This window comes from Streptomyces sp. NPDC048479, assembly GCF_040651435.1.
GTDB lineage: Bacteria > Actinomycetota > Actinomycetes > Streptomycetales > Streptomycetaceae > Streptomyces.
Genome location: NZ_JBEZKA010000006.1, coordinates 229099 through 344441, shown reverse-complemented (window position 1 = coordinate 344441; position 115343 = coordinate 229099). Strand labels below are relative to the sequence as shown.

Below are 115343 nucleotides of genomic sequence, written 5' to 3'. Positions count from 1 at the left end.
TGGTCGGGCTGCCCAACGGCGGGGCCACCCGCGCCCTGATGTACACGCTGCTCGCGGGCTGTACGGTCGTCGGCGCGATCTACGGCTACCGGCTGCTGCTCCGGCTCAGCAAGGTGCTGTCCATCGGCATGGTGATCCTGCTGCTGATCGGCGTCTTCGCCTACGCGGGCGACTTCACGACGGCCGCGCCCCCCGACACCCCGTACCTGCTCGGCTCCTTCTGGCCCACCTGGCTGCTCGCGGCCGTCGCCGCCGGGCTGAGCGGCCCGGTCGCCTTCATCACGCTGCTCGGTGACTACACGCGCTACATCTCGCCGCGCCGCCACAGCACCCGCAAGGTGTACTGGGCCGGCTGTCTGGGTCTCCTCCTGGGCCTGCTGGTGCCGCAGCTGTTCGGTACGTACACGGCGCTCGCCGCCCGCGCGGGGCTGGAGTACGCGGGACCGCTCGTCGACGCCGCGCCCTTCTGGTACCTGGCACCGCTGCTCCTCGCGGCCTCGGCAGGTTCCGTCGGCAACTCCGGCCTGATGCTGTACTCGATGGGCCTCGACCTGGACGCGATCCTGCCGAAAGCCACCCGCGCCAAGGCCACCGTGATGGCCGCCGTCGTCGCGACCACCTTCGTGTTCCTCGGCTCGTTCGCATGGGACGCGCAGTCGGCCATGACGTCCTTCGTGCTGCTGCTGACCGCCATCGGCACCCCCTGGGCGGTGATCACGCTGATCGGACACATGCGCTGCGGCGGCCAGTACGACCCGGACGCACTGCAGGTCTTCAACCGCCGCGCCCGGGGTGGCATCTACTGGTACCGGGCGGGCTGGAACGTGCGGGCCACGGCGTCCTGGACCCTGGGCGCGGCGGTCGGTCTGACGGCGGTCTCCACGACGGTCTACGAAGGCCCGCTGCTCGCCCTCACGGGCGGAGTGGACTGCAGCTTCATCCTCTCCGGCATGGTCGGTGGCCTGACGTACACGCTGCTGACCCTGCGGGCTCCGGTCCCGGCCGCGGGCGCCGCGGCGGAACCGTCCACGGTCGACGTCACCGCCTGACGGACGGCGCGGAGACGACGAAGGCCCGCCACCGGTGTGAACCGGGGCGGGCCTTCGTACGTAGAGCAGCGGTCGGCGTCAGCCCACCTGGTGGGTCCAGCCGTGGACGTCCTCCGCCTTGCCCGTCTGGATGTCCAGCAGCGCCTTGCGCAGCCGCAGCGTGACCTCGCCCGGCTGGCCGCCGGACTGCTTCCAATCGCCGCTCGCGGACTTGACCAGGCCGACGGGGGTGATGACCGCGGCCGTACCGCAGGCGAAGACCTCGGTGAGCGTGCCGTTCTCGGTGTCGGCCATCCACTGGTCGACGGAGATCCGGCCCTCCTCGGACTCATAGCCGAGATCCTTGGCGAGCTGGAGCAGCGAGTCACGGGTGATGCCGGCGAGCAGCGAGCCGGTGAGCTCGGGGGTCACGATGCGGTTCCCGTACACGAAGTACAGGTTCATGCCGCCCAGTTCCTCGACCCACTTGTGCTCAACGGCGTCGAGGTAGGCGACCTGGTCGCAGCCCTTCTCGGCGGCCTCGGCCTGGGCGAGCAGGGACGCGGCGTAGTTGCCGCCGGTCTTGGCGTCGCCCATGCCGCCGGGGACGGCGCGCACACGGTCCTCGGACAGCCAGATGGAGACCGGCTTGACGCCGCCGGGGAAGTAGGCGCCCGCGGGCGAGGCGATGACGATGAAGAGGTACTCGTTGGCGGGCCGCACACCCAGGCCGACCTCGGTCGCGATCATGAAGGGGCGCAGATACAGCGAGGACTCTCCGCCGTGCGCCGGGACCCACGGCTTGTCCTGCTGGACCAGTGCGTCGCACGCCTCGATGAAGGTCTCGACCGGCAGCTCCGGCATCGCCAGCCGGGCCGCGGACCTCTGGAAGCGCTGGGCGTTCGCCTCGGGACGGAAGGTGACGACCGAGCCGTCGGGACGGCGGTAGGCCTTCAGGCCCTCGAAGATCTCCTGCGCGTAGTGCAGCGTCATATTGGCCGGATCGATCGACAGCGGCGCGTACGGGACGAGCTGAGCGTCGTGCCACCCGCGCCCCTCCGTCCACTTGATCGTCACCATGTGATCGGTGAAGTGGCGGCCGAATCCGGGGTTGGCCAGGATCCCCTCGCGCTCCGCGTCGGACAGCGGGTGCGAGGAAGGCTTGAGCTCGATCGTGGGCGTCGTCATGAGTGCAGTGTCCTTCACCGGTTGTTTGTGACGGACCGCGCTCACGCCGCTGCGACTGCTAGGACGTCCGAGCTTTCCCGCATGCCGCGGCCCACGTCGATTATCGCTCGCGTGGGGCCGTGCAAGAAACGGGGTGAATGCGGTCCAGGGTTGATGGTGACACCCGGAGGCCGCACAGGAGAAGCCGCCGGGTGCTGATGCGACCCGGCGGCTTCAGTGGGAACCGTCAGGTCAGCCGGCTACTCGTACCGCGAGCGCGTCGCCGATCTCGTCCGTCGTACGGACCGTCGTACCGTCACGCTCCGCGAGGTCGGCGGAGACGGCCTCCTCGATGCGGGCCGCCTCGGTCTCGAAGCCGAGGTGACGCAGCAGGAGGGCGACGGAGAGGATCGTGGCCGTCGGGTCGGCCTTGCCCGTGCCCGCGATATCGGGCGCGGAGCCGTGGACGGGCTCGAACATCGACGGGAAGGTGCCCGCCGGGTTGATGTTGCCGGACGCGGCCAGGCCGATGCCGCCGGTCACGGCAGCGGCGAGGTCGGTGAGAATGTCACCGAAGAGGTTGTCGGTGACGATGACGTCGAAGCGCTCCGGCTGGGTGACGAAGAAGATCGTCGCGGCGTCGACGTGCAGATAGTCGGTGGTGACCTCGGGGTACTCCTGGCCGACCTTGTCGAAGATGTTCTTCCACATGTGACCGGCGTAGACGAGGACGTTGTTCTTGTGGACCAGCGTCAGCTTCTTGCGCGGACGGGAGTTCGCCCGCTCGTACGCGTCACGGACGACGCGCTCGACGCCGTACGCCGTGTTGAGGCTGACCTCGGTGGCGACCTCTGCGGGCGTACCGGTGCGCAGGGAGCCGCCGTTGCCGGTGTACGGACCCTCGGTGCCCTCGCGGATGACGACGAAGTCGATGTCGGGGCGGCCGGCCAGCGGGGTCGCGGTGTTCGGGAACAGCTTCGACGGACGCAGGTTGACGTAGTGGTCGAAGGCGAACCGCAGCTTGAGCAGCAGCCCGCGCTCCAGCACACCGGACGGCACGGACGGGTCGCCGATCGCGCCGAGCAGGATCGCGTCGTGGTTCTTGAGGGAGTCGAGCTCCGCGTCCGGGAGGGTCTCTCCGGTGCGGTGCCAGCGCTGGGCGCCGAGGTCGTACTCCTTGGTCTCCAGCTTCACATCCTGCGAGAGGACGGCGGAGAGGACCTTCAGGCCCTGGGCCACGACTTCCTGGCCGATGCCGTCACCGGGGATCACTGCGAGATTGATGCTGCGAGACATATCGGCACCCTACTCCGCGTCCCATCCAATGACACTTGATGTCCATCATCCGGACTACGCGGGACGGCATCGTGTACGTCACGGCCGGCGGCGCGGGCAAGGATCTCTACAGCTTCGGGCCCGGTGTCGAGGACAGCTACGAAGGCAATGTCCATGACCACGACACCATCGTGACGTTCCACTGGACCAAGCTGCGACTGCCCGACCCCGACGCCGTGCAGTGGTCGCGCGTGCGCTACACCGGTTTCTCCTTCCTCTTTCTCCTTCCTCGCGGTGGAGGCGGAGTCCGGTACGGCCCCGAAGCTGAAGGTCTCCGCGCTCGCCGAGAGCGGCAAGCGCATCGACTACTTCGAGGTCAAGCGCGGGCAGTGAAGCGGGCGGCGAGGACGACGGGTCAGTGACCCGTGGAACCGCCGTTGTCCCTGCGGTCGAGGGCTCGCTGCAGGGCGGCGGCGGCATTCTTGCGGTCGGACTCGCTCGTGCGGGACGAGTGGCGGACGCGGCGGGCGGTCTCAGCGGGCATGATGATCGACTCCTTCAGATCAGAAAGCCACACGGCAATGCCGGTGATGTATCTGTGAGGCGCCGGAAGGGGCGGTGAGCGGTGCCGCAGGGGTTGCCTGCTGGGGGCACTGACTCAGGGCCGCCATTCGCTGGATCGAGCGAGACGTTCGGCTTCTACAAAGCTAGGACAGGTACACGCTTCTGTCTCCACAATTACTCGGACTTCCTACTATCTGAGACGGCGATCACCGGACGATCACCGCGCGCTGACCGGGAGAGGGCTCTGAGCTCCCGGATCAGAGCCCTGACCGCGACCGTGCGGGCCAGTTCAGGGGTGGTGACATAGCCGACGGAGCGCGTCGGGCGCTCCGGCCCGAGATCGGTGATCTCGATGTTGGCCGGTGCTCCGGTCAGGGAGAGCTCAGGCATGACCGCCATCCCGAAACCACTGCTCACCATCGAGAGCACTGCCCCGTCGTCCTCCGCCTGGACGGTCGCCTTCGGCAGCCACTGCTGGTCCGCCCACCATGCGCGGGTGTACGAGGTGCAGTTCTCGGCCCAGTCGACCAGCGGCAGTGAGCGCGGCGCCGGATGCCCGGCCGGGTGGACCAGGGCGTACCCCTCCTCCACCAGCACTCCCCCGACCAGCTCCTGCGGTACCGGCGAGGTGGTCCCGATCGTCGCGATCCCCAGGTCGGCGTGCCCGTCGGCGACCTCGCCCGCCGTGCCGCGACCGAGCTCCCGCACCAGCCGCACTTCCGGCTCGACCCCGGGGTGACGTGCGGTGAGCCGTTCGAGCGCGGGCGGCAGCAGATGCAGTGCCGCGCTGCGGAACGCCGCGATGCGCAGCGGTCCGGCCACCGTGTCCAGTTCCGCGCCGCGCGCCTCGGCGCCCATCATCTCGAGGAGCCGCAGAATGCGGCGGGCGTGCGCGACCGTCCGGGTCCCGGCGGCGGTGGGGGCCGCGCCCTGCCGCCCGCGGTCGAAGAGCACGGCCCCGATCTTGCGCTCGCTGCCGCGTACCGAGTGCGAGACTGCGGACTGGGTCATACCGAGGGCGGCGGCCGCGGCGGAGAAGCCGCGCTCGCGCTCGACGGCTACCAGTACGCGCAGCTCATGCGGTGCCAGGTCCGGCATCGGGGCGCTCACCCTCGCTCACCTCGTTCTATGAGGACCATTGATGGAAACGGCCGTTCCATCGACGCAACCCACTGCCCGGCCGTCTGATTCCTGCCTACGGTCACCGCCATGACCACGCAGAACTCTCAGGCCACGCAGAACTCTCAGACCACGCACACGTCTGTCACGGTGCAGCAGACCGCCCGCCCCACCGGCTTCCCCACCCGCGACCACTTCGCCTTCGTCGAGGCGCCGGTGCCCACGCCCGGTCCCGGTACGGCGCTGGTGGAGAACCTCTACTGGTCGGTGGACCCCTACCACCGCGAAATGATGGACGGCTACTTCGAGTTGAACGCCCCGCTGGAGGGCCGGACCCTCGGCCGCGTGGTCGCATCCCATGACCCCGGGCTCCAAGCGGGCGATCTGGTCTTCCACCGCCTCGGCTGGCGTACACATGCGGTGGTGACCCTGGGGACGAACGGCACCCGGAAGATCCAGCAGTACGCAGGGGTGCCGCTCTCCGCGTACTTGAGCATCCTCGGCGGGACCGGGCTCACTGCCTATGTCGCGCTCACCCGGACCCTCCGGCTGAAGCCCGGCGAGGATCTGTTCGTCTCGGCGGCCGCCGGTGGCGTCGGCACCGCCGTAGGACGCATCGCGCGACTGCTCGGCGCGGGCCGGATCGTCGGCAGCGCGGGTTCGGCCGCGAAGGTCGCGTATCTGACCGGGCATCTCGGCTTCGACGCGGCCTTCGACTACCACGACGGCACGGTGCGCGAGCTGCTGGCGAAGGCAGCACCCGGTGGCATCGACGTATACGTGGACAACGTCGGAGGCGACCATCTGGAGGACGCGATCGCGACGTTGCGCGACCACGGGCGGATCGCCTGGGTCGGGGCGGTCGGCCAGTACAACACCGCCGAACCGCCGGCCGCGCCGCGCAATCTCTACGACGTGGTCGGCAAATCGCTGCGTCTGGAGGGCGTGCTGGTGCGCAACTACACCGATGTGCAGGGCGAGTTCGAGGAGTTCCTCGTCCCGCATCTGCGGAGTGGGCGGATCTCGCCGGACGTCACGGTCCTCGACGGCTTCGGGCTCATCGTGGACGCCTTCCTCGGCATGCTGCGGGGCGAGAATCGCGGAAAGATGCTCGTCAGGGCGTAAGGCCGGTCCGGCGTGGAAGAGCCGCCCGCCGTTCGGCGGTCAGACCTCGCAGTTGATCTCGAGGTCGGCACCCGCTTCGCCGTCGCAGTCGTCCGTATGGGCATTGCCGTTGAGGAAATCTGTGCTGGGGCCGCCCCTGAGGACGTCGTCGCCGGTTCCGCCGTCGATCGCGTCGGCCCCGCCCGCGGCGCCGACGGTCTGGCCGTTCTGGCCGACGTTGTCACCGAACAGGACGTCGTCCCCACCGCGCCCGAAAATCAGGTCATGCCCGGCGGTGGCTCCCGTGGCATCCCCCAGGGCACTGTCGCCGACGATGATGAACTCGCCCGCGCTGCCACCCACGATCCGGTCGTTGCCGGAGCCGATCGCCGTGCCCCCGGAGGCGTTGTGGTCGCCGACCGCGACCGTTCCACCATCCGCGCCCAGGTCGATGACGTCGTCACCGCCGCTCCCGCTCGCGTTGCCAATGATGGCCGTGTTGTCGCCCGTCGCATCGCCGAGTTCCCCACGGCCTTCCAGCAGCACGTCGTCGCCGGCTCCCGAGGCCTCGTAGAAGCCGACCGCGTCTCCGTAGAGACCGTCGTTTCCGTCGCCGCCTTCGAGACGGTCCCTCGCGCCGCCGGAGGCGTAATCGCCTCTGTTGTCGCCGATCAAGGTGTCGTCCCCGAGCCCGCCGTACAGCGCGTCATTCGCCTCCCCGTCGGCCCTGCCCTGGATGGCATAGTGATCGCCCACCAGGCTGTCGTTGCCGACGCCGCCGATGAGACGGTCCGCTCCCGTGGCTCCGGTCGCGTCTCCTGTGCCGCTGTAACCGTCGCCGATCACCCCGTCGTCGCCGTCGCCGCCGTTGACCGAGTCGTTGCCCGGTCCGCCGATCAGACGGTCGTCGCCACCGAGACCGCAGATCAGATCGTTGCCGCCCAGACCGTCCACGACGTCATCGCCCGGAGTGCCGATGATCACGTCGGGGCCCGGCGTCCCGGTCGTGGTCGTGGCCGGGACGCCGAAACAGAGCGGCGCCCGCGCGCCGGCTTCGCCCGCTCCCAGGCCGACGAGGGCGGCTGCCGCGAGGACGTCGACGCAGCAGATCAGGAGGGCCCGGTGGCCAGGTCCCTGTCGAAGGTGCTTGTGCTGCATGGCTGCTCCCTGGGTCTGGTCGTGAGCACTGGCGCGTGATCACTTCCAGCCCCGGGCGCCCGAACAGCGCCGCCGCGCGGGATTTCATCCGTTCAGTCACGGCTTCCGTATCAGTCATGGCGGCTCGGTCACCCGGCGTACGCCTCCATCCTTCGCAGTTCAACAGCAATTCCCGGATCTCTCCCGGTACGGCTGTGGACCGTTGCGACGGCCGACCGCACGCTTGCGCCCGATGTGCTGCAGGGGCACACAGAGAACAGGGGCGGACGCATGACACCGATCAGTCGTAGGGGTTTCGTGGCTCTCGGCGCGGGCGTGGTGGCGGCGGCCGCCATACCGCCGGCCGCCGGGTCCGCCGTGGCAGCCACGGGCGCGGCCACCGCCGAGGCAGCGACCGGAACCATCAGCGATGTGAAGCACGTGGTCGTCCTGATGCAGGAGAACCGCAGCTTCGACCACTACTTCGGCAGGCTCAAGGGCGTACGCGGCTTCGCCGACCGGAGCGGCATCACCCTCGCCGGCGGACACAGCGTCTTCAGTCTGGTTCAGGCTGACCAACTCGTTCGCCTCAGCGGTGAAGTTCACCATCAAGGCCGACAACTACCGTACGGACGGCCCCTGGATGTACACCGTCCCGGGGCTGCTCCACCGAGGACTGCTTCAACGCGGTGGCGTACCAGAACGGCTGGTACGACTTCACCGTCACGGCGGACGTGGACGCGACCTGGTCGCGGCGGTACACCGGCCACATCGAGACCGGCTCCCCCGGCATCAGCGGCTGAGCCTCCCCCGGAGGCCAGATCCTGGAGGCCCCTGGGGCTGCCCTAGAGGACGTCGCCGTCGCGCCAGTCGAAGATGAGCGTGCGGCCGGGGGCAGGGAGGGGGCGGCTCGCCGCCGGGCGGACGTAGGTACTGTCCTCCTCGTCCGGCAGCGGAATGATTCGGCCCAGCCCCTGCGCGGCGATCGGCCCCTCCCAGAGCCGCCAGCCGCGTGCCCGGTACAGCTCGGCGCCGTCGTCGGAGGCGGAGAGGGCCCCGAACTCGTACGCCCCGTCGATCACCCGCTCCAGCGTCTCCATCACCAGGCCGCCGAGTCCGCGCCGCCGCCGGTCGGCGCGGACCGCCACCGCCTCGACGTATCCGATACGCAGTGAGCGCCGGGCGTGGATCACCCGGCGCTGGATCACGCTGCCGTGCGCGACGAGCTCCCCGTCCTCGTGCACCAGCGCATGGATGCCGCCGAGGCTGTGATCCCAGTCGTCGTCGCTGAAGCCGCCGTGGAAGGCATCCGTCAACAGGGTGCGGATTTCGAGGAGTTGGGCGGGGCCGAGTTCGAAGGTGTGGGCGGTGCGCAGTGACTCACTCATGCTCCGCATCCTCCCAGGCCGCCGCAGCCACTCGCGCAACCGATGGGTTGCACGATTCGGCTATGACGTGCAACCATTGGGTAGCACGTCATAGCCGAACAGGAGGCAGGGATCATGAGTAAGGACCGCATCGAACGAGAGATCACCATCGCCGCACCGGTGGAGCGCGTATGGGCCGTGCTCACCGAGCCGGAGCACGTCGGCTCCTGGTTCGGACAGGGCAAGCCGACGCCGGTCGACCTGCGCCCGGGCGGGACCATGTACCTGGATCACGGCCAGTACGGCCAGTTCCCCACCACGATCGTGAAGGTCGACCCGCCGCACCACTTCTCGTACCGCTGGGCGAGCGCCTTCCCCGGGGAGCAGGCGGTCGAGGGCAATTCCACCCTGGTGGAGTTCACCCTCACCCCGGACGGCGCCGGCACGCACCTGCGCGTGGTGGAGACCGGCTTCGACGCGCTCGCCATCCCCGAGGACAGGATCGACACCGCTGGGTACGACAGCCACTCGGCGGGCTGGACCGAGGTGGTCGTCAACATGCAGAAGTACGCGGAGCAGCTCGCGGAATGACGGCGGACGCAGACCAGGAGGCCGTGGCGGAGGTCCTGTCCGCACTGGCGGACCCGACCCGGCGCCGGATACTCGACGCCCTCGCCGCGCACGGGGAGGCGACCGCCACGGTCCTGGCGACGGAGCTGCCGGTCAGCCGGCAGGCGATCGTGAAGCACCTCGCGGTCCTCGACCGGGCCGGGCTCGTCGCCGGCCGCCGGGAGGGACGGGAGACGCGGTACACGGTCCTACCGGCGCGGCTGGGCATCACAGCCCGATGGATGGACCGGGTCGCCGACGAGTGGGACACCCGCCTCTCGGCCATCAAGCGCCTGGCCGAGGTCGCCCCGGCCGCAGAAAACGCCGACCCGGACACAGAACCGGAGGTGGAAGCAGGCTCCGCGGCCGACGCCTAGTCGCCGGGAAGGCGACGCCTGGTCGGGAAGGCGACGCCTGGTCGGGGAGGCCGATACCCGGCATCCGGGGGCCCTTCGGTCGCCCCCGACGCGGGGCCGCCGCCCTACGCCGACACCTTCCGGGTCAGGTCCTGCGCAAGCCGCTCGACCCACTCACTGAACTCCTGGCGGTGATGCACGAGTCCCCCGCACAAGACGCTGACCTGCGCATCGGTGAGCCGGTTGGGCCCGTCCATCGTCAGTAGCGCGCTCAACTCCCGCATCACGGAAGCCACCCGCACGGCGTCGGTGTGCTCAATCCAGTCGATCCCGTGCCCGGGGCCGAGAGTCGTGGAACCAGGCATCACACTCTCCTTCCAGCACCCCCTCACTGCAGCCTAAACCCGTCGAACGTGGACCGCCCCCGGCCGGCGTGGGGGCCGGGCGGGGGCGGGGTCACGAGGGGGCTTCGGCCCGGTGGGGCGTCGCCGGGTGGGCGGAGGTCAGCCCATGTGCGGGTACGGGTAGTCCGTCGGCGGGACCAGTGTCTCCTTGATCGCGCGGGTCAGCGTCCAGCGCATCAGGTTCTGCGGGGCGCCCGCCTTGTCGTTGGTGCCGGACGCGCGGCCGCCGCCGAAGGGCTGCTGGCCGACGACGGCGCCGGTCGACTTGTCGTTGATGTAGAAGTTGCCCGCGGCGTACCGCAGCTTCTCCATCGTGTGCGCTGCCGCCGCACGGTCGTTGGCGATGACCGCGCCGGTCAGGGCGTAGGCCGACACCGACTCCATCTGCTCGAGCATGGCGTCGTACTGGTCGTCCTCGTAGACGTGGACCGCCAGGAACGGGCCGAAGTACTCGGTCGTGAATACCTCGTTGCTCGGGTCCGCGCATTCGACGACGGTCGGGCGGACGAAGTAGCCGACCGAGTTGTCGTACGTGCCACCGGCGACGATCGTGCAGGTCGGGTCGGCGGCAGCGCGGTCGATCGCGGCCTTGTTCTTCGCGAAGGCACGCTCGTCGATCACGGCACCGATGAAGTTCGTCAGATCCGTGACGTCACCCATCTTGATGCTGTCGACCTCGGCCGCGAACTCCTCCTTGAAGCCGGAGTTCCAGATCGACGCGGGGATGTACGCACGCGAGGACGCCGAGCACTTCTGGCCCTGGAACTCGAAGGAGCCGCGGGTCAGAGCGGTCTTCAGCACCGCGCGGTCGGCGCTCGGGTGCGCGACGACGAAGTCCTTGCCGCCCGTCTCGCCGACGATGCGCGGGTAGGAGCGGTACTTCTCGATGTTGTTGCCGACCGTCTTCCACAGGTGCTGGAAGGTCTTGGTCGAGCCGGTGAAGTGGATACCGGCCAGCTCGGGGTGGTTCAGCGCCACCTCGGAGACGGCGATACCGTCGCCCGTCACCAGGTTGATGACGCCCTTCGGCAGACCGGCCTCCTCCAGGAGCTGCATCAGCAGCACGGCGGCGTGGGTCTGGGTCGGGGACGGCTTCCATACGACGACGTTGCCCATGAGGGCGGGGGCGGTCGGCAGGTTGCCCGCGATCGCGGTGAAGTTGAAGGGCGTGATCGCGTAGACGAAGCCCTCGAGCGGACGGTGGTCCAGACGGTTCCACACACCCGGCGAGTTGGCCGGCGGCTGCTCGGCGAGCAGGTCACGGGCGTACTTGACGTTGAAGCGCCAGAAGTCGACGAGCTCGCAGGGGGTGTCGATCTCGGCCTGCTGGGCGGTCTTCGACTGGCCCAGCATGGTGGAGGCGGCGAGCGTCTCGCGCCACGGACCGGCCAGCAGCTCGGCCGCGCGCAGGATGATCGCGGCGCGGTCGTCGAAGGACATCGCACGCCACGCGGGCGCGGCGGCGAGCGCGGCGTCGACCGCGTCCTGCGCGTCCTGCTGCGTGGCAGCAGCGAACGTACCGATGACGGCCTTGTGGTTGTGCGGCTGTACGACGTCGACGCGCTCTCCGCCGCCCATCCGCCGGACGCCGCCGATCGTCATCGGCAGCTCGATCGGGTTCTCGGACAGCTCCTTGAGCTTCGCCTCGAGGCGGGCGCACTCGGGGCTGCCGGGCGCGTAGGAGTGAACCGGCTCGTTGACCGGCGCGGGGACCTGGGTGACAGCGTCCATGGGTGCCGAATCTCCTTAATCAGTAGGTCAGTTGGGGGGTTCAGCCGCGGCTGACCAGCGAACGCAGGAAGAACGCCAGGTTGGCGGGGCGCTCCGCGAGGCGGCGCATGAAGTATCCGTACCAGTCGGTGCCGTACGCGATGTAGACACGCATCCGGTGGCCCTCGGCGGCGAGCCGCTGCTGCTCGGCATCGCGGATGCCGTACAGCATCTGGAACTCGTACTCGTCGAGCTTGCGGCCCGCCCGGCGTGCGAGCTCCTGGCTGATGGAGATGATGCGCGGGTCGTGCGACCCGACCATCGGGTAGCCCTCACCCTCCATCAGGATCTTCAGGCAGCGGATGTAGGCCTTGTCGACCTCGGCCTTGTCCTGGTACGCGACGGTCGCGGGCTCCTTGTAGGCGCCCTTGACCAGACGTACGCGTGAACCTGCCGCGGCCAGCGCGCGGCAGTCGTCCTCGGTGCGGAAGAGGTACGACTGGACGACGGCGCCGGTCTGCGGGAAGCGCTCACGCAGTTCGGAGTGGATCGCGAGCGTCGAGTCGATGGTGGTGTGGTCCTCCATGTCGAGGGTGACCGTGGTGCCGATCCCGGCGGCGGCCTCGACGACCGTGGTGATGTTCTTCAGCGCGAGGTCGTGCCCGCCGGGCAGGGCCTGGCCGAAGGAGGAGAGCTTCACCGACATCTCGGCGCGGACCCCGAGATCCAGCGGCTCAAGGGCCTCGATGAGCTCCAGGTAGGCGTCGCGGGCGCGCAGCGCCTCCGCCGGCTCTGTGATGTCCTCACCGAGGACGTCGAGCGTGACTTCGAGACCACCGTCGGCCGTGTCCCGGACGACGGGGATCGTCTCCTGGACCGTCTCGCCGGCGATGAACCGGTTCACCACGGGCTTGGTGACCGGGGCGGCCGAGACGATACGGCGCATCTTGTCGCTGCGCGACGCGGCGAGGATCACGGGACCCAGCACGGGGACCTCCACGGAGAGAACGGACAGAGCCGAAGCGAGGTAAAGCGGAACAGAAGACAACGCATCCGGAACAGCACGAAGAACCACCGTGAAACCTAAGGATCGCTCCGATCCTCTGCCATCGACAGCTGTCACGCATCCGTGGTCCGGATCTCAGACAGATGTCTGAAGGGGTGCGAGAATGTCGGAGTGAAGGGCGACTACCAAGAGCTGGTCGACGAGATCTCGGCGCTGCTGGCCGAGCCGGCGACACTGGAGAACCGGGACTTCGGCCTGATCGCTTTCGGAGCGCACGACAGCGACGACGACACCGCGATGGACCCCGTCAGGACGCGCTCGATCCTGACCCGGAAGTCCACACCGGCGGTCCGCGCCTGGTTCGAGGGCTTCGGCATCGCACGTGCGACGGGCCCGGTCCGGATCCCGGCAGCCCCGGAGGCGGGGGTCTTCCGCGACCGGATCTGCCTTCCGGTACGCCACGGGGGCATCGTCCTCGGATACGTATGGCTGCTCGACGCGGCCCCTGGGCCCACGCAGGCCCAGCTCGCCGCGGCGATGGAGGTCACGGCCAGGATCGGCACGCTGCTCGCCGACGAGGAACGGGCGGGCACGGATCTGTCCCGTGAGTTCCGCGCCGTCCTGACGGCGGAGAGCGGCTGGCAGTACGACATGGCGGTGGCGGCGCTCCGCACGGCGTTGGGCGGCACGAGCGCGGACCGCCTGCACGCGGTGGTGTGCGTGACGCCATGGACCGCGGCCGATGCCCCGTCGTCGCGCTCGCTGCCGGGTGTGGCGGCGCTGTGCACGGTGCCGTGGGACACGGGACTCGGCGACGGCGGCAGGTCCGGGCAGCTCGAGACCGGGGAACTCGATACGGCCCCGGACGGGGCCGGAGATCCGGGCAGCAGCGCGAGCACCGGCACCTCGGCCCGGCGCGCCGCGACCCGCATGTCTCGCGGCAGAGCCGATGCCTCTCCGTCCGGCGCCCCGCACCCGCACGACGACTCCGCCCCCGACGGCCATGCGCTCGCCGTCCTCGTACGGCTCCGCTCCGCCGACACCCTCTCGCCCGCCCTCACCGCGGCCGACCGGCTCCGCGCCGCCGCGGGCGGGGACGCGGCGACCGCCGGGATCGCCACGCCGCGGCGCGGCCTCGCCGGGCTCAACACCGCCTGGCTGGAGGCGGCTTCCGCGGCCCGCGCGGCCCGGGCCGAGCCCCGGCTCGGCCCGGTCGCCGAGTGGGCGGCCATCGGCCCGTACCGCATGCTGACCGCGCTCCCCGCGGACGCCGCGCACGACCCCGCCGTACGCGAGCTGCTCGACCGCTCCCACACCGAACTGGCCCGCACCGCCGAGGTGTTCCTCGACTGCGCGGGCCAGGCGGGACGCACCGCGGCGGCGCTCGGCATCCACCGCCAGACGCTCTACTACCGGCTTTCGCGCGTCGAGCAGCTCACCGGCCTGGACCTGGGCGACGGCGAGGACCGGCTGCTGCTGCACATGGCCCTGAAGGCGGCACGGCTCTAGGGCGCTCTAGGATCCGCGGCTTCGTGAGCACTTCCGCGTGATCATGAGCACCGTTCGAGCATTTCCGCGTGATCATGGGCAGTGCCCGAGCCTGCCGAGGTCCGGCGTCGGCACGACCAGGGGAACGGTCTCGACGTCGCCGACCGGCGGGGCCGCCCCCACGGCGCCGTCGGCCCAAGTCCACAGGGCGAATATGTGCCGGGCGGGCAGGTAAGTGGCCTGACTGTCCGACCGCGCCTCGGGGAGTTTCTGCCTGGTTCCCATGGCGTCAGCGGGTGCCCACGTCGTCGCCCTCGCGGGCGGGCCGGGCATCGGCCCCGGCCCGGGGGGCCGCCTCGTCCGTGGTCGGGCCGTCCTCCTGCGCGGGCTCCGGCTCACCCCCGGCAGCCGCGGGCTTGCGGACCGCGCGCAGGGCCAGCAGTAGTACGGCCGCGCCGAAGAGCGCGATGAGCATGATCCAGATTGCACCGACGTGCATGGCGTGGACGAACGCGTCATCGGCGGCGTACCCGAGCGCGGGCAGGTGGGACGTGGTGGCGACGTGCCGGGCCTGTTCGGCGGAGACCCGCGCCTGGTCCCGCACCGGTCCGGGGACACCGTGCAGCGAGGGTTCGATCGCGCGCCGGTACACGATCGACATGATCGTGCCGCCGACGGCGATCCCGATCACGCTGCCGGTCTGGCGCACCGTGTTGGTGACGGCCGATCCGGCGCCGGCGCGTTCCAACGGCAGGGTGCTGATCAGCGCCGCGGTCACCGGGCCGATCACCATGCCGATGGACAGGCCCTGGACCAGCAGCAGGACCTCGATCCAGACGAGGGGAGTGCTCAGCCCGAAGAGCCCGTAAGCGCCCATGGTCAGCGCCGCGACGGTGAGGGCCGGCACGGCGACGAGCCGCAGCGACCAGCGATGCACCAGGCGCGCGCCCACGGGTGCCCCCAGGATCGCGCCGAGCGCGGTCGGGAGGCCGGCCAGGCCCGCCTCGACCGGCGAGTAGCCGCGGGCGCCCTGCAGGTAGAACGCGTTGTAGAAGGTGACGGCGGATATGGCGAACAGAAGCAGTCCGAGGGCTACGTTGCCGCCACCGAACGCGCGCTGGGCGAGAAGCCGGGGGTCGAAGCTCGGCATCTTGCTGCGCAGTTCGACGCGGACGAACACGGCCAGCAGGATCAGTCCGACGACGATCGGCGCCCAGACGTCCGTACGGCCCCAGGCCGCTACCTGCCCCGTGCGGATCAGTCCGTAGGCGAGCGCCGCGAGGCCGCTGATCGACAGCAGCATTCCGGCCGGGTCCAGCGGTCGCACGACGGGGCTGCGGAAGTTCGGGACCAGCAGGGCGATGCCGATCAGCGCGAGGACCACGACCGGGACGTTGACCAGGAAGACCGAGCCCCACCAGAAGTGGTCGAGCAGCACGCCGGCGAGCACCGGGCCCACGGCCATGCCGACGCCGGCGGAGGTCGAGGAGATGGCGATCGCGGTCGACCGCGCCGGGCCGGTGAATGTCCACATGAGGATGGCCAGGTTGCCGGGCATGATCAGCGCGCTGCCGACGCCCATCGCGGCCCGGGCGGCGATCAGCTGCCCCGCGTCGCCCGCGAACGCCGCCCACACCGAGGACGCGGCGAAGACCACCAGGCCTGTTGCGAGCACGGTCCGGTGACCGAAGCGGTCGCCCAGCGCGCCCGCGGTGAACATCAAGGTGGCGAAGGCCAGCGTGTACGAGCCGGTGGCCCACTGCAGCTCGGCCGGGCTGGCGTTCAGCCCACGGACCGGGTCCGCGAGGGTCTCCAGGGTGGTACTCAGGACGGTGTTGTCCAGCCAGATCAGCAGTGAACACACCATGAGAACGGCAAGAATCAACTGCTGCCTGGACTTCGGCAACGTGGATGTAGTCATGAATACCTTCGGACGCGGTCTGGAAAACCTGACGAGCGGACCGTAAGCAACCATCAGACGGGTGTCAATTCCCTGGCGACCGATAACAGTCGGCGATTTTCCGGCGTACCCGAGGGCATGCCGCCCAGTGTTCTGTCAATTCTTGAAGATGTGACCGGGCCGGCGATTCAGTACGCTCCCGGGGGCATGCCGCCAAGTGCTCTGTCAATTTCTGAACCTGATGTTTGACCTCGCGGGAATTCCGTGCCCCACCTCGCGTTCTGCCTCTGTCCCGCCCCGTGCTCCGTTCCGGGCACGGAGGCGGGACACGGGTGCGGGCGCCCCCGCCGGTGCGTCTGCTCCCGGAGCCCGTCCTGGTGGGTGTCCTGGGGCCATCCGGAGCGGCAGAGTACCCAGACGGCTACCCCGTGCGGGCGACCCTTTCGGCCTGCCGATTCAGCGGGCCGAACGTCCTTCCCCGCATATCTTCCGAATGGGAGGATCGGAATTCACCCGGGCCAGCGGAACGGAAGTCGGCGGGGTTTCCATGGAGAGGCAGGGGATGACCCTACAGGGCCAATGGTGGAGCGAAAGCGACAGTTATGTCTCGGGCATTCTCTCGGTGTGCTCATTGGATTCGGACCGTCCGGTTCTTCGCTGGCGCGGTCAGGTGATATCAGGTGCCGAACCGAACCGTTCCGTGCTCGAGATATTCCATACGCTGCGTGACAACGGCGTACGGAAAGGGGATGTCGTAGCCGTTCTGGTCGCCCCCAACAGCAATGTGCCGTCCTTCGAATGCGCCGCCCGGTTCGGCTTGCGTCAGTTGCCCGGCACCCTGGACCTCGTGGGCTTGGACGGCCGACGCGCCTCTGCGGCCTTCAGCGTGGACAAGCCCTGGCGCGGGAATCTGCTGTTCCTGCGCCGTGATGTCGTCGAGAGCTTCGCCGCTGGCCGCCGGATCATGCAGGTGGCGTGGGGCGAGCGCGAGGTGGCCGTCGACTGGCACGCGCCCCCTTCTTGGATGCGGGAGGCCCAGCGTGCCTACACGAACGTGTGGCGCCATGTCCGGCTGCTCAAGCCGGTCAGCCCACCATCGTCCTGACCGTCCGCCACGGCAACGAGTCCCAGAGATAGGGGCACCCACGCAGGAAAGCCCGCCGCTGCCGAAGTCCGCGCCTGGGGTCCGCCGCAGTGGCCGTACCGTCCCTGACCGAGGATGCCTCCGCACCGACACGTGTACGCGCGGCGGCCCGTCCTGTCCGGTTCCACGGGGACGTAGAGAGAGACATACGGAAGTCCGTTTCCCTCCACCCGGAGGATTTGATCGACCTGCTCCTGCGTGATCATCGCCGCTCCGTGAGCCTCGCTCCGCCCCGTTCCAGGTAACGCGGGGGGCGCGGAAGCGGCAACCACAGCGAGACTCCGACAGGCGGACCCCGCAGCGGGTCTCAGCCCTTCTTCTCCAGGATCGCCCGCAACCCGTCCGTCAGGTCCTTCGCCGACGGCGCCGTCTCCGGGTCGACCATCCACTGGATCATCACGCCCGCCACCAGCGCCTGGTAGAAGAGCCCCGCCACCCGGGCCTTCTCCGGGTCCGCCTCCTGGTCCATGCCGATGAAGGCCTCGGCCATCCCCATTCGGCCCTCCAACTGCGGTTCCCTGATGGCCTCGCGCAGCTTCTCGTCGTCGTCGAGCCGCGATACGACCTCCAGTTGGAGCTTCCAGACCTGGCGGCTGGCATCGAACGCGGCGATGACCTGCTCCCAGGTCTTCTCGAAGCGCTCGAGGGGATCCGCCGCCGTATCGGGCGCCTCCCTGTTGGCCGGGCCGACCGCGTCGCCCCACTCCTCGGTCACCGCCAGGAAGGCCTGGTTGAGCAGCGCCTCCTTGGAGCCGTAGTGGTAGCCGATGGAGGCCAGGTTGGTGCCGGAGGCCGCGACGATGTCGCGCGCGGTCGTCCGGGCGTAGCCCTTCTCCAGCAGGCAGCGCTTGGCGCCTTCGAGCAGATCCTCACGATGTCCCATGTCAGCAGCGTATCGCGCGTCCATACAACTGTCCTATACCTGCGTTCTACACAGATGTACTAGACGGTTGGCACTTGAACTGGTCACGGCGAGCTGAACGTACACACAAAGGGCCCGGCCCACCGCGATCACGCGGTGGGCCGGGCCCTTTGACGTACTCCGCCCGAGGTACTCAGTCGGTCTCAGTCGGTCTCAGTCGGCCTCAGTCGGTGAGATTCACCGTACGGGCCGACGCCGCGCCGATCGCGTCCGCGATCTCCGTCAGCACCGGCGGCGGCACCGTGTCGTCCACGGTCAGCACGACGAGCGCCTCGCCGCCCTCCTCCGCGCGCGAGACCTGCATGCCCGCGATGTTCAGTCCGGCCTCGCCGAGGATCCGGCCGACCGTGCCGACGACACCGGGACGGTCGTCGTACCGCAGGACGACCATGTGGTCGGCGAGCGCCAGGTCGATGTCGTGGTCACCGATCGCGACGATCTTCTGGAGGTGCTTGGGGCCGGCCAGCGTGCCGGAGACCGCGACCTCCTCGCCGCCCGAGAGCGTGCCGCGGACAGTGACGACATTGCGGTGGTCCGGCGACTCCGAGCTCGTCGTCAGCCGAACCTCGACACCGCGCTCCTGCGCGAACAGCGGGGCGTTGACATACGACACGGTCTCGTCGACGACATCCTCGAACACGCCCTTGAGCGCGGACAGTTCGAGCACCTTCACATCGTGCTGGGTGATCTCGCCGTACACCTCGACGTCGAGGCGGACCGCGACCTCGCCCGCCAGCGCGGTGAAGATCCGGCCGAGCTTCTCGGCGAGCGGCAGACCCGGACGTACGTCCTCGGCGATGACTCCGCCCTGGACGTTGACCGCGTCGGGCACCAGCTCACCGGCGAGCGCGAGACGCACGGAACGCGCGACCGAGATGCCCGCCTTCTCCTGCGCCTCGTCCGTCGACGCGCCGAGGTGCGGGGTGCAGACGACCTGGTCGAACTCGAACAGCGGGGAGTCCGTGCAGGGCTCCTTCGTGTACACGTCCAGGCCCGCGCCGGCGACCCGGCCCTCCTTGAGCGCGGAGGCCAGCGCCTCCTCGTCGACGATCCCGCCGCGTGCGGCGTTGACGATACGGACGTGCGGCTGGACCTTGTGCAGCGCCTCGTCGCCGATCAGCCCCAGCGTCTCCGGGGTTTTCGGCAGATGCACGGTGATGAAGTCCGAGACCTCGAGCAGCTCGTCGAGCGAGAGAAGCTTGACGCCCATCTGCGCGGCGCGCGCCGGCTGCACATAGGGGTCGTAGGCGACGATCTTCATACCGAAGGCCGACATCCGCTGCGCGACGAGGACGCCGATACGGCCGAGACCGACGACGCCGAGGATCTTCTCGCTCAGCTCCACGCCGGTGTACTTGGAGCGCTTCCACTCGCCGTTCTTCAGGGCGGTGTTGGCCTGCGGGATATTGCGCGCGGTGGCGACCAGCAGACCGCAGGCGAGCTCGGCGGCGGTGACGATGTTGGACGTCGGGGCGTTGACGACCATCACGCCGGCCTTGGTGGCGGCGGAGACATCGACATTGTCGAGGCCGACACCGGCGCGGGCGACGACCCGCAGCTTCTTCGCGAGGGCGATGGCTTCCGCGTCGACCTTGGTGGCGCTGCGGACCAGGATCGCGTCGACATCGGCGATGGCCGGAAGCAGTTCGGCACGGTCGGCGCCGTTGCAGTGCCGGATTTCGAAGTCCGGGCCCAGCGCGTCGACGGTGGCGGGCGACAGCTCTTCAGCGATGAGTACGACAGGTTTCGAGCTCACGTGAGTCCTCACTAGTCCATTGCGGACGGCCGTCCCGACGGCCGCAGGCGGTGGAGGGGGCTAGCCGCGTGGAAGACGCACGACACTGTGGGCCTGACGCGTATGTGTTGAGAAGTGTAGTGGTGCCACAAGGCGAGTCTTGCGCCTTGACGGCAGGATCACCCGTCCGTGGCTGGACAGAGTGGAGAAGCGCTGGAGCTCGGCCGGACAGAGTGGCAGGGGCCCCGGACGGAGTGGTCGGGGGCCGGGACTCGCTCGTCCCGGCCCCCGACCCCAAGGCTTATGCCTCCTCGTTGTCCACCCAGCTCATGAGCTTGCGCAGCTCCTTGCCGGTGGTCTCGAGCAGGTGGTTCTCGTCCTGCGTCTTGTACTCGTTGTACTTCTTCAGACCGCCGTGGTACTCGTCCATCCAGTTCTTGGCGAACGTGCCGTCCTGGATCTCGGCGAGGACCTTCTTCATCTCGGCCTTCGTCTGGTCGGTGATGATGCGGGGGCCGGTGACGTAGTCGCCCCATTCGGCGGTCTCGGAGACCGACCAGCGCATCTTCTCCAGGCCGCCCTCGTACATGAGGTCCACGATCAGCTTCAGCTCGTGGAGGCACTCGAAGTAGGCGATCTCCGGCTGGTAGCCGGCCTCGACCAGCGTCTCGAAGCCCGCCTTGACCAGCGCGGACGTGCCACCACAGAGAACGGCCTGCTCGCCGAAGAGGTCGGTCTCGGTCTCCTCCGTGAAGGTCGTCTTGATGACGCCGGCGCGGGTGCCGCCGATGGCCTTGGCGTACGAGAGCGCCAGCGCGAAGGCACTGCCGGTCGCGTCCTGCTCGACGGCGGCGATCGCCGGGACGCCACGGCCCTCCTCGTACTGGCGACGGACCAGGTGGCCGGGGCCCTTCGGGGCGACCAGGGCCACGTCGACACCGGCCGGCGCCTTGATGAAGCCGAAGCGGACGTTGAAGCCATGGGCGAAGAACAGCGCGTCGCCGTCCTTCAGGTTGCCCTTGATGGACTCCTCGTAGACCTGGGCCTGGATCGGGTCCGGGATGAGGATCATGATGACGTCGGCCTCGGCCGCGGCCTCGGCGGGGGTCACCACGCGCAGGCCCTGCTCCTCGGCCTTGGTCTTGGACTTGGAGCCCTCGTGCAGACCGACCCGGACGTCGACACCCGAGTCACGGAGCGACAGCGCGTGGGCGTGACCCTGGCTGCCGTAGCCGATGACCGCGACCTTGCGGTTCTGGATGATGGACAGGTCGGCGTCGTCGTCGTAGAACAGCTCGGCCACTGGGATATCTCCTTGGTGTGCACGTCTTGGAATGACGCTGTTTGCGTCCCACCGTACGGCGGGATGGGGTGCGGAAGTCTTCAAGTCTCGCCATGCGAGCACGGCCCTGGCAGGATCCGGTCAGGCGCTGCGGTCCAGTGCGCGCAGGGACCGGTCCGTGATGGACCGCGCGCCGCGCCCTATGGCGATCGTCCCGGACTGGACGAGCTCCTTGATGCCGAACTGCTCGAGCATCTTGAGCATCGCCTCGAGCTTGTCACTCGAACCGGTGGCCTCGATCGTGACGGCTTCGGGCGAGACGTCCACGGTCTTGGCGCGGAACAGCTGGACGATCTCGACGATCTGGGAGCGGGTCTCGTTGTCGGCGCGGACCTTCACCAGCACGAGCTCGCGCTGGATCGCGGCGCCCGGCTCGAGCTCGACGATCTTCAGAACGTTGACCAGCTTGTTGAGCTGCTTGGTCACCTGTTCCAGCGGCAGGTCCTCGACATTGACCACGATCGTGATGCGGGAGATGTCGGGGTGCTCGGTGACACCGACGGCGAGCGAGTCGATGTTGAAGCCACGGCGGGAGAACAGCGCGGCGATCCTGGCGAGGATGCCTGGGGTGTTCTCGACCAGGACGGAGAGCGTGTGCTTGGACATGTGTCGGTCTCTCTCGGTCTTCTCTCTCGGACTCTCGGCTCAGTCGTCTTCGTTGTCGCCGAAGTCGGGGCGGACGCCACGCGCGGCCATGACCTCGTCGTTGGAGGTGCCTGCGGCGACCATCGGCCAGACCTGGGCGTCCTCGTGGACGATGAAGTCGATCACGACGGGGCGGTCGTTGACGGCGTTGGCCTCGGCGATGACCTTGTCGAGGTCGTCCGGGGACTCGCAGCGCAGTGCGTAGCAGCCCATCGCCTCGGACAGCTTCACGAAGTCGGGAACGCGGGTGCCGCCGCTGGACTTGCCCTCCACCGCGATGCCGTTCTCGGGCCCCGAGTGCAGCACGGTGTTGGAGTAGCGCTGGTTGTAGAAGAGGGTCTGCCACTGGCGGACCATCCCGAGCGCGCCGTTGTTGATGATCGCGACCTTGATCGGGATGTTGTTCAGCGCGCAGGTGGTGAGCTCCTGATTGGTCATCTGGAAGCAGCCGTCGCCGTCGATCGCCCAGACCATCCGGTCCGGCTGACCGGCCTTGGCGCCCATCGCGGCCGGGACCGCGTACCCCATCGTCCCGGCACCGCCCGAGTTCAGCCAGGTGGCCGGCTGCTCGTAGTTGATGAAGTGGGCGGCCCACATCTGGTGCTGGCCGACGCCCGCCGCGAAGATGGTGTCGGGGTCGGCGAGCTCGCCGATGCGCTGGATGACCTGCTGCGGGGAGAGGCTGCCGTCGTTCGGCTGCTCGTAGCCGAGCGGGTAGGTCTCGCGCCAGCGGTTGAGGTCGTTCCACCAGGCGGTGTAGTCGCCGGCGTGGCCCTCGCTGTGCTCGGCCTGGACGGCCTGGACCAGGTCGGCGATGACCTCGCGGGCGTCGCCGACGATCGGGACGTCCGCGGTGCGGTTCTTGCCGATCTCGGCCGGGTCGATATCGGCGTGGACGATCTTGGCGTACGGGGCGAAGCTGTCCAGCTTGCCGGTGACGCGGTCGTCGAAGCGGGCTCCGAGGGCGACGATCAGGTCGGCCTTCTGCAGCGCGGTGACGGCGGTGACCGCACCGTGCATGCCCGGCATTCCCACATGCAGCGGGTGGCTGTCGGGGAACGCGCCCAGTGCCATCAGGGTGGTGGTGACGGGGGCGCCGGTGAGCTCTGCGAGGACCTTCAGCTCGGCGGTGGCGTGTGACTTGAGGACGCCGCCGCCGACGTACAGCACGGGGCGCCTGGCCTGGGTGATCAGCTTGGCGGCCTCGCGGATCTGCTTGGCGTGCGGCTTGGTCACCGGCCGGTAGCCGGGCAGGTCCTGCCGCGGCGGCCAGCTGAAGGTGGTCCGCGCCTGGAGGGCGTCCTTGGCGATGTCGACCAGGACCGCTCCGGGGCGTCCCGTCGAGGCGATGTGGAAGGCCTCGGCGATGGTCCGCGGGATGTCCTCGGCCTTGGTGACCAGGAAGTTGTGCTTGGTGATCGGCATGGTGATGCCGACGATGTCCGCCTCCTGGAAGGCGTCCGTGCCGATCGCCTTGGAGGAGACCTGGCCGGTGATCGCGACCAGCGGGACGGAGTCCATATGGGCATCGGCGATCGGGGTGACCAGGTTGGTGGCGCCGGGGCCCGAGGTGGCCATGCACACGCCGACCTTGCCGGTGGCCTGGGCGTAGCCGGTCGCGGCGTGGCCCGCGCCCTGCTCGTGGCGGACCAGGATGTGACGGACCTTGGTGGAGTCCATCATCGGGTCGTACGCGGGGAGGATGGCACCGCCGGGGATGCCGAACACCGTGTCGGCCCCCACTTCCTCGAGAGAACGGATGAGGGACTGCGCGCCCGTGACGTGCTCAACGGTGGCGGACGTCGGTCCGCCGCTACGGGCCCGCGGCTGCGGGTGGTGGGCCCCGGTGGCCTGCTCGGTCATCGACATTCTCTTCTCGAAGCTGAGGGTTTTTGCGAGGGTTTGAGAGGTTCCAGTGCAACAAAAAACCCCTCGTGCCGTGAGGCAAGCGAGGGGAGCGCGTCGGGAGGGGTCCGCAGGGCCTTCATGACTCTGCTCAGCCGACGCGCTTTCCAAGTACGAGAATTCGGGTGCGCATGGCAATGACCCTCCCCCCGGCGTGCTATCACTGTCAAGTGGGTGGGACACGCGTCTCATTATTTGAGCCATTGCGGGCAGGGAACGCGCCCCCCGTGAGGGCCGGCAGAGCAATCCCGCCGGGCACCGGGAACTCGTCTCGCACCAGCGCGCGGCGCAGCCGGTACTCGTCCAGCGGCCCGGAGAAAGCCATGCCCTGGCCGTGCGTACAACCCATGGCGCGCAGTGCCAGCACCTGCTCCGGCACGTCGACACCGTCGGCCACGGACTGCATCCCGAGGTCGCAGGCGATCCGCAGCAGCCCGGCGGTGATCTTGTGCAGCCGGGCGGACTCGACGACGCCCTCCACCAGACCCCTGTCCAGTTTCAGTACGTCCACGGGGAGGCGGCGCAGTGCGTTGATGGCGGCGTAACCGCTGCCGAAGCCGTCCAGCGCGAACCGCACGCCGAGTCTGCGCAGCGAGACGAGCCGCAGCTCCAGATCATCGAAGGAGATCCGCGGATCGCTGTCGGCGAGCTCGATGACCAGCGCGCCCGAGGGCAGCCCGTGCCGGATGAGGAGGGCCTCGATGGAGCCGAGCGGCAGGGACTTGTCCAGCAGGCGGCGGGCCGACATACGGACCGATACAGGCACCCGGTGGCCGAGGTTGCCGCGCTCCGCGGCCTGTGCCACGGCCTCCTCGAGCAGCCAGCGGCCGATCTCGGCGGTGCGGTCCGTGTCGTCGGCGACCCGGAGGAATTCGGCGGGAGTGAAGAGGATGCCCTGGGCGGAGCGCCAGCGGGCCTGCGCGGCGACGGCGTCGATCCGGCCGGTGGCGAGGCTCACCACGGGCTGGTGGAGCAGCGCGAATTCACCTTCGTGCAGGGCGCTGCGGAGCCGGGCGTCCAGTTCCGTACGGCGCACCACCTCGGCCTGCATCTGTGGTGCGTACAACTCGACGCGGTCCTTGCCGGCGGCCTTGGCGCGGTACATGGCGAGGTCGGCGTTGCGCATCAGGTCGGTGGGGGTGATGGCGGGCTCGGCGAAGGCCACCCCGATGGAAGCGGCCACGCGTACGTCGTTGCCGTCGAGGAGGTACGGCTGGGAGAGGGTGAGCCGCAGCCGGTCGGCGATCTCACGGACCTGGAACTCGCGGGCTGACCGGTCGCGGGTGCCGTCGCCGACGATGAGGGCGGCGAACTCGTCGCCACCGAGGCGGGCCGCGGTGTCCCCGGCCCGTACCGAGTCCTGGAGGCGGCGGGCCGCCTGGATCAGCAGCTCGTCGCCTGCCTGGTGGCCGAGGCGGTCATTGACTCCCTTGAAGCCGTCGAGGTCGATGAAGAGCACGGCCGTGCCCTGGTCGCCGGCGCGGCGGCCGGTCAGGGCCTGGCGGACCCGCTCGGTGAACAGGGCGCGGTTGGGCAGGTCGGTGAGCGGGTCGTGCTCGGCGTTGTGCTGCAACTGCGCCTGGAGGCGGACCCGTTCGGTGACATCGCGGCTGTTGAAGATCAGGCCGCCCTGGTGGCGGTTGACCGTGGACTCCACATTGAGCCAGTCGCCGGTGCCCGACTTGAAGCGGCACTCGATCCGGGTGGTGGGCTCCTCGGCCGGCGCCGCGGCCAGAAACCGGCGCACCTCGAGGACCACACGGCCGAGATCTTCGGGGTGGATGAGCGATGCGAGCTCGGAGCCGATGAGATCTTCGGCCTCGCGGCCGTAGACGCCGGAGGCGGCGGGGCTGACATAGCGCAATATCCCGGTCGGGGCAGCGATCATGATGACGTCGCTCGAGCCCTGCACCAGCGAGCGGAAGTGGTTCTCCTTCTGCGCCAGTTCATGGGTGAGGGCGATGTTGTCGAGGAGCATGATGCCCTGCCGGACGACCAGGGCGAGCACGACGGTGCAGCCGGTGAGGACGACGACCCGGTCGACACGGCGGCCCTCGATGACGTTGTAGAGGATGCCGAGGGTGCAGACGGCGGCGGCGAGATACGGCGTGAGGGCGGCGAGCGAGCCCGCGACGGGGCGGCTCGGATGGCGCGCCCCACGCTGGGGCCGCGCGGTCTCGACCGTGCGGCGCGCCCCCCAGGGGGCGTACGCGAGCAACAGCGAACCCGAGAACCAGCCGGCGTCGAGGAGCTGGCCCGAGCGGTAGCTCTCCCGCAGCAGCGGTGAGGTGAACAGGGCGTCGCACAGGACGGTCAGCGCGAGGGCGGCGATGGCGGTGTTGATCGCGGAGCGGTTGGTGGCAGAGCGCCGGAAGTGCAGCGCGAGAACCATGCTGACCAGAACGATGTCCAGCAGCGGATACGCGAGGGCGAGCGCTGCCGGGGCCACGCTCTCGCCCTGGACGTGCGCGGTGTGCGCGAGCGCGAGGCTCCAGGAGAGAGTCAGCAGCGAGCCGCCGATCAGCCAGGCGTCCAGCGCGAGACAGACCCAGCCGGCCCTGGTGACCGGACGCTTGGCGAGGACGAGCAGGCCGACGATGGCAGGCGGCGCGAAGCAGAGGAAGAACAGATCGGCGCTGCAGGGGCTCGGCACCTCGCGGCCCAGCACGACCTCGTACCACCCCCAGATCGCGTTGCCACCGGCGGCCATGGCGGAGGAGAGCGCGAACAGCAGCCACGCGGGCCTGAAACGGCTGTGCCTCGCGCGGGCGTAGAGGAAGCAGGAGACGGCTGCGATCATGGCGGCGGCGCTCAGGCCGAAATCGCCCATGATCAGGGCAAGTTCGCGCGAGCCCCAGCCGAAGGCGGCACCGACGCCGTAGCCGGCGCAGATGGCTGCCAGGACAAGCTTGGAGAGCAGCCTCGCAGTGTCTCCGCCGTCCGCGACCGACTGCCGGGCCATGAGCGCCCCCAGGGCGCTCACCGGGCCGCTCCGCGGGGCGTCGCCGTCCTGCGGGGCGCCGTACGGGGAGTCGTGCGGGGAGTCGTCGTCCTACGGGGCGCCGCGTTCGGCGTGACCGTCATCGGATCGGGTCTGCGCTTCGCAGCGTGCGAGGGTGGTCGGCGGCGGCCCCGCCGCGTCGGATGGTTCGCCCAGTGGCCGTACATCGCCCGTCGCCCCCCTCGAAGTCTGATCGACAGTCAGGTCGCGTTGCAGCACCGCCCCTTGCCCGGTGCAGTCCCCCGGTCGGGACGATACACCAGTCTCGTCACTCAGGGACATAGCCCCTCTACTCTCCGTGACGATCAGGAGGAGTATCGGCACGCGACGCATCCGAGTGACTTCATAGAGTGCACGCTGCGCGCGGGCGAGGGGTTCACTAGCGGGTCGTGAACACCACGTTGTGCACCGGCTCCCCGGCGGCGAACCGGGTGAGTTGAGCGGCGAGCAGCCGCTTGGCGCGCGGCATGAACGCCGAGGTGGAGCCGCCCACATGGGGGCTGATGAGGACACCGGGGGCGTGCCAGAGCGGGTGGCCGGCGGGCAGCGGCTCCGGGTCGGTGACGTCGAGAGCTGCGGTGATGCGTCCGCTCTCGACTTCGGCGAGCAGCGCCTTGGTGTCGACCACCGGGCCGCGGGCGACGTTCACCAGCAGCGATCCGTCCTTCATCCGGGCCAGGAAACCGGCATTCACCAGGCCTCGGGTCTGCTCGGTGAGCGGAGTGGAGAGGATCACGACGTCCGCCTCGGGGAGCAGGGTGGGCAGCTCGGTGAGTGCGCGCACTTCGCCGCGCTCCGTGGCGCGGGCAGAGCGCGCGACGCGCGCCACCCGCGCGCATTCGAAGGGTGCGAGCCGGTCCTCGATGGCGGCACCGATCGATCCGTACCCGACGATGAGTACCGACTTGTCGGCGAGCGCCGGATAGAAACCGGATCGCCATTCTTCCTTGTCCTGGCCGCGTACGAATCCGGGAATGCCGCGCAGGGAGGCCAGGATCAGGGCGAGGGTGAGCTCGGCGGTGGAGGCCTCGTGGACGCCCTTGGCATTGCACAGGCGTACGCCGGCGGGCAGCGAGCCGAGTCCGGGCTCCACATGATCGATCCCGGCGGAGAGGGTCTGGACGACGCGTACGGACGTCATCGCGGCCAGCGGACGGACCGCGACCACGGTGCCCTTCATGTACGGGACGGCGTAGAAGACACAGGCGGCGGGATCGGCGGGAAAGTCCGGGCCACCGTCCCAATGAAGGTAGTTGAGGCCGGATTCCGAGGGAGCGGGCAGTCCTTCGATCTCGTCGGCCGGAATCGGGAGCCACACGTCTGCAGTCATGGTCAGGAGGCTATGCGAAGTGCCGCGGTCCGCATTGGTTAGTTTGGTCAGCGGCCAAGGGAGGGGTACGGGCAGTTGGAGCGCAGGACAATCGGTGCGGCGGCCCTCGTAACGGGTGCGATCGGGCTCGGCTGTATGCCGATGAGCTGGGCATACAGCGGCTCTCAGCAGCGCGGGGACCGGTCGCTGCGAACGGTGCACGCCGCGCTCGACGCCGGCTCGAGCCTGCTGGACACGGCCGACATGTACGGGCCCTTCACCAATGAGCTGCTGCTCGGCAGGGTGCTGAAGGAGCGGCGCGCGGAGGCGTTCGTTTCGACGAAGGTCGGGCTGCTCGTCGGCGAACAGCATGTGGTCGCCAATGGACGGCCCGGGTATGTGAAGCGGGCCTGCGACGCCTCGCTGCGCCGGCTGCAGACCGATGTGATCGACCTCTATCAGCTGCACCGGGCGGATCCGGAAGTACCGGTCGAGGAGACCTGGGGCGCCATGGCTGAGCTGGTGAGCTCCGGGAAGGTGCGGGCGCTGGGGATGTGCGCGGTGGGGGCACGGGCTTCGCGCCGCTCCGGAGCGCATCTGCACGAGGGAACGATCCGGCAGCTGGAACGGGTGCAGCAGGTGTTCCCGGTGAGTGCCGTGCAGGCCGAGCTGTCGGTGTGGTCGCCGGAGGCGCTGGAGCGGCTGCTGCCGTGGTGCGAGGCGCGCGGGGTGGGGTTCCTGGCGGCGATGCCGCTGGGGAACGGGTTCCTGACGGGGACGCTGACGCCGGGGCAGGGCTTCGAGCCGGATGATGTGCGGGCGCGGCATCCGCGGTTCACGGCGGAGATGATGGCGGCGAACCAGCCGGTGGTGGCGGGGCTGCGGCGGATCGCGGAGCGGCACGGTCCGGGGACGACTCCGGCGCAGGTGGCGCTGGCGTGGGTGCTGGGACGGGGGCGGAGTGTGGTGGCGGTACCGGGGGCGAAGCGCGCGGAGTGGGCAGTGGAGAACGCGGCCGCGGCGGAGCTGGAGCTGACGGCGTACGACCTGGCGGAGATTGCGGGGCTGCCGCCGGGGCGGGGTTCCTGGGAGTGAGTGCGCGCACCTGCGTTTCCTCGGAAGATCTTGCCGCAATTCGTTCTCGGGACTTCTTCGCGGAATTTCTTCTCGGAAGATCGGGAACCTGAACGGCCGCTGCGGTGTAAGAACAGTAGTCAGGCAGTCGGCCAGACAGACAGCTCGGACAGCCGTCGACCAGACAGCTCGAGCAGCCGTCGAAAGGATCAGAACTGTGCAACGTCCTGCTGTGACGGCCTTACTGGCCGCTGCCGTGCTTCTCCTCGCGGCCGGGTGCTCGTCCGGTGAGGACAAGACGCCCGCCGGCCGGACGGGGTCGACGTCCGCCACCGGGGCGCCCTCCGCCTCGAGCGGCTCACCAAGTCCCACGGGGCCGCCCGCGAAGGGCTCGGTGAAGGTGGTGTCCACGCTGACCGACGGGCTGAAGTCGCCATGGGGTGTAGCCGCCCTGCCGGACGGCGATCTGCTGGTCGCGTCGCGCGACGAGGGGACCATCAGCCGGGTCGACGTGGAGAGCGGCAAGAAGACCGTGATCGGCTCGGTGCCAGGGGTCGCGCCAGGAGGCGAGGGCGGTCTGATGGGCCTGGCCCTCTCGCCGTCGTTCGCCTCGGACCATCAGGTGTACGCGTACTTCACCACCGAGTCGGACAACCGCATCGCCCGCATGCTGTACGACGAGAAGAAGCCGGCCGGGCAGCAACTGGGCGCGCCGGACACGGTGTTGCGAGGCATCCCCAAGGGCGTCGTGCACAACGGCGGGCGGATCGCTTTCGGCCCCGACAAGATGCTCTACGCGGGCACGGGCGAGACGGGTGACACCGGGCTCGCACAGGACAAGAAGTCGCTGGGCGGCAAGATCCTGCGGATGACGCCGGACGGCCAGCCGGTGCACGGCAATCCGGAGGCCGACTCCGTCGTCTACTCCTACGGTCACCGCAATGTGCAGGGCCTTGCCTGGGACGCCGACAAGCGGCTGTGGGCGGCGGAGTTCGGTCAGAACACCTGGGACGAGCTGAATCTGATCGAGCCCGGCAAGAACTACGGCTGGCCCGACGCGGAGGGCAAGGCCGGCAAGCCCGGGTTCGTCGACCCGGTGGCCCAGTGGAAGACGGCGGACGCCTCGCCGAGCGGTATCGCCTACGCCGAAGGATCGATCTGGATGGCGTCGCTGAAGGGCGAGCGGCTCTGGCGGATTCCCTTGGCGGGCGCGGAACCCTCGGCCGCGCCCCAGTCGTTCCTCATAGGGAAGTACGGCCGCCTGCGCACGGTTCTGTCGGCGGGCGGCGACAAGGTCTGGCTCGTCACCAGCGAGACGGACACCCGGGGCACACCCGAGCCGGGGGACGACAAGATCCTCCAGCTGGAGGTGAAGTGAAGGGGTGAACAGCTTGTGTTCAACGTCTTCGAGGAGTTCTTCGCGCCGGGCCGCAAGCACACCGACGAGGAACACAACCGGCTCGCACTGACCAGGACCGACGTGGGCGACAACGACCCGAGCCGCGGTCCGATAGACCTGGCATCGGGGAAGGTGACCGTCCGCCGGCCGGAGGAGCAGCCGCCGGGCGGCGCCTGAGAGCGGCGGTCAGGCCGAGGTCTCCTGCCATTCCTCCACCGGGATCGGGAAGAGGCGCAGGCGGTGAGCCATCGCCGCCGCCTCACCGCGGCCCGAGACGCCGAGCTTGGCCAGGATGTTGGAGACGTGGACACTCGCCGTCTTCGGGGAGATGTACAGCTCCTCGGCGATCTGACGGTTGCTGCGGCCCGCCGCCACCAGGCGCAGTACGTCCTCTTCGCGACGTGTCAGTCCCAGCGCGGGTCCGGCCGCCGCGGCGTCCGAAGGCGCCGGATCGTCGGTCAGCTGGATGCGGGCACGCTGGGCGAGCAGCGCGATGTCCTCGGCCAGGGGGCGCGCGCCCAACTGCCGGGCGGTGGCATGGGCCAGGCGCAGCAGTTCGGCTGCCTGCGCCCGGTCCGACTGCAGCAGGGCCTCCGCCCAGCGGTGGCGGACCCTCGCCAGGTCGTACGGGCGGTCCAGCGGTTCGAAGGCCGCGCCGGCTTCCGCCCAGTCCAGCGCCGTGTCCTCGCCGGCGGCGCGCAGCAGTTCCGCACGGACCCACCGCTCGTGCGCCACCCATACCGGCACTGCGGTGACCAGGCCGCGGGCCGCCTTGCGGATCCGCTCCAGCACCTCGGCACGGCCCGGTTCCGCGGCCGGCAGGCCGCGTGTATCGGCCTCCAGCGTGGCCGCGGCGCGCAGCAGCGGCCAGGCGTATCGCTGGGTGCCCGGCGGGAAGCCGGCCGTCGCCGCGTGCTCGAACTCCGCCCGGGCGTCCAGCACCCGGCTCTGCGCGGCGGCGATGCTGAGCGCGACCGTGCCCAGGGGCAGGAAGCACTGTGGCCTCGGGTCATGAGGCCCGAAGTGGGCGCGTGAAGCCTCCAGTTGTTCGGTCGCGGTGGCCACATCGCCCCGGGCGAGTGCCAGGACGGCGCAGCGGGCGGCGCCGTATCCGCGCGGCCTGGGGCTCAGCGCGATGCGCAGCGCCCGTTCCGCGGCCTCGGCCGCCTCGTCCCAGCGGCCGAGCGATTCGTACGACTCGGCCAGGTTCCCGGAGATCCACGCCTCGGTGTCCAACAGGCCGTAGGTGCGGGAGAGTTCGATGCCCTCGGCGAGGATGCCCACCGCCTCGGCGGAGCGGCCGACGCCTTCCAGTACGGCGGGGAGATTCACATGAGTGCGGCCCACGTGCGAGGGCAGATCGAGGGCGACGGCCCGTTCCTTGACCGCGTACATCTCCGTGAGCCCGCCGTCGACGTTACCCGCGTCGACCATGAGGCTGCCGAGTGTGAGACGGGCGCGGAGTTCGATGTCCTCCTCGCCGACCATGCGGGCGTACTCAACGGCGCGCTCGGCCGTCGCCAGGCTGCCGGGGCCTGGATCGTGCACCATGCCCCAGCTTGCAGCTTCCGCGAGCACCTCCGCGTGGACGGCGGACGGCGGCAGTCCGCGGACAAGCTGTTGCGCGGTCTCCAGTTCCGCCCAGCCGTCACCGCGGCCCAGGGACGAGACCAACCGGGAGCGCTGGACCGAGAACCAGGCGGTGCGGAGCGGGTCGTTCTCCGCCTCCGCCAGCCGCTGAGCCCGCTTGGTGATCTTCAGCGCCCGTTCGCGCTCACCGCAGAGCCGGCCCGCGACGGACGCCTCCGCCATCAGGTCGAGATAGCGCAGCGGTGTGGTGGCGGGATCGCAGCCGCACGGCGGATAGACCTCCGCGTAGTCGACGGGACGCAGCTCGGCCCGGACCTCGTCGGGCGCGCTGTCCCACAGCTCCATCGCCCGGCCCAGCAGCCGCAGTTGCTCGGAATAGGCGTGCCGTCGCCGTGCCTCGACCGAGGCGCTGAGCACGGCGGGCAGAGCCTTGGCCGCATCGTGCGCGTGGTACCAGTACGTGGCGAGCCGCATCGCGCGCTCGTCTTTCCGTACCAGGGACGGGTCGGCCTCCAGTGCCTCCGCAAAGCGACGGTTGAGCCGGGAACGCTCGCCCGGCAGCAGATCGTCGCTGACGGCCTCGCGGGCGAGCGAATGCCGGAAGCGGTAGCCGTCCCCGTCGGGCGTGGCCAGCAGGATGTTCGCGCCGACCGCGGCCCGCAGCGCCTCGATGAGGTCGTCCTCGCACAGCCTGGCGACGGCGAACAGCAGCCCGTACTCGACCGTCGAACCGCCCTCGGCGACGATTCGTGCCGCCCGCTGCGCATCCTCGGGCAGCGCCTCGATGCGTACGAGAAGAACGTCGCGCAGGGAGTCCGGCAGGCCGGTGGGGCAGTCGTCGGCGATGCTGCAGGCGAGCTCCTCGACAAAGAAGGCGTTGCCGTCCGAGCGCTCGAAGACCCGGTCCACCATGGCCGGTTCGGGCTCGACGGCGAGGATCCCGGCCATCTGGTGTTGAACCTCGCCGCGGTTGAAGCGGGTCAGGTCGATGCGCCGGACGGTGCGCATCCGCTCGAGCTCGGCGAGGAAGGGCCGTAGCGGGTGGCGCCGGTGGACGTCGTCGGAGCGGTAGGTCGCGATCACGACGAGCCGGCCGCGGTGCAGTGTGCGGAAGAGATAGGCGAGGAGGTGCCGGGTGGAGGCGTCGGCCCAGTGCATGTCCTCGAGCACCAGGACGACGGTGCGGTCGGTGGCGATCCGCTCCAGCAACCGCGCCGTGAGTTCGAAGAGGCGGGCCATGCCCTCCTCGTCGTGCTGGCTGGGCTCTCTGCGGGTGCTCTCCCCCAGCTCCGGCAGCAGCCGCGCCAGCTCGTCCTCCTGGCCCGCGGCGGCCGCGGACAGCTCCTTCGGCACCTGCCGGTGCAGGGCGCGCAGGGCGGTCGAGAAGGGCGCGAACGGAAGTCCGTCCGCGCCGATCTCGACACAGCCGCCGACCGCGACGACGGCCTCGCGGCGGCAGGCCTCGGCGAGCAGTTCCTCGACGAGGCGGGTCTTGCCGACCCCGGCCTCACCACCGAGGAGCAACGCCTGCGGCTCGCCCGCGCCGGCGCGGGCGAGCGCATCGGTGAGCTTGGCCAGTTCGCCGGCGCGGCCGACGAACACCGGGCTGACGGACCTGGTCTCCACGTCGCCGAGCATCGCACAGCCGTCCGACACCGTGGCACCCTTTTTGATCGGGACGACAGTCATCTCGCGAGGTCACATCACGCGGCGCGCGTGTAGCGGGCACTGTCGGGACTCACCCGGCCCTCGGCGTCCTTGGCGGCCCGCCTCGCGGCGCGGCGGGCCTTGCGTACCTGGCGCACCAGCCGCTGGGTGTCGGCCTCGCGGATCAGGTCGGCCCGGCGGTACTGCTGGAGCTCGTACTCGAACATCTCGTACTCCCTGGTGAAGAGTTCTTCCGGCGTCTTGCGATGCCTCAACTCTCGTCTCCCAGGGGGTCCTGCCACATCGGGAGAGTGCCGCATCTTCGCGGGGGTGGGTGCCTTAGACGTACCGGAATGCGTACGCCGACGGCCTAAGGCCCCGCCACCTCGGGCCTTATGGAGCGCCTGGGCCTCAGTGCCGTACCGGAGGCTGCTCGTGAATATGAGGCTGCTCGTACAGATAGGGAGTGGTGGTGCTCAGAGGTACGAAGCCGAGCCGCTGCAGGATCGGCCGGCTCTGGCTGGAGGCGTCGACCTGCAGGAAGCGGTAGCCGTTCGCGGCGGCGATCAGGGCCCGGTGGGCGATCAGGGCGCGGTAGATGCCCCGGCCCCGCCAGGCGGCCAGGGTGCCGCCGCCCCAGAGACTGGCGAACTCGGTGCCCGGGTGCAGCTCCATACGCGCCGCGCACACAGGCAGGTCACCGGCCATCGCGACGGTCATGGTGACCGAGTCCGGAGTCTGCGCCAGTTGCGCGAGGAGCTGTTCGCGCAGTCGGGTGCTGCTCGTACCGAACGCCTGCTCGTGCACATCGGCGATGAGATCCACGCCGGCCGGATCGGTGACCGGTTGCAGCCGGACTCCCTCCGGGAGGTCGACGGCGGTGGGCAGGTCGCGGATCTCGGCGACCATCACCGTCTCCTCGGGCTCGGGTGTGAAGCCGGCTGCCCGCAGCCGTGCGCCGAGGTCTTCGGGCCGGTCGTAGGCGTACAGCTTCCACTCGAAGTCGCGACCCAGGGAGGCGAAGTACCGCACCTGCTCGGCGATCGCTGCGTCGGCCGTGGCCGGGCCGAGGCCGGACCAGACGATGCCGTTCCAGTCTCCGTCGGCGCCGACCTGCCGCACGACGTCTCCGACCCGTTCGACGCGCGCGCCGGGGTCATCGGGGTCGTCGGCGCGGGTGCGCTGCCGCATCTGGTGGTCGAACAGGGTGAGCGCCGCGTCGTGATCCATCCGCACATTGCAGCAGTGGGCGAACCATGGGCACCAATGGTTTTCAGCTCCCAGGGGCTACTGAGAACCGGCGCTGGGCAGGCCCAGGAAGAGGTCGAAGTACATGCCGGCGGAGACGATCAGCCCCAGGACACCGAGTACGACTCCGGCAACGGCGAAGGCCCGTACCCAGCCGGCCTTCTGCGGCCACGCGAGTACGGCAATGCCGACGATCAGCGCGAGCAGCGCGAAGATGCCGTTGACCAGAGCGGTGGTGTGCCAGGCGTCGCCGTAGACCGCGGAGATCTGCTGGGCCGGGGTGCCGCCCTGCGAGGTCTTGATCTGTCCGATGAGCGTCTGCCGCTCGGCGGCGATCTTCCCGACCCAGCTGCCGCTGAGCGCCACCACGCCGAGACCGGCCGCGACGACGGACCCGGCGGCGGCTCCGATACCGGAGGCGTGAGGCGCCTCCTGGGCGTCACCGTCCGTCTCACTGTCCTCCGCGGCGGCGTTCTCGTCGGCCGCCGGTTCGGCGGGCCCAGCAGCCGCGGCCGGCTCGGCGGCAGCCTTGTCCGTCGCCTCGGGCGCCTCGGTCACATCGGTCGCGGCGGTGGTCTTTTTGGTCTCTGTGGTCTCGGTGGGGTTCATGCGCCGCACGCTAGGTGGCCTGTCTGAGAGTCCCCTTAACGACCGGCCCGCCACTCAGGAGCCAGCACCGACCAGACCTCCATGTCGTGCCGTACGCCCTTGTACAGGTAGCTCTCCCGCAGCACTCCGTCCCGCGTCATCCCCAGCCGCTTGGCGACATTGACGCTGGCCGTGTTCGCAGCGGACGCCACCCACTCGACGCGGTGCATCCCACGCTCCTCCACCGCCCAGTCGATCAGCACCCGGGTGGCGCGCGTGACCAGACCACGCCCCGCGGCGGACGGCTCCAGCCAGCAGCCGGCCTCGCAGTTGCCCGACGCGGCGTCGAAGGTCCGGAACAGCACACCGCCGACGAGCGTCCCGTCGAGCCAGATTCCATGGATCCGGCCGGTGTCCGCGGCCTGCTTCTCGGCGTACGACTGGAGGAAGGCGCGCGCCGATTCGACGTCCGTGCAGAGCGCGGCGAGCCCGATGTACTGGCCGATGAAGTCCCGTCCGCGGTCCATGTGGGCGAAGAACTCCTCGGCCCGCCACGGTTCCAGGGGACGCAGTTCCGCTCCGGCGTCACCCAGCGGTATCGCGAACATTCCTCATCCTCCGGCCGGTTACGGCACGAGCTGTGCGTCTTGGCTCGCGCGATGCACAGAGATCTTCGCATGGGCCCGGCACTCGGGCGGTTCGATGCTGATCCGCGGCAGCCACCGGTCCAGTCGGCGCGGCAGCCACCAGTTCGCGCCGCCCAGCATGTGCATGAGCGCGGGCACCAGGAGCGTACGCAGGAGGAAAGCGTCCAGCGCGACCGCTGCCGCGAGGGCGATACCGAACATCGCGATGACCCGGTCGCCACTGAGTACGAAGGCGAGGAAGACCGAAATCATGATCACGGCCGCGGAGTTGATCACGCGGCTGGTCTCGGCGAGGCCGACCCGCACCGCCCGCCGGTTGTCGCCGGTCTCCAGCCACTCCTCGTACATCCGGCTGACCAGGAAGACCTGGTAGTCCATGGAGAGCCCGAAGAGCACCGAGACCATGATCACCGGGAGGAAGGGCTCGATCGGGCCCGCACTGCCCAGCCCCAGCAGCTCGCTCCCCCAGCCCCACTGGAAGATCGCGACGACGATCCCGAAGGACGAGGCGACGGCGGCCACATTCATCGCGGCGGCCTTCAGCGGAATGCCGATGGAGCGGAAGGCGAGCAGCAGCAGGAGACAACCCAGCGCGATGACGACGCCGACGAAGAGCGGCAGCTTGCCGACGATGATCCGGGCGAAGTCGTCGTAGCTCGCGGTCGCGCCGCCGACGTGGACCGCCAGCGAGGTGCCGTCCGTGGCGGGCGGCAGGACGTCCGTGCGCAGTCGGTCGACCAGTTCGCTGGTCGACTGCGACTGGGGTTCGGAGTCCGGTACAACGGTGAGGACCGCGGTGTCGGCGCTGCCGTTGTACGTGACCGGGCCGACGAACTCGATGCCTTCGGCGCCGCGCAGGGCGTTGGGCAGCTTGGCCATGGCGAGCCGGTCGTCCGCGCCGTCGAGATGGGCAACGAGGGTGAGCGGCCCGTTGACGCCGGGCCCGAAGCCGTCCCGCATCAGGTCGTACGCCTGGCGGGTGGTGGACGAGGACGGGCCGTTGCCCTGGTCCGAGGTGCCGAGGTGGAGCGAGAGCGTCGGCACGGCCAGCACCACCATGACCACGGCGGCGACCGTTCCCAGCAGCTTGGGATATCGCTCCACGAACGTGGCCCAGCGCGCGGCGAAGCCGGTCGGCAGATCGGGCTGCGGACCGTGCTCGATCAGCTGTCGGCGTTCGCGCCGGCTCAGCGCGCGCATCCCGATGAAGGACAGCAGCGCGGGCAGCAGAGTCACGGACGCGGCCACGGTGAGTACGACGGTGAGACAGGCGGCAATCGCAACACCGTTGAGGAAGCTGAGGCGCAGGATGAGCATGCCGAGCAGGGCGATGCAGACGGTGGCGCCGGCGAAGACGACGGCGCGTCCGGTGGTGGCGACGGCGTTCCGGGCCGCTTCGGCGACCGACAGTCCGCGCCGCAGGCCCTTGCGGTGTCTGGTGACGATGAACAGCGCATAGTCGATGCCGACGCCGAGCCCGATGAGCATGCCGAGCATCGGTGCGAAGTCGGCGACGGTCATCACATGGCCGAGGAGCACGATGCCCGCGTACGCCGTGCCGACCGACACCAGCGCGGTGGCGATGGGCAGCAGGCATGCGGCGAGTGAACCGAAGGCGAGGAAGAGGACGGCGGCGGCGACGGCCACGCCGACGATCTCGGCCATATGCGCGCCCGGCGCTTCGGTGAGCGCGATGGCGCTGCCGCCGAGCTCGACCTGAACCCCGTCGGCCTGTGCGGCCTTCGCTGTCGCGACGACAGCTTCGGCCCGCGACTTGGAAATGCCGTCGGCCTGCTGGTCGAAGGTGACGGTGGCGTACGCCGTGTGCCCGTCGGAGCTGATCCGCCGGACGTCCTCGGTTCCGTACGGGCCGGCGACGGAGGCGATCCCGTCGAGCTTGGCGACGTCGTGGAGCATCTCGGACATGCGCTGCTCGACGCCGACGGAGCGGACGCTGCCGGCGTCGGTGTGCCAGACGATGGTGTCGCTGTCACCGCCCCGGCCGTGGAAGCCCTCCTCGAGGAGGGCGGTGGCGCGGCCGGATTCGGTACCCGGGACTTCGTAGTCGTTGGAGTACGCGGCTCCTGCGAAGACCGCCGCGGTCGCTACGCCGACGAGGGCGAGCAGCCAGAGAAGCACGGCAACGAGGCGGTGCGTGATGCACCACCGGGCGATGGCTGCCAACGCGGTTGCTCCCTGGATGGTTCGTGGATCTTTGACCGGGAACAGCCCGCAAAGAACTCATGATCTACAAAGATACACTCTGACCGTCAATCATGATTCTTTGCCCCTTTCGTGTCCTTACTCACAGGGGTGCGCGGAAGTCCGGGGCCGTAGGTCCCGAACTCCCGCGCACCACCGGCGTACAGGCGCTTTCTCAGCCCGAGACGCTCGCGCGCCCGTTCTCGATATGGCCCATCAGCCGGCGGCGGAAGGCGGGGTCCCGGTCAGTGGTCACCTCGATGTCGTACCAGCCGTGCGCGTCGGCCGCCGAGTGCACGACGGTGCGGCTGCGGCCGGCCTTGACCGTGATCGTGCGGGTCCAGTCGCCGAGGTCGGCCTCGTCGACGTAGCCGAGCGGGCGGACGGTGAAGGTGACCGGCTGGGCGCCGTCGTTGCGCAGGGTGAGATGCAGATCGCGGTCGTGATGGTCGATGTGCGAGGAGACCTCCGCGCGACCCTCCGAACGGCCCTGCACGCCGCCCCTGGCGCTGCCGGCGAACTCACGGCGGAAGCCGTTCGGCCCGGTGATCGTGAAGCGGTATGCGTCCTTGGTAAGGGGCACGGTCCACTGCGCGGTGCCCCTTACGTCCTTGTGCTGCGGGACGGGGAACTCACCGGCGTACGGATAGAGCGCGAAGTGCGCGCTCGCGCGCCCGCTGTTGCTGAGTGACACGGTGAAGGCGCCGCCCGAGACCTTGCCATGCGCGTCGGGTTGGTACGGCAGGGGACGCGCGGGCCGGGTGCCCTCCTCCTGTACGGGCATGTGCTGCACCAGAGGCGGCACGGGCCGCCAGCGTCCGGTGAACGGCGGTACCGCCCCCGGCTGCTCCACCTCGGGCTGCGGCCTGCCGCGCCGGAAGTCGAAAGCGGAGGTCAGATCGCCGGTGACCGCGCGCCGCCACGGGGTGATGTTGGGCTCCTCGACGCCTGCCCACTTCTCGAGAAGCCGGATCACCGAGGTGTGGTCGAAGACCTCTGAACAGACATAGCCGCCGACCGACCAGGGTGAGACAACCAGCATCGGCACGCGGACACCGAGCCCGGTCGGCAGCCCCTGCCAGCGCTCGTCCTTGTTGTCGACGGGCGGCACGGGCGGCGGGACATGGTCGAAAAAGCCGTCGTTCTCGTCGTAGTTGATGAGGACGACGGTGTGCCGCCACACGTCGGGGTGCGAGCCGAGGGCATCCAGCACCTTGTAGACGAGCGAGGCGGAGGCGATGGGCGAGGAGGAGCCGGGGTGCTCGGAGTCGATCGCGGACGGCACCAGGTACGACACCTCGGGGAGCTTGCCCGCGGCCACATCGGCCCGGAAGTGCTCGGCGAGGCCGCCGGTCTCCACCCGCCGCAGCCCCCGCTCGAAGAGCGACCGCTCGCTCCTGCTCAGCGTCGCCACGCCCTCCTCGAGCGCGGCGAGCAGCCGTGCGCGCTCGGCGGCGTCCTCGGTCTCGCGCACCTTGGCGTAGAAGGCCTCCATGTAGGTGAAGTCGCCGGCCTTCGCCAGCGCCTTGCGCGCGATCTTCTTGAAGCTGGTGAAGAACTCGATGTTGTTGTCGGTGAAGTTCTCCCACTCGGTGTACGTCTTCCAGGACCGGCCGGCCTTCTCGAGCCGCTCCGCGTAGGTGGGCCATGGGTAGCCGGGGTGGGTGCCCTCGTCGTACGCGGCGTTCGTCACGGCCCGGCTGCCGTCGGCCTCGTTCCCGGTCCAGCCGCTCCACAGATGGTTGCGGTTCGGGCTCGTCGACGTATGCGTCGAGGAGTGGTAGGCGTCGCAGATGGTGAAGGTGTCCGCGAGCTCGTAGTGCAGGGGCAGGTCACGGCGGTCGTAGTACGCCATGGTCGCGGCGGTCTTCGCGGAGACCCACCCGTCCATCCATCCGTCGTGCCAGGCCTTGGCGCCGCCCTCCCAGGAGTGGTCGAGTGCGCCTATGTACTGGAGGTCCTTCTGCTGCGCCTCGGCGGCGTCGCGCACTGGGAAGGGCAGCACGGTGCGCAGCGGGCCGGGCTGCTCGAAGACCGGCTTTCCGGACGGGAGCTCAATGGCGTTGCGGTCGCCGAAGCCGCGGACGCCACGCAAGGTTCCGAAGTAGTGGTCGAACGACCGGTTCTCCTGCATGAGGATCACCACGTGCCTGACCGACCGCAGACCGCCCGACGGGGGCTCCGCGGCCAGCGCGGCGTGCAGGGACGGCGGCAGCAGCGAACCGGCCGCCGCCGCGCCGATGGCGCCTCCGCCGAGTGCGAACAGGCGCCGCCGTGAAATGTCCGTGGCCAAGTGATCCTCCCGATTCCGGTGTTACCGCCCGGAACGTAATGAGTCCGGATGACTTGGGGAAGTCCCAGGGACATCGTGTCGGTGAACGTCCAAGAGCCCGTGCGAAGAGTCCAAGCCGGGGTCCGGAAGCGGCTGGAGAGAGGCTGCCGTGTTGGGCGGGCGGCCCGCGTCATCCAGTACCGTGCCAGGTTCGATGTCCGGCTCGGTGACCGGCTCGGTGGCCGGCTCGGTGACCGGCTCGAGACTCCCGGACCCGGCGACTTTCGGCCACGGCCTCGATTCCCGAACCCTCATGTCCCCAAGACCACAGGAGTGTTGTCGGTAGCGGCTGGCACGATGGCGGCATGGAATACACGGGGACCAACCAGCCGATCCTGTCACCCGGCGGTGCCGCAGAGCTCGCCCTGATGCTCCATGACGCGCCCGATCCGCACTTCGACCAGCCCCCCGTCCAGGTGCTCGCGTACGACCCGGGCGCGTCGCTGCGGGACCGGCGGGAGGGGTTCCGGGAGGTGTACGACGCGATCGTGGCCCGGATCGGGGAGCCGACGCTCTACGGCGGTTCGGCGGAGGGTCCCAACGTCCGGTGGCGGGACTGCAGAAGGCTGGTGGTGCTCACCGGGGACCGCCGGCGGGCGCAGCTTTCGGTCCACGACACCGACACCTTGGAGGACGAGGAGCGCAGGACCTTCGAGTGGGGCGGCGCCTGGTCGGCGGACGAGCCGCACGACTTCGACTTCCTGCCGTACATCTGGCAGCTGGACCGCAGCGGCCCTGGCGAGCGCCCGATCGAGCGGCCGGGCGGCCGGATGGCGTCCAGCCTCGAGCACTTCGAGACCGCGCTGGCGTTGCTGCTCGCGGCCTGGGTGGAGCAGCTCGCCGTACAGGTCGGCGAGGACTGGGCGAGCTTCAGCGTGACCAGCGGAGCGGACCGCGGCCGCCAGCTCCTGATCTCGTACGCCCTGGAGGACGGGCTGCATGTCTCGGTCGACGACCGGGACGGCGAGGACAGCCCGGAGCGCGACCGGCTGATGCGCTCGCGCGGCTGGCACTCCCGCGACCGCGGCTGGTGGCAGGCGGACTTCGCGGAACCGGAGCGCGGAGAGGTGGCCGCGGTGGCTCGCCTGGCGATCACTGAACTGCGGGCACGCGGCACGAAGGAGCCGGAGGAGCTGCGGGCCCGGGATGTCAGCTGCAAGGACCGCGGCGAACTGTGGCTGCCGGGCTTGGGCATACGTCACTGACGGGACGGGCGGAGCCCGGGCGGGGACACGGGCAGACGCTGCCCCACCGGCAGGCGCTGCGGCACGCGCGCCGGGACACGAACTACGGGCGCCGGGACACGAGCATGGGCGTCGCGCGCGTACGGCAGGAGTGCACGCCCAAGCCGGTGTCGCCCCCGGACGGGACACGAGCAGGTCGCGGCACGGGCAGACCTCGCGCCCGGACACGGGCAGACCTTGCGCCGGGACACGGGCAGGCCTCGCGCCGGGACACGGGCCGGGCGCGGGTGTGGGCAGGGACACGCCTCCCGCCGCACTCGGACCGCCCTCCACGCAAGACGCGGCCCGCACCGTGTGGTGCGAGCCGCGCCTCCAGGCTGCGGATGCCGGCCGTCAGCCCTCGACGCCGAGCTTCTGCAGGATCAGCTCCTTGACGCGCGCCGCGTCCGCCTGGCCGCGGGTGGTCTTCATGACCGCGCCGACCAACGCGCCGACCGCCGCGACCTTGCCGCCGCGGATCTTGTCCGCGATCGCCGCGTTGCCCGCGATCGCCTCGTCGACGGCCGCGCCGAGCGCGCCCTCGTCCGAGACGACCTTGAGGCCGCGCTTGTCGACGACCTCGTCCGGGCCGCCCTCGCCGGCGAGTACGCCCTCGATGACCTGGCGAGCCAGCTTGTCGTTGAGGTCACCGGACGCGACGAGCTGCGCGACCCGGGCGACCTGCTCCGGCGTGATCGCCAGCGATGTCAGGTCCGCGCCTTCCTCGTTGGCGCGGCGGGCCAGCTCGCCCATCCACCACTTGCGCGCGGCAGTCGCATCCGCGCCCGCGTCGATCGTGGCGACGATCAGGTCGACCGCGCCGGCGTTGAGGATCGACTGCATATCGTGCTCGGAGATGCCCCAGTCCTCGCGCAGCCGGTTGCGGCGTACACGCGGCAGCTCGGGCAGCGTCCCCCGCAGCTCCTCGACCCACTCACGGGGCGGGGCGATCGGCACCAGGTCGGGCTCCGGGAAGTACCGGTAGTCCTCGGCCTCTTCCTTCACGCGGCCGGACGTTGTGGAGCCGTCCTCCTCGTGGAAGTGACGGGTCTCCTGGATGATCGTGCCGCCGCTGTTCAGGACCGCGGCGTGCCGCTGGATCTCGAAGCGGGCGGCACGCTCGACGCTGCGCAGCGAGTTGACGTTCTTCGTCTCGGAGCGCGTGCCGAACTTCTCCCGGCCGTGCGGGCGCAGCGACAGGTTCACGTCGCACCGCATCTGGCCCATCTCCATCCGGGCCTCGGAGACGCCGAGCGCCTTGATGAGCTCGCGCAGCTCGGCGACGTACGCCTTGGCGACCTCCGGCGCACGCTCGCCCGCGCCCTCGATCGGCTTGGTGACGATCTCGATCAACGGGATGCCGGCGCGGTTGTAGTCCAGCAGGGAGTGGGACGCGCCGTGGATACGGCCGGTGGCGCCGCCGACGTGCGTCGACTTGCCGGTGTCCTCCTCCATGTGGGCGCGCTCGATCTGCACACGGAAGACCTCGCCGTCCTCCAGCTGGACGTCCAGATAGCCGTTGAAGGCGATCGGCTCGTCGTACTGCGAGGTCTGGAAGTTCTTCGGCATGTCCGGATAGAAGTAGTTCTTCCGGGCGAAGCGGCACCACTCGGCGATCTCACAGTTGAGCGCGAGGCCGATCTTGATGGCCGACTCGATGCCGATCGCGTTGACGACCGGGAGCGAGCCGGGCATACCCAGACAGGTCGGGCAGGTCTGCGAGTTGGGCACGGCGCCGAGCTCGGTCGAGCAGCCGCAGAACATCTTGGTCTTGGTGCCGAGTTCGACATGGACCTCGAGGCCCATGACGGGGTCGTAGGCAGCGAGGGCGTCCTCGTACGACACCAGTTCAGTGACGGTCACGGTGAAACTTTCCCTCTCAGCCCAGCAGGACGTCGTCGTCGCCCAGGCGCTTCAGCTCGCGCACGAGCAGGGCGACGCCGGTGGCGATGGCGGCAGCGGAGACGACGGCGTCGATCAGCCGGAGCGTGTCGCCCTCGAAGCGGGCCTTCTTGGCCTGCTTGATGACGCTGATCGCGCCGAAGGCGGTGGTGCCGATCGACAGATACGTACCGGTCTTGGACTTCTTGAAGCCCTTGGCCTTGGTCATTGCGCTCACAGCGACGGTGCCTCCTCGAGCAGCGGGTGTCCCCACTTTTCCACGAAGGCGGCCTCGACCGCGGCGCCGACCTTGTAAAGGCGGTCGTCCTTCATGGCGGGGGCGATGATCTGCAGACCGACCGGCAGGCCGTCCTCGGGCGCGAGACCACAGGGCAGCGACATCGCCGCGTTTCCGGCCAGGTTGGTCGGGATGGTGCACAGGTCGGCGAGGTACATGGCCATCGGGTCGTCGGCGCGCTCGCCGATCGGGAAGGCGGTGGTGGGCGTGGTCGGCGAAACGATCACGTCGACCTGCTCGAAGGCCTTCTCGAAGTCCCGGGTGATCAGCGTCCGCACCTTCTGGGCGGAGCCGTAGTACGCGTCGTAGTAGCCGGAACTGAGCGCGTACGTGCCCAGCATGATCCGGCGCTTGACCTCGTCGCCGAAGCCGGCCTCACGGGTCAGCGCGGTGACCTCCTCGGCGGACTTCGTGCCGTCGTCGCCGACCCGCAGGCCGTAACGCATGGCGTCGAAGCGGGCGAGGTTGGAGGAGCACTCGGACGGCGCGATCAGGTAGTACGCCGACAGGGCCAGGTCGAAGGACGGGCAGTCCAGCTCGACGATCTCGGCCCCGAGCGACTTCAGCAGCTCGACCGACTCGTTGAAGCGCTGGACGACGCCGGCCTGATAGCCCTCGCCGGAGAACTGCTTGACCACGCCGACGCGCATCCCGGCCACGGAACCGTTTCGCGCGGCCTCGACGACCGGCGGGACCGGGGCGTCGATGGACGTCGAGTCGAGCTCGTCGTGACCGGCGATGACCTCGTGCAGGAGCGCCGCGTCCAGGACCGTACGGGCACAGGGGCCGCCCTGGTCGAGGGAGGACGAGAAGGCGACCATGCCGTAGCGGGAGACCGCGCCGTAGGTGGGCTTGACGCCGACCGTGCCGGTGACGGCGGCGGGCTGGCGGATGGAGCCGCCGGTGTCCGTGCCGATGGCGAGCGGGGCCTGGTAAGAGGCGAGGGCGGCGCTGGAGCCGCCACCCGAACCGCCGGGGATACGCGTCAGGTCCCAGGGGTTGCCCGTCGGCCCGTAGGCGCTGTTCTCGGTCGAGGACCCCATGGCGAACTCGTCCATGTTGGTCTTGCCGAGGATGACGACGTCGGCTGCCTTGAGCCTCTTGGTCAGCGTCGCGTCGTACGGCGGGATCCAGCCCTCGAGGATCTTGGAGCCGACCGTGGTCGGGATGCCCTCGGTGGTGAAGATGTCCTTCAGCGCAAGCGGCACACCGGCCAGCGGGCCGAGCTTCTCGCCGGCCTCACGCTTGGCGTCGACGGCGCGGGCCTGCGCGAGCGCACCCTCGCGGTCGATGTGCAGGAAGGCGTGCACCTTCTCGTCGACGGCCTCGATCCGGGCCAGGTGGGCCTCGGTGACCTCGACGGCCGTGAGCTCGCCTGCGGCGATCTTCGCGGCGATCTCGGCGGCGGTGAGCTTGATACAGCTCTCGATTTTGTTGATGGCCGTCATGGTGATTAGTCCTCCCCCAGAATCTGCGGCACTTTGAAACGCTGCTGCTCCTGGGCCGGGGCGCAGGAGAGCGCCTGCTCGGGGGTGAGCGACGGACGGACCTGGTCCGCGCGCATGACGTTGGTCAGCGGCAGCGGGTGGGAGGTCGGGGGTACGTCTTGGTCGGCGACCTCGGAGACGCGGGCGACCGCGCCGATGATGTCGTCGAGCTGTCCGGCGAAGTGGTCGAGCTCTTCGGCCTTCAGCTCCAGACGCGCCAGCCGGGCGAGGTGGGCGACCTCCTCGCGCGTAATGCCAGGCATGCAGCGATCCTCAGGGGTGAGAGTGTGTGCTTTGAGCCCAATCCTATGGGGCGCGGGCCGCTGCCCACTAAACGGTTTGCCCACGGGACTCCGCCCCGGCCACCGCCGGGCCGCCTCGGGCCGCCACGCACCGGCCTCGGACCGGCAGCGAGGCGCGCCCCGACCACCCGACCCGCCGGCACCGTCAGGGGACGACCTGGCTGGACGGCTCGTCGGCATCCGATGCGGCGGGCAGCTCCGCCGGGCGGTGCCAGCCGCGCTCTCCCCTGGCCCGCAGCCATGCGGTGGTCTCCTGCGGCGGCATCGCGGCCGCGACCAGCCAGCCCTGTACGGCGTCGCAGCCCAGATCGCGCAGCCGCTCCCAGGTCTCGTCGTCCTCGACGCCCTCGGCGACCACCAACAGGCCCAGCGAGTGGGCGAGGTCGACGGTGCAGCGGACGATCGCCGCGTCCTCGTTGTCGACGGCGAGCCGGGCGACGAAGGACCGGTCGATCTTGAGCTCGCTCACCGGCAGGCGGCGCAGGTGGACGAGCGAGGAGTAGCCGGTGCCGAAGTCGTCCAGGGACATCTTCACCCCGTGGTCGGTCAGCCCGGCGAGGGTGTCGGCGGCGCGCTGCGGGTCCTCGAGGAGTACGTGCTCCGTGATCTCCAGCTGCAGCGAGCCCGGCGGGACGCCGTGGCGGGCGAGGCGGGCGGCGACCAGCCCGGCGAACCCGGGGGTATGGACGTCGCGCGGCGAGACATTGACCGCCACCGGGACGTCCAGACCCTGCGCGCGCCATCTGGCGACCTGGGCGAGGGCCGTGTCGAGGACGTACTCCGTCAGATACGGCATCAGGCCCGAGGACTCGGCGATGGCGATGAACTCGTCCGGAGGTACTCGGCCGCGCTCGGGGTGGACCCAACGGACCAGCGCCTCAAGGCCCGCGACATGGCCGTCGAAGCCGACCTTGGGCTGGTAGTGGAGCTCCACGTCGCCGGCGTCCAGCGCCCGGCGCAGATCGCCGAGCAGACCGAGCCGGTCGGGAGTGTTGGAGTCGCGCTTGGACTCGTACACCTCGACGCCCGTACGGTCCCGCTTCGCCTGGTACATCGCCACGTCCGCGCGCCGCAGCAGGCCCTCCGCGTCCAGCGCGTGGTCGGGGAAGACGGCGACGCCGGCGCTCGCCTCCAGGACGAGCGTGAGTCCGTCCAGGTCCAGCGGCGATGACAGCTCGGCCACCAGATGGCGGGCGATGCGGGTGGCGCTGGTGGTGGAGTCGGCCGTCGGGAGCAGTACGGCGAACTCGTCGCCGCCGAGCCGGGCCGCCTCGGCCCCTCGCGGCAGGGCCAGTCGCAGCCGATCAGCTATCTGGAGGAGCAGCCGGTCGCCCGCGAGATGGCCGAGTGTGTCATTGACCGACCGGAAACGGTCGAGGTCGATCAGCACGAGAGCGGATCGTGCACCGCCGCCCTCGGCGTCCTCCAGCGCGGCCCAGGTCCGCTCCAGCAGCCACTGACGGTTCGGCAGCCCGGTCAGCGGGTCGCGCAGCTGCTCCTCGGCTCTGGCCCGCGCAATCCAGAGCGTGGAGTCCAGAGCGATCAGCGGTACGGCGAACAGGGGCAGTAGGAGCGGCAGGGCGGTGGCGACCACGCAGATCAGCGGGGCGATGCCGAGGAGAGCGACTGCGACAAGCCCCTGCCTGAGCAGGGCCGTACGGGCGACGGTGGGCAGCCCGCCGCCCTGCGGGGCCAGCACATACCAGAGGAGCAGTCGGCTGACAGCGAGATAGGCGGTGGCCGCCAGGATCACTTCGGGCGCGGCCTCGACGCCCCAGTCCAGGGGCAGCCAGGGCCGCTCCACGCTGGGCGCAACGCCGAAGGCGGCGAGGACGAGCGCGGCCGCGCCGATCCCCAACAGGTCCACGGAGCCGTGCAGTACGCCCTGTCGCCAGCGGTGCCTGCGGGCGGCGCCGACCAGTGCGACGACGGCGAGGCTGACCAGACCGGCGGGCACCCAGCCGAAGAGCAGGAGGACGGCGAGAGTGAGGGCGGCGCCGGAGCCGGTGCCGCCCCACCATCGGTCGCGGCCGAGCGCGACCAGATGGCCGACGATGATCCCGGTGAGGACGGCGAGCGACCAGCCCACTGTGGACGAGGGGAAGAGCGCATGGCCCTCCTGCACGGTCCGTACGATCCCGGTGACGAGTACGGCGGCGGCGATCACCATGACGATGACGGGCAGCCCGGATGTCATTCCTGCAAGGGCCGCGAATCCACCCGGCCGTGAGACCGGGGCGGCGCTCTCGGTCGGTTTCATTCCCGTCCCTCTCACAGCCGGCGGTGCCGATGCCTCGCGATGGCTCCCGTAGTCATGCCACCACGACTGAAATCCCACCACGCAGCCGTGCACGACAGGCGCACATCTCAACAGTAGGCCGCAGGAGGCTCGGACGGGCAGCGCTCTACAGCTCTTGCCCGAATGCGACCCGGCCACCCTTAACCATCTGGTATGCGCTGAACGGGTGACCTGTACCTGGTGTTCCGGGTCCCGTTTTCGCGTCCGAATCCGGCCCCGCGCGCCCCCAAAGGACCTCCGCGCAAGCCCCTCCCAAGCCCCGCGCACGCCCCCTCCGTTACGCCTCTGCAGGCACAGCGGCCTCACGAGCTGCATCGGGCCCCTGTTCGAGCAGAACGGCGAAGCCTTCCTCGTCCAGCACCGGCACTTTCAACTGCATTGCCTTGTCGTACTTCGAACCCGGGTTGTCACCGACCACCACGAACGCCGTTTTCTTGGAAACGGAACCGGCCACTTTCGCTCCGAGGCTCTGGAGGGCCTCTTTTGCGCCATCCCTCGTGTAGTTCTGCAGCGTGCCGGTGACGACAACGGTGAGTCCCTCGAGCGGACGCGGCCCTTCGCTCTCCCCCGCGCCCTCTTCCTCCATACGAACGCCCGCAGCGCGCCACTTGCGCAGGATCTCGCGGTGCCAGTCCTCCGCGAACCACTGCTTGACCGAGGCCGCGATGATGTCGCCCACCCCGTCGACCGCCGCCAGCTCCTCCTCGGTGGCCTGCTCGATCCGCTCGATCGACCGGAACTCCCGGGCCAGCGCCTCGGCCGCGACCGGGCCGACATGACGGATGGACAGGCCCGTGATGATCCGGGCCAGCGGTCGTTCCTTGGCCGCGGCGATGTTCTCCAGCATCGCCAGGGCGTTCTTCTTCGGCTCGCCCTCCTTGTTGGCGAAGATCATGGCGAGCTTCTCCTCGCCGGTCTTCGGGTCGCGCTTGGGCAGTCCGCTGTCCTGGTCCAGGACATACGCCTTGATGGGCAGCAGCTGCTCGATGGTGAGGTCGAACAGATCGCCCTCGTCGGTCAGCGGCGGTGTGGGCGGCTCCAGCGGCTTGGTGAGCGCGGCCGCCGCCACGTAGCCGAAGTTCTCGATGTCCAGCGACTTGCGGCCGGCCAGATAGAAGAGACGTTCACGCAACTGGGCCGGGCAGGAGCGGGCGTTGGGGCAGCGCAGATCGACGTCGCCCTCCTTCATCGGCCGCAGCGCCGTCCCGCACTCGGGGCACTCGGACGGCATCACGAACTCACGCTCGCTGCCGTCGCGCAGATCCACGACCGGACCGAGGATTTCCGGAATGACGTCGCCGGCCTTGCGCAGCACCACAGTGTCGCCGATCAGCACGCCCTTGGCCTTGACCACGTCCTGGTTGTGCAGGGTGGCGAACTCGACCTCGGAGCCCGCGACCGTGACCGGCTCGACCTGCGCATACGGCGTGACGCGCCCGGTGCGGCCGACGCCCACGCGGATGTTGACCAGCTTGGTGTTGACCTCCTCCGGGGCGTACTTCCACGCGATCGCCCAGCGTGGCGCGCGCGAGGTGGAGCCGAGCCGCCCCTGGAGCGGGATCTCGTCGAGCTTGACGACCACACCGTCGATCTCGTGCTCCACCGAGTGGCGGTGCTCGCCGAAGTAGGCGATGAACTCCCGTACATCCTCCAGCGAGTCCACGACCTTGTTGTGCCGGGCGGTGGGCAGGCCCCACTCGCTCAGCAGGTCGTAGGCCTGCGACAGGCGGTCGATGTCAAAGCCCTCGCGCGCGCCGATGCCGTGTACGACCATGCGCAGCGGACGGGTCGCCGTGACCCTCGGATCCTTCTGGCGCAGCGAACCCGCCGCGGCATTGCGCGGATTGGCGAAGGGCTTGTCACCGGCTTCGACCAGGCGGGCGTTGAGCTCCTCGAACTTCTCCATCGGGAAGTAGACCTCGCCACGGATCTCCACGAGATCCGGGATGCGGTCACCCTGCAACCGGTCCGGGATGTCCGGGATCGTACGGACATTGGGGGTGATGTCCTCGCCGACGCGGCCGTCGCCCCGGGTCGCCGCCCGGGTCAGCCGGCCCTTCTCGTACGTCAGGTTCACGGCGAGGCCGTCCACCTTGAGCTCGCACAGGAAGTGGTACTCCTGCGAGCCGAGGTCGCGCGCGATGCGCTCGGCCCAGGCGGTGAGCTCCTCCTCGTCGAAGGCGTTGTCGAGGGAGAGCATCCGCTCGCGGTGCGCGACCGCGCTGAACTCCGTCTCGTACTGCCCGGCGACCTTCTGGGTCGGCGAGTCGGGCGTACGCAGCTCCGGATGCTTGTCCTCCAGCGCCTCCAGCCCGCGCAGCAGCTTGTCGAACTCGGCGTCGCTGATGACCGGTTGGGCGTTCACGTAGTACCGGAAGCGGTGCTCTTCGACCTGCTCGGCCAGCTGGGCATGCTCCTCCCGTGCCTCGGCGGGCACAGACCCTTGCTGTTCGACAGCCACCGTCTCGTCCTCCCGTTACTCAGGGTTGTCTGCGAGCGATCTCGCGGCCCGGACGCAGTGGGCGAGCGCCGCGCGCGCGTACGCCGGTGAGGCACCCGCGAGACCGCACGACGGGGTGATCACCACGGACTCGCTGAGAGTCCCCGGATTCAGCCCCAGCCTGCGCCACAACGTCCTGACACCCATGACGCTACCGGCAGGGTCTGACAATGCGGCGTCGGTGGACGGTACGACGCCCGCGAAGAGCTTCGTGCCGCCTTCCACCGCCTCGCCGATCTCTTCCTCGTCACGCTCGGTGAGCAGCCCGAAATCGAACGAGACGCCCTTGAACCCGGCCCGGCGCAGCAGCGCGAACGGCACGTCCGGAGCGCAGGAATGGACGGTGACGGGATCCTCGCTCACCCCGATCACGTCCCGCAGCGCGCTCTCGACGATCTGGCGGTCGACCGCCCGGTGTGTGCGATACCCGCTGGCGGTCCTGATCTGTCCGCGCAGCACGGCGGTGAGCGACGGCTCGTCGAGCTGCAGCACCACGCGCGCGCCCGGCACCCGGCGGCGTACCTCGGCGAGATGGCCGCGCAGCCCCTCCGCGAGCGAGGCCGTCAGATCGCGTACGGCGCCGGGATCGCCGAGCACGGCCTCGCCGCCCCGCAGCTCCAGCGCGGCGGAGAGCGTCCACGGCCCCACCGCCTGCACCTTCAGCGGGCCCTCGTAGCCCTGGGTGTACTCCTCCAGCGCGTCGAGGTCCTCGCCGAGCCAGGAGCGGGCCCGGCGGGTGTCGCGCCCCGGCCGGTCGCTGATCCGCCAGCCGCTGGGCTCGACGTGCGCGTACATCTCGACGAGCAGCCCGATGGTCCGCCCGATCATGTCGGCGCCGGGCCCGCGGGCGGGCAGCTCGGTCAGATACGGAAAGTCCTCGAAGGAACCGGCGACGGTCTTCGCGGCCTCGCGTGCGTCGCCGCCGGGCATGGATCCGACGCCGGTGGCGGGGCCCCAGGGGAAGTTGTTCTTGTCGCTCACTCGGGAAGGGTACGCGCCGCTCCCGCCGGAGGCCCGGCGCGAGCGTCCTCAGCGCCCGGGCCGCACCGTCACGTCGTTGATCTCCGCGTCGCGCGGCAAGTCGATCGCGGTGAGGATCGTCGTCGCGACCGACTCCGGGCTGATCCAGCGGGACTCGTCGTACTCCTTGCCCTCCTGCGAGTGCACCTTGGCCTGCATGGGGCTGGCGGTACGCCCCGGATAGACGGAGGTCACGCGTACGCCATTGCTGTGCTCCTCGTGCCGCAGCGAGTCGGCGAGCGCCTTCAGACCGTGCTTGGACGCTGCGTAGGCGCCCCATTCCGCATGGGCGTTGAGGCCCGCGCCCGAGTTGACGAAGAGAACATGGCCCTTGGCTGCCCTGAGTTGGGGCAGGAACAGCCGGGTCAGCTCGGCCGGGGAGATCAGATTGGCGTTGAGCTGCTGGTGCCAGGTCGTGGGGCGGAGTTCCGCGATCGGCCCGAGGTCGACGACGCCCGCGATGTGCAGCAGGGAGTCCAGGCGGTCCGGCATCGGCTGCATGCCGAGCGACCTGGAGATGCGGTCCGGGTCCGCGAGATCGGCGACGAGCGTACGGGACCCGGGATAGCGGCCCGCGAGCTCCTTGGCGCGGCCGGCGTCGCGCGCCAGGAGTACGAGTTCGTCGCCGCGTCCGTGCAGTCGGCGCGCGACCGCCGCGCCGATGCCCGAGCCTGCCCCGGTGATCAGATGTGTGCCCATGCGGGACATGCTCGCACTACTGCACGCCCACCGACTCCTCCAGGTAGGCGAGCGCCGAGACCCCGTCTTCCGCGAAGAACACCAGGTCGGTCAGCGGGAGCGGCAGAAAGCCTTCGTCCTCCATCCGCCGGAACTGCTGCTTCAGCCCGTCGTAGAAGCCCGCGGTGTTCAGCAGCACCACCGGCTTGGCGTGCTTGCCGTGCTTCTTCAGCTCCAGGATCTCGGTGGCCTCGTCCAGCGTCCCCGTACCGCCGACCATGATCACGATCGCGTCGGCCTTGGCGAGCATCAGCGCCTTGCGCTCGGCGAGGTCCTTGGCGATCACCATCTCGTCGGCGTTCGTACGGGCCTTCGCCCCGAGGAAGTCGACCGAGACGCCGACCAGCCGCCCGCCCGCCTGCTGGACACCGTCCGCGACGACCTTCATCAGTCCGCACTCGGACCCGCCCCACACCAGGGTGTGGTCTCCCTTGCCGACCAGCTCGGCGAATTCGCGGGCTGGCCGGGTGTAGCGGTCGTCGAGGTCGGCGGCGGAGAGGAAGACACAGATATTCATAGGATCACGGTATGGGGAAGAACGCGGGCCCTGGCGACGCTGTGCCAGGTATGGCTGGACACACGATCACCATCGAGCAGGGCACGGTTCACGTACGCGTAGCGCGCGGCGACGAAGTTCTCGGGGAGAGCCGGCGCCCGCTGGTCCTGCGCGAGACGGGCTGCCCCGTGCGCTACTACCTCCCCCCGGAGGACGTACGCACCGACCTGCTGAAGCCCTCGGAGACCCACACGTACTGCCCGTTCAAGGGAACGGCCTCCTACTGGTCGCTGTCGGACGCGCAGGACCTGGTGTGGGCGTATCCCGAGCCCAAGGACGAAGTGGCGCAGATCAAGGGGCATTTCTGCTTCTACGACACGGAGGTCGTCGAGGCCTGACGAAAGAATCTTGTGGGCGAACGATGAGTCCCGCCGAGCGGGGCGGTCAGCACTCTTATGGACAACTCGAGCAGAACGCTGCACAGGGCCACGTCGGGTGACGGCACGCTCATCGGGTACGAGCAGTGGGGCGCCGGGCCGCCGGTGGTTCTGGTCGGCGGTGCGCTGTGCACGGCGGCGACGGACGCGCCGCTGGCCGCGCTGCTCGCCTCGCAGTTCAGTGTGTTTACCTATGACCGGCGCGGCCGGGGCGCGAGCGGTGACACCGCTCCGTACGCGGTGGAGCGCGAGATCGAGGATCTCGCCGCCGTGCTCGCCGCGGCGGGTGGCAGCGCCTGTGTGCACGCCATCTCCTCGGGCGCGGCGCTTGCTCTGAAGGCGGCCGCCGCCGGGCTGCCGATCGCTCAACTCTCGGTGTACGAGCCGCCGTTCACGGCGGATCCGGCGAGCCGCGAGGAGCCCGCCGCCTACGTCGCCAGGCTGCGTGAGCTGGTGGAGCAGGGGCGGCCCGGCGATGCGCTCGCGCTCTTCCTGACGGAGACCGGGATGCCGCCGGCGGCGGTCGCAGGGATGCGGCAGACGCCGATGTGGGCCGAGAGGGAAGCGGTGGCGCACACCCTCCCCTACGACCACGAGATCATGGGCAACGGTCAGGTGCCGGTCGAGCAGCTGCGTACGATCGCCCAGGGCGTGGTGGTCGTCGACGGCGGCGCGAGCCCCGGCTGGCTGCGGGACGCGGCACGCGCGGTGTCCGAGTGCCTGCCGCGGGGCAGGCACCGCACGCTGACCGGGCAGACGCATGAGGTGGCGCCGCAGGTGCTGGCCCCGCTACTGGCGGACTTCTTCGCCGGTGAGGGCCGGAGCCAGGACTGACCGGCCGCAGCCAGGGCCGAGGGCCGCCGGAGCCGGGACCGACAGCCTGGCGCCGGGACTGACCAGTCGGCGCAGGATCAGGCGACCTGCGCGGCCGCCCGCCCGGTCGTCGCGATGGTCGCGGAGCCGACCACCCGCGTGCCGTCGTACAGCACGATCGCCTGGCCGGGCGCCACACCACGTACCGGCTCGGCGAAGCTCACATTCAGCGTGCCGCCGACGAGCTCCGCGGTCACTGACGTCTCGCCGCCGTGCGCGCGCAGCTGAGCGGTGTACGTGCCCGGGCCCTCCGGAGCCGTGCCGCACCAGCGGGGCTTGATGGCGGTCAGGGCGTCGACGTCCAGTGCCTCGACCGGGCCGACCGTGACCGTGTTGTTCACCGGAGAGATGTCCAGGACGTAGCGCGGCTTGCCGTCGGGGGCCGGGTGGCCGATGCGCAGGCCCTTGCGCTGGCCGATCGTGAAGCCGAAGGCTCCGTCGTGGCTGCCCAGCTTCTTGCCCGACTCGTCGACGATGTCGCCCTCCGCCGTGCCGAGGCGCGAGGCGAGGAAGCCCTGGGTGTCGCCGTCCGCGATGAAGCAGATGTCGTGGCTGTCGGGCTTCTTGGCGACCGCGAGTCCCCTGCGCTCGGCCTCCGCGCGGATCTCGCCCTTGGTGGTGAGGGTGTCGCCGAGCGGGAAGATGGCGTGCGCCAGCTGCCGCTCGTCGAGGACGCCGAGGACGTACGACTGGTCCTTGGCCATGTCGCTGGCGCGGTGCAGCTCGCGGCTGCCGTCCTCGCCCGTCACGACCGTGGCGTAGTGACCGGTGCACACGGCGTCGAAGCCGAGCGCGAGCGCCTTGTCGAGCAGTGCCGCGAACTTGATCTTCTCGTTGCAGCGCAGACAGGGGTTGGGGGTGCGGCCGGCCTCGTACTCCGCGATGAAGTCCTCCACCACGTCCTCGCGGAAGCGCTCGGCGAGATCCCACACGTAGAAGGGGATGCCGATGACGTCCGCGGCGCGGCGGGCGTCGCGCGAGTCCTCGATGGTGCAGCAGCCACGCGCACCCGTGCGGAAGGACTGCGGGTTCGCGGAGAGCGCGAGGTGCACACCGGTGACATCGTGTCCGGCCTCGGCGGCACGGGCGGCGGCGACGGCGGAGTCCACGCCGCCCGACATGGCGGCGAGCACTCGGAGGGGGCGCTGGGAAGTCTGAGGAGTCATAGCCCTACCAGGGTAAGGGGCCCGGGGAACCGAAAGCTCGCGAGTATGCGTTGGTGATCGCATGGGGAGTGAATCGAAGCGCGGCGACGACGGCGGTAAGCGGCCCGTGAGCAGGCGGGCCGTGCTGATCGGCGGCGGGGTGGTGTTGCTGGGGACGGGCGTGCTGGCCAAGGACGAGCTGAAGCGCATCTGGTGGCGGGTGCCGGGGATCACGAAGGCGCGCAAGGAGGGTGCGATCGACTATGCGGGCGCGGAGTGGACGGCCGCCTCCCGGGCGAACTGGCGGCTCGCGGACCGGCCCGACGACTACTCCATCGACCGCGTGATCATCCATGTCGTCCAGGGCAGCTATTCGTCGGCGCTCAAGGCCTTCAAGGATCCTGGGCACGAAGCCGCGACGCACTATGTCGTACGCAAGGACGGGCATGTGGCGCAAATGATCCGCGAGCTGGATGTTGCCTTCCACTCCGGGAACCGCTCGTACAACGAACGCAGCGTCGGTATAGAGCACGAGGGCTTCGTGGACCGGCCGGCCGACTTCACGGATGCGATGTACCAGTCGTCGGCAAAGCTGACGGCGGGGATCTGCGGGCGGTACGGGATACCGGTGGACCGCGAGCACATCATCGGGCATGTGGAGGTGCCGGGAACGGACCACACGGATCCTGGGCCGCACTGGGACTGGGACCGGTACATAAGGCTGGTGGGGGACGCGCGGGCGGCGGCCCGGTAACCCCTGGGGGCGGGCTGTGCGCGTACGGGATCAGACCAGGCCGGCCGTACGGGCCCGTTCCACCGCCGGGCCGATGGCTTCCGCGACCGCGTCCACATCCGCCTTGGTGGAGGTGTGGCCGAGGCTGAAGCGCAGCGTGCCGCGGGCCAGGTCCGGGTCGGTGCCGATGGCGAGGAGGACATGGCTGGGCTGGGCGACGCCGGCCGTGCACGCGGATCCCGTGGAGCACTGGATGCCCTGGGCGTCCAGGAGCAGCAGCAGGGAGTCGCCCTCGCAGCCGGGGAAGGTGAAGTGGGCGTTGGCGGGGAGGCGGTCGTCCGGGTCGCCGCCGAGGATCGCGTCCGGGACTGCCGTACGGACGGCCCGGACCAGCTCGTCGCGCAGCGAGCCGATCTCGTGGGCGAAGTCCTCTCGCCGCTCGGCGGCGAGGCGGCCCGCCACGGCGAAGGAGGCGATGGCGGGGGCGTCGAGGGTGCCGGAGCGTACATGGCGCTCCTGGCCGCCGCCGTGCAGTACGGGGACTGGGCTGTACTCGCGGCCGAGCAGCAGCGCGCCGATGCCGTACGGGCCGCCGATCTTGTGTCCGGAGACGGTCATGGCGGCCAGGCCCGATGCGGCGAAGTCCACTTCGAGCTGACCGAAGGCCTGGACCGCGTCGGCGTGCAGCGGGACACCGAACTCCTTTGCCACGGCGGAGAGTTCGGCCACCGGCATGACGGTGCCGATCTCGTTGTTGGCCCACATCACGGTGGCGAGCGCGACATCGTCGGGATTGCGCGCGATGGCCTGGCGCAGCGCCTCGGGGTGCACCCGCCCGTACGCGTCGACCGGCAGGAACTCGACCGTCGCGCCCTCGTGCCCGCCGAGCCAGTCGACGGCGTCGAGGACGGCGTGGTGCTCGACGGGGCTGGCCAGTACGCGAGTCCTGGCCGGGTCGGCGTCGCGTCTCGACCAGTACAGGCCCTTCACGGCGAGGTTGTCGGCCTCGGTGCCGCCGGAGGTGAAGACCACCTCGCTGGGCCGTGCGCCGAGCGCCTCGGCGAGGGTCTCGCGGGCCTCCTCGACGGCACGTCGGGCCCGACGCCCGGCGGCGTGCAGCGCGGAGGCGTTGCCGGTGACGGTGAGCTGCGCGGTCATCGCCTCGACGGCTTCCGGCAGCATCGGAGTGGTCGCAGCGTGGTCGAGGTAAGCCATGGTGGCCACGATTCTACGAGGCCTGGCGGGGGCGCGGACGCGGCGCAGGGGTGCACGGGCGTGCGGGCTCCGCTTTCCCGGCTCTCCGCGGCTGCCGGCGTCAGCCTCCGAAGCCCCAGACGACGGTTCCGTTCACGGTGACGAGTACGGCGAGAACAGCCAGGTCGGCCAGTCCGAGTGCGAGCCCGAGCAGGGCGCGGAAGCGGCGGGCGGTGCCTCGCCAAAGGGCGATTGTGGCCAGTACGACGGCGATCGGGCCGAGCACGATGTTCATCACGAGCAGGCCTACGAGGCCGAGGATGAAGGCGGCGACGGCCATGCCGTCGGCGTCGCGCCGGGCATCGGGCTGCGCCTCGGGCCGGGTTTCGGACTCGGGCGTCCCAGGCTGAGTGGCGTTCCGGACGGCGGCATCCCCGGCGGTGCTCTCGGTGCGGGTGCCGCGTGCGGTGCGTGCCGTGCGTGCGGTGGCGGTGAGTTGCATGGTGGTTCGGCTCCTTCCGGATCAGTGGTTCCGGGCGCGACGCTCGCGCACGGCGAAGACGAGCAGCCATGCGCCGATGACGGAGCAGGCCACGAAGGTGACGGAGAGCGGGAGTTGGGCCACGGCGCCCAGCATGATTCCCAGGAGGAGAAGCGCTGCGACGAGGGCGATCATTGTCTTCCTTCCCAATTTTGGGTGAACACTTGTGAGTACGACTGTTCACTGACTCCTGAGTCTACACTTCCCTTATCGGGAGAACGGTTGTTTACTGAATGTTATGAGTCACACCGTCGGGATCCGTCAGGCCCAGAAGCAGAAGACCCGTCAGGCCCTCCTGGACGCCGCGCTGCAGCTCCTCGAGGAGCAGAGTCTGAGCAGCCTCGGACTGCGTGAGGTGACCCGGGCCGTGGGTGTGGCGCCGACGGCGTTCTACCGGCACTTCAGGGACACGGCCGACCTCGGCGTCGCGCTCGTCGAGGAGGCGCTCGGCAGCCTGCACGCCATGATCGGCGAGGCGCTCGCCGAGACCGGTGACGAAGTACGTATCGACCGGACCGTCGCACTGATCGCCGATCTCGTCCGCAGGTCACCAGCCCATGTCCGCTTCATCGCCCGCGAGCGGCACGGCGGTGTACAGCCCGTACGCGAGGCCATTGGCGCGCAACTGCGCCGGTTCGCCGACGAAGTGGCGGCGGCCTTCGCCCGCGAGCCGGAGTCGGCCGGATGGAGCGAGGCCGATCTGCGGATGCTCGCGGGTGTCTATGTCGACCACATGGTGATGACGGCGTACACGTTCCTGGAGGCCGGTCCCGATGGCGAGGAGCAGGTCAGCTCGGTGGCCCGCCGTCAGCTGCGTCTGGTGAGTCTCGGCCGGCGCCACTGGCTGGACTGACGGGCCCGACGGGCAGCGTGCCGGGCCTGCCGGAATCGCTTCCGTACAACTCGACCACGGCCGCCGCCGCGCGGGCCAGCTCTTCCCGTGCCTCGGGCGGAGACAGCACCTCCACGCTCTCGCCGAAGGCCAGCAGCGCGCGGGCCGCCATCGCGGTCGGCAGCGCGAGCTCGACGCGCGCCCACTCACCGGCGACCTGGGGCTCCGCGGTGAGCTGACTGGCCTGTATGCGCAGGAACATGTCCAGCCGGTCGGTCCTCACCAGCGCCGTCACCCGTACGTCCGCCGGGCGGTCCTCGACCTGACGGCGCAACACCTGCCAGACGTCCGCCAGTTCCTGGCCGGGGCGCCGCCGGACCGGAGCGTCGGTGAGGGTGGCGGCGAGCACCCGGTCCGCGCGGAAGAGCCGGGGCGCTGCCCGGTGGTCGGCGACCAGGTACCAGACGCCCGCCTTGACGACGAGTCCGTACGGATCGAGCGTGTACGTCCGCGGTTCGGTCGTCCCGCTGTGCCGGTAGCGCAGCCGCAGCCGACGGTCGGTGAAGACGGCGGAGTTCAGCACGTCCAGATCGACGGCCGGCTGCGGTACGCGCATCCAGCGGGCCGGGTCGACCAGGATCCGCCGGCTCGTCAACTCGGCGGCGGGCCGGTGCGGTTCGGGCAGTGCGGCCATGACCTTGCGCAGTGCGGAGCCGAGCGCCTCGTCGAGGCCGAGTGCCGAGTGGGCGCCCTGGGCGGCGAGGACGAAGAGGGCGCGGGACTCGTCGGCGGTCAGCCCGGTGACGTCGGTACGGAAGCCGGGCAGCAGCGCGATGCCGCCGTGCCGCCCACGTTCGGCGTAGACGGGGACGCCGGAGGACGAGAGCGCCTCGATATCGCGGTAGATGGTGCGTACGGAGACTTCGAGCCGCTCGGCGAGATCGGCGGCCGGGACGAGGCCGCGGGTCTGGAGGAGCAGCAGGATCGAGAGCAGCCGGTCTGATTTCACGGGTCTGAGGGTCTCCGGAAAACTTGACGGTGGATGTCAGGTTATCCGGGCAGGGTGTGCCTCGTCATCGAGACCGGCAATTGAGGAGATGGACACCATGAACGACCCCCGCCCCCTGTACGAGCGCGCGGCCGACCAGTTCGCGAGCCTGCTGAAGACCGTGACGCCGGAGCGGCTCGGCGACCCGACGCCGTGTACGGAGTTCGATGTACGGGCGCTGCTGTCCCATGTCGTCGGCGGTACGCACCGGATCGCGACCATCGGCGAGGGCGGCGACGGCCTGTCGGTGCCGGCACGGGTGGACGGCGTCGCGGACGACGGCTGGACAACGGCGTACGAGGAGGCGAGGCGCCGCTTCACGGCGGCGTGGGCGGACGATGCGAAGCTGTCCCGCCTGGTCGCGGTCCCGTGGGCCGCGGAGCTGCCGGGCGCGGCGGCGTTGGGTGGCTATGTGATGGAGAAGGTGACCCACACCTGGGACCTGTCGCAGGCACTGGGCCACCCGATGACCCTGGACGAGGAGTTGGCCAAGGTCATCCTCCCGATCGCCCAGCAGGTCCTGCCGGCGGACAGCCGCGGCGAGGAGGTCCCGTTCGCGGCGGTCCAGGAGGCACCGGAGGGGGCGGACGCGTACGGCCGACTGGCATCGTGGCTGGGCCGCGCCGCGTAACGGGATGTCCTCCCCCACCCGCCGCTACGCTTCCAGCAGGCGCGCCGCCAGGTGGGTGAGGCGGGTGTGCCAGGAGGCCAGCAGGTCATCCACGTCCATGTCCCGCGGGCCGGTCTGGGTCAGGATCAGACGGGGGCCGTGGCCCGTGCCCTCGGCGAGTTGCCAGCGGACCTCGCCCTCCGGGTCCAAGGCGTAGGCGAGCAGGGCCGGTCGCCGTACCTCGGTGACCGGTCCCGGTGGGGTCTTGGGGGCCGTGAAGCCCGCCGGGACCGGCGCCCCCTCCAACACCTCCGCGCCAGCGGTCAGTTCGGTCCATACCGTCTCCGCGGAACGCACCAGCTGCCGTTCGAAGCGGATCCGCCGTCCGTCGGCGGTGTCCTCGACGACGCCCCGCCCCAGGTCGAACTGCTCCAGATACGCCTCGTGCAGTTCGCCCCTGTCGCGGCCGACGTCCACCTTCTCGCCGTCCAGCAGCTGCTCCAGCGCGGTGATGCAGAGATGCCAGCCGGACGCGAAGCTCGCCGCGCCGAAGCGGTCGCCGAAGGTGTGGACGAGGGTGAGCAGCGAGCCCTCGCCCTCAGGGGTGATCTCCCAGCGCAGATGGTCCTCGCCCCAGGTGAAGGCGAAGACACGCGGCTCCTCGGCCTCCGTCACGGTGCCTGTCATCCCCGGCTCGCCGGCGCCGGGGAAGGAGAAGCCCATCGCCCCTCCGGGCCTGAGCTCCACGGACACCTCGGACGGGAACCACTGGGCGAGGTGGGCGGGTTGGGTGATCGCGTCCCAGACCCGCTGCGGCGGATGCGCGAGCCGGCGCTCCATCCGGAGCGCGGTGCGCCCGTCCGCCGTGGTGAGGGTGTCGGAGTGCGGGTTCATGAGGAGTCGTCCTCCATCGCATCGAGATGCCGTTCGAGCGAGTCGAGACTCCCCGCCCACAGATGGCGGTAGTGCGCGAGCCAGGCGTCGAGTTCCGCGAGGGGCTCGGGCGTCAGCTCGTACCAGCGGCGCTGGGCGTCCTGGCGGACCCGGACCAGACCGGCCTCCCGCAGCACCCGCAGATGCTTGGAGGTGCCGGGCTGGCTCAGGCCGAGCCGGTCGGTGAGCTCACCGACCAGGTGCGGACGCTCCAGGAGCAGATCGAGAATCCTGCGCCTGCTCGGCTCCGCGAGCACGTCGAACGGTATGGGCATGCCCTGAACATACTTCGCAGGTTATATAACCGCAAGAGAATGAAGGTCTCGCCTCAACTGCGCCCGGACTCAGCCGCGCGGCGCCTTCGCCAGCTGGCGCGACTGAGCCACCAGACGGTCCGCACTGTCCCAGACCTCCGCGTCCTCCTCCAGGAATCCGCCGGCCAGGTTGCGGGTCGTGATGGAGACCCGGAGCGGCCCGGGTGCCGGGCGGCAGCGGATGTGCGTGGTGAGTTCGACCGTCGGCGTCCAGCCCGGCAGGCCCAGCTCGAACGAGGTCGGCGGCAGCGCGTCGACAGTGAGCAGCAACGAGAACGGGTCCGCGTCACGGCCGTCGGCGAGGCCGAACCAGCCGCGCATCTCACCCTTGCCGGAGGGGGCACCGACGGCCCAGCCGAGGGTCGCCGGGTCGAGCTTGATGTTCAGGCGTTCCGTGATCGCCGAGCTGCCGGGGATCTTCGGCGCGGGGCCGTCGGACGGGCCGAGGCAGTCCTGGAATGCCGGCATGACGGGCGGCTTCGCCGACGTGCGTACGTCGTCGGGCAGCGCGTCCAGGTCTCCGTACGAGGCGAGGACACGGATGCGCTCGACCTCCGTGCCGTCCTCCGCGTACTGGAACAGCGAGGCCTGCCCGGTGGAGAGGGTGCGGCCGCTGCGTACGACCTCGGTGCGGATCACCGCGGGGCCCGGGCGCGACGCCGTGAGGTAGTGCGCCGAGACCGTGAACGGGTCGGGGTGCGCCAGGGCGTCACCGAGCGCACGGCCGAGCAGGGCCAGCAGGTAGCCGCCGTTGACGGCGCGGATGATCGTCCAGCCCGCCGAGAGCTCCGCGTCGTAGACGCCCGGTGCGCGCAGGGTGACAGCGGTGTCGCGGTCGAACTCGCTGTCCCCGATGGTTGCCTGTACTGCCTGTGCCATGGCGGCACCGTACAACAGAAAATTACTGAGCGGTAGCTTTTTGCTCTGCCCCGGCACCGGGCGCCGTCCGCGTCGGCGGAACGCGGCGCTCCGGAGGCGGTCCAGCTCTGCCGGCTCTCTTCGGCCGGCTCTGCCGGCTCTTCTCGGCCGGCTCCCCTCGGCTAGCTCTCTTCGGCAGCTTCCGAGCGCCGGTTCCATGCGCGCGGCGCCCGCCAGTGGAAACGCATCGCGAGCAGCCGCAGTACGAACGCGGTCACCACCGCGAGTCCGCTGGTGGCCGCGTTCAGTACGTCGAACTGGATGGAGACCACCACCATGGTCGCGCCGACGATGGCGGGGACGGCATACAGATCGCGGTCCCAGCGCAGCAGCGACGGCACCTCGTTGGCGAGTACGTCACGCAGCACACCGCCACCGACGGCGGTGGCAAGTCCGAGCGCCGCGGAGGCGGTGAGGCCGAGCCCGTACTCGTACGCCTTGGTGGTGCCGGTGACGCAGAACAGCCCGAGGCCCGCGGCGTCGAAGACATTGACCCCGACCTGGATGCGCTCGACGTGCGGATGCAGAAAGAAGACCAGGGCGGTCGCCACGAGCGGCGTGAGGAAGTACCCGAGATCACTGAAGGCCGCGGGCGGGACGGCCCCGATGATCAGGTCACGCAACAGCCCTCCGCCCAGCGCGGTTACCTCTGCGAGCACCGCGATGCCGAAGACGTCGAAGTTCTTGCGTACGGCGAGCAGTGCGCCGGAGATCGCGAAGACGAAGATCCCGACGAGGTCGAGCGCATGCTGGACGGAGGGCGTGAACAGTTCATGGAGCACCCGGCAATTGTGCCGGTCCTACTCCTTGGCAGTCTCCTCAGCCTCGGCCGGGCCCTCTGTGGAGGTCTCCTCGGCGGCCGCGTCCGCGGACTCGCCCTCCGACGCAACGGCCTCGTCCGAGCCGGGAGCGGCAGAGGTCTCGTCCACAGCCTTGTCGCCGGTCTTCGCGACCGTGATCGCCGCAGCCGCAGCGGCCTCCGCGGGCTCCGCCGACTCCGGCTTCTTCGACACGTCGACGATCTCGATCGCCTCGCGCGCCGACTCCAGGGCCTTGTCGCCCGGGGCCAGGTCCGGTGCGTTCTCCGGGTGGTGGCAGGCCACCTGGTGGCCCGTCTTCAGTGCCAGCAGCGGCGGTTCCTGCGTCTTGCAGATATCCGTCGCCTTCCAGCACCGGGTGTGGAACCGGCAGCCGGTCGGCGGGGAGATTGGTGACGGGACGTCGCCCTTGAGCAGGATGCGGTCGCTCTTGGCGCCGCGCCGCTTCGGGTCCGGCACCGGCACCGCGGAGAGCAGGGCCTTCGTGTACGGGTGCATCGGCGCCTCGTACAGCGACTTGCGGTCCGTCAGCTCGACGATCTTGCCCAGGTACATCACCGCGATGCGGTCCGAGACATGGCGGATGACCGACAGGTCATGCGCGATGATCACATACGTGAGGCCCAGCTCGTCCTGGAGGTCGTCCAGCAGGTTCACCACCTGCGCCTGGATCGACACGTCCAGCGCCGAGACCGGCTCGTCCGCCACGACCAGCTTGGGCTTCAGGGCGAGGGCCCGCGCGATACCGATGCGCTGGCGCTGGCCGCCGGAGAACTCGTGCGGGTAGCGGTTGTAGTGCTCGGGGTTGAGACCGACCAGGCCCAGCAGCCGCTGGACCTCCTTCTTGACCCCGCCCTCGGGTGTGACGCCCTGCAGCTTGAACGGCGCGCTGACGATCGAACCGACCGTGTGGCGCGGGTTGAGCGAGCCGTAGGGGTCCTGGAAGATCATCTGGACGTCCCGGCGCATCGGGCGCATGCCCGAAACACTGAGGTGCGTGATGTCCTTGCCCTCGAACTCGATCTTGCCGCCGGTCGGTTCGAGCAGCCGGGTGATGAGCCGGCCCATCGTCGACTTGCCGCAGCCGGACTCACCCACGACGCCGAGCGTCTCGCCGGGAAGTACGTCGAAGCTGATGCCGTCGACTGCCTGGACGGCACCGGCCTGCCGGCGCAGCAGCCCCTTCGTGATCGGGAAGTGCTTGACCAGTCCGGTGACCTTGAGCAGTGGCTCGGGCGAGGAGGTGGCCTGCTCCGGGATCGCCATCTCGGAATCCTTACGATCTTTTCCGGCCGGGGGTCCGGGGGTTGTCCCCGAGGAAGATGCAGTACTCACAGCTTCGGCGCAATCTCTTCGGTCCAGATCCGCGTGCGGTCCTCCTGCGACATGTGGCAGGCCGAGTGGTGCCGGCTGCCGACCTCCCGCAGCTCGGGCCGCTCGGTGCGGGTGATCCCGCCCTTGGGCACATCGGCGTACGGGCAACGCGGGTGGAAGGCACAGCCACTGGGGATGTTGATCAGGCTGGGCGGGGAGCCCTTGACCGGGATGAGGCGCTCGGTCTGGTCACGGTCGATGCGCGGCATCGAGCCCAGCAGGCCCCAGGTGTAGGGGTGCTGCGGCTCGTAGAAGACCTTCTCGGCCGGACCTCGCTCGATGCAGCGGCCGCCGTACATCACCAGGATGTCGTCGGCCAGCTCGGCGACGACGCCCAGGTCGTGGGTGATGATGATGACCGCGGAGCCGAACTCCTTCTGCAGATCCCGGATCAGGTCGAGGATCTGCGCCTGGACGGTGACGTCCAGCGCGGTGGTCGGCTCGTCCGCGATGAGCAGCTCGGGGTTGTTGACCAGCGCCATCGCGATCATCGCGCGCTGGCGCATACCGCCGGAGAACTCGTGCGGGTAGCTGTCCACCCGCTTGTGGGGCTCCGGGATGCCCACCCGGTCCAGCAGTTCGACGGCCCGCTTGCGGGCGGTCTTCTTGTCCACCTTGTTGTGGACCTGGTACGCCTCGCTGATCTGCTTGCCGATGGTGTAGTACGGGTGCATCGCGGACAGCGGATCCTGGAAGATCATCGCCATGTCGCGACCGCGCAGCCGGCGTACCTCGTCCGGGTCGGCGGTCAGCAACTCCTTGCCGTTCAGCCAGATCTCACCGGACAGGTGCGCCTTCTGCCGGCCGTACTGGCCGACGCGGTGCAGGCCCATGATGCCGAGCGAGGTCACCGACTTGCCGGAGCCCGACTCGCCCACGATGCCGAGGGTCTTGCCCTTCTCCAGCGTGAAGGAGAGTCCGTCGACCGACTTCACGAGACCGTCGTCGGTCGGGAAGTGCACCTGGAGGTCGCGTACTTCGAGGAAGGCGGTGGAGGGGGCCGAGACCGCGGAGACAGGCTCGCCGACGGCGCCGGTCTTCGTCAGGGATCCGGGGGTCTCCCCCGGGACTGGCACCGTGGTCATGAGAGCCTCACTCGGGGGTCGATCACTGCGTACATGAGGTCCACGACGAGGTTGGCGAGGACGACGAAGAAGGCCGCGATGAGCGTGACTCCGAGGATCACGGGCAGATCGTGGTCGCTGATTGCCTTCACCGCGTTGTAGCCGAGGCCGTGCAGGGAGAAGGTGCTCTCGGTCAGGACCGCGCCGCCCACCAGGGCTCCGAGGTCCAGGCCGAGGACGGTCAGGATCGGGGTCATGGTCGAGCGCATTGCGTGCTTGCCGATGACCACGGGTTCCGTGAGGCCCTTGGCTCTGGCGGTTCGGATGTAGTCCTCATTGAGGACCTCCAGCATCGTGGCGCGGGTGAGCCGGGCGTACATCGCGGCGTACAGGAAGGCCAGGGTGACCCACGGCAGAACCATGCCGTTCAACCAGGCCGCCGGATCCTCGCTGAACGCCGCGTCCGGCCGGTCGAACCACCCCAGCTGGTCGGAGAAGAGCGCCAGGGACAGCATGCCGGTGAAGTAGATGGGCAGCGAGACACCGCCGAGGGCGATGCCCATCGCCGAACGGTCCAGGGGCGTACCGCGCTTGAGGGCGGAGATGATGCCGGTGGAGACACCACCGATCACCCAGAGCACGACAGCGCCCGCGGCGAGCGAGAGGGTGACCGGCAGCCACTCGAGCAACAGCGGCCAGACCTCCTGCTCGGTCTTGAACGAGTACCCGAAGCAGGGCGCGGCGCACTGCGTCACGTCGGAGCCGTTGGCGTACGTACGACCCGCCACCAGTCCGACCACGAACTTGCCGAACTGGACCAGGATCGGGTCGTCCAGGCCCATCTTCTGCCGGATGCCCTCGATGGAGGCGGGGTCGGACTGTTTGCCGACGAAGTACAGCGCCGGGTCCGTCCCGATCATCTTGGGGAAGAGGAAGAAGATTCCGAAGGTCACCAGCGTGATGACCATCAGCATGACGATGACGGCGAAGAATCGCCTGATGAGATATGCAAGCACTGCGCTCGGCCCGACGGTGGCCCGGGAGCCCTCTCTTGTGGAGAGGGCTCCGGGCCACCGCTCGCGGCCATCACCTGCCCTTCGTGCCTAGCGGGTGTGGCACTGGAACGTGAACTGACTGGGATTTACTTGACGACGCCGAGCGAGGCGTAGTCGTAGCGGCCGTTGTAGGCGTCGGCCGTGTAGGCGTTGGTCAGACGGCTGCTGCGCCAGGTGATCGTCTTGTCGTAGACGAAGGGCAGGTAGACAGCGGCCTCGGAGACCTTCTGGTTCATCTGCTTGTAGATCTCGCCGGCCTTGGCCGGGTCGGTCTCGGCGATGGCCTGGTCGAAGAGCTTGTTGACCGCGGGGTCGTTCAGCTCGGAGAAGTTGTTGTTACCGCTCTGCAGGATGAACCGGCCGTCGACCAGCGGCTGCGAGAAGCCCTGGCCGGTCGGGAAGTCCGCGCCCCAGCCCATGATGATGATGCCGTAGCCCTTGTCCTTCACGACCTTCGGCGAACCGATGATGCCGGACGTCTGGGCACCGTCGAACTGGTCGACCTGGGCGTCGATGCCGACCTGCTTCAGCGCGTTCTGCAGCGAGACGGCCGTGGCGACCTCGACCGGCTTGTTGTTACGCACCGCGATGGTGGTCTTGAAGCCGTTCGGCTGGCCACAGGCCTTCAGCGCCGCCTTGGCCTTCGCGACGTTCGGCTTGCTGTCGTTCTTGAGGACCTCGTACGGGTCGTACGTGGGGTCCGAACCCTTGATGCCCGCGGGGAGCATGTTCGGAGCGACGTCGCCACCGGCCTGCGGGCCGCCACGGGCGGTCTGCAGCGACTTCTTGTCGGCGGCGTAGATGACTGCCTTGCGGCACTCGACGTTGTCGAACGGCTTGACCGTCTGCGGGAAGACCGCGTAGCGGATGAAGCCGGTCTGGCCGTTGTCGAGGTTGTCCTTGTGCTTGCGCAGAGCCGTGGTGCGGGCCGCCTGGCCGATGCCGGTCGCGTTGATGTCGATGTCGAAGTCACCCTTGAGCAGGCGCTTGTCCATGTCGTCCGCGTTGGTCATGAAGGTGACCGTGACCTTGTCCGGAAGCGCCTTGCGGATGGTGTCCGAGGCGGGCTTCCAGTTGGTGTTGCGGGACAGCGACATCGACTTGTTCGGCGCGTACGAGTCGATCTTGTACGGGCCGCTGGAGAAGGGCTTCAGGCCGTACTTGGAGGCGGTGTCCTTCTCCTTCTTCACCGGAGAGGCGGCCGGCATGGCGAGCATCTGCTCGAAGTCACCGTTCGGCTTCGGCAGCTTGAAGACGATGGTCTTCGCGTCCGGCGTCTCGATCGCCTTCAGGCCGAGCTTGTCCGCGGCCTTGTCCTTGTACGGACCCTTGTACTCGGTCTTCGGGTCGAGCACCTGCATCAGGTAGACCGGGCCGCCGGAGATGACGTCCTGGGCCCAGGTGCGCTCGATGCCGTACTTGATGTCCTGCGAAGTGATGGGCGTGCCGTCCTCCCAGGTCACGCCATCCTTCAGGGTGTACTTGTAGGTCTTGCCGCCGTCCGAGATCTCGGCCTTCGCGGTCGCGAGGTCCGGGACGAGCTCGGTGCTGGCCTGGCCCGGCGCCGCCTTGAAGCTGACGAGCTGACGGGTGTAGTAGCGGGCGAAGTCCCACATGAAGCCGTAGTAACCGCGCTGCGGGTCCCACGAGTCGGCGTCCTGCGTGCCGACGTATTTCAGCGTGCCGCCCTTGGTGTCGGACGCGTTGGCGACCTTGCCGATGCCGGCGTTGAAGCCGGGCGCACCGGCGCCGTCCTTCTTGTCGTCCTTGCCGCCACAGGCCGTGGTGGTCAGCAGGGCCGCGAGCACGACAGCCGTGCCTGCGGCAAGCCTGCGGTTCGACGTGCGATTGGTTGTCACGATGCTCGCAACCTCCGTAGTAGTCACGGCCCTCGAGGGTCGTGGTTCTGGGCTATTGCTCCTGACGGCTTCGGCAGGGGCGGTGTGTCCGCAGGGACGTGTGGGGGTCAGCGGGAACCCTTCGGGTCCAGCGCATCTCGTACGCCGTCGCCGAAGAGATTGAAGGCCAACACGGTGACGAAGATCGCCAGGCCCGGGATGATCATGAACAGCGGATCGTCCTCGTAGGTGCGCACGGCCGTCGAGAGCATCTCGCCCCACGACGGGGTGGGCGGCTTGACGCCAACGCCGAGGAAGCTCAGTGCGGCTTCCGTCAGGACGTTGGTGGGGATCATCAGCGTCGTGTAGACGGTGATCGGGGCCACCAGGTTGGGCAGCAGCTCCCGGAAGAGAATGTACGCACGTCCCGCACCGAGGCTGCGAGCCGCTTCGACGTATTCCCGCTCACGCAGCGAGAGCGTCTGCCCGCGCACGATCCGGCCGATGTACGGCCAGCCGAAGAAGCCGATCACCAGGACGAGGACCGCGATCCGCAGACCCGAACCGGAGAAGCCCCAGAGTTCGTTCGGGACGACAGAGATCAGGGCGATGATGAAGAGCAGCTGCGGGAAGGCCAGCAGCAGGTCCATCACCCGGCTGATCGCCGCGTCGATCCAGCCCCCGAAGTAGCCGGCGATGACACCGAAGACGGTGCCCAGGCTGACCGCGACGAAGGCGGAGAGGAAGGCGACGAGAAGCGAGATGCGCGCGCCGTAGACGACTCGGCTGAAAACGTCCCTGCCGTTGACCGGCTCAACTCCGAAAAGAAAGTCGGAATTGATGCCGCCCCAGTCACCGATCGGGGTGCCCAGCAGCGGGTCGATCGCATCCTCGTGGAGTTCCTCCGGCGGGTGGCCGAGCAGGCTCACGATCAGTGGAGCGAATATCGCGACCACGATCAGGAGGAGCACCACGAAACCGCCGACAAGTGCGACCTTGTCACGCTTCAACCGGATCCAGGCGATCTTCCAGGGCGACCGCCCCTCGATGGCCTTCTGCGGGACATCGGCGGCGACATCGACGGCAGCGGTTTCGGCCGCGCTCGTGTCGTGCAGTGGTGCCGTCATCGTGGTGGGGACCCCTCTCGGCCGGTGGTGACCGACCCATGCCCGCCGCTGTAGCGGCTTCGTTCACTCAGTGGTGCAGTTGTGTGTATTGCGAGGAATGCTTGAAGAAGCAGGTCGTACACAGGACCGAAGGGTCCTTGATGCGGGGAGTCTTCAACGCCGCTGCGATCACCCGCCAGCCCCCTCGGGGAATGGTTGCTCAAACGTGATGAGGCGAGGGGGTTTCCGTTATACGGACGGAGCCACCGACTGAGCGGAACGTCAAATACCGCATATGGGGCGAAAGTTGACCGATACACCGCCATGCGGACGTTAGCCGCTCTTCGATTGCAAGGCATTCGAAGCCTCGAGAGCGCACAATCCCACCCCGAACATCGGCGTGGGGCATGGAAATAGACAGGTCAGGCCGTCAGTTGTGCTGTTGCGGCCGGCTCAGTGGCCGGCTCAGTGGCCGACCGGCGGCGGATAGCCGTAGCCCCCGCCGGCCGGTGCGCCGCCGGCATGGGCATCGCGGTCGTAGAACGGGCGGGCGTTGGCCCGCAGCCACATCGTGACCGGGTCGTACTCGTCGGACATCGCGACGGTGGAGACCGGCAGCCCGTCCGGGACCGCGGCGATCGACTGCTGCATCATCGCGCGCACCGTGTCCACGGACTGCCTGCTCGTGTCGTACAGATCGAGACCGATGGCGAGATACGGAGCGCCGAGCGCGGGCTGCACCCACGCGCGGCGCAGCGAGCGGATCGCGGACGTGCGGTGGGCGTTCTGAGCGAGCAGGCCGTAGAAGTGCGGGAGCTCGATGGCCGGTTCGGACAGTCGCAGCGGTCCTGCGGGCATCCGGTCGAGGCCGGTGGCGATCCGGCGGAGATCGAGCCAGGGGATGCCGACGCCGCCGCCCGGCGCGTGCGGGTTGAGCCAGATGCCCCAGCGGTCCGGGTACAGCGAGCGGGCGATGTCACGGCCGCTGACCACCTCGTGGGCACGGTTCCAGCTGGAGACGGAGAGCTCCTGGGCGGAGGTGACGCACGGCGCGTAGCCGACGCCGTCGACCTCCATGTTCCCGTACTGGGCATCGGGCGATCCGGCCTGGCCGTGCCAGAGCAGCATCCAGATCTGGCCGTTCGACGGGTCTGCGATGGCGTGCAGCAGCGCCTCGTACGCGTCGTAGCGTCCGGGAGTCACCTGGCGCAGCATGTGCTCGACCTGCCCGGCCGCCGCGGTGCCTGACGCACTCACCCTGGGTTCCGCCCCTCTTCGATGCCTCTTCGATGCAGCAACAGCACAGCCGCCCCGGGCACACAAGTGCTGCGGTAAGGCCATCAAACCAGCTTAATCGGCAGTCCTGACACCGACTTGACGACTACACGTGCTGCCGTTCGTAGAAGGGCCGCACCCGCTCCAGCATCCATGCGCCGACAGGGTCCTGGGCAACATCCAGCAGTACGAGATTGACCGGCCAGCCCACCTGGACCCGGCCGAGTGCCCGGCCGAGCGCGTCCATCGGGGCATTGCGCTCGGCGGCCTCCCAGGAGGAGAGCTGGACACCGATGAAGAGGGTCGGCGGGTCGCCCTCGACGGAGGCGAGCGCACGGCGGGCGGTGAGGACGACACCGGAGGCCTCGAACTCCCCGGCCGCGGCGGCGAGGAAGTCGACCGGCTCCTCCTGCCAGTCGGGCTCGAAGAGCCGCACCCGGCCGCCGCTCGCGGGTCCGTCCAGCGGTGTACGTCCCACCCGGCACAGCTCGGCGACCGCGGGCGGTGGCAGCGGGGCGCCGACCGCACCACCGGGGTTCACGGCGATACCGAGCTGCGGAGGCAGCCCGCGGGCGAATTCCCGGGCGGGCGCGACGGTGAAGGAGATATGGCTGCCGACGCACTGCAGGTACTGCTGCTCGGAGCTGAAGACCGGGACATAGGGAGCGCCATCGATCTCCATCGTGGGCAGATCGAGATCGGGGCTGTCGGCTCCGCCGCCGTTGGGCAGCGGCACCCATATATGGCTGCGGCCGAGCACCTCGACGAGACGGCCCCCGGCGGAGGGGTTGCCGAGCGAGGCGGCGAGCACCTCTTCCAGCTCGTTACCCGGCCAGCCGAAAGCTGGATACGGATGGGCCTGCTCCGGTGTCTCCATGTGCGGTCCTTCTCCCCCGGGCTTCCACGGCTGCGCGCCACGACCCTAACGCCGCGGACCGACGGACATGAACCGGGGGCTCCGCCCCGGACCCCGCTCCTCAATCGCCGGAGGGACTGAACTTCAGCGCGCGCCGCCCTATGGCTTCTCGAAGCCGACCCGCCCCAGCACCCCTGCCGCGTCCCGGTCCAGCAGCACGGCCGAGGCGCAGCCCGCCGGCAGCCGGCCCGCCTCCGCGTCGCCGATCAGATGCCCGACCGCGCGCCGGTGCCGGGCGAAGGCGTACCCGGACACACCGCGGCCCCGCTCGCGCTGCCCCTGTCTGGCGACCTCGGGCGTGACGTCGAGCAGGACCAGATGGAGACCGCTCCCGCGGCGGCGCGCCTCGCGGGCCAGCCAGCGCCGCACCCAGGCCTGCGTACCGCAGTCATGGACGACGACACTCTCGCCGGAGCGCAGCGCCCGCCGCAGCCCGGCGTAGTGGGCGATCCGCACGAGCGGGCGGTACACGGCGTACGGCAGCAGCCGCGGCATCCGGGCGTCCCACCGGTCCCGGGTGTCCTGCGAGTCGATGCCGCGACTGCGCGCCGCGCGCCGGATCAACGTGGACTTTCCGCTGCCGGGCAGGCCGGAGACGACCACCACATCACCGGCGTCGAAGACCAGGCTGCGCGGACTGCGCCCCGAGCGGTCTCTCAGGTCGCGCAGTACGGCTGTGGGAGCCCCGAGTCGTTCCCGAGCGGAGCTCTCCGGCCGGGCGGGCACCCCCGCGGTCGTCGCGAAGACACCGGGCCGCTGCAACGTCATCACCCTCCCCCCATGTCGGGTCACCCTCACCCTTGCCCATGAAGTGTAAAGAGTTGGTAATGCGACACAACCTATTTGCAGCTGCGGGCCACTGCGGGCAGGCGCGGCCGCGTTCCGGACCGTACGCACCACTCTGCCGCGATGCGTGCAATGATGTGCGCGCCAACTGCATACCGGCCGCTTGAATCCACGCGGGAGAGTCCTGGCCACTGTGTGCGCCGGGCGCCGAAGGAGCAAGTCCCTCCCTTGAATCTCTCAGGCCCCGTACCGCGTGTGATGAGGCAGATCTGAAAAGCGAGCCGCTGTCGAGTGGCTCCACCCAAGGTGCAAGTCACGACCATCAATACGCGTGGTCGCGACGAACCTCTCAGGTTCCGATGACAGATGGGGAGGATTGTCCTCGCCGGCCTGCCCTGGGAGCCACATCTATGAGCAACGTCCCCCGTCTGACCGCCCTCGACGCCCTGCACCGCTCGCTGGGCGCGACCATGACCGACTTCGCGGGCTGGGACATGCCGCTGCGGTACGGCAGTGAGCGCGACGAGCACAACGCCGTACGCACCAAGGCCGGTCTCTTCGACCTCTCGCACATGGGCGAGATCACCGTCACCGGAGCGCGCGCCGCCGATCTCCTCGACTTCGCGCTGGTCGGCAACATCGGCGGAGTGGCCGTCGGCCGCGCCCGATACACCATGATCTGCCAGGAGGACGGCGGGATCCTCGACGACCTGATCGTCTACCGCCTCGGCGAGACGGAGTACATGGTCGTCGCCAACGCGGGCAACGCCCAGGTGGTGCTGGACGCGCTGACCGCCCGCGCCGAGGGCTACGACGCCGAGGTGCGGGACGACCGCGACGCGTACGCGCTCATCGCCGTCCAGGGCCCGGAGTCCCCCGGCATCCTCAAGTCGCTGACCGACGCCGACCTGGACGGCCTGAAGTACTACGCGGGCCTGCCCGGCACGGTCGCCGGCGTCCCGGCGCTGATCGCCCGTACCGGCTACACCGGCGAGGACGGCTTCGAGCTCTTCGTCGAGCCGCAGTACGCCGAGAAGCTCTGGCAGTCGCTGACCGAGGCGGGCGCGCCCGTCGGTCTCGTCCCGGCCGGTCTGTCCTGCCGCGACACGCTCCGCCTGGAGGCGGGCATGCCGCTGTACGGGCATGAGCTGACCACCGCGCTGACCCCGTTCGACGCGGGCCTCGGCCGGGTCGTGAAGTTCGAGAAGACCACGAACGACGGGCGTTTCGTCGGCCGCGAGGCACTCGAGGCCGCCGCCGCGCGCGCCGAGGCCAACCCGCCGCGCAAACTCGTCGGCCTGATCGCCGAGGGCCGCCGGGTCCCGCGCGCCGGCTTCTCCGTGGTCGCAGGCGGCCAGGTCATCGGCGTGGTCACCTCCGGTGCGCCCTCCCCGACCCTGGGCAAGCCGATCGCCATCGCGTACGTGGACGCGGCGCACGCCGCGCCGGGCCGCGAGGGCGTCGGCGTCGACATCCGCGGCACCCACGAGCCGTACGAGGTCGTCGCGCTGCCGTTCTACAAGCGCCAGAAGTGATCGTCCGCACCTTCACTCCGTTCACCAGCACTCCCCCGCGTACAGGAGAATTCAGGCCATGAGCAACCCCCAGCAGCTGCGCTTCAGCAAGGAGCACGAGTGGCTGTCGGCCGCCGAGGACGGCGTGTCGACGGTCGGCATCACGGAGCACGCGGCGAACGCGCTCGGCGATGTGGTGTACGTCCAGCTCCCCGAGGTCGGTGACACGGTGACCGCGGGCGAGACCTGCGGTGAGCTGGAGTCGACCAAGTCCGTAAGCGACCTGTACTCCCCGGTCAGCGGTGAGGTCACCGAGGCCAACGAGGACGTCGTCAATGACCCGTCGCTGGTGAACTCCGCCCCCTTCGAGGGCGGCTGGCTCTTCAAGGTGCGCGTCAGCGAGGAGCCGAAGGACCTGCTCTCCGCCGACGAGTACACCGAGTTCTCCGGCAACTGACCACGACCACGACAGGGATCGAGATGTCGCTTCTCAACGCCCCTCTCCACGAGCTGGACCCGGACGTCGCCGCCGCTGTCGACGCCGAGCTCCACCGCCAGCAGTCCACCCTCGAGATGATCGCCTCGGAGAACTTCGCTCCGGTCGCGGTCATGGAGGCGCAGGGCTCCGTCCTCACCAACAAGTACGCCGAGGGCTACCCGGGCCGCCGCTACTACGGCGGCTGCGAGCACGTCGATGTCGTCGAGCAGATCGCGATCGACCGCATCAAGGCGCTCTTCGGCGCCGAGCACGCCAACGTCCAGCCGCACTCGGGCGCCCAGGCGAACGCGGCCGCGATGTTCGCGCTGCTGAAGCCGGGCGACACGATCATGGGTCTGAACCTCGCCCACGGCGGGCACCTCACCCACGGCATGAAGATCAACTTCTCCGGCAAGCTGTACAACGTGGTCGCGTACCACGTGGACAACGAGACCGGCCAGGTCGACATGGCCGAGGTCGAGCGCCTCGCCAAGGAGTCCCGTCCGAAGCTGATCATCGCCGGCTGGTCCGCGTACCCGCGCCAGCTGGATTTCGCGGCCTTCCGTCGGATCGCGGACGAGGTCGGCGCGTACCTCATGGTCGACATGGCCCACTTCGCGGGCCTCGTCGCCGCCGGTCTGCACCCGAACCCGGTGCCGCACGCCCATGTCGTCACCACCACCACGCACAAGACCCTCGGCGGTCCGCGCGGCGGTGTGATCCTGTCGACGCAGGAGCTCGCCAAGAAGATCAACTCCGCGGTCTTCCCCGGCCAGCAGGGCGGTCCGCTGGAGCACGTCATCGCGGCGAAGGCGGTCTCCTTCAAGGTCGCGGCGACCGAGGAGTTCAAGGAGCGCCAGCAGCGCACGCTGAACGGCGCCCGTATCCTCGCCGAGCGTCTCGTCCAGGCCGATGTGACCGAGCACGGCGTCTCCGTCCTGTCCGGCGGTACGGATGTGCACCTGGTCCTGGTCGACCTGCGCAACTCCGAGCTGGACGGCCAGCAGGCCGAGGACCGCCTCCACGAGGTGGGCATCACGGTCAACCGCAACGCGATCCCGAACGACCCGCGGCCGCCGATGGTCACCTCGGGTCTGCGGATCGGCACCCCGGCGCTGGCCACCCGCGGTTTCCAGGACGAGGACTTCCGTGAGGTCGCCGACATCATCGCCGAGGCGCTGAAGCCGTCCTACGACACGGAGGCGCTGAGCGCCCGGGTCTCGGCCCTGGCCGCGAAGCACCCGCTTTACCCTGGCCTGAAGTAATTACGTACGCTTTTGCTCGAACCGACGGGGCACCGCGCACACTGGACTGTGCGTGCGGTGCCCCGCACCAGGTACCGCCTTGGTATCGCCCTCGCACCGCCCTCTGCACCACCTCGGCAGACAACGGCGTCTACCAACCCCTCTAGGAGTCTTCCGTGGCCATCTCGGTCTTCGACCTGTTCTCGATCGGCATAGGCCCGTCCAGCTCCCATACGGTCGGCCCGATGCGCGCGGCCGCCCTGTTCGCGCGGCGACTCAAGAACGAGGGCCTGATGGCCCACACCGCCGCCGTACGCGCCGAGCTCTTCGGTTCGCTGGGCGCGACCGGCCACGGCCACGGCACCCCGAAGGCCGTCCTGCTCGGCCTTGAGGGCAACTCTCCCCGTACCGTCGACGTCGAGACCGCGGACGCCCAGGTCGAGCGCATCCGCACCGGCCGCCGGATCAATCTGCTCGGTATGCACGAGATCGACTTCGACTTCGACAAGGATCTGATCCTGCACCGCCGCAAGGCGCTGCCGTACCACGCCAACGGGATGACGATCTTCGCGTACGACGCCCAGGGCGCACCCGTCCTGGAGAAGACGTACTACTCGGTGGGCGGCGGCTTCGTGGTCGACGAGGACGCCGTCGGCGAGGACCGGATCAAGCTCGACGACACCGTGCTGAAGTACCCGTTCCGCACCGGCGACGAGCTGCTTCGGCTGGCCCAGGAGACCGGTCTTTCGATCTCCGCGCTGATGCTGGAGAACGAGAAGGCCTGGCGCACCGAGGACGAGATCCGCGAGGGTCTGCTGGAAATCTGGCGGGTCATGCAGGCCTGCGTCTCGCGGGGTATGTCTCGCGAGGGCATCCTGCCCGGCGGCCTCAAGGTCCGCCGCCGCGCGGCCAACTCCGCCCGCCAGCTCCGCGCCGAGGGCGATGCGCTGGCCCGCTCCATGGAGTGGATCACGCTGTACGCGATGGCGGTGAACGAGGAGAACGCCGCGGGCGGCCGCGTTGTCACCGCACCCACCAACGGCGCCGCGGGCATCATCCCGGCCGTGCTGCACTACTACATGAACTTCGTGCCCGGCGCCGACGAGGACGGCGTGGTCCGCTTCCTGCTCGCCGCCGGCGCGATCGGCATGCTCTTCAAGGAGAACGCCTCGATTTCCGGCGCCGAGGTCGGCTGCCAGGGCGAGGTCGGCTCCGCCTGCTCGATGGCCGCGGGCGCGCTGGCCGAGGTGCTCGGCGGCACCCCCGAGCAGGTCGAGAACGCCGCCGAGATCGGTATGGAGCACAACCTCGGCCTGACCTGCGACCCTGTCGGCGGCCTGGTGCAGATCCCGTGCATCGAGCGCAATGGCATGGCGGCGGTCAAGGCCGTGACGGCGGCGAAGATGGCGATGCGCGGCGACGGCAGCCACAAGGTCTCGCTCGACAAGGTCATCAAGACCATGAAGGAAACCGGTGCGGACATGTCGGTGAAGTACAAGGAGACTGCGCGCGGCGGCCTCGCGGTGAACATCATCGAGTGCTGAGCCGCGGGCCGCCGAGGGCCGAACCGGCCGTCGAGGGCTGAGCCTCATCAGTTCTTGGTCGTCTCCACGGACCAAGAACGCCGCACGTCAAGGCAGTTCACACAGATTCACCCGCAAGTGTGAGTTTTCCGAGCTCCGAACGTTTCTTCTCCTCCGCAGGCCCCAATGTCCGCATTAATCTCACAGCCTGTTCACCTAAGCCCCCGGTGACCAGATCGGGCTCGACGCAGCAAGGAGACACCGTAATGTCCGAGGGGCTGACGTCCACGCCGTACGAGTTACTCGTCCCGCTCCCGGGACCGTACGGGCGGGTGTACCGGCGCCAGGAACGTACCGTCGTCGAGCTCCATGGCGAGATCGATATCGCCGCAGTCACGCTGATCGGCGCCTATCTCGATGTGGTCACCGCGGTGCGTGCCCACGAGGTGATCGTCGACCTGACGCATGTCGAGTTCTTCGACTGCTCCGGGCTGGCGCTGCTCTGCCGGGCCCGCCGGCGCACCACGGAGTTCGGCGGCCGGCTGTGGGTGGTCTGCTCCCGGCCCGCGACTCTGCGCGTTTTCAGAGCGGGCGGCGTGCTGGACGTGTTCCGTACGCTGCCGACGCTGGACGAGGCTCTGGCGGCGCAGGACGGATGAAATCCGGGCGGTCCCCGGCCGGGCCGGGGAGCCGCTCCGGTGCGTCAGACCTTGCACAGGCCTGACGAGGCCCTGTTCAGGCCCTGAGCAGCTCCGTTCAGGCCCTGAGCAGCTCCGTTCAGGCCCTGCTCAGTTCTGTTCAGGCCTTGTTGAGCGAGGCCCAGAATTCGTCGAAGGTCAGCTGACCGTCGCCATTGACGTCCTTCGTCTTGATCACTGCCTCGGCGACCGTCTCGGTGACATGGAAGTCGCCCAGCTGAGCCATCACGCTCTTGTACTCGCTCGCCGTGATCAGGCCGTCGCCGTCCAGGTCGTAGCGCTCGAACGCCCTGCGCGCCTCTTCGATGTCCGCCACTGCTTCCGCCCCTCCTTGGTGCATTACTGACGGGGTCAGATTAGCCGCCCGATTGAGCCCTCAGGGCAGCGGCCGGTCGTTCGAGGCGACGCCGGCTCTCCTCTCACCCTCGAGCACCCTGCGTACGTCCTCCAGGAAGAGCAGGTGGAGACTGAGGCAGAGGAGAGGGACACGAGATGAGCAAGGCACTGGCGGAGATCCTGGCCGCGGCGGCACGCGGGGAGTTCCCGCCGCCGGACGGATCCATCACCGTGATCGGGCAGCCGAGCGTCCGCGACGCCGGTGTGGTGGCGTTCACCGCGCACTCCGTGGTCTTCACCGACGAGGATCCACAGTGGGTACGGGCCGAGCTCGCCGCCACCGCCTCCGACCGGCTGGCCGCCGCGATGAACCCGGTGTTCCTGGCCACCATGCTGGTCCGTACCGGCCGCTCGATGCACACCATCGACCTGGTGACGGTCGCCGGGGCGCTGCCGGGCAGACCTGGGCTTGAGCTGCGCGAGATCGAGGACCCGGAGCACCCGCGGGTGGCACGCGCCCTGAAGTTCCGCGACGGGGTGCGGGTCTGGGCCGCGGACGGCGGGGTGCTGGTCCTCGGCCGGGGCGTCGCGGGCCGCTGGGAGGCCGCGATCGAGGTGGACGAGCAGGCGCGCGGCCGGGGCCTCGGCATGGAACTCGCTGTGGCGGCCCGCCACTTGGTGCCGGACTCGGTGGTGTGGGCCCAGCAGTCGCCGGGGAACGCCCGCAGCGTGCGGACGTTCCAGGCTGCGGGCTTCCGGCCGGTGGGCTCCGAAGCTCTGTTCGAGGCCGGATGAGCCGGATGAGCCGGGCGACAGAAAAGGCTTCAATTACCTTTCCGTAGCATGGAAGTTGATTTTCCGCCCCGCTGGAATCAGTTCTCGCCAAATCCCCGGGGGAGCTTCGTCACTCTTCGCCGCGGCCGGATAACTTCATGGCGTCGCCGCCACACCAGGAGCGCAGGGCTCCCAGGGACAAGCGGCGCAAGGGTGATGTCAACAGTGACGATCACAACCGACTCATTCACGGTCCGGCCCTTCACCCGTAACTGCCACATCATTTGGGACGAGGCCGACCATGTCCTGATCGGGGTTTCCCCGGGGAACAGCTATTTCTCCGCCGCACGCATCACAGAACTCGCCCGCTGGGCGGCGCCGCGCTTCACCGCGGTCGATTTCGTCTATGCCGATCTGCATGTGTCAGCCGTCTTCGCGGCGCTGGGCCACGCCCCGGAACAGGCCGCCCGGCGTGCGACCAAGGAGCTCAAGGCCGTACGCAGGCGGATTCTGGGCGGCGTGGAGGCCGCCGGGCCGCCGGGCCGGCGGATCGGGGTGCGGGCACTGTCGGAATTCTCCGGCGATCCGGTGTACGCGCTGCTGCACCGGCGCGTACAGCACTTCCTCGTCACGGACGAGGAATTCCGGAAGAGCTGTGACCGGATGGTCCAGCAGTTCCTGGCGCCCAAACTGTCCGCCGGTGATTCCATCACCTCCGAGCAGAGATCGGCGTGTCTCGACTACATCGCCGCGGAACTCCCCTTCTTCCTCGACACCCCGGGGATTCTCGGCGTCCCCTCCTCCGCCTCCTGTTATCACGCGCTGATGCCGTTGACGGAACTTCTCTACGGAAAGGGCGGCGGGCTGCGAGCCGCCCGCAATCAGGGCTATGCCGTCGTACGGCCCGAAGCCCCCGAAAGGAGCGTGGACGATGACCACCGAGCCCGAGCAGCTTGATTTCCCGCTCTCCCGGCGGGGCGATGCGCTCCCCGTGGAGTGCACCCGGCTGCGCGAGCAGCAGCCGGTGGCCCGGGTGCGTACGCTCACCGGCGACAGCGCCTGGCTGGTGAGCAGCCACCGGCTGGCCAGCCAGGTTCTGGAGGACAAGCGGTTCAGCCTCAAGGAGACGGCCGCTCCCGGAGTGCCGCGCCAGTACGCGCTGACAATCCCGCCCGAGGTCGTCAACAACATGGGGAACATCAGCAGTGCGGGGCTGCGCGGCGCGGTGATGAAGGCACTCAACCCGCGTGCGGACGAAGGGCTGCACGGCTGGCTGCGTGCCACGGCCGATGAGCTGATCGACAGGCTGCTCGCCGAGGGCCCGCCGGTCGATCTGCGGACCGGCTTCGCCGACCCCTTCTCGGCCGCACTGCACTGCAGGGTGATCGGGGTTCCGTTCAGCGACTGGCGGAGGCTGATGTCCGGCCTGGACATCGCTTTCATGACCAGTTCGCACACCTTCGAGGGCTCGCAGCTCAACTGGTACAAGGACCTCGACTACATGGTCGAGCGGCTGAACGTCCCCGAGTCCGAACGCACCGGACTGCTGGGCCGGCTGGCGGCGCTGCGCGAGGACGAGGAGTCTGCGCATCTGACGGACGAGATGCTCGCCACCGTCGCCGTGTCGCTGTTCGGCGCGGGCGCGGTCTCCACCTCCGCCTTCCTGGTCCTGGCCGTACTGGCGCTGCTCCAGCGCCCGGAGCTGATCGGGTATCTGCGGGAGCACCCGGAGCGGATGGGCGGTGCCGTCGACGAACTGCTGCGCTGGAATCTGTCGATCGGCGACGGACTGCCGCGCCTCGCTCTCGACGATGTACAGCTCGGTGATGTCCTGGTCCGCAAGGGCGAGTTGGTGCTGGTCCTGGTCGAGGGCGCGAACTTCGATCCCGAGGTCTTCGAGAACCCGGGGCGTCTCGACCTGGAGCGCGCGCACAATCCGCATCTCTCCTTCGGCGGCGGCCGACACTTCTGCCCGGCCTCGGCTCTGGGCCGGCTGCACGCCGAGACCGCGCTGGCCGCGCTCGTGGACCGGGTGCCGCGGCTGCGGCTCGCCGTGCCCGAGGAGCAACTGGTGTGGCGTACGGGCTTCATCAAACGGCTGCCGGAGAGGCTGCCGGTGCTGTGGTGAGCCAGCGGCCTGCCTGGTTGCTGTAACAGCGGCTGCGCCCCCGGACCCCCGCACGCCCTTCCGGGGTTCCCCCAGAGTGTTCTCAATCGCCGGACAGGCTGAGTTTCAGCCCTGTCGGCGGTTGAGGCGCGGGGTCCGGGGCGGAGCCCCGGCACACTGCCTAGCGGAAGACGCCCGTGTGGCCCAGCGAGTAGCGCCCGGGCTGCGGATAGACCGCCAGCCCGTGCGGACCGCTGCCCACCGGGATACGGGCCAGCTGCTTACCGGTCCTGGTGTCGATGGCGTACACCTCGGAGTCGTAACGCCCGGACAGCCACAGCACCTTGCCGTCCGCCGAGACACCGCCCATGTCGGGGCTGCCGCCGTCCGGCAGCCTCCACTTCTTGGTCAGTCTGTTCTGCGCGAAGTCGAAGACGGAGATGGAGCCCTCGCCGCGGTTGGAGATGTACATCTCCTTGGAGTCACGGCTGACGTAGAGGCCGTGGCAGCCCTTGCCGGTGGGCAGCAGTGCGGGCGTGGTGAAATTCTCGCCGTCGAGCACCCATACGCCGTGCGCCATCATGTCGGCGACATAGAAGGTCTTGCCGTCCGGCGAGAGCTTCACGTCCTGCGGCATCGCACCGTTGAAGGGCAGCTTCTGCTGGCCGACGACCCTCATCTTCTCCGTGTCGACCTTCAGCAGCTCCCCGGAGAACTCGCAGGAGACGATGAAGTACCGGCCGTCGGCGGAGAAGTCCGCGTGGTTGACGCCGTAGCAGGCGACCGGGGTGGACTTGATCCGGTTCATGGTGTGCGCATCGCGGAAGACGAGCTCGCGATCCATCGAGGCCATGACGATCGCGTACTTGCCGTTGGGCGTGAAGTAGAGGTTGTACGGGTCGTGCACGTCGACCGGCTTGCCCGCGGCGCCGGTGACCGGGTTGATCGGGGTGAGCGTATGGCCCCGGTTGTTGTTGACCCAGAGCGTCTTCAGGTCCCAGGAGGGGACGACGTGCTGCGGCTGGACGCCGACCGGGATCGTCTCGATGACCTTGTACGTCGTGGGGTCGATGACCGAGACGGTGTTGGAGTTGGTGTTGGGGACGTACACCCGGGACGGGAAGCCCTTGACCGCCGGCGAGAGCCGGCCCGGGCGGTCCGCCGAGTAGATGTCGTGCGGGTCCAGCACGGGCGGCATACCGCGCAGCCAGGCCGGGGTGACATGCCCGCGCTTGTCGGGCGGCGCGGCGGCCCTGGTGGCGAGCGCCTCCGTCCGGTCGGCGGGTGAGCTGCAGCCCGCGAGGAGGGCGAGCAGGGCGCCCGCGAGCAGCGCGGCGGTCCGCTTGGCGAGGGGAGTCATCGGGTGCATCAGATCAGCAGCTCCGTGGTGGTCACCGCGCGCAGGCCGCGGCGGTTGAGGTCGTCGAGGAGGGCGGGCAGTGCGGCCACCGTGTCCGGAACGCCGAAGTGCAGACTCACCACCGATCCGCGCTGGATCTGCCCCGTGACATTGCGGGTGACGGCTGTGGCACCGGGCTTGGTGTAGTCGAGGGAGTCGACGTCGTAGGAGAGGACGTGCGGGTAGCCGGCTCGGTGGGCGAGTGTGGCGACAAGGGGGGTCGCGTCGCGTGCGCGGGAGGGGCGGAACCAGGTGCCGATGGAGCCGGTGAGCCGGCGCAGCCGTTCGGCACAGCCGGTGATCTCGGCGTACGCCTGTGTCTCGGACATCTCCGAGATGCCCAGATGGCGCTGGGTGTGATTGCCGAGGTCGTGGCCGCCTTCGAGGATCCGGCGGGCGAGGTCCGGGTACTCGTCGAGCCAGCTGCCGACGGCCAGGACGGTGATACGGGCGCCGGCCCGTTCGGCCTCGGCGAGTAGGGCCTTGGCGACGGCCGGATCCCCCTGACCGTGGAAGGTGAGGGCCACCCGGCCCCGGTCACGGGGGCCATGCGCGATCCGGACGGGCTGTCCGGGGAAGCGGCGGGGAGCGGGGGCGGGACGGGAACCCGGGGACGGTGGGGTGGGGGCGGCGGGCGGAGCGGGCGGCGGCGGAGCGGGCCTGTCGTCGGTGCAGCTCGTGGCGAGGGCACCCGCGACGGCCGCACCCACTCCTGCGCGCAGTGCCCTGCGGCGGTCGATCGAGGTCACGGGAAGCACAGTAGGCGCGGACCGCCCGGAAGATAACGATTGTCCAAATTCAGGACGTTTGCGGGTCGCGACCGCGGAGGCCCGTTCCAGGGTGGTGAATCAATGAAACACTCGCCGAGATCGATATTTATTCAGCTATTGCCAGGCGAGTGGCTCACCTCACCTGTGATTCCATTCCAATATGTCGTGATTTGGCGGCTTGCATCCGAGTAAGGACTTTTGGCGGCACGGCCCCCGTCTGCCATAGTCGGAGACACGACCCCCATTGACCCGGGCCAGGTCGTCGAAAGCGGCCGTGGATACCCCCCCCCCCCAATCCACGGCGCTCCACGGAAGCCCCCGCTCAGGGGGCTTCCGTGTTTCCCGGTCCGCTGTTCCCAACCCCTTGTTCTCAGGCTGCTCAGCGGTCGGAGACCCGCATCTCGAACCAGGTGGTCTTGCCGCGGGGCAGCAGATCCACGCCCCACCGGTCGGCGAGCTTGTCCACGAGAAAGAGGCCGCGGCCGCTGGTGTCCATCTCCTGGACCGGCATCAGACAGGGCAGCCCGCGGGAGGGATCATGGACCTCGATCCTGATCCAGCCACGGCGGCGCAGCATCCGCAGCCCGAAGACGCGCGCGCCGGTATGGCGTACAGCATTGCCGACGAGTTCCGAGACGAGTAACACCGCATGCTCGGCGGTCTGCGCGGAGAGCGCCCACTGACGCAGCACCACACACTGGGTCAACCGGCGTGCGGTGGCGGCGGATTCGGGGCGGGAGGGCAGTCGGACTTCCTCGTCCGTCGGGTTGCCGAACAACTCCAGTGCCTTGAGCGCCTGTTCATCCTCGACGGCCGGCACCCACCGCCCGACGGAAGCGCTGCCGCGCTGCCGCGGTTGCTCCACACCCTCCAGGCCCGCCATGCCCCCATCATGGCCGCAATGAGCGGCTTCCGGGGGCGTTCCGGGGGAATAGGACCCCCCGAGAAAACCGTCCCCGGGGGATCCAATGGCATATGACGCTGGCCCCATTTGGGCACTCATGCACGCACTGAGCTGCCCTAACGCCTTGCTTACGAATGATCGCCCAGCGCAGCGGACCGCTCAGCCTTAAGGCTCTTTTAAGACTCGGCTAAGCCGGCCACAGGGTTGACGCCCAGCGCCGATGTGTCCAACTTACCCATGCTCAGAGGAACTTGGCCTTGCCCGGGCCCTCCTCCACGAAGCTGCGCATTCCGCGCTCGCGGTCCTCCGTCGCGAACAGGCCCGCGAACCAGTTGCGTTCAATGGCGAGGCCCGTCTCGATGTCCGTCTCCAGGCCCGCGTCGATGGACTCCTTGGCGGCACGCAGCGCCAGAGCCGGTCCTTTCGCGAGCTGCGCGGCCCAGGCGCGGGCCTGCTCGTACACCTCGGCTGCGGGGACGACGCGGTCGACGAGACCGAGCGCGAGTGCCTCATCGGCCTTGACGATGCGGCCGGTGAAGATCAGGTCCTTGGCCTTGGACGGGCCGATCAGCCGCGAGAGCCGCTGGGTGCCGCCGGCGCCCGGGATCAGGCCGAGCAGGATCTCGGGCTGGCCGAGCTTGGCGTTGTCGGCGGCGATCCGGAAGTCGGCGCAGAGGGCCAGCTCGCAGCCGCCGCCGAGCGCGTAGCCGGTGACGGCGGCGACGACGGGCTTGGGGATACGGGCGACGGCGGTGAAGGAGTCCTGCAGGGCCCGGGACCGTACGACCATCGCCGCGTGGTCCATCGCCTGCATCTCCTTGATGTCCGCGCCGGCCGCGAACACCTTCTCGCCGCCGTACAGGATCACGGCCCGGACGTCGTCACGGCGGGCCGCCTCCTCGGCGAGCTCGCGCAGCCGGTCCTGGATGGCGATGTCCAGGGCGTTCATCGGCGGGCGGTCCAGTCGGATGGTGCCGACGCCTTCGGAGACCTCGAGTGCAACAGTCGTCATGGAGGCAGGTTAACCGGCGCTAACGACAACGGGCCCGGTGCTGTTGCTCACAGCACCGGGTCCGGCGTTTCCGGAGGGGGGACGTACTACTTGGTCCACTCCGCCCAGGACATGTTCCAGCCGTTCAGACCGTTCTCCGGAGCGATCTGGCGGTCCTTGGAGTTCTTCACGATCACCACGTCGCCGATGATCGACCGGTCGTAGAGCCAGGCCGCCGGGGTTCCCTCGTCGTACGCCCCGCGGACGTCTCGCAGACCCACACAGCCGTGGCTGACGTTCGACGAGCCGAACGTCCCGGACGAGGCCCAGTAGTTGCCGTGGATGAAGGTGCCCGAGTTGGACAGGCGCATCGCGTGCGGCACGTCCTTGATGTCGTACTCGCCGCCGAAGCCCACGGTGGCGCCGTTCATCCGGGTCACCTTGTACTTCTCGCTGATGACCATCTGGCCGTTGTACGTCGTGGTCGACGGCGCGCCGGCGGTGATCGGGATGGACTTGATCTGCTTGCCGTCCCGTACGACCGTCATGGTGTGCTCACTGGCGTCCACGGTGGAGATCTGGCTGCGGCCGATGGTGAACTTCACCGTCTTGGACTGCTTGCCGTACACGCCGGGGCGGCCCTCGACGCCGTCGAGGTTGAGCTTCACCGTCACCTTGGTGCCGGCGGCCCAGTACTTCTCCGGGCGGAAGTCGAGGCGGTCGTTGCCGAACCAGTGGCCCTCGACCGGCACGGCCGGCTCCGCGGTCACCTTGATGGCCTTCTCGACGGACTCCGGATTGGTGATGCCCCGGGTGAAATTGATCGAGACCGGCATGCCGACGCCGACCGTCGCACCGTCCTCCGGCGTGTACTGCCCGAGGAAGGTGTTCTTCGGGACGAGCGTGGTGAAGGTGGTGTCCTTCGCCGACTCACGGCCGTCCGTGTCCTTGGCGACGGCGTGCACCTTGTACTTGGTGGAGCCCGCCAGATGCTGCAGCGGCTGCCAACTGGCGCCGTCTGCGGCGAGCTTGCCCTCGACCGCGGCGCCCTTGTCGTCCTGGACCGTGACCGTGGTCAGCTTGCCCTTGTCCGCGGTGACCTTGAGTGCGCCGCTGGTGGCGACCGACCGGGCGCCGTCCTTGGGCGCGATGGTCACCACCGCCTGGGAGGCCGCGTTCCCGACCTTCCCGCCGTCCTTCTTGTCCTTGTCGTCACTGCCCTTGTCGGAGCCCCCGCCACCGCAGGCCGTGACCAGCACCAGCAACGCCCCCAGCACCAGAGCCGGCAGAACGGCGCCCCCGCGCCTGCTTCCGCCTACCGCCCCGGCCGATGCCCCCGATATCGGCTGCCCGTTCAAAATGGTCTTCTCCCCTCGCACGGCCTGGTCGCAGCCACGGCCCGCACCCCCGCGCGCCTCACGCACGCACGGCGATAGATAATCACACCGTGGGTAGTTGAATCTCCCCACGAATGTCACCGTTCAGTCCCAACGTGTCCGCCGGGCTCACCTGAGACGGCGCGGGCCGTGCAGGTCAGCGAGGGTCAGCGCAGCGCGGAACCCTCCTGCCATGCCTTCCAGTCCAGGTTCCAGCCGCTGAGACCGTTGGCGGGGTCGACCCGCTTGTCACGGGAGTTGACGACCTCGACCACATCGCCGATGAGCGTCCGGTCGAAGAACCAGCCCGCCGGTGCGTCCGAGCTGCCGCCCTTCTCGTCGCGCAGCCCGACGCAGCCGTGGGAGACGTTCGCCGAACCGAAGGTCTCCGGCGCGGCCCAGTAATTGCCGTGGATGAAAGTGCCCGAGTCGGTCAGCCGCATCGCGTGCGGCACATCCTTGATGTCGTACTCGCCCTTGCCGTCCTTCTTCTTGAAGCCGACCGTCGCCCCGTTCATCCTGGTCACGTCGTACATCTCCGCGACCACCATCTTTCCGTTGTACGTGGTCGCCTTGGGCGCCCCCGCCGTGATCGGCAGCTTCGCCAGGATCCCGCCGTCGCGCCGTACCTCCATGGTGTGCGCCGCCGCGTCGACCAAGGAGACCTGGGAGCGGCCGACCGTGAAGGCGACGGTCTTCTGCTGGATGCCGTACACCCCCGGCGCCGCCTGGACATCGCGCAGCCGCACATCGACCCTGACCTTGGTGCCCGGCTGCCAGTACGCGCTCGGACGGAAGTCGAGTCGCTCCTTGCCGAACCAGTGGCCCACCACCTCGACGGGCGGATCGGAGGTGACGTGGATGGCACGCTCGACGGCCGCCCGGTCCTCGATCTCCCGGTTAAAGTCGAAGGAGACGATCATGCCGGTGCCGACGGTCGAGCGGTTCTCCGGTTTGAAGTAGCCGATGAAACGGCGCTCGGGAATCTGTGTGGTGAAGGTGGTGTGGCGGGCCTGACGGTGGCCGTGTCCGTCCAGCGCCACCACGTCGACGCTGTACTTGGCGGCCAGATCGAGGTGCGTGCCCTCGGCCGGCATCCAGCGCAGCCCGTCCTCGGAGACCGCGCCGGGGACCTCGGCCGGCCGTCCGTCCTCCACCTGCATCACCTTGACCCGCTCGAGCCGCCCGCTGGGCAGCTTCACCATGAGCGGGCCCTCACGGCCGACCCCCTTCGCGCCGTCCTCGGGGATGACCTGGATCGCGTCCTCGGGCGACTGAGGCTTGTTGCCGACCTCGAGCGCCCCGCCGGTGCATCCGGCCAGCCCGGCCATCAGTCCTGCCCATGTCAGGACGACGGCCGCGCCCCGTCCTGCCCGCTTCAGTACATGTCTCACGTACCGACCAACGACCGCCCCCCTCCAGGGGAAACGTGAGCGCGGGGCCATGTTGGTATGAGAGCAGTGCGGGCAGAACAGGTGGGAGGACCACGCGTGGGGTGCCACGGCCGGGACGCCGTGAGCAGTACGTGCGCGGGGCCCGACGAGCCGCGGGAGGCCGGCAGGTGTCGAGCGCAGCCGAGCAGGAGACAGTGCAGGAGGGGGTGCGGGGCGAATCTCCCGGCCCACTCCCGGCGGTCGGTGTCAACGGCCGCCACAGAGAAACGGGCGCCCGCAGGCCGGCCGTATGGCCGGGGGCGCCGACGCCGCTCGGGGCGCGTTTCCGGGTCGGGCCCGACGGGGTCGCGGGTACGAACTTCGCACTCTGGGCGGGCGGGGCGGAGTCGGTGGAGCTGTGCCTGTTCGGCGACGAGGGCGGTTCGGTCACCGAGACACGGCTGCCGCTGACCGAACTGACCCATGAGATCTGGCACGGCTTCGTGCCCGAGGTCCGGCCGGGGCAGCGGTACGGATTCCGGGTGCACGGCCGCTGGGACCCGTGGACGGGAGCGCGCTGGAATCCGGCGAAGCTGCTGCTCGATCCGTACGCACGCGCGGTGGACGGAGAGTTCGAACTGCCCGCCGAGGTGTACGGGCATGTGCGCGACTGGCCTCAGCAGCATGTCGCGGACACGGTGCGGGACGACCGGGACTCGGCGCCGTACGTGCCCAAGGGTGTCGTCGTCCACGATGACGCCCCCGACGACGAGTGGATGGACGACCGCAGGCCCAAGACGCCGTGGGCGGACTCGGTCATCTACGAGCTGCATGTGCGCGGGTTCACCAAGCTGCATCCGGGAATTCCCGAGGAACTGCGGGGCACATACGCGGGTCTCGCGCATCCGGCGGCGATCGAGCATCTGCTGCGGCTCGGGGTGACGGCGGTCGAGCTGCTGCCCGTGCATCAGTACGCGCACGAGGACCATCTGTTGCGGCGCGGGCTGCGCAACTACTGGGGCTACAACTCCATCGGCTACTTCGCGCCGCACGCCGCGTACTCGGCGAGCGGGACGACCGGTCAGCAGGTCGGCGAGTTCAAGCGGATGGTGCGGGCGCTGCACGACGCCGGGATCGAGGTCATCCTCGATGTGGTCTACAACCACACGGCGGAGGCGGGTGAGCTGGGTCCGACGCTGTCGCTGCGCGGGATCGACAACCGCGGCTACTACCGGCTGCAGTCGGACGCCCGGACCTACGCGGACTACACCGGGTGCGGCAACACGCTGCATGTGGTGCAGCCGCATGTGCTGCGGCTGATCACCGATTCGCTGCGCTACTGGGTGACCGAAATGGGGGTCGACGGCTTCCGCTTCGACCTGGCGGCGGCACTTGCGCGCTCCATGCACGATGTCGACATGCTCTCCCCGTTCCTCGCGGTGATCGCGCAGGATCCGGTACTGCGGCGGGTGAAACTGATCGCCGAGCCGTGGGACGTGGGCAACGGCGGCTACCAGGTGGGGGCGTTCCCGCCGCTGTGGACGGAGTGGAACGACCGCTACCGCGATGCCGTACGGGACTTCTGGCGCGGCGCGCTGCCCGACGTACGGGACCTCGGATACCGGCTCTCGGGCTCCAGCGATCTGTACGCCTGGGGCGGCCGGCGGCCGTACGCCTCGATCAACTTCGTCACCGCGCACGACGGGTTCACCCTGCGCGACCTGGTCAGTTACGAGCAGAAGCACAACGAGGCCAATGGCGAGGGCAACCGCGACGGCACGAACGACAACCGGTCCTGGAACTGCGGCGCGGAGGGCGGGACCGACGATGCGCGGATCAACGCGCTGCGGCGTCGGCAGCTGCGCAATCTGCTGACGACGCTGCTGGTGTCGACAGGCGTGCCGATGCTGGTCGCGGGCGACGAGATGGGCCGTACGCAGGGCGGCAGCAACAACGCGTACTGCCAGGACAACGAGGTCAGCTGGGTGGACTGGTCACTGCGCGAGCAGCCGGGCCCGCGCGGACTGCTGGAGCTGACGACCCGGCTGCTCGCCCTGCGCCACGCGCATCCGGTGCTGCGCCGCCGCGCCTTCTTCTCGGGCCGCGCGCGGGCGGCGGACGGACTGCGGGATCTCGCCTGGTTCACGCCGCACGGCGCGGAGATGACGGAGCGGGACTGGTACGCCCCGGCGTCGACGCTGGCGCTCTATCTCTCCGGGCGCGACATCCCGGGACGTGACGCGCGTGGAGCGGAGGTGACGGACGACAGCTTTCTGACGGTGCTGCACGCGGCGGACCGCCCGACGAGCTTCCACCTGCCGGGCCCGCCCTGGGCGCAGGCGTACGAGCTGGTGGTCGACACCTCGCGGGAGGACCAGGAGACGGCGCCGGGCACGGTGCATCTCGGCGGGGAGACGGTGACCGTGCCGGCGCGGTCGGTGCTGCTGCTGCGCGTCAGGACGTGACGGAGACCTAGCAGGCGAAGTCGTCCTCGATGGTGCCGGCCCTCGGTCTTCGCCCCGGCGGGCAGCAGCGGCTGCGCCTCTGCCGGGATACGACCCGGTGGCGGCAAAATCGGATGAGCGATGTCAGTGGTGAACCGTAGGCTCGCCGCTGATGTCGGAAAAACATGCAGCCACCAGGGACCGGTCCGCCGTGCGTACGCTGCTGCGGCTGTGGCCGTACGTACGCCCCGTCCGAACGCGCCTTTTCAGCGCGGCATTTGTAGCGGTCGTGGCCTCCTGTCTCGGCCTGGTCATCCCGCTCGTCCTGAAGTGGATGGTGGACGGCCCGGTCGCCGGCCGGGACCCCGGCGGGGTCTGGCTCGGTGCGCTGGTGCTGTTGCTGCTGGGCGTCGCCGAGGCGCTGCTCTTCGGTTTCCGGCGGTGGCTGGTGGCCCGGCCGCTGGCCGGCGTGGAGGCGGCCATGCGGGCCGATCTCTACCGGCATCTGCAACGGCTGCCGGTGTCCTTCCACGACCGGTGGGCGTCCGGGCAGTTACTCTCGCGCGGCACGACGGATCTGATGCTGCTGCGGATGTTCCTGGCCTTTCCGCTGACCTTCCTGCTGGTCAACGCGACGACCATCCTGGTCGGCTATGTGATTCTGCTGGGCCAGCAGTGGACGCTGGGGCTCGTACTCCTCGCGCCCATCCCGCCGCTGGTGATTCTCTGCTCCGTCTTCGAGTCGCGGTACGCGATCGTCGCGCGGCAGGCGCAGGACCAGGTCGGCGATCTGACGACGGTCGTCGAGGAGAGCGTGCTCGGCATCCGCATCATCAAGGGCTTCGGCCGCCACCGCAGCCAGGCCCGCGCCTTCCGCGGGCTTTCGGAGCGGTTGCGCGGTACGGAGCTGGGCAAGGCGCGGCTGCTGGCCGGGATCTGGGCGCTGATCACGACCATCCCGGAGGTGACGATCGGCGCGGCGCTGGTGCTGGGCACGATCCAGGTCGCCGACGGCGCGCTGTCGGCGGGCACGCTGGTCGCGTTCCTGTCGACGGCGCTGGCGCTGCGCTGGCCGGTGGAGTCGATCGGCTTTCTGCTGGCGATGAGCCAGGAGGCGGCGACGGCGACGGAGCGGTACTTCGAGGTGATGGACGCGGCGGAGGAGTCGTCCGGGGGGTCGCACGAGTCCACGGGTTCGGACGCGTCCACGGGTTCGGACGCGTCCCGGAGTTCGCACGAGCCCGGGGCCGCGCACGAGCCCGGGGCCGCGCACAAGCCCGGGGCCGGCAGCGCCGACGGGCTCCGGTTCGAGGGCGTCGAGTTCCGCTACCCGGACGCGTCCGACGGCGCCGCGCCCGTGCTCGCCCGCATCGATCTGCGGGTACGGCCCGGCGAGACCATGGCCCTGGTCGGCGGCACCGGCTCCGGTAAGACCACGCTCACCGCGCTCGTACCGCGACTGCACGAGGTGACCGACGGCCGCATCACGCTGGACGGGGAGGACATCGCGGCCATGCCTCGGGAGCGGTTGCGCGAGCTGGTGTCCGTGGCTTTCGAGGAGCCGACGCTGTTCTCGGCGAGCGTCGGCGAGAACGTTCTGATGGGCGCGGAGGGCGCGGGCGGCGAGGAGCTGGGCCGGGCCCTGGACATCGCGCAGGCGGGGTTCGTGCAGTCGCTGCCGCACGGCGCCGACACTCAGGTCGGCGAGCAGGGGCTCAGCCTCTCCGGCGGACAGCGACAGCGCCTGGCCCTGGCCAGGGCGGTCGTCGGGCAGCCGCGCTTCCTGGTGCTCGACGACCCGCTGTCGGCGCTGGATGTGCATACAGAGGCGCTGGTGGAGGCGGCACTGCGCAGGGTGCTGGAGGACACGACGGCGCTGGTGGTGGCACACCGCCCGTCGACGGTGATGCTGGCGGACCGGGTGGCGCTGCTGTCGGGCGGGCGGATCGCGGCGGTCGGCACTCACCAGGAACTGCTGCGTACGAATGGGGAGTACGCCTGGCTGATGTCCGGCGCGGATGCCCAGAAGACCGACGCCGAGGAGGGTGCCCGATGACGTCGTCATCGACGACCACCGAGCCGTACGCCAACGGCGAGGACGACCGTACGGGCGGCGCGACGCCGCCCGTACCTGAGCCGGCGCCGGTCAGGGACGACCCGTTCGACCGGGATGCCCTGCCCGCGCCGCAGGGCGCGACCGGCACCCTGTTGCGGTCGCTGCTCGCACCCCGGCGCCGGTTCGTCACCACCGCCGCGCTGCTCCTGATTCTCCAGCAGGCCGCCGTCCAGGCCGGTCCGCTCCTCGTCGCGTACGCCATCGACCGCGGCGTACCGGCCTTCCGCGCGCACGACTACGGGCCGCTGATCGCCGTCGCCGTCGGGTACGCCCTGTGCGCGTTCGGCGCCGGTGTCCTGCAGTACTCCTTCATCCGCGCCGCCGCCCGCGTCAACCAGGATGTCCTCCTCGATCTGCGCGGCCGGATCTTCCGCCACGCGCAGGCCCTGAGCGTCGACTTCCACGAGCGGTACACCTCGGGCCGGCTGATCTCCCGGTCGACCACCGATGTCGAGTCCTTGCGGGAGCTGCTCAGCGAAGGCCTCCAGGAACTGATCACGGTCGTCCTCGCCTTCGTCTACATCTCGGCGATGCTGCTCTGGCTGGACCTCGGACTCGGCGGGCTCGCGGTGCTCTCGTTCGTCCCGCTCTATCTGCTCGTACGGCTCTACCAGCACCGCGCCAAAAGCGTCTACAGCATCCGGTCCACGGCGATCGCCGCCGTCATCGTCAAGTTCGCGGAGACGATGAACGGCATCCGGCCGGTGCGCGCCTTCCGCCGCGAGCGCGCCAACGACGCGGAGTTCCAGGCCCTCAACCACCGCCATGAGCGCACCAACGGCGACGCGCTGCTGGAGATGGCGCGCTACGTCGTCGGCTCGCGGCTCGTCGCCAACACCGCTGTCGCCGGCATCGTGCTGTGGGGCGCGTACCGGGTCGCGGACGGCACGCTGGCGCTCGGTGTGCTGGCCGCCGCCGTCCTCTATCTGCGGCGTCTGTACGACCCGATCGACCGGCTCGGGATGTTCCTCAACTCCTACCAGTCCGCGGCGGCTTCACTCGAGAAGATCGCGGGCCTGCTGGCCCAGACCCCGTCCGTCCCGGAGGCACAGGACCCGAAGGAACTGCCGGCCCGCCGCTCCGGCCACCCGGGCCGCGAGGTCGTCTTCGACGGCGTCCGCTTCGCCTACCGCACCGGCGGCGAGGTGCTGCCCCGCTTCGATCTGACGATCCCGGCCGGCCAGACCGTCGCCGTCGTCGGCTCGACCGGCGCGGGCAAGTCCACGCTCGCCAAGCTGCTGGCCCGCTTCTACGACCCTACGGAGGGCAGGGTCCTCCTCGACGGCGTCGAGCTGCGCGAACTGGCGACGCCGGAGCTGCGGCGCGGCGTGGTGATGGTGACCCAGGAGGCGTTCCTGTTCTCCGGGACGGTCGCGGAGAACATCGCGATCGGGCGGCCGGACGCGTCCCGCGAGGAGATCGAGCGGGCGGCGAAGGCGATCGGCGCGCACGACTTCATCAGCGGCCTGCCGGACGGCTACGACACGGACGTACGCAAACGGGGCGGCCGGATCTCCGCCGGCCAGCGACAACTGGTGGCCTTCGCCCGCGCGCTGCTCGCCGACCCGGCGGTGCTGATCCTCGACGAGGCGACGAGCTCGCTCGACATCCCGGGCGAACGGGCGGTGCAGCGCGCGATGGACACGGTGCTGCACGGGCGCACGGCGGTCGTGATCGCGCACCGCCTGTCGACCGTGGAAATCGCGGACCGGGTGCTCGTGATGGAGCACGGCCGCATCGTGGAGGACGGCACGCCGGGCCGGCTGATCGCCGGGGAGGGACGATTCGCGGGCCTGCACCGGGCGTGGCGGGACAGCGTGGTGGGGTGAGGGTGCGGTGCGTCCTCGGCGTCGGCGCGTGCGGGCGTGTATCCGGCGGCTGCGGCCGACGGGGCTCGCCGGCTCCATTCGGCGCGCGCGATCGGTCCGGAGCTGGTCTGCTGGTTCGGGGGTTTTCCTACCCGTAGCCGGGAGAGATCCAGATGAGCACGTATCGAGTCGCGCAGGTCGGCGCCGTCGGCGGTCCGTTGGAGATCGTCGAGCGTGAGGTACCGCAGCCGGGCCCCGGCCACGTACGGATTGCCGTGGAGGCGTGCGGGATCTGCCACAGCGACGCCGCTTTCGTGAACGCCCTGCTGCCGGGTGTCCGGTTTCCGCTGGTCGCCGGGCATGAGATCGCCGGGCGCATCGAGGAGCTCGGCGAGGGAACATACAGCGGCTGGAAGGTGGGCGACCGGGTGGCGGTGGGCTGGTTCGGCGGCAGCTGCGGCCACTGCACGCCCTGCAGACAGGGCGACTTCATGGTGTGCGAGAACCTGAAGGTCCCCGGATGGGCGTACGACGGGGGTTTCGCCGAGAAGGTGATCGCACCGCAGGACGCCCTGGCCCGGATCCCCGACGCGCTGGCGGCGACCGATGCGGCGCCCCTGGCCTGCGCGGGGGTGACCACGTACAACGGGCTGCGGCGCAGCTCCGCCCGGCCGGGCGACCTGGTCGCCGTACTCGGCATCGGCGGTCTCGGCCATCTGGGGGTGAAGTACGCCGCCGCGATGGGCTTCGAGACCGTGGCCATCGCCCGCGGAGCCGCCAAGGCCGACTTCGCCAAGCAGCTCGGCGCGCACCACTACATCGACAGCACGGCGGACACCGGCGTCGCGGAAGCGCTGCAGTCCCTCGGCGGCGCCAAGGTGGTCCTGGCCACCGCCGCCAACTCCGACGCCATCACGGCAACCGTGGAAGGGCTCCGCCCCCGCGGCGAGCTGGTGATCATCGGCGCGGATGCCGAGCCGCTGGGAATCAGCCCGAACCAGCTCCTCATGAGCGGCAAGATCATCCGCGGCCACCCGGCCGGCACCGCGCAGGACGTGCAGGACACCATGGCGTTCAGCGCCCTGCACGGGATCCGCCCGATGACCGAGATCGTGCCGCTGGACCAGGCCGATGCGGCGTACCAAAGGATGATGTCCGGCGCCGCGCGCTTCCGGATGGTGCTCACCACCCGCTGACCCACCGCGTCCCCGTGCGCCCGAGAGGCCCCGCCCCCCGTCCCTGGCAGGGGGACGCGCAGGGGTCGTGTTCTGGACGTAAAGCGTCGCAACTCGCGCGAAGCGCAGTGACCACGCGGCGGAGCCGCATATCGGATACAGCGCAGTACCCGACACGAGCCCCGGAGCGGACCCCGGACGGCCACCGACACAAGACCGGTCACGCCCATGCACCCAGGACCCGCGCCCCGCCAGGGTCCCCTCAACCCGCCAGGACCTCCGCCGCACGTTCCTCCCGCGCGTCCCGCAGCAGTGCGAACGACGCCGCCGCCGCGCACCCCATCAACACCCCCGCCCCCGCCGCCGCATAACCCATCCCGTGCGTGAACGCCTCCCGCGCCGCCACCAGCAGGCTCTCCGCCGCAACCGCCGGCAAGTGCCCCGCCACCGCCGTCGCGCCGCCCAGCGTCTCCCGCCCCGCGCCCGCCGCACCCGTCATGTCGTGGCCGTACACGGCCGCGCCGATCGAGCCCAGGATCGCCATGCCCAGCGCGCCACCCAGCTCCTGGCCCGATTCCAGGACGGCCGCCGCCGCACCCGCGCGCTCGGGCGGGGCCGCGCCCAGGGCCAGTTCGTTCGCGAGGGTCATCGCGGTGACCAGGCCCGCCGCGTAGACCGAGCAGGCCACCAGGACCCATCCGAGCGCCGAGTCCGTACGCACCTGGGTCAGCCACGCGAAGCCCGCCGCGGAGACCAGGAACCCGCCGCCCATCACATACGAACGGTCGACGCGCCGCGCAAGCACCGCGCCCGTCGGCGCCGCGAGCATCACTCCCACCGTCGGCACCAGGCTCCACAGTGCCGCCTCGAAGGGGCTCTTGCCCAGCACCGCCTGCAGGTACTGGGTGATGAAGACCGCGAAGCCGACGGTCGCGGCCATCGCGAGGAGGTTCACCAGCACCGAACCCCCGTACGCCGGGCGGCGGACGAGCGCCAGGTCCACCATCGGATGCGGCAGCCGGGCCTGACGGCGTACGAAGAGCACGCCGATCGCGAGGCCGGCCGTGATGCCGAGAGGGGGCAGGGTCTCGTAGCCGTGCTTGGCCAGCTCCTTGATGCCATGGATCACGGGAAGCAGCGCCGCTAGCGAGAGGAACGCGCTCAGTACGTCGAACTTCCCGCGCGCCTCAGTCCTGAACTCGGGCAGCAGCAGCGGCGCGAGCACGAGCAGCAGTGCCATCGCGGGCAGGTTGATCAGGAAGACCGAGCCCCACCAGAAGTGTTCGAGCAGCGCGCCGCTGACGACAGGGCCGAAGGAGATGCCGGTGGCCATGACCATCGTCCACAGGGTGACCGCGGTGGAGCGCTGCTTGGCGTCCCTGAAGAGGTTGCGGATGAGCGCGAGCGTGGACGGCATCAGGCACGCGCCGCCGACGCCGAGCAGCGCACGGGCGCCGATCAGGGCACCGGGGCTGTGGGCGTACGCCGCGGCCACCGAGGCGGCGCCGAAGAGTCCCGCGCCCGCGAGGAGCACCCGGCGCCGGCCGACGCGGTCGCCCAACGCGCCCATGGTGATGAGGAGCCCGGCGAGGACGAAGCTGTACATGTCGAGTATCCACAGCTGTTGCGTGGCGCCGGGCCGCAGGTCCTCGCTGATGGATGGGATCGCGAAGTAGAGGATGGAGACATCCATGGAGACCAGAAGGAGGGGCAGCATCAGGACGCCGAAGGCGGTCCATTCGCGGCGGCCGGCGCGCGGGCCCGCGGTGTGTGCGTCAGGTGACATACGGGGAGCGAAGCAGCCGTCTGCGTACACCGCAAACAAGCCCCTGGTGCACTCTAGTGCGCTGCACCCGACAGCCCAGTAAATACACAGGTCATGGGGGCGTACGACGTCAGGTGTGCACTAGTACACTCACCCGCCATGCAGACCGAACCGCCCTATCTGAGGATCGCCACCGAGCTGCGCCGCCGTATCGCCTCCGGCGAGCTCTCCCCCGGCGACCGCGTCCCGTCCACCCGCGCGATCACCCAGGAGTGGGGCGTGGCGATGGCGACCGCGACGAAGGCCCTGGCCGCCCTGCGTCAGGAGGGCCTCGTGAGACCCGTGCCGGGCGTCGGCACCGTGGTCACCCGGGCCGCCGCCGCGCACCCGCCGCACACCTCGGCCCACCCGGCCGGCGCACCCGTCGAGCCGGGACTGACCCGCGCGCGCATCGTGCACACCGCGATCACGCTCGCCGACGCCGAGGGTCTGCCGGCGCTCTCCATGCGGCGGATCGCCACCTCGCTCTCCACCTCCACCATGGCGCTCTACCGGCATGTGCCCGGCAAGGCCGAGCTGATCCGGCTGATGACGGACGCGGTCTGCGGCGAAAAGCCGATGGGACCGGTTCCGGCCGACTGGCGCGAGGCGCTCGAGTACGCCGCTCGCTGGCTCCGCGCCGTATACGCCCGCCACCCGTGGATGGCGCAGGCGATGGCCTCCATCACCCGGCCGACCGTCTCGCCGAACGCGATGAAGTACACCGAGTGGGTGCTGCGCGCCCTGCTCGGCACCGGCCTGACCCCCTTCCAGGTGTTCCACACCCACCTCGCGCTCTTCGCATACGTCCAGGGGCTGGCCATGGCAGCGGAGTTGGAGACCCAGGCGGAGCAGGACCCCGGAATGTCGGACGACGAGTGGATGGCACGGAACGAGCCACACTTCGAAGCGATCGCCGCGACCGGGAACTATCCGCTCCTCAACACTCTGTTCATACAGGACGAGTTCGAGCTGGACCTCGAAACGCTCTTCGAGTTCGGGCTGCGCCGAACGCTCGACGGCATCGCGGTGATGATCAACGAAACGTCCGCTTAACGAACATGACTATTCACGCAGCGGACGATTTCCAGCCAACTTGTTGACGCGGTCCTGACAGGGGGCGTTCAGTCCTGGGACTCTTCCCCCGACCCATTACCACACGCTCCGCATGCTCTGCCCGGCCGGCCCCACCCAGCCGACCGGTACCCCCCTCGCAGAAGGAGTTCGCGTGAGACCCACGCCTCGCCGGCGCACCACCGCAACCGGAGCTCTCATAGCCACCGCCGCCCTCCTGACGGTCGGATTCCAGACGGGTACGTCATCGGCCGAACCGGCGGCGACCGCCGCCTCGGCGGCAGCGATGGCAGGGAAGGCCGACCCCGGCGCCCTGCCGCTGAACCTCAGCCCCGCGCAGCGCGCCGAGCTGATCCGCAAGGCGAGCGCCACCACGGCGGCGACCGCCAAGGAACTGGGCCTCACCGCCCAGGAGAAGCTCGTCGTGCGGGACGTCACGCAGGACCGTGACGGCACCACGCACACCCGCTACGAGCGCACCTACGCCGGACTCCCGGTCCTCGGCGGCGACCTGGTGGTCGCCGAGACCAGGACGGGGGCCACCGAGTCGGTCAGCAAAGCCTCCAGGTCGGTCCTGAAGAACATCGACACCAGCGCCGACGTCGCTCCCGCCACCGCCGAGAAACAGGCGCTGGGCGCGGCCAAGGCGGCGGGCTCGGCCAAGGCCAAGGCCGACCGCGCACCGCGCAAGGTGGTCTGGCTGGCGTCGGGCACGCCGACTCTCGCGTACGAGACCGTCGTCGGCGGCCTCCAGGACGACGGCACCCCGAACGAGCTGCACGTCGTCACCGACGCCTCCACCGGCAAGAAGCTCTTCGAGTGGCAGGCCGTCGAGAACGGCACCGGCAACACGCAGTACAGCGGTTCGGTGACGGTCGGCAGCGTGCAGTCCGGCTCCACGTACAACCTCACCGACTCCGGGCGAGGCAACCACAAGACGTACAACCTGAACCACGGCTCCAGCGGCACCGGCACCCTGTACTCGGGTGCGGACGACGTCTGGGGCAACGGCCAGGCCTCCGACCCGGAGACCGCCGGCGCGGACGCCGCCTACGGCGCCGGGCTCACCTGGGACTACTACAAGAACGTGCACGGCCGCTCCGGCATCCGCGGTGACGGTGTCGGCGCGTACTCCCGTGTCCACTACGGCAACGCGTACGTCAACGCGTTCTGGCAGGACAGCTGCTTCTGCATGACGTACGGCGACGGCTCGGGCAACGCCAAGCCGCTCACATCCATCGACGTGGCCGCGCACGAGATGACCCACGGCGTCACCGCCGCCACCGCGAAGCTCGTCTACAGCGGCGAGTCCGGCGGTCTCAACGAGGCGACGTCCGACATCTTCGCCGCAGCCGTCGAGTTCTACGCCAACAACGCCCAGGACAAGGGTGACTACCTGGTCGGCGAGAAGATCGACATCAACGGCGACGGCACCCCGCTGCGCTACATGGACAAGCCGAGCAAGGACGGCGCGTCCAAGGACGCCTGGTACTCGGGTATCGGCGGCGTCGACGTGCACTACTCCTCGGGCCCGGCGAACCACTGGTACTACCTGCTCTCCGAGGGCAGCGGCCCCAAGACCATCAACGGCGTCAACTACGACTCGCCGACCTCCGACGGTCTGCCCGTGACCGGCATCGGCCGCGACAAGGCCTCGCTCATCTGGTTCAAGGCGCTCACCACGAAGTTCAACTCCACGACCAACTACGCGTCGGCGCGCACCGGCACCATCGCGGTGGCGACGGAGCTGTACGGAGCCACCAGCGCCGAGGTCAAGTCCGTGACCGACGCGTGGGCCGGCATCAACGTCGGCGCCCGCCCCGGCGGCGGCGACCCGGACCCCGGCGGCACGGTCTTCGAGAACACCGCTGACGTCGCGATCCCGGACAACGGCGCGGCTGTCACCTCGACGGTCAACGTCACGGGCCGTACGGGCAACGCCCCGGCCACCCTCAAGGTGGGCGTGGACATCATCCACACCTGGCGCGGGGACCTGGTCGTCGACCTGGTCGCCCCGGACGGAACGGTGTACAACCTGAAGCCGTTCAGCTCCTCCGACTCGGCGGACAACGTCCAGGCGACATACACGGTCAACGCCTCCTCCGAGGTCGCCAACGGCGCCTGGAAGCTGCGGGTCCAGGACAAGGCGGCATGGGACACCGGCAACATCAACAGCTTCAAGCTCACCTTCTGAACCGACCGAAGTTCTGAGCCTTGACGCAAGAAGCTGCCCGGGGCCGAGCCCCCGGGCAGCTTCCGCGTTCTACGCGGGGTTGTTGGCGTGCGTCAGGGTCTCCCACGCCACGAACAGGTTGTCCGAGCCCGCGGGCCGCTGCTGCTCGGTGAGGCGCTGGGTGTTGCTCATGTCGATGCCCATGCGGTTGTGCAGGGCGTTGAAGCCGACCTCGGTGACGGGGCCGAGCTTGTCCTTGAGGCTGCCGTTGCAGAGGTTGCCGGGCACGGGCGTGCCGAGCTGGTACTTGGCATGCAGCCCGAGCGCGTGCCGGAGCCGGTCGGCGACCTCCGGGTAGAGGTCCCGGCCCTGGATACGGCTGGTCTCGGCTATGTGCGAGATGGCGGAGAGTCCGTATCCGGTGTGGGTGAGGTCGCGGCAGGTCTCCTGGCTGAGACCGTCCATGAAGGTCGACTGGCCCTGCCAGTACTTGATGATCTTGTCGCGGGTGTCGAGACCGGAGCCGGGTGCGGTCTTCGGCAGCGAGCCGTCGGAGGCCAGATAGATGTACGCGGGAACGCGGCCGCGGAATGTGGCGACGGCCTTGTCGTAGGCGCCGCGATCCTCCAGGAAGACGGCGATACCGATCGCGGCCTCCGTCATGCTCAGCTCCCAGTTGCCGTTGGAGTGCGAGCCGTTGATCACCTTGGGGAGGTAGACAGTGCGCAGCATGGTGCCGAAGCGACCGGAGTTCGGCCAGGAGCTGTAGGTGTACCTGACGATCTCGGCGGCCCGGGGCCAGGAGGATCCGGCCCAGCCGGTCTGCAGCGGGGCGTTGCTGTTGGTGTGGTCCTTGATCACGGCGGACCAGGCATCCATGATCTCTATCGACTTCCTGGCGTACCGGCTGTCCCCGCCGATGTACCAGGCCAGCGAGAGGGTGTACGCGGCGATGGCGTCCTCGCGCTCGTCCGTACAGCCGATGTTGGGGTTGGAGTACGAGCCGCACTCGACGACCGCGCGGGGCTTGGCGGTACGCGACAGCGAGGCGTACTTGCTGCTGAGCAGCTGATCGTAGGCGGACTTCCAGGGCTCGGCGCCTGCCGTGACCTTCGCCTTCACGAAGTCGAGCTGGGGGCGGCCGACGAGCACGCCGGGGTGGGTGAACGCCGCGGGTGCGGCGGCCTGTTGAGCGGCGTCCTTGACGGCCGATGCCGGGGCCGTCAGCACCGCGGCCAGGGCTGAGGCCAGGACTGCGGCGAGGGCGAGCAGAAGCGCTCTTGGTCTGCGCAGGGCGCGTGATCCGGTACGCATGGGGGGTGGCCTTCCGGTGGGGATCGCTCTCCAACTGGGTTCACTCATATGAACGTTGAGCGCGAGAGTGAACGCCATGATGGGTGAGGAAACTAAAGGCATCCCATGAGCACGTCAAGGCTTCGAGTTCAAGGCGTGAAGAAAGGCCGGGTCAATCCCGTCGCTGAAGGCTCGGGCGGTACACATGGGCGAACCCGGCCGCGGATGCGGCCGGGTTCGCCCTGCGGCGGTGCGCGGACATCACCGTGAATCAGCGCACCAACCCCATTGATCAACGCATCAGCGCATCAGCACGCCCGCGCCCTCCCCCGTGGCCTCCGTCGGCAGCGCGACCAGCCCCAGATCCGCGCTGGCGGCGAGCAGTCGGTGGTCCGGCAGGATCCGCACCGTGTAGCCGAAGGGGCCCGTACGGTCGAGTGCGAGCGGGCCCTCGTACACCCAGCGGCCATCCAGGTCGGGGCCGCTCGTCGGCTTCAGCGGGGTGGTCTGGGCGCCGGCGATCGCGTCGTCGGAATCGACCCGGCCCGCCACCGCCTGCACCTCCACATCGTCCGGCTGAAGGCCGCCCAGGGCGACCCGTACCCGGAGCGCAAGGGTGGAGCCCAGCTCGGCCGTGCCCGCGGGCGCGGCCTGTTCGAGGGCCTCCACATGGTCGACGGCCACCCGCGGCCAGGCACTGCGCACCCGGGACTTCCAGGCCGCCAACTCGCTTGCGGTGTCCGCGTTCAGGGACCGGTGGGCCTGGGCGGCCGGGGCGTACAACCGCTGCACGTACTCACGCACCATGCGGCCGGCGAGCACCTTGGGACCGAGCGTGGTCAGCGTCCGGCGGACCATCTCGATCCAGCGCTCGGGCAGTCCGCTGCCGTTGCGGTCGTAGAAGCGGGGTGCCACCCGCTCCTCGATCAGCTCGTACAGCGCGCCCGCCTCCAGCTCGTCGCGGCGGTCGTCGTCGGTGGCCGAGCCGTCCGCGGTGGGGATGGCCCAGCCGAAGTCCGGTTCGAACCACTCGTCCCACCAGCCGTCGAGCACGGACAGGTTGAGGCAGCCGTTCAGCGCGGCCTTCATCCCGCTCGTCCCGCAGGCCTCCAGCGGACGCAGCGGATTGTTCAGCCACACATCGCAGCCCGGGTAGAGCTTCTGCGCCATCGCCATGCCGTAGTCGGGCAGGAAGACGATGCGATGGCGGACCCGCGGATCGTCGGCGAACCGCACCAGCTCCCGCACCAGCCGCTTACCGCTGTCGTCCGCCGGATGCGCCTTGCCCGCGACGACGATCTGGATGGGCCTGGTGGGGTGGAGCAGCAGCTCCATCAGCCTGTCGCGGTCGCGCAGCATCAGTGTGAGCCGTTTGTACGAGGGGACCCGACGGGCGAACCCGATGGTCAGCACGTCGGGGTCGAGCACCCCGTCGATCCAGCCCAGTTCGGCCGCGCCGGCGCCGCGCTGCCGCCAGGAGGCGTGCAGCCGCTCCCGTACCTCCAGGACCAGCTGTTCACGCAGCGCGCGGCGCAGCTCCCAGATGTCGGCGTCCGCGATGTCCGCGACGGCGTCCCAGCGCTCGGAGTCGCCCACGGACAGGGCGTCCTCGGTGCGGCCCGGGCCGATCTGGCGCGCACCGAGCCGGAAAACCTCGGGAGCCACCCAGGTCGGCGCGTGCACCCCGTTGGTGACCGAGGTGATCGGCACCTCCTCGGCGTCGAAGCCGGGCCACAGGCCGGCGAACATACCGCGGCTCACCGCCCCGTGCAGGACGGAAACCCCGTTGGCGCGCTGGGCCAGCCGCAGCCCCATCACCGCCATGTTGAAGAGATTGGGCTCGCCGCCCGGATAGGTCTCCATACCGAGCTGGAGCACCTTCTCGACCGGGACTCCGGCCAGCTCCCCGCGGTCGCCGAAGTGGCGGGCGACGAGCTCGCGGTCGAAGCGGTCGATCCCGGCGGGCACCGGCGTGTGTGTGGTGAACACGGTCCCGGCCCGGACCGCCTCCAGCGCCGCGTCGAAGTCGAGGCCCGTGTCACCCAGTTCGCGGATGCGCTCCAGGCCGAGGAAGCCGGCGTGCCCCTCGTTGGTGTGGAACACCTCGGGCGCGGGGTGGCCGGCCAGCCGGCAGTACGCACGTACCGCCCGTACTCCCCCGATCCCCAGCAGCATCTCCTGCAGCAGCCGGTGCTCGCTGCCGCCGCCGTACAGCCGGTCGGTGACATCGCGCTCGCCCGGACCGTTCTCCTCGACGTCCGAGTCGAGCATCAGCAGCGGTACGCGGCCGACCTGGGCGACCCAGATGTGCGCGCGCAACGAACGCCCGCCGGGCAGGGCGAGAGACACCTGGACGGGCGTCCCCTCGGCCTCCCGCAGCAGGCTCACCGGGAGCTCGTTCGGATCGAGAAGCGGGTAGTGCTCCTGCTGCCAGCCGTCGCGGGACAACGACTGGCGGAAGTAGCCGTGGCGGTAGAGCAGCCCGACGCCGATGAGCGGTACGCCGAGGTCGCTGGCTGCCTTGAGATGGTCGCCGGCGAGGATGCCGAGGCCGCCGGAGTACTGCGGGAGCGCGGCGGTGACGCCGAACTCCGGTGAGAAGTAGGCGACCGCGGCCGGGAATTCCGGCGCATCGGGGTCGATGACATCGGAGGTGCCGCTGTGTGCCTGGTACCACCTGCGCCCGAGCAGATAGTCGTCCAGGTCGTCGGCCACGGCGGTCAGTCTGCGCAGAAAACGCCGGTCTCCGGCCAGCTCGGCCAGTCGGGCGGCGGACACGGCCCCGAGCAGCCGCACGGGGTCTCCGCCCGCCGCCTGCCATCCCTCGGGGTCGACGGCCTGGAAGAGGTCACGGGTCTCGGTGTGCCAGGACCAGCGCAGATTGCGCGCCAGATCGCTGAGCGGGCTGAGCGGTTCGGGGAGGACGGGGCGGACGGTGAATCGACGAATGGCCTTCACGGGTCCCACCTTCGCAGGGGAGGTACGCATCCGAGGGGACGCACGACGGTGTGCGCCTCTCCGTCACCCCAGACGGTAGTGGTAGCCGAGCCTCCTCAACCACGGCGCGCGGTCGCCCGGCGGGCGCCCGCGGGGGCACTCAGCGAGGCGAACGCATCGAAATGCCGTACGGGGAACCCTGGTTGACGGTCTCCGCGTCGAAGGCTCCGGTCGCCGCATACCGGGCGGCGATCTCGGCGAGTTCCCGCGCCGGTATCACCTCGTGGATGTCGGTGAAGCCGTCCGGCGCACGCTCATGAGCCATATTGATGACGATCTCGGGGCCCAGTTGCCGGTTCGCCCGCTGAAGCTCGGTCATGGCGGGCCTGCGCTCCGCCTCGTAAGCGGCCAGCGCCTCGACCGGATCCGGGTACCGGGCCATGGCGTGGCCCAGCGCGCGGCCGTCGACGATGGACTGGGTCGCGCCGTTGGAGCCGATCGGGTACATGGCGTGGGCGGCATCGCCGATCAGCGTCGTACGGCCGTACGACCAGCGCGCGAGCGGCTCGCGGTCCACCATCGGGTACTCGAAGGCGGTGTCGGCGGCCCGGAGCACTTCGGGGACGCTGACGCCGTCGAAGTCCCAGCCCTCGTAGTGGTGCAGGAATTTGGCGACCGGCACCGGCCGGTTCCAGTCTCCGCGCGTAGCGTCGTCGATGGAGTCGGCGGGCATCGCGAGCGCCCAGTTGACGAGCACCTCGCCGGTGTCCCCGGCGGGCTCGGTCATTGGGTAGACCACGGCTTTCTGCCGGTCGTCGCCCGCGATGAACATGAACGTCCCGGCCTGGTGGGCAGGGATGCGGGAGACACCGCGCCAGACGAGCATGCCGTTCCACGGCGGCTCGCCCTCGCCCGGGTTGAGGGCCGCGCGGACCGTCGAGCGGATGCCGTCGGCGCCGATGAGGACATCCGGTTCGAGGGAGGCCTTGCCGCGCCGTGCGCCGTCGCGGTGCTCCAGCTGGACGCGGGGCCGGCCGTCGGGAAGCGGGTCGAGGCCGATGACCCGGACGCCGCCCACGAGCGCGCCGGGGCCGAGCCGTTCGCGTACCGCGTCGGCGAGGGCCAGCTGGAGGTCGCCGCGCTGGATGGAGAGCTGCGGCCAGTGGTATCCGGCTCCGAGACCGCGCGGCTCGCGGGAGACGAGTCCGCCGCGGCAGTGGTAGTAGCGCAGCTCACGGGTGCGTACGGCCAGCTCCTCGAGCCGGTCGAGCAGCCCGAGCGCGTCGAGTTCGCGTACCGCGTTGGGCATGAGGTTCAGCCCGGCGCCGACCGGCTGGATCCGGCGGGCCGTCTCGACGACGGTGATCCTCTCGAAACCGGCGGTGTGCAGGGCGAGTGCCGCGGTGAGGCCGGCGATGCCACCGCCGGCGATCATTATGTGGGTCATGGGGGACGGACCTCCTGGGACGGTCAGGCAGCGGGGGTGTGCGGCCGCTCGACGGAGCGGCGTACGAGGGTCTCGTTGTCCCTGGTGAGATCGAGCACCGAGCGCAGCAGTGCGATCGGGGCCCCGCCGCTGCCCATCTCGTACAGCCGGACCTCGTCGCTGTACGCCTTGCGGGCGACGGTCATATGGCGGGCGCGGAAGGTCTTGAGAATGCGCAGCACCCGGGTGAGGGAGACCGCGGACGCGGCGAGCTGCGGCGGCAGCCGGTCGACCGCCTCCCAGCTGATGGCGGCGGAGAGCTTGGAGACGGCGGAGGTGCCGCCCTGGTGCCTGGCGTAGTGGTCGCGCCAGGAGGGGAGGCTGTACTGCACCGATTCGCGGAGGAACTCGTCGTATGCGGGGTTGCTGCGGTCGCACTGCCACAGCGTCAGATCGACCAGCCAGAGCGGCACCTGGGCGGCGGCCGGGCCGAGGTATTCGTGGCCCGCGACGTCGATCTCCTCGAAGTAGGAGCGCATCTTCTGCGCGAAGAAGACCGGTGAGACATTGGCGACGGTGAAGTCGATGGAGTCGACCATGGACTGCACATGCTGCGCCATACGGTCGAGTGCGAGGGCGAAGCCGGGCTCGTACGGTTCCAGGCGGGCCAGTTCCGCGCAGGTGTCGAGCGCGGCGACCAGGCTCGGGAAGACCATCCGCACGGCGTCCTGGAGGTTGCCCTCCATCCTGTCGCCCGTGTACATCCGCTGCCGGGGCCCGAGCGGATTCCAGGTCGTGTAGTGGTGCACCGTGTCGCGCGGCACCATGTCGGTGCGCCGTCCCAGCTCCTCGAGCACCGGCAGGACTTCGGGCACGGCGGCGACGGGTTCGGTGCCGTGGCGTTTGAGGGAGCCAAGGAGGATGCCGAGGTCGCGCATGGCGGCGAGCGCATCGGTGACGCCGAGCGCGGCGACCCGGTCGGGGTCGGGTACGAGGGTGCGCAGGGCGACGGTGAGCGCGGGCACATCGGCGGCGGCGTTCATCGTGGGCAGTGCGGCGAGCAGCGCGTCGGCGCCGAGCGGGTCGGCCGCGCGTATCTCGGCTATCCGGTAACGCGGTTCACCGCGCAGATCGAGACCGGGCGCGACAAGGTCGTACAGGGTCAACGGAATGCCCCCCTCGGGCAACATCGATTCAGTGGGTGGGATGCGGAGCGGCTGGCGTCACGCGGTCGACCGGACGCTGTTCGCCGCATGCGTTCTCCGCACGCTTTCGCGCCGCACACGGTCACTCCACGGCGCCGCCCACGCGGTCCTGGCGTGGCGGCGCCATCGCGGGTACGGGCAGCCGCAGCCGTACGGAGAGCAGGGCGGCCAGGGCCGCGAAACCGGCGCCGACCAGCAGCGCGGACCGGAAGCCGGCGGTCTCGGCGCCGGTCCCGTCAGCCGCTTCTGTGCCGGTGGTCGCGACGGCCACCAGGACGGCGAGTCCGAGGACCGAGCCGAACTGCTGGCTGGTGTTGATGAGTCCGGAGGCGAGCCCGGTCTCCTCGGGCGCGGCGTCCGCGGTGGCGGCCACATTGGTGGTGACCATGACCAGCGGCAGAGCGATGCCGAGGACCAGGCTGGGCGCGAGGACGGTGCTGAGGAAGGTGCCGTCGGCGGCGAGCGCGAGCGCCAGCCAGACCATGCCGGCGAAGAGCAGTGCGAAGCCGAGCGTCATGGTGGATCCGAGCCCGATACGGAGGATGAGACGGCCGGTCTGCGGCGCGACGGCGACAACGACGAGCGACAGCGGCAGCAGTCCGAGGCCGCCGGTCAGCGGAGACTGTCCGAGCACGCTCTGCAGATAGAGGCTGACCAGGAAGAACATCGGGAACAGCGCCATCTGGGCCAGCGCGCTGAGGAGGTTGGCGAGGCGCAGTGCGGGCCGGCGCAGTACGGCAGGTGGCACCAGCGGGCGGGCGATCATCGACTCGATGACGGCGAAGGCGGCGAGGAGGGAGAGACCGGCGCCGCCGGCGGCGAGCGTGCGCGGGGAGGTCCAGCCCGCCTCGCCCGCGCCGACGAGTGCGTACGCGATCAGGCCGAGGCCGCCGGTGGCGGTGAGCGCGCCGCCGACGTCGAAGCCGGGCTGTGCGCTGCGCGTCCCCCCGTCGAGAAAGCGCAGTGCGAGTAACCCGAGCACCAGCCCGCCGAGCACATTGAGCCAGAACGTGGAGCGCCAGCCGAGCAGATCGGTGAGTACGCCGCCGAGCACGGTGCCCAGTACGCCGCCGAGTCCACCCATCGCGGCGAACACTCCGAGCGCCTTGTGCCGGCCGGGCCCGTCCGGGAAGAGGTTGAGCAGCAGCGCGAACGCCGCGGCGGCGGCGAGTGCGGCGCCCACGCCCTGCACCGCCCGGGCGGCGATCAGCGCGCCCGCCGTCCCGGCGATGCCGCCGGCCGCGGAGGCGGCGGCCAGCAGTCCGAGGCCGGTGAGGTAGAGCCGCCGGTGGCCGAGCAGATCGGCGGTGCGGCCGCCGAGCAGCAGCAGCCCGCCGAAGGTGATCAGATACGCGTTGGCCACCCAGGACAGACCGGCCGAGCCGGAGCCGAGGTCGTCGCCGACCGACGGCAGCGCGACGTTGATGATCGCGGTGTCCATGATCAGCAGCAGCTGGGTGGAGGCGAGCAGCGCGAGCGCGGCGCCCGTTCGGGCCGAGGTCACTTGCCGGTCCTCAGGCCATAGCCGTCGAGGCAGGCCTGGGCCAGCTCCTCGCAGCTCTCGGCGCCGCCCGCCCACGTCTGCATGGTCAGAGAGACGTGCGGGGCGCCGTGGTAGAAGCGCTCGTACTGCTCATGGCGTCCGGCGAACTCCGAACCGAGTGCGTCCCAGACCAGCTTGAGCAGCTTGATCCGGTCCTCGGCCCCGGTGCCGGGCGCGCGCAGGTACTTCTGGACGACGGGACCGAGCTGAGGGTGCAGCAGGTCCTCGGCGGACGCGGGCAGCTGGATGACGCCGCCGCCCGCGAGCAGCTTGATCTCCTGGACGGCGCGCGGGTAGAGCTCGCCGGCCATGATGCGCTGGGCGAAGGAGATCTCCTGGCCGGGCATGACGCCGCCGCGGCCGCCGTCGACCTGTTCGCAGTCGGCCTCGGCGGCCAGTACAAAGGCCTTGGCCTGGGCGACCATGCCGAGCAGCCGGCCGACCGACTGGGTGACGGGCGGCAGTTGGTACGTCTTGTTGGCGCGGGTCAGCAGGATGGCGAGGCCGGTGAGGAATTCGAGCTTGGTCCAGAAGCGGGTGGCCGCCTGGTGCCCGAAGTTGAGGTAGGCAGGGGTCTGCCACCACATCGCGCCGGTCGCCTCGACATTGCGGTAGGTCAGCACCCGTTCCCACGGTACGAAGACCTCTTCGCACACGAGCAGCGCGTCGTTCTCGTCGAAGCGGGAGGAGAGCGGGTTGTCGAAGACGCTCCGCGCCTGTGCCTCGTAGGACGTACGCGAGACGAACTTCAGGCCCGGCGTGTCGACCGGCAGGGAGAAGCACAGCGCGTGCTCCACGTCCTCCGGGGCCAGCGGCTCGATCGTGCCGACGATCACCTCGTCGGCGAAGACCGCGCCGGTGCCGATCATCTTCGCGCCGCTCACCACGATCCCGCCGTCCTTCTCGGCGACGACCCGCACCACCAGGTCGTCGTCCCCCTTGCCGGAGTGCGGGTTGGTGATGGTGAAGGCCGAGTACAGATCGCCCTCGGCGAGCCTGCGGTGGAAAGCGAGAGCGTTCTCGGCGCCGTCGAAGGAGTCGGTGGTGAACAGCCGCGGCACGGCGGCGAAGCCGGCGGCACCGCCCGCCATGTAGTCCGGCGTACGGCCGAGGAAGCCGAAGCTCGACTCCGCCCACACCTTGTACGCGGTGCGCCGCGCGACCAGGTCTTCGTACGAGCGCGGTACGGCGAAGGCCCGGTGGACGCCGCCGGAGGTGAGCACTTCGCTGTACTCGGAGTCGTGCGCCAGGTCGTAGAGGCCGGCGATCGACGCCGCGGTGTTGCGGAAGCCGGCGTGGCGGGTGACGTCCTTGACCCGTTCGCCGTCGAGCCACACCTCGCGCCCGTCACACAGCGACTCGAGGTAATCCTGGCCGGACCTGGTCAACGTCTCTCCTCAAACGGATGGCTCTCGACTCAGCGAGCCTGTATCCCGCCAAGGACGCAGGCAATGAACGACCGTCCAGCGGTCCTTAATAACCGGCCAGCCTTGCAGCTGAGGGGCTTCCCGACCGGTACTCCCCCGGCGTCATTCCGTACCACTTCCGGAAAGCGAGGTGGAAGCCGACGGCGCTCTGATAGCCGACGCGCTGCGGCACGGCCGACTGCGGCAGCGAGGTCTCGCCGAGCAGTCGGGCCGCCTCCTGCATCCGCCGGCCCGTCAGATGCCGTGCGGGCGCCTCGCCGACCAGATCACGGAAGGCGGCGGTGAAGGCGGAACGGGACATGCCGACCTCGCGGGCGAGCGACTCGATGGTCCAGGGCTCCGCGAACCGGGTCGCGATGATCACCATGGCCTTGCTGATGCCCGGGTGGCGCAGCACGGGCAGCGAGGAGGGGTTGTCGGCGAGCTCGCGCAGCAGCGGCCGCAGCGCGAGGACCAGCGCCATCTCGAAGGCGCGCAGCGTGATCAGCCGGTCGCCGGGACCCACGGGCCGGTCGGTGGCGGCGAGCAGCCGCAGCGTGTCGCGCAGCAGCGGCTCCTTGTCCACCTGGGAGCCGTCGAGCACCAGCGCCCAGGGCAGCGCCTTGTAGAGGCCGGTGGCGGCGCTGGCGTCGTAGTGCAGTCCGGCGCAGAGGAGGCGGCTCTCGGGGCCTTCGCCCTCGATCCTGATCTCGCCGGAGGTGCCGGGCTGGCGCTCGGGCAGTACGGCGGCGAGCGCCACGCCCCGCCGGTCGGGCCGGTCGGAGAGCCGGTGGGCGGTGCCGGTGGGGAACACGGCGAGGTCGCCTTCGTGCAGTTCGAGCGGGGTCTGGTCCTCGCCGGTGATCCAGCAGCCGCCCTCGGTGATGAAGTGGAGTACGGCGCAGCTCTGTTCCGCGTCGCCCTCGATGGCCCAGGGTGCGCTGACATGCCAGCGGCTGTCGAAGACCCCGGTGAGACGGAGGGGTTTCAGCAGTTCACTGAGGAGATCGTCGCCTTCGGATTCCGTGGGTTCCATTGGACGATCCTTCAACCTCCGCCCCGGTTTGTTAATTGATCGGCCGAAGCCACCGACGCGAGCCTGGAAGAGCCGTTCACGGCAGCAGTCACACCCTATCGAAGGGCTCATCAGACTTATGTCCGATCACAATCCGATGCGCGTGGCGGTTGTGGGGGCGACCGGCTTCCAGGGCGGTGCGACGGCCCGCCTGCTGGCCGAACGGAACCACCGGGTCCGCACACTGAGCCGCAAGTCCGACGCGGACCGCCCGGAGCTGCCCGGCATCTCCGTCGCCGGCGGTGACCTCGGGCGCTATGAAGACGTACGCCAGCTCTTGGCAGGGGCCACACACGCCGCGGTGGTGCTGCCGCTCGTGTACCAGGCCGAGCGGGTCATGACGTACGCACAGCACATCGCGAAGGCGGCCCGCGAGGCCGGGCTGCGCCGACTGGTCTACAACACCAACACCCGTATCCCGGACCGGACCACGAATGTCGCGGCTTTCGAGACGCGCCGGCTCGCCGAGACGGTGTTCCGGGAGAGCCTCGCCCAGAGCGGCGTGGAGTTCGTGGTCGTACGACCGCCGGTCTATCTCGACAACCTCTTCAGCCCGTGGAACGGCCCGGCGCTGGTGAACGAGGGTGTGCTCGCCTATCCGCTGCCGGCCGACGCGCCGACCGCGTGGATCTCGCACCGGGACCTGGCGGAGGCGGTCTACGCGGCGCTCACGGTGGACGGCGTGGCGGGCCGCACCTTCGACATCGGCGGTGCGCAGACGCTGACGGGCAGTGAGCTCGCGGCGGCGTTCGGGCAGGGGCTCGGGCGCGATGTCCGCTACGTGCCGCTGGAGCCGGGCATCTTCGAGCAGGGGCTGACCCAGATCCTTGGCCGCGAGGCGGCGGCCGGAGTGGCGGGGATCTACCACTACATGGCGAGCGGCGCGGAGCCCGGTCTGATGGCGGGCGACGACGGCGCCACCGCGGAGGCGCTCTCGGTGAAGCCGGCGCCGGTGGACGATTGGGTGGCGCGGCAGCCGTGGCAGATGTGGTCGGGTGAGGAGTCGTGAGCGGAAGGAAGCCCGAGCCGAGCTGGGGCGCGTAAACAGTCGGCCGAGACCGGTCCCGTCACTCGACGGGGCCGGTTTCTTTGCTTCCTACGGAAACCCGTTCGAGTCCGCGAGGTTCCTGTGCTGTCACCAACGCCCCGTCAAACCCGATCAGGGCTCGCGAGGTTCTTGTGCCGCCGTCTACGCCCTAGTAGTGCTGCATCCCCCGGGGGACGACCCCCGGACCCCCAGCGGAATCCCGATCAGGGCTCGCGAGGTTCTTGTGCCGCCGTCTACGCCCTAGTAGTTAACAAACCACCGGATTGCCCACCCGAAGTGCGTGGGAAGGCTCCTCCGGTACGCATGCGATCGCGCACCTCTCACAGCATTCTTTCCGCCCACCCGAGTGAACGCGGACAGGAGCGGCCATGCCCACAGCCCGCCAGTCGCCGACTGAGCAGCTACAAAGAACAACCAAACCTCGTAAAAAGAAACAACCCGCTCAATCCGCCCTGCCCGCACAGCCCTCAGGTGATCCCATGATCGGTCGCATTCCCGTCCTGGACGTCCGCCCCCTCGTCGACTGTGGAAGAAGGCCAGCGAAAGCGGTGGCAGGTGAGACCTTCCGGGTCACCGCCACCGTGTTCCGCGAGGGTCATGACGCGGTCGCCGCCAATGTCGTACTGCGTGATCCGAGCGGTCACCCCGGCCCCTGGACCCCCATGCGCGAGCTCGCGCCCGGCGCCGACCGCTGGGGTGCCGACGTCACCCCGGATGCTGAGGGCCGCTGGACGTATGCCGTCGAGGCCTGGAGCGACCCGGTCGCCACCTGGCGGCACCACGCGCAGATCAAGATCCCCGCCGGTATCGACACCCCCCTCGTGCTGGCCGAAGGTGCCGACCTGTACGAACGTGCCGCCGCCGGAGTGCCCAAGAACGACGGGCGCGAGGCCGTGCTCGCCGCCGTCGACGCGCTCCGCGACGCCGCGCGGCCCGCCGCCGCGCGGCTCGCCGCCGCCCTGGCCCCCGACGCCGCCGCCGCGCTCACCCGCCACCCGCTGCGCGAACTGGTCACCTCCTCACGCCCGTTGCCGCTCCTCGTCGAGCGGCAGCGCGCGCTCTACGGCTCCTGGTACGAGCTCTTCCCGCGCTCCGAGGGCGCGGTCGTCAAGAAGGGCGCGCCGCCCGTCTCCGGCACTTTCCGCACCGCGGCCGAACGGCTGCCCGCCGTCGCCGCCATGGGCTTCGACGTCGTCTATCTGCCGCCCGTCCACCCCATCGGCACCACCTTCCGCAAGGGCCCCAACAACAGCCTCTCCCCCGGCGCCCACGATGTCGGAGTGCCCTGGGCCATCGGCTCGGCCGACGGCGGCCATGACGCGCTCCACCCCGATCTGGGCACCCTCGAGGACTTCGACCACTTCGTCGAGACGGCAGCCGCCCTGCGCATGGAGGTCGCCCTGGACTTCGCGCTCCAGTGCTCGCCCGACCATCCCTGGGTGACCGAGCACCCCGAGTGGTTCCACCACCGCGCCGACGGCTCGATCGCGTACGCCGAGAACCCGCCGAAGAAGTACCAGGACATCTATCCCATCGCTTTCGACCAGGACATGCGCGGACTGGTTCGCGAGACGCTGCGGGTGCTGCGTTTCTGGATGGACCACGGCGTACGGATCTTCCGCGTCGACAACCCGCACACCAAGCCGGTCATCTTCTGGGAGAAGGTGATCGCGGACATCAACCGCACCGATCCCGATGTGCTCTTCCTGGCCGAGGCGTTCACCCGTCCGGCGATGATGCACACCCTCGGCGCGATCGGCTTCCAGCAGTCGTACACGTACTTCACCTGGCGCACCACCAAGCAGGAGCTGACCGACTACCTCACCGAGCTCTCCGGCGATGCCGCTTCCCATATGCGGCCCAACTTCTTCGTGAACACGCCCGACATCCTGCACGCCTACCTCCAGCAGGGCGGCCGCCCGGCGTTCGAAGTACGCGCGGTGCTCGCCGCGACCATGGCACCGTCCTGGGGTGTGTACGCCGGCTACGAGCTCTGCGAGAACACCCCCGTGCGGGCAGGCAGCGAGGAGTACCTTCACTCGGAGAAGTACCAACTGCGGCCGCGCGACTGGGAGTCGGCGGAGCGTGAGGGCCGCACCATCGCCCCCCTGATCACCACCCTCAACCGGATCCGCCGCCGCCATCCCGCCCTCCAGCAGCTGCGCGACATCCACTTCCACCACACCGACAACGACGCGGTGATCGCGTACTCGAAACGGTCGGGCTCGAACACCGTCCTCGTGGTCGCCAACCTCGACCCCCACCACACCCAGGAGGCCACAGTCTCGTTGGACATGCCGCATCTCGGCCT

At 69.8% G+C, this 115343-nt stretch carries 98 protein-coding genes, 2 pseudogenes and 1 riboswitch (2 of these 101 only partly in view); of the genes and pseudogenes, 34 read left to right on the top strand and 66 right to left on the bottom strand.

The window, feature by feature from the left end; translation table 11 throughout:
- A protein-coding gene (locus tag AB0D12_RS12925) for a cytosine permease (protein ID WP_362680495.1) crosses the window boundary here: on the top strand, window positions 1-1049 show its 3' portion. Its footprint begins 382 nt before the window's first position; 1049 of the gene's 1431 nt are visible here — the last part of the coding sequence; the start codon falls outside the window, past its left edge; the stop codon is at window positions 1047-1049.
- 78 nt (window positions 1050-1127) lie between these two features.
- Here the strand turns inward: AB0D12_RS12925 and AB0D12_RS12920 are convergent, their stop codons facing one another.
- Both AB0D12_RS12920 and AB0D12_RS12915 read right to left on the bottom strand, forming a co-directional pair.
- A complete protein-coding gene (locus AB0D12_RS12920) occupies window positions 1128-2216 on the bottom strand; it encodes a branched-chain amino acid aminotransferase (RefSeq protein ID WP_362680492.1) in 1089 nt (362 codons plus the stop codon).
- A 231-nt stretch (window positions 2217-2447) separates the two neighbouring features.
- Entirely contained in the window at window positions 2448-3491 is a 1044-nt protein-coding gene (locus AB0D12_RS12915) for a 3-isopropylmalate dehydrogenase (RefSeq protein ID WP_362680489.1), read from the bottom strand.
- Window positions 3492-3547: 56 nt separating this feature from the next.
- Between AB0D12_RS12915 and AB0D12_RS12910 the strand changes: the two are divergent.
- A pseudogene (locus AB0D12_RS12910) lies at window positions 3548-3863 on the top strand (phosphoesterase); the annotation flags it as partial.
- A 22-nt stretch (window positions 3864-3885) separates the two neighbouring features.
- On the opposite strand, the gene AB0D12_RS12905 reads toward AB0D12_RS12910, so the two are convergent.
- Window positions 3886-4014, bottom strand: coding sequence for a hypothetical protein (locus AB0D12_RS12905; protein WP_326652808.1), 129 nt, complete (start codon window positions 4012-4014; stop codon window positions 3886-3888).
- Window positions 4015-4208: 194 nt separating this feature from the next.
- Entirely contained in the window at window positions 4209-5132 is a 924-nt protein-coding gene (locus AB0D12_RS12900; RefSeq protein ID WP_362680588.1) for a LysR family transcriptional regulator, read from the bottom strand.
- Between the two features lie 111 nt (window positions 5133-5243).
- On the opposite strand from AB0D12_RS12900, the gene AB0D12_RS12895 reads away from it, so the two are divergent.
- Window positions 5244-6278 carry an NADP-dependent oxidoreductase gene (locus AB0D12_RS12895; protein WP_362680486.1) on the top strand — a complete coding sequence of 345 codons (1035 nt, stop codon included), beginning with the start codon at window positions 5244-5246 and terminating at the stop codon, window positions 6276-6278.
- Between the two features lie 39 nt (window positions 6279-6317).
- Here AB0D12_RS12895 and AB0D12_RS12890 read toward each other — a convergent pair whose 3' ends face one another.
- Entirely contained in the window at window positions 6318-7415 is a 1098-nt protein-coding gene (locus tag AB0D12_RS12890; protein ID WP_362680483.1) for a calcium-binding protein, read from the bottom strand.
- 270 nt (window positions 7416-7685) lie between these two features.
- On the opposite strand from AB0D12_RS12890, the pseudogene AB0D12_RS12885 reads away from it, so the two are divergent.
- Both AB0D12_RS12885 and AB0D12_RS12880 read left to right on the top strand, forming a co-directional pair.
- Window positions 7686-7952 (top strand): annotated as a pseudogene (locus tag AB0D12_RS12885) (alkaline phosphatase family protein); the annotation flags it as partial.
- Between the two features lie 131 nt (window positions 7953-8083).
- Window positions 8084-8197: a hypothetical protein gene (locus AB0D12_RS12880; protein ID WP_362680481.1), complete on the top strand. Its 114-nt coding sequence runs from the start codon at window positions 8084-8086 to the stop codon at window positions 8195-8197.
- Window positions 8198-8239: 42 nt separating this feature from the next.
- Here the strand turns inward: AB0D12_RS12880 and AB0D12_RS12875 are convergent, their stop codons facing one another.
- Entirely contained in the window at window positions 8240-8782 is a 543-nt protein-coding gene (locus AB0D12_RS12875) for a GNAT family N-acetyltransferase (protein WP_362680478.1), read from the bottom strand.
- A gap of 114 nt (window positions 8783-8896) precedes the next feature.
- On the opposite strand from AB0D12_RS12875, the gene AB0D12_RS12870 reads away from it, so the two are divergent.
- Together AB0D12_RS12870 and AB0D12_RS12865 are read left to right on the top strand one after the other, a co-directional pair.
- Window positions 8897-9352 carry an SRPBCC family protein gene (locus AB0D12_RS12870; RefSeq protein ID WP_362680475.1) on the top strand — a complete coding sequence of 152 codons (456 nt, stop codon included), beginning with the start codon at window positions 8897-8899 and terminating at the stop codon, window positions 9350-9352.
- Window positions 9349-9747: a metalloregulator ArsR/SmtB family transcription factor gene (locus AB0D12_RS12865; RefSeq protein WP_362680472.1), complete on the top strand. Its 399-nt coding sequence runs from the start codon at window positions 9349-9351 to the stop codon at window positions 9745-9747. The genes AB0D12_RS12870 and AB0D12_RS12865 overlap by 4 nt, the downstream gene beginning before the upstream one ends.
- A gap of 104 nt (window positions 9748-9851) precedes the next feature.
- Here AB0D12_RS12865 and AB0D12_RS12860 read toward each other — a convergent pair whose 3' ends face one another.
- The 3 genes from AB0D12_RS12860 to AB0D12_RS12850 all read right to left on the bottom strand — a co-directional run bounded on the left by AB0D12_RS12860 (window position 9852) and on the right by AB0D12_RS12850 (window position 12828).
- Window positions 9852-10091, bottom strand: a complete 240-nt coding sequence (locus AB0D12_RS12860; RefSeq protein ID WP_362680469.1) for a hypothetical protein — start codon at window positions 10089-10091, stop codon at window positions 9852-9854.
- Window positions 10092-10229: 138 nt separating this feature from the next.
- A complete protein-coding gene (gene pruA, locus AB0D12_RS12855) occupies window positions 10230-11861 on the bottom strand; it encodes an L-glutamate gamma-semialdehyde dehydrogenase (protein ID WP_362680466.1) in 1632 nt (543 codons plus the stop codon).
- Between the two features lie 40 nt (window positions 11862-11901).
- Window positions 11902-12828, bottom strand: a complete 927-nt coding sequence (locus AB0D12_RS12850) for a proline dehydrogenase family protein (RefSeq protein ID WP_362680463.1) — start codon at window positions 12826-12828, stop codon at window positions 11902-11904.
- Between the two features lie 189 nt (window positions 12829-13017).
- On the opposite strand from AB0D12_RS12850, the gene AB0D12_RS12845 reads away from it, so the two are divergent.
- The gene (locus tag AB0D12_RS12845) at window positions 13018-14355 is read left to right on the top strand and encodes a helix-turn-helix domain-containing protein (RefSeq protein WP_362680460.1); all 1338 of its coding nucleotides are present in this window, start codon (window positions 13018-13020) and stop codon (window positions 14353-14355) included.
- Window positions 14356-14427: 72 nt separating this feature from the next.
- Here the strand turns inward: AB0D12_RS12845 and AB0D12_RS12840 are convergent, their stop codons facing one another.
- A complete protein-coding gene (locus tag AB0D12_RS12840) occupies window positions 14428-14619 on the bottom strand; it encodes a hypothetical protein (protein WP_362680457.1) in 192 nt (63 codons plus the stop codon).
- A gap of 4 nt (window positions 14620-14623) precedes the next feature.
- Window positions 14624-16255 carry an MFS transporter gene (locus AB0D12_RS12835; RefSeq protein ID WP_362680454.1) on the bottom strand — a complete coding sequence of 544 codons (1632 nt, stop codon included), beginning with the start codon at window positions 16253-16255 and terminating at the stop codon, window positions 14624-14626.
- Window positions 16256-16796: 541 nt separating this feature from the next.
- Between AB0D12_RS12835 and AB0D12_RS12830 the strand changes: the two genes are divergently transcribed.
- Window positions 16797-17339 carry a hypothetical protein gene (locus AB0D12_RS12830; protein ID WP_362680451.1) on the top strand — a complete coding sequence of 181 codons (543 nt, stop codon included), beginning with the start codon at window positions 16797-16799 and terminating at the stop codon, window positions 17337-17339.
- A 346-nt stretch (window positions 17340-17685) separates the two neighbouring features.
- Here the strand turns inward: AB0D12_RS12830 and AB0D12_RS12825 are convergent, their stop codons facing one another.
- From AB0D12_RS12825 to AB0D12_RS12795, 7 genes are all read right to left on the bottom strand, one after another.
- Window positions 17686-18261: a TetR/AcrR family transcriptional regulator gene (locus AB0D12_RS12825; protein WP_362680449.1), complete on the bottom strand. Its 576-nt coding sequence runs from the start codon at window positions 18259-18261 to the stop codon at window positions 17686-17688.
- Window positions 18262-18463: 202 nt separating this feature from the next.
- Window positions 18464-20056: a phosphoglycerate dehydrogenase gene (gene serA, locus AB0D12_RS12820; RefSeq protein WP_362680446.1), complete on the bottom strand. Its 1593-nt coding sequence runs from the start codon at window positions 20054-20056 to the stop codon at window positions 18464-18466.
- 280 nt (window positions 20057-20336) lie between these two features.
- Entirely contained in the window at window positions 20337-21338 is a 1002-nt protein-coding gene (ilvC, locus tag AB0D12_RS12815) for a ketol-acid reductoisomerase (protein ID WP_327326256.1), read from the bottom strand.
- Between the two features lie 120 nt (window positions 21339-21458).
- Window positions 21459-21983: an acetolactate synthase small subunit gene (ilvN, locus tag AB0D12_RS12810; protein ID WP_071263920.1), complete on the bottom strand. Its 525-nt coding sequence runs from the start codon at window positions 21981-21983 to the stop codon at window positions 21459-21461.
- Window positions 21984-22022: 39 nt separating this feature from the next.
- On the bottom strand, window positions 22023-23891 hold the full coding sequence (locus AB0D12_RS12805; RefSeq protein ID WP_362680443.1) for an acetolactate synthase large subunit: 1869 nt from the start codon (window positions 23889-23891) through the stop codon (window positions 22023-22025).
- 202 nt (window positions 23892-24093) lie between these two features.
- On the bottom strand, window positions 24094-26910 hold the full coding sequence (locus AB0D12_RS12800; protein ID WP_362680440.1) for an EAL domain-containing protein: 2817 nt from the start codon (window positions 26908-26910) through the stop codon (window positions 24094-24096).
- Between the two features lie 397 nt (window positions 26911-27307).
- The gene (locus AB0D12_RS12795) at window positions 27308-28258 is read right to left on the bottom strand and encodes a 2-hydroxyacid dehydrogenase (RefSeq protein ID WP_362680437.1); all 951 of its coding nucleotides are present in this window, start codon (window positions 28256-28258) and stop codon (window positions 27308-27310) included.
- Between the two features lie 75 nt (window positions 28259-28333).
- Between AB0D12_RS12795 and AB0D12_RS12790 the strand changes: the two genes are divergently transcribed.
- The 3 genes from AB0D12_RS12790 to AB0D12_RS12780 all read left to right on the top strand — a co-directional run bounded on the left by AB0D12_RS12790 (window position 28334) and on the right by AB0D12_RS12780 (window position 30887).
- Window positions 28334-29332, top strand: a complete 999-nt coding sequence (locus tag AB0D12_RS12790; RefSeq protein WP_362680434.1) for an aldo/keto reductase — start codon at window positions 28334-28336, stop codon at window positions 29330-29332.
- 211 nt (window positions 29333-29543) lie between these two features.
- A complete protein-coding gene (locus AB0D12_RS12785) occupies window positions 29544-30689 on the top strand; it encodes a PQQ-dependent sugar dehydrogenase (protein WP_362680431.1) in 1146 nt (381 codons plus the stop codon).
- A 15-nt stretch (window positions 30690-30704) separates the two neighbouring features.
- The gene (locus AB0D12_RS12780) at window positions 30705-30887 is read left to right on the top strand and encodes a DUF6191 domain-containing protein (RefSeq protein ID WP_362680428.1); all 183 of its coding nucleotides are present in this window, start codon (window positions 30705-30707) and stop codon (window positions 30885-30887) included.
- Window positions 30888-30896: 9 nt separating this feature from the next.
- On the opposite strand, the gene AB0D12_RS12775 is transcribed toward AB0D12_RS12780, so the two are convergent.
- The 7 genes from AB0D12_RS12775 to AB0D12_RS12745 form a co-directional block, all read right to left on the bottom strand.
- Complete coding sequence (locus AB0D12_RS12775) at window positions 30897-33938, bottom strand: AAA family ATPase (RefSeq protein ID WP_362680585.1); 3042 nt, start codon at window positions 33936-33938, stop codon at window positions 30897-30899.
- A gap of 65 nt (window positions 33939-34003) precedes the next feature.
- The gene (locus AB0D12_RS12770; RefSeq protein WP_362680425.1) at window positions 34004-34222 is read right to left on the bottom strand and encodes a hypothetical protein; all 219 of its coding nucleotides are present in this window, start codon (window positions 34220-34222) and stop codon (window positions 34004-34006) included.
- A 136-nt stretch (window positions 34223-34358) separates the two neighbouring features.
- A complete protein-coding gene (locus tag AB0D12_RS12765; RefSeq protein WP_362680422.1) occupies window positions 34359-35177 on the bottom strand; it encodes a GNAT family N-acetyltransferase in 819 nt (272 codons plus the stop codon).
- Window positions 35178-35234: 57 nt separating this feature from the next.
- Window positions 35235-35804 carry a hypothetical protein gene (locus tag AB0D12_RS12760; protein ID WP_362680419.1) on the bottom strand — a complete coding sequence of 190 codons (570 nt, stop codon included), beginning with the start codon at window positions 35802-35804 and terminating at the stop codon, window positions 35235-35237.
- A 35-nt stretch (window positions 35805-35839) separates the two neighbouring features.
- Entirely contained in the window at window positions 35840-36391 is a 552-nt protein-coding gene (locus AB0D12_RS12755; protein WP_362680416.1) for a GNAT family protein, read from the bottom strand.
- Window positions 36392-36409: 18 nt separating this feature from the next.
- Entirely contained in the window at window positions 36410-38614 is a 2205-nt protein-coding gene (locus tag AB0D12_RS12750) for an MMPL family transporter (protein WP_362680414.1), read from the bottom strand.
- Window positions 38615-38807: 193 nt separating this feature from the next.
- Window positions 38808-40925: a phosphocholine-specific phospholipase C gene (locus AB0D12_RS12745; RefSeq protein WP_362680412.1), complete on the bottom strand. Its 2118-nt coding sequence runs from the start codon at window positions 40923-40925 to the stop codon at window positions 38808-38810.
- A gap of 344 nt (window positions 40926-41269) precedes the next feature.
- On the opposite strand from AB0D12_RS12745, the gene AB0D12_RS12740 reads away from it, so the two are divergent.
- Window positions 41270-42169: a hypothetical protein gene (locus tag AB0D12_RS12740; protein WP_362680409.1), complete on the top strand. Its 900-nt coding sequence runs from the start codon at window positions 41270-41272 to the stop codon at window positions 42167-42169.
- Between the two features lie 372 nt (window positions 42170-42541).
- On the opposite strand, the gene gatB is transcribed toward AB0D12_RS12740, so the two are convergent.
- The 9 genes from gatB to AB0D12_RS12695 form a co-directional block, all read right to left on the bottom strand.
- Window positions 42542-44050 (bottom strand): Asp-tRNA(Asn)/Glu-tRNA(Gln) amidotransferase subunit GatB, encoded by a 1509-nt coding sequence (gene gatB, locus AB0D12_RS12735; protein ID WP_362680406.1) that lies wholly within the window; start codon window positions 44048-44050, stop codon window positions 42542-42544.
- A 16-nt stretch (window positions 44051-44066) separates the two neighbouring features.
- On the bottom strand, window positions 44067-44297 hold the full coding sequence (locus AB0D12_RS12730; RefSeq protein WP_327328505.1) for a hypothetical protein: 231 nt from the start codon (window positions 44295-44297) through the stop codon (window positions 44067-44069).
- Window positions 44298-44302: 5 nt separating this feature from the next.
- A complete protein-coding gene (gene gatA / locus AB0D12_RS12725) occupies window positions 44303-45814 on the bottom strand; it encodes an Asp-tRNA(Asn)/Glu-tRNA(Gln) amidotransferase subunit GatA (RefSeq protein WP_362680403.1) in 1512 nt (503 codons plus the stop codon).
- A gap of 5 nt (window positions 45815-45819) precedes the next feature.
- A complete protein-coding gene (gene gatC, locus AB0D12_RS12720; protein WP_327326241.1) occupies window positions 45820-46116 on the bottom strand; it encodes an Asp-tRNA(Asn)/Glu-tRNA(Gln) amidotransferase subunit GatC in 297 nt (98 codons plus the stop codon).
- A 184-nt stretch (window positions 46117-46300) separates the two neighbouring features.
- On the bottom strand, window positions 46301-48415 hold the full coding sequence (locus tag AB0D12_RS12715; RefSeq protein ID WP_362680400.1) for a bifunctional diguanylate cyclase/phosphodiesterase: 2115 nt from the start codon (window positions 48413-48415) through the stop codon (window positions 46301-46303).
- Between the two features lie 316 nt (window positions 48416-48731).
- A complete protein-coding gene (ligA, locus tag AB0D12_RS12710) occupies window positions 48732-50915 on the bottom strand; it encodes an NAD-dependent DNA ligase LigA (protein WP_362680397.1) in 2184 nt (727 codons plus the stop codon).
- A gap of 15 nt (window positions 50916-50930) precedes the next feature.
- Window positions 50931-51935, bottom strand: coding sequence for a methionine synthase (locus AB0D12_RS12705; protein ID WP_362680394.1), 1005 nt, complete (start codon window positions 51933-51935; stop codon window positions 50931-50933).
- A gap of 48 nt (window positions 51936-51983) precedes the next feature.
- Complete coding sequence (locus AB0D12_RS12700) at window positions 51984-52682, bottom strand: SDR family oxidoreductase (protein ID WP_362680391.1); 699 nt, start codon at window positions 52680-52682, stop codon at window positions 51984-51986.
- 7 nt (window positions 52683-52689) lie between these two features.
- A complete protein-coding gene (locus AB0D12_RS12695) occupies window positions 52690-53229 on the bottom strand; it encodes a TIGR00730 family Rossman fold protein (protein WP_362680388.1) in 540 nt (179 codons plus the stop codon).
- Window positions 53230-53279: 50 nt separating this feature from the next.
- On the opposite strand from AB0D12_RS12695, the gene AB0D12_RS12690 reads away from it, so the two are divergent.
- Both AB0D12_RS12690 and AB0D12_RS12685 read left to right on the top strand, forming a co-directional pair.
- A complete protein-coding gene (locus AB0D12_RS12690; protein ID WP_362680385.1) occupies window positions 53280-53606 on the top strand; it encodes a DUF427 domain-containing protein in 327 nt (108 codons plus the stop codon).
- Window positions 53607-53663: 57 nt separating this feature from the next.
- The gene (locus AB0D12_RS12685) at window positions 53664-54479 is read left to right on the top strand and encodes an alpha/beta fold hydrolase (RefSeq protein ID WP_362680382.1); all 816 of its coding nucleotides are present in this window, start codon (window positions 53664-53666) and stop codon (window positions 54477-54479) included.
- A gap of 77 nt (window positions 54480-54556) precedes the next feature.
- Here AB0D12_RS12685 and mnmA read toward each other — a convergent pair whose 3' ends face one another.
- Window positions 54557-55684: a tRNA 2-thiouridine(34) synthase MnmA gene (mnmA, locus tag AB0D12_RS12680; protein ID WP_362680379.1), complete on the bottom strand. Its 1128-nt coding sequence runs from the start codon at window positions 55682-55684 to the stop codon at window positions 54557-54559.
- Window positions 55685-55745: 61 nt separating this feature from the next.
- Between mnmA and AB0D12_RS12675 the strand changes: the two genes are divergently transcribed.
- Window positions 55746-56417 carry an N-acetylmuramoyl-L-alanine amidase gene (locus AB0D12_RS12675; protein WP_362680376.1) on the top strand — a complete coding sequence of 224 codons (672 nt, stop codon included), beginning with the start codon at window positions 55746-55748 and terminating at the stop codon, window positions 56415-56417.
- Window positions 56418-56447: 30 nt separating this feature from the next.
- Here the strand turns inward: AB0D12_RS12675 and AB0D12_RS12670 are convergent, their stop codons facing one another.
- The 3 genes from AB0D12_RS12670 to AB0D12_RS12660 all read right to left on the bottom strand — a co-directional run bounded on the left by AB0D12_RS12670 (window position 56448) and on the right by AB0D12_RS12660 (window position 58266).
- A complete protein-coding gene (locus AB0D12_RS12670; RefSeq protein WP_362680373.1) occupies window positions 56448-57611 on the bottom strand; it encodes a cysteine desulfurase family protein in 1164 nt (387 codons plus the stop codon).
- Between the two features lie 100 nt (window positions 57612-57711).
- Entirely contained in the window at window positions 57712-58092 is a 381-nt protein-coding gene (locus AB0D12_RS12665; RefSeq protein ID WP_362680370.1) for a hypothetical protein, read from the bottom strand.
- A gap of 21 nt (window positions 58093-58113) precedes the next feature.
- Complete coding sequence (locus AB0D12_RS12660; RefSeq protein ID WP_362680367.1) at window positions 58114-58266, bottom strand: hypothetical protein; 153 nt, start codon at window positions 58264-58266, stop codon at window positions 58114-58116.
- 103 nt (window positions 58267-58369) lie between these two features.
- Between AB0D12_RS12660 and AB0D12_RS12655 the strand changes: the two genes are divergently transcribed.
- A complete protein-coding gene (locus tag AB0D12_RS12655) occupies window positions 58370-58984 on the top strand; it encodes a TetR family transcriptional regulator (protein ID WP_362680364.1) in 615 nt (204 codons plus the stop codon).
- Here AB0D12_RS12655 and AB0D12_RS12650 read toward each other — a convergent pair.
- On the bottom strand, window positions 58920-59972 hold the full coding sequence (locus tag AB0D12_RS12650) for a YafY family protein (protein ID WP_362680362.1): 1053 nt from the start codon (window positions 59970-59972) through the stop codon (window positions 58920-58922). The genes AB0D12_RS12655 and AB0D12_RS12650 overlap by 65 nt on opposite strands.
- A 97-nt stretch (window positions 59973-60069) precedes the next feature.
- On the opposite strand from AB0D12_RS12650, the gene AB0D12_RS12645 reads away from it, so the two are divergent.
- Complete coding sequence (locus tag AB0D12_RS12645) at window positions 60070-60642, top strand: TIGR03086 family metal-binding protein (protein ID WP_362680359.1); 573 nt, start codon at window positions 60070-60072, stop codon at window positions 60640-60642.
- 24 nt (window positions 60643-60666) lie between these two features.
- Here the strand turns inward: AB0D12_RS12645 and AB0D12_RS12640 are convergent, their stop codons facing one another.
- From AB0D12_RS12640 to AB0D12_RS12585, 12 genes are all read right to left on the bottom strand, one after another.
- Window positions 60667-61515, bottom strand: a complete 849-nt coding sequence (locus AB0D12_RS12640) for an SRPBCC family protein (protein WP_362680357.1) — start codon at window positions 61513-61515, stop codon at window positions 60667-60669.
- Window positions 61512-61829, bottom strand: coding sequence for a metalloregulator ArsR/SmtB family transcription factor (locus AB0D12_RS12635; protein WP_362680354.1), 318 nt, complete (start codon window positions 61827-61829; stop codon window positions 61512-61514). The genes AB0D12_RS12640 and AB0D12_RS12635 overlap by 4 nt, the downstream gene beginning before the upstream one ends.
- A gap of 69 nt (window positions 61830-61898) precedes the next feature.
- Complete coding sequence (locus AB0D12_RS12630) at window positions 61899-62747, bottom strand: thioesterase family protein (RefSeq protein ID WP_362680351.1); 849 nt, start codon at window positions 62745-62747, stop codon at window positions 61899-61901.
- Between the two features lie 161 nt (window positions 62748-62908).
- Window positions 62909-63568, bottom strand: coding sequence for a trimeric intracellular cation channel family protein (locus tag AB0D12_RS12625; protein ID WP_362680349.1), 660 nt, complete (start codon window positions 63566-63568; stop codon window positions 62909-62911).
- Window positions 63569-63586: 18 nt separating this feature from the next.
- A complete protein-coding gene (locus AB0D12_RS12620; RefSeq protein WP_362680346.1) occupies window positions 63587-64870 on the bottom strand; it encodes a dipeptide ABC transporter ATP-binding protein in 1284 nt (427 codons plus the stop codon).
- A gap of 65 nt (window positions 64871-64935) precedes the next feature.
- Window positions 64936-66063, bottom strand: coding sequence for an ABC transporter ATP-binding protein (locus AB0D12_RS12615; protein ID WP_362680343.1), 1128 nt, complete (start codon window positions 66061-66063; stop codon window positions 64936-64938).
- A complete protein-coding gene (locus tag AB0D12_RS12610; protein WP_362680340.1) occupies window positions 66060-67058 on the bottom strand; it encodes an ABC transporter permease in 999 nt (332 codons plus the stop codon). Before AB0D12_RS12610 ends, AB0D12_RS12615 begins: the two co-directional genes overlap by 4 nt.
- A gap of 125 nt (window positions 67059-67183) precedes the next feature.
- Window positions 67184-68956 carry an ABC transporter substrate-binding protein gene (locus AB0D12_RS12605; protein WP_362680337.1) on the bottom strand — a complete coding sequence of 591 codons (1773 nt, stop codon included), beginning with the start codon at window positions 68954-68956 and terminating at the stop codon, window positions 67184-67186.
- Between the two features lie 107 nt (window positions 68957-69063).
- A complete protein-coding gene (locus AB0D12_RS12600) occupies window positions 69064-70062 on the bottom strand; it encodes an ABC transporter permease (protein WP_362680333.1) in 999 nt (332 codons plus the stop codon).
- 444 nt (window positions 70063-70506) lie between these two features.
- Window positions 70507-71298, bottom strand: coding sequence for an enhanced serine sensitivity protein SseB C-terminal domain-containing protein (locus AB0D12_RS12595; protein WP_362680330.1), 792 nt, complete (start codon window positions 71296-71298; stop codon window positions 70507-70509).
- 124 nt (window positions 71299-71422) lie between these two features.
- Entirely contained in the window at window positions 71423-72193 is a 771-nt protein-coding gene (locus tag AB0D12_RS12590) for an enhanced serine sensitivity protein SseB (RefSeq protein ID WP_362680327.1), read from the bottom strand.
- Between the two features lie 138 nt (window positions 72194-72331).
- Window positions 72332-73000 carry an AAA family ATPase gene (locus AB0D12_RS12585; protein ID WP_362680324.1) on the bottom strand — a complete coding sequence of 223 codons (669 nt, stop codon included), beginning with the start codon at window positions 72998-73000 and terminating at the stop codon, window positions 72332-72334.
- Window positions 73001-73182: 182 nt separating this feature from the next.
- Window positions 73183-73280: riboswitch (glycine riboswitch) on the top strand.
- A 148-nt stretch (window positions 73281-73428) separates the two neighbouring features.
- Here AB0D12_RS12585 and gcvT point away from each other — a divergent pair.
- The 5 genes from gcvT (at window position 73429) to AB0D12_RS12560 (ending at window position 78436) form a co-directional block, all read left to right on the top strand.
- Window positions 73429-74553: a glycine cleavage system aminomethyltransferase GcvT gene (gcvT, locus tag AB0D12_RS12580; RefSeq protein WP_362680321.1), complete on the top strand. Its 1125-nt coding sequence runs from the start codon at window positions 73429-73431 to the stop codon at window positions 74551-74553.
- Between the two features lie 58 nt (window positions 74554-74611).
- On the top strand, window positions 74612-74989 hold the full coding sequence (gcvH, locus tag AB0D12_RS12575; protein ID WP_326652738.1) for a glycine cleavage system protein GcvH: 378 nt from the start codon (window positions 74612-74614) through the stop codon (window positions 74987-74989).
- A 23-nt stretch (window positions 74990-75012) separates the two neighbouring features.
- The gene (gene glyA, locus AB0D12_RS12570; RefSeq protein ID WP_362680318.1) at window positions 75013-76275 is read left to right on the top strand and encodes a serine hydroxymethyltransferase; all 1263 of its coding nucleotides are present in this window, start codon (window positions 75013-75015) and stop codon (window positions 76273-76275) included.
- A gap of 155 nt (window positions 76276-76430) precedes the next feature.
- The gene (locus AB0D12_RS12565; RefSeq protein WP_362680316.1) at window positions 76431-77798 is read left to right on the top strand and encodes an L-serine ammonia-lyase; all 1368 of its coding nucleotides are present in this window, start codon (window positions 76431-76433) and stop codon (window positions 77796-77798) included.
- A 245-nt stretch (window positions 77799-78043) separates the two neighbouring features.
- Window positions 78044-78436 (top strand): STAS domain-containing protein, encoded by a 393-nt coding sequence (locus AB0D12_RS12560; RefSeq protein ID WP_362680313.1) that lies wholly within the window; start codon window positions 78044-78046, stop codon window positions 78434-78436.
- A gap of 139 nt (window positions 78437-78575) precedes the next feature.
- On the opposite strand, the gene AB0D12_RS12555 is transcribed toward AB0D12_RS12560, so the two are convergent.
- Entirely contained in the window at window positions 78576-78791 is a 216-nt protein-coding gene (locus tag AB0D12_RS12555) for an EF-hand domain-containing protein (RefSeq protein WP_362680310.1), read from the bottom strand.
- A 176-nt stretch (window positions 78792-78967) separates the two neighbouring features.
- Between AB0D12_RS12555 and AB0D12_RS12550 the strand changes: the two genes are divergently transcribed.
- The 3 genes from AB0D12_RS12550 to AB0D12_RS12540 all read left to right on the top strand — a co-directional run bounded on the left by AB0D12_RS12550 (window position 78968) and on the right by AB0D12_RS12540 (window position 81713).
- Complete coding sequence (locus AB0D12_RS12550) at window positions 78968-79606, top strand: GNAT family N-acetyltransferase (RefSeq protein WP_362680308.1); 639 nt, start codon at window positions 78968-78970, stop codon at window positions 79604-79606.
- A gap of 204 nt (window positions 79607-79810) precedes the next feature.
- A complete protein-coding gene (locus AB0D12_RS12545) occupies window positions 79811-80542 on the top strand; it encodes a tRNA-dependent cyclodipeptide synthase (RefSeq protein WP_362680305.1) in 732 nt (243 codons plus the stop codon).
- A complete protein-coding gene (locus AB0D12_RS12540) occupies window positions 80517-81713 on the top strand; it encodes a cytochrome P450 (protein ID WP_362680302.1) in 1197 nt (398 codons plus the stop codon). The genes AB0D12_RS12545 and AB0D12_RS12540 overlap by 26 nt, the downstream gene beginning before the upstream one ends.
- A gap of 160 nt (window positions 81714-81873) precedes the next feature.
- Here AB0D12_RS12540 and AB0D12_RS12535 read toward each other — a convergent pair whose 3' ends face one another.
- From AB0D12_RS12535 to AB0D12_RS12510, 6 genes are all read right to left on the bottom strand, one after another.
- Window positions 81874-83052 carry a YncE family protein gene (locus AB0D12_RS12535; protein ID WP_362680299.1) on the bottom strand — a complete coding sequence of 393 codons (1179 nt, stop codon included), beginning with the start codon at window positions 83050-83052 and terminating at the stop codon, window positions 81874-81876.
- Between the two features lie 8 nt (window positions 83053-83060).
- Window positions 83061-83840 (bottom strand): polysaccharide deacetylase family protein, encoded by a 780-nt coding sequence (locus tag AB0D12_RS12530; RefSeq protein ID WP_362680296.1) that lies wholly within the window; start codon window positions 83838-83840, stop codon window positions 83061-83063.
- A 400-nt stretch (window positions 83841-84240) separates the two neighbouring features.
- On the bottom strand, window positions 84241-84744 hold the full coding sequence (locus AB0D12_RS12525) for an ATP-binding protein (RefSeq protein WP_362680293.1): 504 nt from the start codon (window positions 84742-84744) through the stop codon (window positions 84241-84243).
- A gap of 262 nt (window positions 84745-85006) precedes the next feature.
- A complete protein-coding gene (locus AB0D12_RS12520) occupies window positions 85007-85777 on the bottom strand; it encodes an enoyl-CoA hydratase-related protein (RefSeq protein ID WP_362680291.1) in 771 nt (256 codons plus the stop codon).
- Window positions 85778-85863: 86 nt separating this feature from the next.
- Entirely contained in the window at window positions 85864-87114 is a 1251-nt protein-coding gene (locus AB0D12_RS12515) for an Ig-like domain-containing protein (RefSeq protein WP_362680288.1), read from the bottom strand.
- Between the two features lie 185 nt (window positions 87115-87299).
- Window positions 87300-88526: an Ig-like domain-containing protein gene (locus AB0D12_RS12510; RefSeq protein WP_362680285.1), complete on the bottom strand. Its 1227-nt coding sequence runs from the start codon at window positions 88524-88526 to the stop codon at window positions 87300-87302.
- Between the two features lie 167 nt (window positions 88527-88693).
- Between AB0D12_RS12510 and glgX the strand changes: the two genes are divergently transcribed.
- The 4 genes from glgX (at window position 88694) to AB0D12_RS12490 (ending at window position 96069) form a co-directional block, all read left to right on the top strand.
- Window positions 88694-90970: a glycogen debranching protein GlgX gene (gene glgX, locus AB0D12_RS12505; RefSeq protein WP_362680283.1), complete on the top strand. Its 2277-nt coding sequence runs from the start codon at window positions 88694-88696 to the stop codon at window positions 90968-90970.
- A gap of 151 nt (window positions 90971-91121) precedes the next feature.
- Window positions 91122-93005 carry an ABC transporter ATP-binding protein gene (locus tag AB0D12_RS12500; RefSeq protein WP_362680280.1) on the top strand — a complete coding sequence of 628 codons (1884 nt, stop codon included), beginning with the start codon at window positions 91122-91124 and terminating at the stop codon, window positions 93003-93005.
- Window positions 93002-94894, top strand: coding sequence for an ABC transporter ATP-binding protein (locus AB0D12_RS12495; RefSeq protein WP_362680277.1), 1893 nt, complete (start codon window positions 93002-93004; stop codon window positions 94892-94894). The genes AB0D12_RS12500 and AB0D12_RS12495 overlap by 4 nt, the downstream gene beginning before the upstream one ends.
- A gap of 152 nt (window positions 94895-95046) precedes the next feature.
- Window positions 95047-96069 (top strand): alcohol dehydrogenase, encoded by a 1023-nt coding sequence (locus tag AB0D12_RS12490; protein ID WP_362680274.1) that lies wholly within the window; start codon window positions 95047-95049, stop codon window positions 96067-96069.
- A 241-nt stretch (window positions 96070-96310) separates the two neighbouring features.
- On the opposite strand, the gene AB0D12_RS12485 is transcribed toward AB0D12_RS12490, so the two are convergent.
- Entirely contained in the window at window positions 96311-97834 is a 1524-nt protein-coding gene (locus AB0D12_RS12485; protein WP_362680271.1) for an MFS transporter, read from the bottom strand.
- Between the two features lie 138 nt (window positions 97835-97972).
- Here AB0D12_RS12485 and AB0D12_RS12480 point away from each other — a divergent pair, with 138 nt between their 5' ends.
- Together AB0D12_RS12480 and AB0D12_RS12475 are read left to right on the top strand one after the other, a co-directional pair.
- Window positions 97973-98908: a TetR/AcrR family transcriptional regulator C-terminal domain-containing protein gene (locus AB0D12_RS12480; protein WP_362680268.1), complete on the top strand. Its 936-nt coding sequence runs from the start codon at window positions 97973-97975 to the stop codon at window positions 98906-98908.
- A 172-nt stretch (window positions 98909-99080) separates the two neighbouring features.
- Complete coding sequence (locus AB0D12_RS12475) at window positions 99081-101120, top strand: M4 family metallopeptidase (protein ID WP_362680265.1); 2040 nt, start codon at window positions 99081-99083, stop codon at window positions 101118-101120.
- A 69-nt stretch (window positions 101121-101189) separates the two neighbouring features.
- Here the strand turns inward: AB0D12_RS12475 and AB0D12_RS12470 are convergent, their stop codons facing one another.
- The 7 genes from AB0D12_RS12470 to AB0D12_RS12440 form a co-directional block, all read right to left on the bottom strand.
- Window positions 101190-102413 (bottom strand): alginate lyase family protein, encoded by a 1224-nt coding sequence (locus AB0D12_RS12470; protein ID WP_362680262.1) that lies wholly within the window; start codon window positions 102411-102413, stop codon window positions 101190-101192.
- A 279-nt stretch (window positions 102414-102692) separates the two neighbouring features.
- A complete protein-coding gene (gene glgP / locus AB0D12_RS12465) occupies window positions 102693-105350 on the bottom strand; it encodes an alpha-glucan family phosphorylase (protein WP_362680259.1) in 2658 nt (885 codons plus the stop codon).
- A gap of 139 nt (window positions 105351-105489) precedes the next feature.
- Window positions 105490-106776, bottom strand: a complete 1287-nt coding sequence (locus AB0D12_RS12460; RefSeq protein WP_362680256.1) for a flavin-dependent oxidoreductase — start codon at window positions 106774-106776, stop codon at window positions 105490-105492.
- A 23-nt stretch (window positions 106777-106799) separates the two neighbouring features.
- Window positions 106800-107945, bottom strand: a complete 1146-nt coding sequence (locus AB0D12_RS12455; RefSeq protein ID WP_362680253.1) for a monodechloroaminopyrrolnitrin synthase PrnB family protein — start codon at window positions 107943-107945, stop codon at window positions 106800-106802.
- Window positions 107946-108042: 97 nt separating this feature from the next.
- The gene (locus AB0D12_RS12450; RefSeq protein WP_362680251.1) at window positions 108043-109464 is read right to left on the bottom strand and encodes an MFS transporter; all 1422 of its coding nucleotides are present in this window, start codon (window positions 109462-109464) and stop codon (window positions 108043-108045) included.
- Entirely contained in the window at window positions 109461-110891 is a 1431-nt protein-coding gene (locus AB0D12_RS12445) for a 4-hydroxyphenylacetate 3-hydroxylase N-terminal domain-containing protein (RefSeq protein ID WP_362680248.1), read from the bottom strand. The genes AB0D12_RS12450 and AB0D12_RS12445 overlap by 4 nt, the downstream gene beginning before the upstream one ends.
- An 85-nt stretch (window positions 110892-110976) precedes the next feature.
- Window positions 110977-111945, bottom strand: coding sequence for an AraC family transcriptional regulator (locus AB0D12_RS12440; RefSeq protein WP_362680245.1), 969 nt, complete (start codon window positions 111943-111945; stop codon window positions 110977-110979).
- Window positions 111946-112063: 118 nt separating this feature from the next.
- On the opposite strand from AB0D12_RS12440, the gene AB0D12_RS12435 reads away from it, so the two are divergent.
- Entirely contained in the window at window positions 112064-112993 is a 930-nt protein-coding gene (locus AB0D12_RS12435; protein WP_362680242.1) for an NmrA family NAD(P)-binding protein, read from the top strand.
- 518 nt (window positions 112994-113511) lie between these two features.
- Window positions 113512-115343, top strand: partial view of an alpha-1,4-glucan--maltose-1-phosphate maltosyltransferase gene (locus AB0D12_RS12430; protein ID WP_362680239.1) — the 5' portion only. Its footprint extends 157 nt past the window's final position; only the first 1832 of its 1989 coding nucleotides appear in the window; the start codon lies at window positions 113512-113514; its stop codon lies off the right edge, out of view.

What these genes read in the sequence shown, in the direction of transcription:
- AB0D12_RS12920 (WP_362680492.1), bottom strand. Translation starts at nt 2,216, where the DNA reads ATGACGACGCCCACGATCGAGCTCAAGCCTTCCTCGCACCCGCTGTCC.
- AB0D12_RS12915 (WP_362680489.1), bottom strand. Translation starts at nt 3,491, where the DNA reads ATGTCTCGCAGCATCAATCTCGCAGTGATCCCCGGTGACGGCATCGGC.
- AB0D12_RS12905 (WP_326652808.1), bottom strand. Translation starts at nt 4,014, where the DNA reads ATGCCCGCTGAGACCGCCCGCCGCGTCCGCCACTCGTCCCGCACGAGC.
- AB0D12_RS12900 (WP_362680588.1), bottom strand. Translation starts at nt 5,132, where the DNA reads ATGCCGGACCTGGCACCGCATGAGCTGCGCGTACTGGTAGCCGTCGAG.
- AB0D12_RS12895 (WP_362680486.1), top strand. Translation starts at nt 5,244, where the DNA reads ATGACCACGCAGAACTCTCAGGCCACGCAGAACTCTCAGACCACGCAC.
- AB0D12_RS12890 (WP_362680483.1), bottom strand. Translation starts at nt 7,415, where the DNA reads ATGCAGCACAAGCACCTTCGACAGGGACCTGGCCACCGGGCCCTCCTG.
- AB0D12_RS12875 (WP_362680478.1), bottom strand. Translation starts at nt 8,782, where the DNA reads ATGAGTGAGTCACTGCGCACCGCCCACACCTTCGAACTCGGCCCCGCC.
- AB0D12_RS12870 (WP_362680475.1), top strand. Translation starts at nt 8,897, where the DNA reads ATGAGTAAGGACCGCATCGAACGAGAGATCACCATCGCCGCACCGGTG.
- AB0D12_RS12865 (WP_362680472.1), top strand. Translation starts at nt 9,349, where the DNA reads ATGACGGCGGACGCAGACCAGGAGGCCGTGGCGGAGGTCCTGTCCGCA.
- AB0D12_RS12860 (WP_362680469.1), bottom strand. Translation starts at nt 10,091, where the DNA reads ATGCCTGGTTCCACGACTCTCGGCCCCGGGCACGGGATCGACTGGATT.
- pruA (WP_362680466.1), bottom strand. Translation starts at nt 11,861, where the DNA reads ATGGACGCTGTCACCCAGGTCCCCGCGCCGGTCAACGAGCCGGTTCAC.
- AB0D12_RS12840 (WP_362680457.1), bottom strand. Translation starts at nt 14,619, where the DNA reads ATGGGAACCAGGCAGAAACTCCCCGAGGCGCGGTCGGACAGTCAGGCC.
- AB0D12_RS12835 (WP_362680454.1), bottom strand. Translation starts at nt 16,255, where the DNA reads ATGACTACATCCACGTTGCCGAAGTCCAGGCAGCAGTTGATTCTTGCC.
- AB0D12_RS12830 (WP_362680451.1), top strand. Translation starts at nt 16,797, where the DNA reads ATGACCCTACAGGGCCAATGGTGGAGCGAAAGCGACAGTTATGTCTCG.
- AB0D12_RS12825 (WP_362680449.1), bottom strand. Translation starts at nt 18,261, where the DNA reads ATGGGACATCGTGAGGATCTGCTCGAAGGCGCCAAGCGCTGCCTGCTG.
- ilvN (WP_071263920.1), bottom strand. Translation starts at nt 21,983, where the DNA reads ATGTCCAAGCACACGCTCTCCGTCCTGGTCGAGAACACCCCAGGCATC.
- AB0D12_RS12805 (WP_362680443.1), bottom strand. Translation starts at nt 23,891, where the DNA reads ATGTCGATGACCGAGCAGGCCACCGGGGCCCACCACCCGCAGCCGCGG.
- AB0D12_RS12795 (WP_362680437.1), bottom strand. Translation starts at nt 28,258, where the DNA reads ATGACTGCAGACGTGTGGCTCCCGATTCCGGCCGACGAGATCGAAGGA.
- AB0D12_RS12775 (WP_362680585.1), bottom strand. Translation starts at nt 33,938, where the DNA reads ATGCTCGGCGACGTGGAGACCAGGTCCGTCAGCCCGGTGTTCGTCGGC.
- AB0D12_RS12765 (WP_362680422.1), bottom strand. Translation starts at nt 35,177, where the DNA reads ATGGATCACGACGCGGCGCTCACCCTGTTCGACCACCAGATGCGGCAG.
- AB0D12_RS12760 (WP_362680419.1), bottom strand. Translation starts at nt 35,804, where the DNA reads ATGAACCCCACCGAGACCACAGAGACCAAAAAGACCACCGCCGCGACC.
- AB0D12_RS12755 (WP_362680416.1), bottom strand. Translation starts at nt 36,391, where the DNA reads ATGTTCGCGATACCGCTGGGTGACGCCGGAGCGGAACTGCGTCCCCTG.
- AB0D12_RS12740 (WP_362680409.1), top strand. Translation starts at nt 41,270, where the DNA reads ATGGAATACACGGGGACCAACCAGCCGATCCTGTCACCCGGCGGTGCC.
- AB0D12_RS12730 (WP_327328505.1), bottom strand. Translation starts at nt 44,297, where the DNA reads ATGACCAAGGCCAAGGGCTTCAAGAAGTCCAAGACCGGTACGTATCTG.
- gatA (WP_362680403.1), bottom strand. Translation starts at nt 45,814, where the DNA reads ATGACGGCCATCAACAAAATCGAGAGCTGTATCAAGCTCACCGCCGCC.
- gatC (WP_327326241.1), bottom strand. Translation starts at nt 46,116, where the DNA reads ATGCCTGGCATTACGCGCGAGGAGGTCGCCCACCTCGCCCGGCTGGCG.
- AB0D12_RS12715 (WP_362680400.1), bottom strand. Translation starts at nt 48,415, where the DNA reads ATGAAACCGACCGAGAGCGCCGCCCCGGTCTCACGGCCGGGTGGATTC.
- AB0D12_RS12700 (WP_362680391.1), bottom strand. Translation starts at nt 52,682, where the DNA reads ATGTCCCGCATGGGCACACATCTGATCACCGGGGCAGGCTCGGGCATC.
- AB0D12_RS12695 (WP_362680388.1), bottom strand. Translation starts at nt 53,229, where the DNA reads ATGAATATCTGTGTCTTCCTCTCCGCCGCCGACCTCGACGACCGCTAC.
- AB0D12_RS12690 (WP_362680385.1), top strand. Translation starts at nt 53,280, where the DNA reads ATGGCTGGACACACGATCACCATCGAGCAGGGCACGGTTCACGTACGC.
- AB0D12_RS12685 (WP_362680382.1), top strand. Translation starts at nt 53,664, where the DNA reads ATGGACAACTCGAGCAGAACGCTGCACAGGGCCACGTCGGGTGACGGC.
- mnmA (WP_362680379.1), bottom strand. Translation starts at nt 55,684, where the DNA reads ATGACTCCTCAGACTTCCCAGCGCCCCCTCCGAGTGCTCGCCGCCATG.
- AB0D12_RS12675 (WP_362680376.1), top strand. Translation starts at nt 55,746, where the DNA reads ATGGGGAGTGAATCGAAGCGCGGCGACGACGGCGGTAAGCGGCCCGTG.
- AB0D12_RS12670 (WP_362680373.1), bottom strand. Translation starts at nt 57,611, where the DNA reads ATGGCTTACCTCGACCACGCTGCGACCACTCCGATGCTGCCGGAAGCC.
- AB0D12_RS12665 (WP_362680370.1), bottom strand. Translation starts at nt 58,092, where the DNA reads ATGCAACTCACCGCCACCGCACGCACGGCACGCACCGCACGCGGCACC.
- AB0D12_RS12660 (WP_362680367.1), bottom strand. Translation starts at nt 58,266, where the DNA reads ATGATCGCCCTCGTCGCAGCGCTTCTCCTCCTGGGAATCATGCTGGGC.
- AB0D12_RS12655 (WP_362680364.1), top strand. Translation starts at nt 58,370, where the DNA reads ATGAGTCACACCGTCGGGATCCGTCAGGCCCAGAAGCAGAAGACCCGT.
- AB0D12_RS12645 (WP_362680359.1), top strand. Translation starts at nt 60,070, where the DNA reads ATGAACGACCCCCGCCCCCTGTACGAGCGCGCGGCCGACCAGTTCGCG.
- AB0D12_RS12640 (WP_362680357.1), bottom strand. Translation starts at nt 61,515, where the DNA reads ATGAACCCGCACTCCGACACCCTCACCACGGCGGACGGGCGCACCGCG.
- AB0D12_RS12635 (WP_362680354.1), bottom strand. Translation starts at nt 61,829, where the DNA reads ATGCCCATACCGTTCGACGTGCTCGCGGAGCCGAGCAGGCGCAGGATT.
- AB0D12_RS12630 (WP_362680351.1), bottom strand. Translation starts at nt 62,747, where the DNA reads ATGGCACAGGCAGTACAGGCAACCATCGGGGACAGCGAGTTCGACCGC.
- AB0D12_RS12620 (WP_362680346.1), bottom strand. Translation starts at nt 64,870, where the DNA reads ATGGCGATCCCGGAGCAGGCCACCTCCTCGCCCGAGCCACTGCTCAAG.
- AB0D12_RS12615 (WP_362680343.1), bottom strand. Translation starts at nt 66,063, where the DNA reads ATGACCACGGTGCCAGTCCCGGGGGAGACCCCCGGATCCCTGACGAAG.
- AB0D12_RS12600 (WP_362680333.1), bottom strand. Translation starts at nt 70,062, where the DNA reads ATGACGGCACCACTGCACGACACGAGCGCGGCCGAAACCGCTGCCGTC.
- AB0D12_RS12590 (WP_362680327.1), bottom strand. Translation starts at nt 72,193, where the DNA reads ATGGAGACACCGGAGCAGGCCCATCCGTATCCAGCTTTCGGCTGGCCG.
- AB0D12_RS12585 (WP_362680324.1), bottom strand. Translation starts at nt 73,000, where the DNA reads ATGACGTTGCAGCGGCCCGGTGTCTTCGCGACGACCGCGGGGGTGCCC.
- gcvT (WP_362680321.1), top strand. Translation starts at nt 73,429, where the DNA reads ATGAGCAACGTCCCCCGTCTGACCGCCCTCGACGCCCTGCACCGCTCG.
- gcvH (WP_326652738.1), top strand. Translation starts at nt 74,612, where the DNA reads ATGAGCAACCCCCAGCAGCTGCGCTTCAGCAAGGAGCACGAGTGGCTG.
- glyA (WP_362680318.1), top strand. Translation starts at nt 75,013, where the DNA reads ATGTCGCTTCTCAACGCCCCTCTCCACGAGCTGGACCCGGACGTCGCC.
- AB0D12_RS12560 (WP_362680313.1), top strand. Translation starts at nt 78,044, where the DNA reads ATGTCCGAGGGGCTGACGTCCACGCCGTACGAGTTACTCGTCCCGCTC.
- AB0D12_RS12550 (WP_362680308.1), top strand. Translation starts at nt 78,968, where the DNA reads ATGAGCAAGGCACTGGCGGAGATCCTGGCCGCGGCGGCACGCGGGGAG.
- AB0D12_RS12540 (WP_362680302.1), top strand. Translation starts at nt 80,517, where the DNA reads ATGACCACCGAGCCCGAGCAGCTTGATTTCCCGCTCTCCCGGCGGGGC.
- AB0D12_RS12535 (WP_362680299.1), bottom strand. Translation starts at nt 83,052, where the DNA reads ATGACTCCCCTCGCCAAGCGGACCGCCGCGCTGCTCGCGGGCGCCCTG.
- AB0D12_RS12525 (WP_362680293.1), bottom strand. Translation starts at nt 84,744, where the DNA reads ATGGCGGGCCTGGAGGGTGTGGAGCAACCGCGGCAGCGCGGCAGCGCT.
- AB0D12_RS12520 (WP_362680291.1), bottom strand. Translation starts at nt 85,777, where the DNA reads ATGACGACTGTTGCACTCGAGGTCTCCGAAGGCGTCGGCACCATCCGA.
- AB0D12_RS12500 (WP_362680280.1), top strand. Translation starts at nt 91,122, where the DNA reads ATGTCGGAAAAACATGCAGCCACCAGGGACCGGTCCGCCGTGCGTACG.
- AB0D12_RS12495 (WP_362680277.1), top strand. Translation starts at nt 93,002, where the DNA reads ATGACGTCGTCATCGACGACCACCGAGCCGTACGCCAACGGCGAGGAC.
- AB0D12_RS12490 (WP_362680274.1), top strand. Translation starts at nt 95,047, where the DNA reads ATGAGCACGTATCGAGTCGCGCAGGTCGGCGCCGTCGGCGGTCCGTTG.
- AB0D12_RS12485 (WP_362680271.1), bottom strand. Translation starts at nt 97,834, where the DNA reads ATGTCACCTGACGCACACACCGCGGGCCCGCGCGCCGGCCGCCGCGAA.
- AB0D12_RS12480 (WP_362680268.1), top strand. Translation starts at nt 97,973, where the DNA reads ATGCAGACCGAACCGCCCTATCTGAGGATCGCCACCGAGCTGCGCCGC.
- AB0D12_RS12470 (WP_362680262.1), bottom strand. Translation starts at nt 102,413, where the DNA reads ATGCGTACCGGATCACGCGCCCTGCGCAGACCAAGAGCGCTTCTGCTC.
- AB0D12_RS12460 (WP_362680256.1), bottom strand. Translation starts at nt 106,776, where the DNA reads ATGACCCACATAATGATCGCCGGCGGTGGCATCGCCGGCCTCACCGCG.
- AB0D12_RS12455 (WP_362680253.1), bottom strand. Translation starts at nt 107,945, where the DNA reads ATGTTGCCCGAGGGGGGCATTCCGTTGACCCTGTACGACCTTGTCGCG.
- AB0D12_RS12440 (WP_362680245.1), bottom strand. Translation starts at nt 111,945, where the DNA reads ATGGAACCCACGGAATCCGAAGGCGACGATCTCCTCAGTGAACTGCTG.
- AB0D12_RS12435 (WP_362680242.1), top strand. Translation starts at nt 112,064, where the DNA reads ATGTCCGATCACAATCCGATGCGCGTGGCGGTTGTGGGGGCGACCGGC.